Origin of the sequence: Butyricimonas synergistica DSM 23225 (assembly GCF_000379665.1) — a bacterium.
In the GTDB taxonomy this organism is placed as follows: Bacteria; Bacteroidota; Bacteroidia; order Bacteroidales; family Marinifilaceae; genus Butyricimonas; species Butyricimonas synergistica.
The window spans coordinates 1-115,343 of sequence record NZ_KB903373.1 but is presented as its reverse complement, the minus strand read 5'-3'; the positions used below and the strand labels follow the sequence as shown (position 1 = coordinate 115,343).

The window sequence follows — 115,343 nt, the reverse complement described above, 5'->3', positions numbered from 1 at the left end:
ACCGGAATTCCTGACGTCACAAGACCAACTCATTAAAAATATATACAACTATGTTAGACAAGATAAAAGAAAGTAGCCAATACTTGGCGCCTTACATCAAAGGCGCACACACGATAGGGATTATCCTGGGCACCGGACTGGGAGAGCTCGGGAAATCCATCGAGATCGAACACGCCATCCCGTACATGGCTATTCCCCATTTCCCCGTATCCACGGTACAGGGACACCGGGGACAATTGCTGATCGGCACGTTCGGGGGCAAGAAAGTGATTGCCATGCAAGGACGCTTCCACTATTACGAGGGATATTCCATGCAGGAAGTGACTTTCCCCGTGAGAGTACTGCACGCCCTGGGTGTGAAGACCCTCTTCGTGTCCAACGCGGCAGGAGGGGTGAATACCGGCTATCTCGTGGGCGATCTCATGGTGATTCGCGACCATATCAACCTATTCCCGGAACACCCGCTCAGGGGAAAGAATATCGACGAACTGGGACCCCGTTTCCCGGGTATGGCGGATGCATATAGCCCCCGTCTGATAGCCCTCGCCGAGGAAGCCGGGAAAAAATTGGATATTAAACTTCAGAAAGGCGTTTATGCCGGATTGCAAGGTCCTTCTTTCGAGACTCCGGCGGAATACCATTGGATCCGTGTTATCGGCGGGGATGCCGTGGGAATGTCTACCGTGCCGGAAATCATCGTGGCTCGCCACATGGGCATGGAATGCTTCGGGATGTCTGTCATCACGAACAGTACAGCCAGTCCGGAACTGCTCAACACGAACCACGCGGAAGTACAAGACGTGGGCAATCACGCCCAACCCCGCATGGGAGCTATCTTCAAAGAAATTATCAGCCGGTTATAACCGACCGAGTTCTATCATGATTTTTGCTGCACCACGGGCATCACTCAATGCCTCGTGGTGATTCAGTGCAATCCCGAAATGATCGCACAAGGTATTCAATTTATAATTAGGCAAACCCTTCACCAGCTTGCGGGAAAGCCGGCACGTGCAATAGGACGGGGGCATCGGGATATAAATATCCGCCCGTTCCAGGCAAGCCTTCAACACGCTCATGTCGAACCCCGCATTATGAGCCACCAAAGCCCGCGTGTCGAAATAGCGCCCCATCACGCTCCACAAATCATAAAACGAAGGCGCCTCCTCTACCATCTTCGGGGTAATCCCGTGAATCTCGATGAATTTGCGGTAAAAATAAAACGGTTCCGGCTTTATCAGATGCGAGAATTCCTCCGCGATCTTTCCGCCACGCACGACGACAATCCCGATAGAACAAGCGCTTGTCGGGTAACGGTTAGCCGTTTCGAAATCTATAGCCGTAAAATCCTTTAACATCTAAAACAATGACATGATCCATTCAATAACCGGGACCAGTATCGCGGTAGTCACTCCCATCAACCCGATCGCCAACCCGCTGATAGCTCCTTCCAAAGCGCCCAATTCCATCGCCCGGGCAGTCCCCAACCCGTGGGCAGCAGCTCCCAGCGATAACCCGCGGGCTATCTTGCTATCGATATTCAACTTGTTCAACACGAACGGTCCTACAATACCCCCGAAAATACCGACCACGATGACAATCACTGCCGCGATTGCCGGTATTCCCCCGGCTTTTTCCGCGACATCCATAGCTATCGGGGTCGTAACAGACTTCGGTTCCAGGGTGGCTATCAGCACATGATCGGCTCCCATACAACGGGCAATGCCTATCACACTCACGATACCGACCAGACTACCTACAAAGATAGAAGTTAAAATGGAAACCGCGTTACTTTTCATGTATTCCACTTGTTCCCAAAGCACGAATCCCAAGGCAACAACGGACGGTCCTAGCAAGAAATTAATCATCCGGCTCCCCTGCTGGAACGTTTCATACCGTATCTCCAACACGCTCATCAATCCCAACAAAGCCGGAATCGAAACCAACAAAGGATGCAACAAGGCAATCTTTGTTTTCCGGTACAACCACAACGCCATCAAATATACCCCGCAAACCAAGGTGATTATAAATATCTCCGATGAAACTATTGACTGCATCTCTTTTGTAATTTAAAAATGTTACTTCACACCCGAATGCCTGCGATTCTCCTGCCATTGCTGAAGTGTAGCCACCACGACCAACACCAGCAACGTCGTGACCGTCCCGACCACCAACACGATATCCCAATAGCGTGACAATACATCCATCGACGTGATAATCCCCACTCCCGCCGGAAGGAAAAAGAACGCCATATTGTTACACAGGAAGCGGGCAACAGGGCGCACCCTGTCCGGACTTACCCATCGCAAGGATAACGCCCCGAAAAGCAACATCATTCCCAACACGCTTCCCGGGACGAACCCGTTCAACAACCAAGCAATACACTCGCCCAGTAAATAAAAAGCCATAATGATAAAAATACCTCCTAACATCGTATCATTCTTTTAGCATGATTCCCGCTCCAAAACGTCCCGTATCCCCGTGATCCCCGCGGTAAGAAAAGAATCGGTCATGATGGCATACCGTACAGACTCCGGCAACCTCAATCCGGGCAGGTAGTACACCCGCTTGTTCCAATTGCCGCTTGTTCGCCTCCCACAGATTAAAGTAATACTTGCCGGGATTCTCGGAGTTCGTGACGAGCCCTCGTATATCTCCCAATCCCTCACGGGCAGCCTCGATGACTTCCTCGCCCACCTCGAAACAACAAGGTCCGATGGATGGACCAATACCCACGACAACATTCTCGGGTTGACAGTGAAATTCCTCCTCTATGCGTTGCACCGCCCGTGCCGCAATCCGCCCAACAGTTCCCCGCCACCCGGCATGAACCGCAGCAATCACCCGCTCCTCGGGATCATAAAGCAATACCGGAACACAATCCGCAGCCAGGACCATCAAACAAATTCCCGAGTCCCGGGTAATCAGTCCATCCGTGGCGGGCAGGCGGCTCTCTTTTTCTTTTCCACCCTTTCCCCGCTTTGTCGTGTCGACCACCTCAATATGTGTCGTGTGCTTCTGTTCTCCAAAGGTGAAAGCATCAAGGTTACACCCGACAGCATTAGCCAACAGCTCCCGGTTAACCAGTACATTTTCCATGCTGTCTTCATCCATGAATCCCAGATTCAACGAAAAGCGCCCCCCTGTACTCACCCCTCCTTCCCTACCGGAAACGAAGTGATTCAATTCCGGGAAACGACTCAATCCCGCGAAACGGTAAAACGGTACATACTCTCTCTCGACCCTAATCATAACTGTTCGTTTTTTCGAGGGGACAAAGATACAACATTCTCATAAAGGTTATACTCCCAATCCATAAACTTTAATTGTCAACAGATAGACTCATGTGACAAATAAATTTAAAAACCGAACCAACCCGACCAACTCCACGTACCAAAAGAAAAATAATCCATTCCCCGACGCCGGAAGGTACGTACTGACAAGCGTAAACCCCGGCGTCATTCTATTTTTAACACACGCCTCTCGCACCAATCAAAGGTTATAAACGTTTTAATACCCCTTCTCGAAAAAAAGTCACTGAATTTCTTTGTGGTTTATAATGAATCGACTATCTTTGCTGCCCGTTAAAGTAGGAACAATTTTAAAAATTATATACGAGATGAAAAAGGGCATACATCCTGAAAATTACAGATTAGTAGCATTTAAAGATATGTCTAATGGAATGACTACTATCACCAAGTCTACCGCAGCAACAAAGGAGACTATCGAAATCGACGGAGTTGAGTATCCATTAATCAAGATGGAAATTTCTAACTCTTCTCACCCGTTCTATACCGGCAAGATCAAATTGATCGACACCGCAGGACGTGTTGACAAGTTCATGAACCGTTACAAAACGCACATGGAAAACAGAAAGAAATAATTTTTCTGATATAATACAAAAACCGTCCAGGAATAAAATCTTGGACGGTTTTTTATATGCCTTTTAGTACCCCGTGGTAATTATCGTGATTTCACAACAATATCAATACATTGCGCATCCGCAAAAAACTTCCGGGCAAAAGCCAACACGTCTTTCGCCTTGATTTTATCAATCACGTTCTCGAAAAACTCGGGAGCATCCAAACGTCTCCCCGTTCGTTGATAAAACTGAATATTTTCCGTCCAGAAAGGAATACTTCCGAAATCCGGAACGGCATCCCGTTCCTTTTTCAACAACAAGATAAAATCCTCTACATCCTCATCAGAAATTCCCTCTCTCAAAAACTCCTCGATCAACTCGTGCACAATGGCTCGCATACGGGGACCTTTCTCCAGCGAACTCTCAAATTGCACATTAAACAGCTGCGACGGATCGGGATAATCACTCACATCCGTCCGCACGTGCACCCCGTAGGAACCGCCCTCCGTTTCCCGGATACGTTGCTGGAAAAGAAACTCGAAATGCTTCTGAAGGATCATCATGCAAAGTTTATCAACCGGTTTAACTTTCAAGGTATTCGAGAAAGCCATGTCTACCATGTATTTCTGCCCGGGAATATCCACGGCAATATCTTTTGCCACGTCCCCTTTCTTGTAATACTCGTATTTTACCGGTTGCTCCTTCTTCCCCCCGGCTGAAGCAAGAGAAGCGATATATTCGGCAACAAGCTCCCGTGCTGTTTCCCGCTCTAAATCCCCCACGATATAATAAGTGAAATCCGAGGCATTCTGGTAACGCTCCTTGAAAATACGCACCATTTTCTCGTAATCCATCGCCTCGTAATAAGAAGCTCCTTTCACCCACAAACGGGGAGATTCCACCATACGCAATTCCCTCAACACGTCGTTGATCGTGTCATCTGTTGTCTTGCGGGAATGGACTGACATCAACTTATTGACGTGAACGTACTTATCAAAAGCAGCCTTATCAAAACGAGGCTTCTCTATCACCAGATGCAGGAATTGAAAAGCAAATTCTGCATCTTTTGCCGTGCTCGTGCAATTCATACTCTCGGATGTTTCCTCCAAGAATATATCCAGATTAATGGAATGCACTTGCGTGAGGGCATTCAACTCTTTCGTCCCATACTTGTATAAACCGCTCTTCAAGAACAAAGCCACCATGGCATCCGCCGACGGCAAATCCTCCGCGGGAATCAAAGAACGCCCACCTCGGCTACCAAGTAAAATGTTAAACATACCCCTGTTATGGTCCGTGTACTTGTAATAAACTTTCGCCCCGTTACTCAATGTCCACTCTTCCGCATCAATCGCTTTTAGCACCTTCTCTTTTACAATCTTACCCGTCTGAATATCAAAATCTATCAACTTTCCAGTCGCCAACGACTCCTCTTGCCCTTCTTCCTTCTCAAACGTCAAATCGCACGCATTCTTGATCACCGTAGAAATTTGCTCTTCCGTGGGAAACGGGTAATCCGGACGATTCCCCTGCATGATAAAAATCCAATTCCGGTCATCATCAAACCAACGATCGATCCATTTCCGGAACTCTTCCGCGGTCAGACCGGCAAGCAAGGTCTTCGTCGTATCTATATTTTGTGCGAACTCGCTGATCGGATAGCCAAGCAAGAAGTTGTTCTGATACATTTTCAAATACATGTTATTTGGGAATTTATCTTGTTGCAACTTAAATTGTTCCAAGCGTTTAAGATAACCGGCAGCCAAAGCACGCAATTTTTCATCCGTGATCACCACACGATGCACACGCACCATTTGTTCCATCACTTGTTCCAAGGCTTCGATCTCCATTCCGGGCAAAGAAGATACCACAATATTTAATCCCTCGTAATTACGAACAATCTCGAATATACCGATACTCGCATCAAGGAATGCCATCTCATTGCTCTCCATGCACTCCGCCAAATGGTCACGCATAATCTTATTATACAACTCCCGTAACAAATCCTCCCGCAACATCTCCCGCAATGAATTTACCGGATTCTTTCGGAAACGTTTCATAAGCACCATCCCATTCTTCGGCACATCCTTGTCTATCAATTTGTAATATTGAGGTTCCGGGTTATCCGGAATATCATACACGAGACGAGGTTTCGGGTTCTCCCGCTGGGGAATAGGAACAAATAAACGTCTCACCTCGGCTTCCACCTCTTCCACGTTTATATCCCCAAGAATAATTACCGCCTGTTGATCCGGGCGATAGAAATCCTTGTAATAACTCCTTACTTGCTCGGCTGTGAAATTCCGCAATACGTTCTCGGAGCCAATCACGTCATGCGTGGCATACTTGCTTCCATTATAAATAAAATAATTCGCCTTAGTTTGCAACCGGTTGGACAAATCCATTCCCGAACGGCGTTCTTCCAGTATCACCTGTCTCTCGATTTCCATCTCCTCGGGATATAACTTGAGAAAACCGGACCAATCCCTCAAAACCAAGATACAAGAATCGACCAGCAATTTCAAGGAAGAAGGTACGTTATTTATATTATACACCGTTTCGTCATGACCGGTATACGCGTTAAAATTACTTATCCCGTGCCGCTTCAAAAAAGCCGGGACCCCGTCAGGGAAATTCTCCGTGGCATGGAACGCCATGTGTTCAAGTACATGGGCCAACCCGTTTTGTTCATCCTCCTCCATCAAAGCTCCCACGTTTTGCACGAGGTAAAAATCAGCATGCCCAGGCATACTTCCGGTGCGGCGAATGTAATATGTCAACCCGTTTTCCAATCGACCGCCCCGAAAATTTACGTTATCCTCTTGTGCGAATATCGAGGGAACAAAAAATAAAGCAAGGAATATAAATGACAACAATTTTCTCATAATTCTCTCAACTTCTCTTGTATCATATTCTGCAAATGTTTCATCAATTCCACATTTTCAATTCCGGAACTAACAACAAAAGCCTGATTCAAACTCTGTTTCGCTTTTTCCAAATTACCCGTGGCGCAAAAACAATCCCCCAGCATATACAACAAACGAGTGCGCAACTGCGCTTCCATCTCATGTTGCAAAGCCTTATCCAACCAAACGATGACTTTGGCATGTGTCCCTTCCGGCAAATTCCCGCGATACACGGTATACAAATCCTCTATCGGTTGCGTGTAATCGTTTACCACCAAAGCCTTCTCCGCCCCGGAAAAATAGCGATCCATCTTCTCAAAAAACATGTTTATATCTTTACGGTAAAGACTATAATACCCGTCCGCCAGCAAGGATATCGCTTCATAAGCGGGAAGCGTACCAAACGAAATATCACCGTACACCGGTTGCAAGTCACCTTTCACTCTCTCCAGATGTTTCTTGTAATCCTGTTTCCCGTTTTTACAGAAAGAAACAATGTAATTATTGTAAAGTCCCAGAATGAAATCCTGAATTTTCTCCTTCCCTACTTTCTCGGCATACCCCAAATAATTCTTCACCAAGAAATCAAAAATTTCGTCATTATCCTTGATTTCCGTATGATACATGCTGATGATATAAAAATCCTCCGCGTTAATCATGTTTTCCAATTTCTTGTTCTTCACGTACTCGGGGAAAAGCGCCTCAATACGCACCATCCATTTATCCCGGTTGTAACCCGTTTGAGTAGTGATAAACTCGGGTGCCCGAAACAATAATTCCTGTTGCAACTCCGTGTTTTTCTTTTCCTTCTTGGATTTTTCATACAACTTCTCGAACGTCAGCATATCACCCGTCACCATCTTCGCTTCGCGGAGCAACGCATTCGGAGTTTTCGCACCCAACACCAAACGTAACACCTCGCCTTTCACATTCACGAACAACATCGTGGGAAAAGCCTCCACCCCATATTTTTTCACGAGTTCCGCCTGCTCGGGAGCTTCCGCATTCAACTTGCAACTCACGAAATGCTTGTTAAAATAATCGCCCACTTCCGGCACGGTAAACACTTTTTGTGCCATCACCTTACAAGGTCCGCACCATTCCGTGTAGAAATCGATAAACACATCCTTCTTTTCAGCCTTCGCCTGTTTCAACGCCTCTTCAAAAGTCCCTTGGAAAAAGACAATTTGAGCAGACAAATTTCCAAGCACTCCCATAAACAGGAGTGCTAATACATATTTCATCATTCTCATCATTATTCTATTTTTTTGAATTTAATCTTTTACAATAAACGTGAACACATCAGGCAACACCACAGAATGTCCTTCATTCTCCACCCGCAAGGAAATAAAATATTTACCCGCCGGAGAATCCATCTTCATATCCACGTAAATACGCCCTCCACCGACTACTTGCACATGAGAAGCAAAATCCTCGGCAGCCTTCTCACCTTGGTCACTACGCACGCTTTCCAAGTAATAACGCATAGGTTCCGTTCCCAAGATCTGACCGATCGTCGAGGTCGTCCACGGGGTATTCTTCTCCACTTGATTTTGTAATTGCCCAATCTGCTCTTCTATCGTAAACGGGTCATCCTCTCCCATCTCTGCACAGATTTCTATGATTTGATCCGTCAAAGCATAAACCTCATCTTCCAAATCATATTTCTGGGGCAAAAACTCTTCCTCCCAAAGCAACGCCAACTCCTCCGCCTCCGCGTACAATTCGGCTATCTTATCTTCATCTGGATTTAACGCTCCGGATTCAATATCAATTTTCTCCATGAGCGCATCTATCTGAGCCTGCATTTCTTCCCCCTTGGCATCCAACTCTTTCAATTTAGCATTCGATGTTTCCAATTCGCCCATCAACCCGGACAACTCCTCGTGGGCATGCAAAGCTTCCAATGTTGTTTGCAATCCCTCGATCTCTTGGGTCAAATTTGAAAAACGCACAATCTCCAAAGTATTTATCGCGTACCCGGCATGGGCACTATCCAAATACCCGACAGTCACATCGTCACAGGCATGCAAAAAACTACATCCCCATAACAAGAGTATATACAATAATTTCTTCATCACTTTCTATTTAATATATATCCGACACGTTAAAATCATATCCCAGCGCTTGCACGACACCATTGTTCGTCTGAATATCCGAAGAGAATATCAATGCCCGCGATAAATTCGTATCCTCCAACTTGAAATTCAATCGCACGATACCCACGTCACTGGTATTCATATCCATGTAAGGCTCTTGCGTCGTCCACAATCTCACGGTAGAACCATCCAACAAGGGATACTCCTTACCGCCCGTCACCTCTCCCGTTTCGCTATCCCAACTTCCGCGAGGCACATCTACCACCATGATCCGCTCCGTGATAATCAACTTACTTAAAATAGCGTAACATTCATCCCAATACAGACTGTTCACCTGCTTATATCCCATATCCAACAAATAAGTACGGATCGAATAGTTCGTCAACCCCAAGAAGGTAATTTGCTCGTGTTCACCTTTTCCCTCGAACAACTCTCTCAATCCCGCACGCTCAATCATCACGATCGTGGAATCCCAATCCCTCGATTGCGTGTGCAGATATTCCCATAAAGAACAATCATGCACCCCGTTCGAAATGCCCCCGTCCTCGTAATTCCACTTGGTACAAGAAGCCAATCCTACCATCGCGACACAAATCGCCGCTTTCAATATATTATTCATTATTCTTGCCATTGCCAATAAATATTTTGAGTCATTAACGTATTCTTGTTAAAAGCATTGGAATGCACTTTCGTGTAAAGAGCGCCATTCTTCACATCCTCGTCGGTAAGCGTCTGGAAACCTCCCAACAAGAACTCCCGGAAATACCCGTTCCGAACAATATCGAAATAATACTGTCCCTCTCCGAACAACTCCCGACGTCTTTCCAAGAAAATCTCTTTACGCAAATCCTCCTTGCTCGTGCTGCCCGCATATTCACTCAATCCGGCACGTTCCCGCACGCGGTTCAAATCGCTGACAGCCTCGTCCGTCATATCCAACCGCGCACGACACTCGGCACGCAACAAAATCAAATCCGCCAATCTCCAGAACACCCAGTCGCAATCAGCCAAAATAACAGGCATACCCGCAATATCCTCTTTCATTTGTCTGATCATATCACGCCACTTCGCGATATGGGCAAAAGGGGTCACCTCTTCTCCATTAGAAGTAGAATAAGTTAATGTTCCCAACTCGTACCAGAATTCCTGTCTTCTCAAATCATTTTCCTCCGGGTAAATCCTTTCCACCGTACTCACCCTGATTCGGGTATAGGTATTATTACTATTATTCACCATACTGGCAATTTCACTTCTATCTTGCGTGAGATAAGGATAAGAGATTAAAAAATGCCCCGGGGCTTCTTTACTAAACGACTGGAAATTCCGGTCATAATCCAATGCGTTATTCGAAATAGCGTAAATAATCTCATCACTTTTCCGATTTTTCCCAAGCACATTCTCGATCAAACCGGTCATACTCTCCAACTCGTAAACTCCGGCTTTCCCGTCCAACACCTCTGAAGCATATTTTTCCGCATCTACCCAATACTGCCGTTCACCCGTCAAACCGCCCATCCAAGCGCAAATATTAGCCAACAACGTATTCACGGTTCCTAAACTGGCACACTGTTTCGTGGTGATTGCTGCTCCCGAAGTACCAACTAACTTATCATGCGTGGGTAAATTCAACGCCGACTGGGCTTCCCGAAGCGCCTCCTGCAACACCTCCAACGCGGGACTCTTCCCTATAGGCTCGATAGATTCCGAATTCTTCGTGATAGGAGCATCCCCCCAGATCTGTGCCACCCGGAAATAAGCCAACGCCTTGGCAAAGTGCATCTGCCCTAACCAAAAAGCCGCCCGCTCCTCCGACACATTCTCGAAACGATGCGCATTCTCGATCATCACGTTCGCCAAATAAATCACGTCATAATAGGTTGTCCAGCTCTGCGTGTTCGACGTACCCGTGTACTTGCTCACATCCAACTTACGATACCCGTCCACATCAGCCTGCACATCATCCGCATCGATGGAAGAATAAAAATAAGGTTGTTTACCGAAACAAATATATTTCATTTTACTTTGCACCACATTGTACAAAGCCTCCAACTCACTCTCGCTCTTGAAATAATTCACGAATGTCACCGAATCCTCCGGCTCCACCTCCAACCAATCGTCACAAGCGAACAAGGGAATAAATAAAAAAAGTATCAATATCTTTTTCATGCTCTACATTTTAAAAATTAACAGTCAATCCGATCGTAAATTTCCGCGGCAAAGGATAAGAACGTAAATTATCCGTCCCGGAAGTAATGTCTATCAACTCGGGATCAATACCTGAATAATTCGACAACAGGAACAAATTCTCCGCCGTCACGAATGCCCGGATACCACTCAATCCCACCTTTTTACAAATTGATTCTCCTAAATTATATCCCAAAGTCAATTGTTTCAAGCGCACGAAATGCACCGTTTCAATATCCTCGTCATATATCCCCACGTACTGGTTATACAAATACTCGTATTTCTGAGCTTTAGGATAAGAGGCTTTCGCACCATTTCCTGTCCATGTCGCATTCAAATCTTTAAGAGCCACGAACAACGGACTACTCTCCTCCCTCGGGGACAAACTAAAATCATCATAAACAGCCACCGCATGACGACCTATCGAGTAATTGAACAGAATATTCAAATCGAAATTCTTCCAACGGATTTCATTAATGAAACCACCATGTCCTTTCGGAAGCGGACTCGCTGCATAATATCTGTCGTTTTCATTTATTTTCCCATCTCCGTTCAAATCCTCGATCCGGCGGGCACCCGGGAAAAACACGGCATGCGTGTTCACGCCCGACCACAAAGGTTGCTTCTCTCCTTGAGCGTTATAAATAAAAGGCACTTCATCCATACTATCATAGAACCCGGAAGTCTTGTACGCAAGAATCTGGTTCAACGGCTTACCGATCACTTGGCTACCATAATCATACCCGTCCGAACTCTTCTCGAAACGGTTCCAGTTCCTCGAAAAATTAAACTTCATTCTCCACTTCACCGCGGTTTCTCGCAAAATATCCGCTTCCAACTCGATTTCTAACCCCTGATTGGAGATAGCCATAGCGTTCTGCCACTGGAATGTATGATAATAAACATCTCCCGGCAAATCCCACTTGCTCAAATGTCCCGTCGTGTATCTGTAATAATAATCGATATTCATCTTCAATCGGTAATCCAAGAAACTCAGATCCAATCCCACGTCATACTGGTCGGTCTCCTCCCAACTCAATCTCCGGTTAATCACACCGCCATTCTTATCCGGAGCCATCCCCGAGTTACCCAAGAACATCCCGCTGGCAGAGAACAAACCTTGTGCCAAATAACGTTGCCCGAACTTCTGACCGGAAGTTCCCCAACTGGCACGGATCTTACCGAAACTCAACCAGTAAAAACGTTTCATGAAAGGCTCATCCGTGAAAATCCACCCCACGGCAACCGAAGGGAATGTCGCCCAACGCACATTTTCCCCGAAAACAGAAGAACCATCCCGACGAACCGTCGCTTCAAGCATATATTTATCCCTGAAATTATACGTCAAACGCCCAAAATAACTACACATCCGCTCTTCCGAAAACCCCGACGAGTATTTAAACGCAGAAGCATAAGAGTCCAAACCGTCCCCCGGGGCCACTTGATTAAGACCATTCGATCCGCCCCAACCGTCACCGACATACTGGATCTTATCATTCGGGCCATTGGTTCCACCGCCACCATTCGAGTAACTCTGGTCTTTCTGGAAAGACAACCCCAACATGACGTCAAAATTATGCTTCTCCAAATAATTGAAACTATAAGACAATAAATTCTCGTTCAATATTGACAAATCACGGGCGATAGTCCCTTCCGAGGTAGAGAAACGATAAGCCGCATTCGTGTTCGGATCCAACGTGCTCGGTTTAAACACATTCTGGTTCTGCTGGTTATAATCGACCCCCGCCGACACTTTCAAATGCAAATCACGCATTAACTCGTAATCAAACACCATGTTGTAACGCAACGAATAACTTTGGTTCTTCTCGGAAGTCTGGTTCAAATTCTTCAACATCGCTTCCCCGAAAGCCCCGCTACCGGGCAACAACGTAGGAGTTTCCGAGGGATCCGAGGTAATCTCTTCAAACTTACTTGCTGACGCTCCCGCGTTACTTCCCCGGCTACGGTCGCTATACGCGAGCCCCAACTGGGAATCCAACCGCAAACGCTTTGCAGGCTGCGCGGACAAATTGGACAAAACAGTAAAACGCTTGAATCCCGTGTTCGGCATGATACCCTCCTCGTCATAATACCCGGCACCCACCATGTAACGCGTATTTCCCGCTCCTCCCGAAGCCTGAAGGTTAGCGTTAATCACCTTTGCCGTCTGGTAATTCTTTCTGTACCAATTCGTCGAATTATTAAAGTAGGGATTCAAACTATCTTGCAAGATCAGTGCATTTTGAGGCCCGTTTGCCCCACCCCAGAACCAATCATACATGGGACCGTTATCATAACGATTATTATACACTTCCTCGTAAGACTCGGGCAACTTCCATTCACCGCTCTCCGTCTTATAAGGAGCTACCGTGTTGATCAAAGCATTCAAATGATACATCCGCTCATAACGTCCTCCCACCTGCTTCGGTGCCACGGGCAACCAGGAAGCCGAATAAGAAACATTTGCCGTGAAACGGGCTTTTCCCGCCTGTCCCTTCTTCGTGGTAATCAAAATCACACCGTTACCGGCACGCGAACCGTAAATAGCCGCCGATGCCGCATCCTTCAACACCTCAACCGACTCGATCATCGAGGGATCCAAATTCGACAACGTGTTGGCTCCCGTCACCGGTGAGGTGAACGACTGCATCGGGATTCCATCCACCACGTACAACGGCGTACCGTACGACCGCTCTTGCCCCTCACCTTCCGTGAACAAAGAATTGTAACCACGAATGGCAACCACCGTACCGCCGCCACCGGGAGAACCGGAAATGTTGTTAATCTCGACTCCCGCCATGTGTCCTTGAAGCAAATTCTCCAAGCTATGCGTCGGCATCTCTTGCAAATCCTCCCCTTTCACCGAAGAGATAGCGCTAATGACATTCCTCTTTCTCTGTGAACCATAAGCGATCACTTGCACCTCGTCCAAACCGGAAATATCCTCCTGCATTTTCACAGCCACCGGCTTTCCATCCGTGTAAGCCACTCTCTGCGACTTGAACCCGACAAAAGAAAATACCAAATACCCTTTTTCCTTGGGCAAAGGCAAGACAAAACGTCCGGCAGTATCCGTCACCGTTCCTATCCGAGTGCTATCCAACAAGACAGTTACACCCGGCAAAGGCTGATTCTCGTGGTCGACAACCTTTCCTTTGATAAGGTACGTCTTCTTCTCATCATCCTTCTTCACCTGTTCCCGAAAAAGGATAATGGTCTTGTCCAAAATCCGATACCCGAATCCCGTACCTTTTAAACAAGCTTCCAAGACTTCTTCTATCGTGGCATCCTTCAGATTCAAGGAAATATTCCCGATCTTCTCCACAGCGGCATCATCAAAGAAAAAGCTATACTCCGATTGAGCTCGAATATCGTTCATCACGCTCCTCAAAGAAGCCTCGGAACACGTCAGGTTCAATCTAACCGTTTGCGAATAAGTATGGGCTGACACCTGCATCACACCTATAAAGGTTAAGATAAAAAATAACTTCATAACTTTCCATTCTTTTCGCCATCTACCATGATGATGGCAATTTTCAATTGTTTTTTTCATACATTTGTACTGTTTTAAAATAAAAACTTAATAACAATTCCTAGACCTTTGGTGTTGGCGCACCGGAGGTCTAATTTTATCGTAATCGAATAGACACAGTCCGCTCGTTCACGTCAAATTCCACCCGTTCATTATTCTCGATAATCTTAAGTATCGCCCTGAAATCCTCACTCTTGTTCAAATCCCCCGTGAAACGAATATCCTTTGCACCCGGGTGAACGTAGAACACTTGCAAATCATACCAACGAGCCAAAACATGGAATAAATCTTCCAACCGGGTATCTAAAAAAACAAAACGTCCATCCTTCCACGCGGAATACAAATATGTATCCACGGTATGCTTTGACAAACGCCCCGACTCTTTATCCAGGGTTCCCTGCTCCCCGGGTTCCAAACGAATTTCCTGCTTTGAATCTCTGGAAACCATAATCACAGCACCACTCTCGAGCGTTGTCGAAACTCCGCTCTCGTCGGGGTAAGACCTGAAATTAAACGAGGTCCCCATCACCCTTACGTCCGTCAGCCCGGACCTAACGATAAAAGGTTTACTCTCATCCTTCTTCACGTCAAAATAAGCCTCACCCTCCACGTACACGATCCTCTCGTTCCCAACAAATTCTACCGGATAACGAATCTCCGTTTCCGCGTTCAACCAAACTGTCGACCCATCAGACAAAGTAACAAAATACTCTCCCCCTCTCGGAATCCGAAGTGTATTAAACAACAATTTTTTCTCCTTCTTTCCACTTGTGCCACCATTATTCGTGTAGGATATATTATTTCCTTCCACGGTCACACGCGTATCCCCCTGCCTTTTTAAAACACCGGAATTACTATCGGACAACACCACCCGTTCGCCCCCCGCCAATGTCAAAATAGCATTCTTCGACACGGGGACACTCGCTTGCACCACCGGACGCTCGCCCGTTTCGTATCCCACCCCGACATACACCCCTAACGCAACCCCAAGTACCAACACAAACACAGCCGCGTACCGTGAAAATCGTTGCATTCTCCGACGCCTTTGCAACCTTGCCCGAGAAGCCATAAACATTTTACAATCTGCCTGCCAATCCACTTGCAAATATTCCGCACTCTTTTTCTTCAACACCCCTAATGCACTAAAACCCTCATACTTTTTGCGATTAATATCCGAAGCAGTCAGCCAATCATCTAGTTCTTGCTGTTCCTCAACGCTTAACGTTCCCTCCAAAGAACGGGCAATTATATTTGCCAACCGAAATATATCCTTTTCTTTTTCCATGTCAGTTCTATCATTACACAAACTATGACCCCCATTGTTAAAAAAAGGGGGTATCAAAACCAACATTTTTTATAAAAATAATCAGATATACAATAAAAAGATCAATCCCACGGACGGTACAACATATTTCAAACGTTCATAAAGCATCTTCTTGCCGGCTTTCTTGTAAGATTTCACTGTTTCCAGTTGAAGCGAAAGGATATCGGCTATTTCCTGGTTACTTTTATTCTCTAACACCAACAAAAACACTTTACGATATTGCTCCGGAAGATCAAAAATCGCTTTCATCAAATGATGATACACCTCTTCCTCCAGAATTTTATCTAAATAATACTCTTCCCCCTCCAACTTCACGTCCTCGGCATACTTTTTCTTCACTTCCTCGTGTCGCAAGTATTTTAAACAACGATTTTTAGTAGCCTGGTACAAATAAGCCTTCAAATTATCTATCGAAACAAACTTCTCCTTCGCCTCGATCAAAGCCGTGAAAACTTCCTGTACGATATCCTTGCTCGCGTCCAAATCAATCACGTAACCTTTCGCGAACAATACAAGCGGAGTGTAATACTGTTCGAACATCAACTTGATAGCGACATCATCATAACGCTGCAAAGCATTTATGTACAAATTCTCTCCCTCCACGATCATCTGCATATTATTTTGAGGAGGTAAAAATACTCTCTATTTGCAAATCTCCAAAATTTTCCCGGGTAAATTCCACCTATTGACGCAAATTACCGACAATCACACGCCGTCTACCCCAGGTCTGGGGTTAAGCTATCACTTCCCGCCCCCATGAACATAACATGAACGAAACATGAACGCAAACGAGCGTTGATGCTCCGTTCATGTTTCGCCAATGCTTTGTTTATACGGTAGAGTATCGAGGAAACAAAGAGCGGGAATTCATCTCTCCGGGTCGGCAAAGACGTGCTCGATAATCCGGCGATCCACGTCATCGAATACCTTATTCCGGCGCTTCATCACAGCCTCGGCTGTCGCGATAAACTGTGGCATCTTATGTTCAGTAAAACCGCAAGCCCCACCCCACGCGAAGGAGGGTATGAAATTACGAGGAAATTCAGCCCCGAAAACATTGGCACCCACACCTATCACGGTTCCGGTATTAATCATCGTGGAAATACCCAATTTGGCATGGTCGCCCAATATCAAACCACAGAACTGAAGCCCGGTCTTCCGGAAATGCCTCGTGTCATAATCCCACAGCTTCACTTCCACGTAAGTGTTCTTCAGGTTCGAGTTGTTTGTCCCGGCTCCGATATTGCACCATTCTCCCAACACGGAATTTCCCAGGAAACCGTCATGCGCTTTGTTGGAATAAGCGATCATCACCACGTTGTTCACTTCACCCCCGCACTTGCAGTATGGACCAAGAGTCGTGGCACCGTACACCTTCGCTCCCATGGTCAACACGGAATGCTCGCACATCGCCAAAGGACCTCTCACGAGGACCCCTTCCATGATTTCAGCATCCTTCCCGATATACACCGGACCGCCTTCCGTGTTTATCACCGCCGCACGCACAACCGCACCTTCCTCCACAAAGACGGGATATTTCCCGTACACCCGCACGTGACTATCCAGCGGTGCGCTCTTTCGTCCTTCGGTTAGCAACTTGAAGTCAACTTCCAACTCCTGCCCGTTTAACGAAAACACGTGATAAGGATAGACCACACGAACGAAATCGCCCGTGAATTCTTTCCGTACTAAATTTGGTAATACCGCAGGATCAAAGGCTGCCACACCCTGCTTATCGACTCGCGAAGCGATCACACAATCGCCCTGTAATAACATTTCCCCCGGCTGTAGACCTTCGATCTCCCCCAACAACTGTTGGTTCGGACACACGGACGCGTTGATCAGCAAATTATCATCTTCCACAGACAACGGGTATTTTTCTTGAAGATAGTCTTTGGTCAGGAATGCAACCTTATTCCCTAACCGCTTTTCCCACTTCTCCCGAATAGTGAGAATGCCTACCCTTAACTCAGATACCGGACGGGTCAAAGTAAGGGGTCTTAACGTCCCCCAACTTTTATCGTCGAACAAAATTATTTTCATTTGTGTTTTATATTTGAGTGCAAAAATAGAAAAAATCTTTGGCATAGGAATTGCCCTATTAAGTAAAGATTTATTTTCAGGGCCTTTTTTGTCAAAATGACAGTCCTCGATTCAAGGCTAATCAACGGGCTTCCTGAAAAATAATCATCACACGGGGAAACAACTATAATTAGATAAATAAATTATAATGAGCGACATAGATTTGAAAGATTTTTTACAAGATACGATATCCGGGGAAAATCAGGACTATTTAACTATACTGGGCGACGAGAAAGAGATGTTGAACGACCACAGTAATATTCCTGACACTCTGCCAATTTTACCGCTTCGGAACACGGTATTGTTCCCGGGAGTAATCATTCCGATTAATATCGGCAGGGAAAAATCCCTGAAACTGGTTCGCTTCGCGTACAAGCAAAGCGCCCTGATTGGTGTTATCGCGCAAAAGGACATTCTCACGGAAAACCCGCAACAAGCCGATCTTTACTCGACCGGTACGGTTGCCTCCGTGTTGAGGTTACTGGAAATGCCCGACGGAACAACCACGGCTATCATACAAGGGAAAAAACGTTTCCACTTGGACGACATCTTGTATGACGAACCCTATCACGTGGGTAAAATTATCGTGAAAGAAGAAGAGAAAATCAGTGCCGACGACCAGGAATACAACGCCATAGCCGAAGCACTAAAGGATATGGCTATGAAGATCGTGAAGTTCTCGAGCAATATCCCCAACGAGGCAGGCTTCGCGCTGAAAAATATCGAGAGCATGTTGTTTCTGGTCAACTTCATATCGTCGAATACAGAGATCGATTACAGGGACAAACAAGAATTACTCGAGATCGACAGCCTGAAAGAACGCGCGGGCAAATTGCTGGGCTTGCTAGGCAAACAAGTGAAAGTGTTGGAATTAAAAGAAGATATCCAGAAGAAAGTCAAAGTAGACCTTGACAAACAACAACGGGAATACCTTCTTCACCAACAGATGAAGACCATCCAGAACGAATTGGGAACCAACCCGGTAGATGAGGACTTGCAAGAACTGGAAGAGGCTGCCTCTAAGAAAAAATGGTCACAGAAAGTGGAGGAAATCTTCCAGAAGGAACTTCAAAAACTAAAACGCCAAAACCCGTCGACACCGGACTACTCCGTGCAATTCAACTACGTGAAGGAATTGACGGAACTGCCATGGGAACATTACTCGGAGGACAACTTCGATCTGAAAAAAGCATCCGAGATACTGGATGCCGACCATTACGGGCTGGACAAAGTGAAAGAACGTATCCTTGAATACCTTGCCGTGTTGAAACTGAAAGGAGATATGAAATCCCCGATCCTCTGCCTGTACGGACCACCGGGAGTAGGAAAAACCTCACTCGGTAAATCCGTGGCACGTGCACTGAACCGGGAATTTGTACGTATGTCTTTGGGAGGTTTGCATGACGAGTCCGAGATCCGCGGACATCGCCGTACTTACATCGGAGCCATGCCCGGTCGGATTATCCAGAGCATCAAAAAAGCCGGAACCTCAAACCCGGTATTCATTCTGGACGAAATCGATAAGGTAGGACAGGATTTCAGAGGCGACCCACAGTCCGCGCTACTGGAAGTACTTGACCCGGAACAGAACACGGCTTTCCATGACAACTACCTGGACATCGACTACGATTTGTCAAAAGTCATGTTCATCGCCACGGCAAACGATATTTCCACGATCGCTCCCCCGCTAAGGGATCGTATGGAGATGATCGAGGTGAGCGGTTACCTCATGGAAGAAAAGATAGAGATCGCCAAGCGCCACCTGATCCCGAAGCAATTGGCAAACCACGGGTTGAAAGCAGAACAAATCACGTTCTCGGATGACGTATTAAATTATATCATCGACAAATACACCCGTGAATCCGGTGTTCGCGGACTAGACAAGACACTTGCAAAAATCATGCGCCAAGTGGCGAAGAACGTCGCCCTCGACCCGAACTTCACGATACAACCGACACAGAAAACCGTGGAAGAATACCTCGGCACTCCTATCTTCACGAGAGAAGAGTACCAGGGGAATGAACTCCCGGGTGTCGTTACAGGCTTGGCATGGACAGCCGTCGGCGGGGAAATCCTATACGTGGAATCGAGCACCAGCAAAGGAAAAGGGATACTGACCATGACCGGAAGCCTCGGTGACGTCATGAAAGAATCCGCCACGCTGGCACTGGAATACATCAAATCGCACGCCGAAGAACTGGGCATTAGCCCCACGGCAATAGAGGAACACAATATTCACATTCACGTTCCCGCGGGAGCCGTCCCCAAAGACGGACCGTCAGCAGGTATCACGATGGTTACCTCGTTAGCCTCATCGCTAACCGGGCGGAAAGTGAAAAAAGCCCTCGCCATGACCGGAGAAATCACTCTCCGCGGTAAAGTCCTCCCCGTGGGCGGCATCCGAGAAAAGATTCTTGCCGCCAAACGAGCCGGAATCAAAGAGATCATTCTCTGCCGCGAGAATAAAAAAGACATCGACGAAATCAAGAAAGAATACGTCAAAGGCATAAAATTCCACTTCGTCGACCACATTCGGGAAGTGTTGGAAATAGCCTTGATCTAAAATTGCCCCGACAGTTCTTCCTAAAGAATCTCGTGTGAATTACCAAACACACGAGATTTTTTGTATTTTTGTTAGTGCAAACACATATTCAATGAAAAATTTAATAGAATTATCGCATACCGAACTGATGCTATCATTCGTCGCTTCTTGTATCGAAGGAGTTGCCCGCAGACTTGGAATTCCTTACCAAGAAGTATTTGCCCGTATGAAACACGTGAATATGATTGAAAATTATATTCTCCCCTACTATGATACACTCCGCACAGAAAGCCGGGAGCACGTGACTGATAATATGGTAGAATGTTTAACGACATGGGAGGGTAAAAATGAAAGAACCGAACCTGCAGAATGACCCGGCAAAGTCACCGGAAATTCAAGAAATGATATTAAGTAGCCGCATCGGTATCATATCCGCCGAACTATCAAAACGTTTGGAAATCACCCCAGTCAGGGCATTACAATTATTCTACGAGAGCAAAACCTGCGCCGACCTGCATGACAAAGATACCGGGCTTTACCTGTACGGGAATCTCTATATCGCGGATGAATTCATACGAGAATACGGGGAGAAAACACTACATTCTTAATGACTTGTCCTTTCGTTTCCACGGCTTCTCGTGATATTCCGGCTTCGTCCCCCTCGTTACCGGGTCGTACCGTTCAAGTTTTTGGTTATCAAGAACCCAATAATTCCTCTCTTCATCAACATACTGTCCATCATAAAAACAATATCTATTCTCCTTCAACGTGCTTTTATCATTATAGCGCCGTGCGCTCCGGCAACTCACGTTATCATTGATATTCTCCAATGCTACAATTCTCGGGAAATTCTCCCCGTTCGTGTAATTTATCAAGGCATCCATACAATCCCAAGGACCGGTAACCACAGCACTCTGATCATTCTTGTCAATCCGAAGCAAAGAACGAATCAATATACCTCCTCCTCGCGAATCTACCCCGTCAGCTTTCACTTCTCCCTCGAAACAAATATCTAAACCACTAGAATGCACTAAAAATGTACCTGTCTTCTCGCTATTTCGAGCATAAACGAAAGGACGCTCACAAGACTCCAAAAGATCTTTATGAACCGGACTGAAGTAATAAAATTCTATCTCGAGGAAACGATATTTCACGCCCCCCTGGTCGATACAAAAACCTCGAAAAAGTTGTTTCGCAATACTCCCGAAAACCTCGTCAGCGTTACTCTCCGTGATGCTATCCACTTCCTTTAATACCTTCTGCAACATTGTCATTTTTCCAGCATTCAATATTCCATTCAACAATCTTTTCCGCCTACTCCCCGCTCGCGAAACAAATATAATGATAATTCTTGTTTTATCCACCACTTCCCCGTCTATCCCGGCTCTTATCTATTGATTAGGTATTGACTAACTATTGACCATGAATTGCATATACAATAGTTAGTCAATACTTGATCAATAGGCAATCAATACTTGAGAGCCGGAACGGACGGGGAAGACTGCGTTAATTCAGCAATAAAAGAGTCGTTATCTTGGAAGAAGATTTGGTGTCTTCATTGATGGTGACGTCACCATTCTCCTCGACTTTGCCGATGACATTCTTACTGTCGGAATAACGGAACCCGGTGAAAGTAAATCCTTCTCGCGAGGGATTGAACACGACATCGTACACTTCATCCACGCCGTGGGCTTTCAAGTCGACCTCGCAGCCTTTCGAGTAATCCGCCAAGCGATAGGACTCGTAACATCCTTCTTTTTCATAAGAGCGGTACCAAATGGATTGGGCTGAACTACCGTCAGGACTATTGACAGGTCGAACGTAAGCGGTTTTGGTCAATGTATTTGTTTTTGGATCGTAATCCCAGATAAAATCTTTTCGCTCTGCCGGATCCCCAATACCCCCCTCGTAAGTTTTCCGCACGGGATTGTAGTCAAGCCTATCTATAAAATTTATTGTTTCGTCTTTCCCGAAATAGGCTTCTTGCAGAACAGCCAACGTCAATTCGTTGTTGCCGATTAGATTTAATTCTACCAAATATTTTTGATATTCACTCCCCCCTACCCCTGACGAATTAGAGAAACTCACCACGGCATAAAACGTTTTCTCTACAGGAAATATTCTAAAATCAAGATACCGATTCTCGTTTCCTTCACCCAATTCCTGGCGGAAAAAGTCGTCCATTTTATAAATACGACTTCCCGGACATTTGATTTTTTTGCTGAAATCATAATCACCAAACAGTAATAATCCGTTTTTACTTACCGCTATATCCACGCCATTATTATTCCCATATTTATATTGTTCACTCGGAAGGTATTGTTCCATGGTGATGTTGTTCGGGTCGGAAACATTGAATTTGTAAAGCTCACCGTCAAATTCCGTGTATATATTCCCGTTGTCGTCAGAATAAGCGGGTTTATCCGAAACCATGTAACCAACATCCCGAAAGTTCAGAGCATAGAGTGCTTCCGTTTCCTTGTTCACGAACAGAAACTTGAAGTACACATCTTTATTAAACCGGAATCCCCCTTGCATCAAAAGATAGCGGGAATCCAAGTCCCTGACACATTCGATATTCATATCCACGGTATCACCGCTTTCGGTGATGAAGCGGATGGGACGAACGGTGCCCTTGTCGTCAATGGTCATGTAGCGTCGAACTTCCTCGGTGGTTGCCCGCCCGGCACTCCCCCCGCTCTGGTAAATGGCAGTTGCTCCTTTCACGGTCGCTTTTTCCAAGTAGCGACCTGTTGAATTATCATCCTTACTGCAAGCATAGAACACAGCAAAAGAAAAGATAAATAAAAATAGTCTATTCATAGAAAAATGATTATTAATATGACGATAAAAAATGAATTTGTATTTATTGTTTATTTTATCAACTTGACCTTATAATTATATCCAATTTCAATCCGTTGCCGTTGACTTGGATTTAATGCCAAAATGTTGTTCATTATATTGACGGGCTTTACGAAATACTCTCAGCAATAAAATACAAGTAACAAATGACAGAGTAATACCAAATAGCGGTACCATCGCCAATACAGATTCATTTTCTATAAAAAGTGAAGAAAAAAACTCCATGACCTCGAACAGACAACTTATAAACATAAATTCACCCAATGTTTTAATTCCTCCTGTCGGCTCTCCTGTAAACTTCGATAGCTGTCTGGCGATATAAAACTCGTAAACAATGATTCCTATTAGCAACATCATTATAACAAATACCGCTCCTACGTTAACATCGTCAAAAAATTCGTCAGTAAAAATAATTGTCCCTATTCCAGATAACAAAAAACACCAAGGCAAGAACTTCAGTAACGGTATTTTTTGCTCGAAATTTTTCATGTATTGTAATAAAAGCAAGAATCCCCAAAACAAGATAAAATCCCATGTTGCATCCAAAGTATCAAAGTATCCATCTCTAATAGATTTTGCATTTAACAATGATCTAACAACACCAATTGTTAGAATTCCAATAAACCATCCCCATAATTTACTGCTTTTAGGAAGTTGTAAAGCTTTCTCCTCTTTTGTCAAAACATTTTCTACTTCAGAAGTTGTATTACCGGATTGTCCCGTTAGGGGTACTTCGCTAGTTAACCATTCCCCACAATGTTTACATTTTTTTGCCGCGATAAGAATCTCTTCTCCACAATACGGACATTGTTTTGTTTCACCCATAATATTATGTTTTACATTAACGTGATCTTAAAATCCAAACCGAAATCTTTTACTTGAAAGAAAGTAAATCTAACCGTGTAAGTTATTCTATCTTCTTTGTTCATGAATACGACATCGAACTCTAAATCACTTACCCGGTCTATGCTTTTGATTTTGCGCAAATCATCCTGGTGGTCTGATTCCAATTGCTTGATGAAGCGGCCGGCGGTTTCATTGACCGCTTGAGAGTATGCCTTAAAGAAGAGAGCAACTGCTTGTTGTCTGATTTTTCCTCGTTCCTCTGCTGTCTTCGCCGCATTGTAAGCCAAGTCCAATTCCGCTAACTTTAGCCCCGATTTCAAATCTGCTTCATCCAAACCGAATTTAATTTTAAGGCATTTCTGGACATCGGCTGATTCGGATTTTATATTGTACTTGTTCGCTAAATAATCTTGCTTGTAAATCTCGTTGAATACTTTGGATCCGTAGTAACTATAATTCATATGGTTACGAGTCAGGGAAAGTACACGGATCAATTTTTTATCTTTAAATACCCCTTCAGGCTCCCCGTACAAGCCCACGATTTTGTATTCCGGGTGGGAATCACTGTATTTGTATGAAACTTCATCGGGATACGTTTCCGTTTTTCTCGGCAATTCTTCGTTTGCCCATTCCCAACCTTGGGTTTGACGTTTCAACTCCAGTGCTTCTTTCTGCTCCGCGGTGAGATTATCCGGATGATTCGGGTTGGGTATCTGGCGGACAAGCGACTTTCGGGGGAGATCGTCTACCTGGGAAGAACTTTTCGCTTTTAAATTGAATAATTTTCTATACGCGGTGACAAAATCCTTGCTCTTGAGCATTTCTTCGTCACGCTCTACCAGAGCTTGTACCTTTTGCCTGTAATAGCCGATGTAGTCCGCCACGTCGGGAGTGATGACCGGATTCTTGTCATAATTCACATGCAGAAGCGCGAGTTCATTTTCTTTAGCCTCGATATTTGCCCGAATTTGTTCTTTACCCTTTTTACCAAAAGTTTTCCGAAGCTGCTCGTTAAGTTGCTCTACTTCTTTCTGAAGCCGATATTCAAGATGTGTATCCCGAGCTTTCAGGTGTGTTTTAAATTTTCCAGAACGACCCACTTCTTTCACGATTGAAAGTTGAACGTCATTTTCGCACGGGGTGATTCCCCCGTTTTTAGCAATCTCCACGATTCGCTCGCACTCGGCAAACAAAGCCCGAAGGGAATCTGTTTCCCGCACGACCTTTTCGGCTATCAGGCTTTGGATTTTCACGGTATCAACGACAAGAATCGTGTCCGTAACAAACCGTGGCTCATTCTCTTGCGAGAACGCGAAAACATCCAGTAACAAACTGAAACACAACGCCAATACCTTTCTCATAGTTGCGTAAAATTATCGCACCACAAGCTCCCCGAGAGGTGACTATTTAATATTAGAAAAGCGTGGGAACTTTCAGTTTATCTGTTTTGAGGTATCGCCAAACACCCGCACAAAAATAAACAGCTACCCCACGCTAAACCATATATAGAGAATGTCTATATGGCAAGCATGAACGTTTGTACTGCCTATCCTATTGTGCTAAAAATTGGCGATTTTCAAAACAAGGATAAAACTAAACGCTTCAATTATTTCACATTTCATTACCCGGGATTAATCCCAAGCAAGGCTACAAATGTAATTAATTTTCACTATACAGCAAACGTTCATCCGGGGTAGCCGTGTGGCAAAAGTAACATTTTATCGCGAACGAGCCTTCCGATACGAACTTTCACGGTACTGTTTATCATGTTTCCAAGCGGGAGGATAAAAAGAGAGCGTGAAATTGCTAACCCTTCCCACATGCAAGGTTCTGGTAAACCCATCATCATGAAAGCGAAAACAATCCACGCCCGGAGGGGTGTGGAACGTGCTTCGGCTTATTATTCATGATGATTAAAATGTACCAGATTTTGCAATGTAGAATAATATCCTGTCCGTTCAACAATATTTTAGTTCAAAATGTCTGTTTCTTGATACTTCTATTTAAGTTCTACTTTTAGTTCACGATACAATATTAGGGAAAATTCGGGATATAGCCAAACAAGAATCAATCTTTCCGGAATCAGACTCTCGTGCACAACGGTTTGCACGAATTTTGAAAATATTTTGAAATTTATTTTGTTTTATCCATACTTCATCGTATATTTGCTTTTGGAATAGCTAAGTGCTGTTTCTGGAATCACGACAAAAAGATGATTCCCTTGTCTTAATCTCGTTATTGTATCAACATAACGGATAATTTAATCTTGATGCGATTCATCCATCAAGAACAAGGTTCTCGAGAAAAGTCATGATAGTCATCATGAGAAGTTCCTCTCAAAAAAAAATATTTTTTAATAAACTTATTAAATTAAAAAAATGTCTAAAATCTTTACAGATTTTTTAGGGATCCTTATTGGATCCACGGGTAACGTAACGTATTATATGCGTTACAGTGATAACATCGCACGTAGGAAAGGGGCAGGCAGAAAGGGTAGCAACTCTCCCGCCGCCATCGAACAACGGATGAAGTTCGGGGTTTTAACAAAACTGGCATCCGTCCTACAAGCGATAATACTCTTGGGCTTCCCCCAGCGCAAGAGAGGGCTCACGGCGGCAAACGAGTTCGTGCGGCTGAACAAGGACATTTGCACGGTGACGGGCGACGCAGTGAGCGTCGACTACGAGCGGTTGCTCTGTGCCAACGGTCAGTTGCACACGCCGGAGGTGACCGTCACTTATTCCGCGGAAAGCCAAAAATTCCTGTTCGAGCAAACGACGACAGAAGAAGAGAGGAACAACAGCGCGGACGACAAAGTGTACGCCGTGCTGCTGGAAAGCAACCAAGGTTTCTGCAGGTTGGCAGAACTACGCCAACGGGGAGAAAGCGGTACCACTTCCGTCACGTTGCCGAAAAGGTGGGAAAAGGAACACGTGATCGTGTACGCTTTCGCCACGAGCGCCGACGGGAAGCTGGCATCCAAATCCATATACTTGACCGTGGAGGAAGGTGCTTAACACTCGCGAAAGAGGAATTCCCCGGGAACGGGGAGTTCCCTTTCCTTTGACAACAAGATAAAAATTAAAGTATCGTGAATATTAAAAAAATTACCATGGAAGTTATTGATTATTTCAAGGGTCTCGTCCGAGGCAGAAGAGGCAACGTGATTTATTTCACGCGCAACGGGAAATTACACGCCAAACGATACGCCATCCCGGGCAAACCGAGGAAATGGGAAGTGGAGGGACGCACGGAAAAACAAAGAGAGGTCACCACCCGCTTCACGGCGGTACAATGGTTCTACAAGGAGTACATGAAACAGATTTCGCCCGTGGCGTGGCGCTCTGCCGCCAAGCCGAGAGGATGGACGGCGCCGAACTTGTTTCACGCGACCAACTCCCGCTGTTTTGACGGGCAAGGCGAGATCGCCGATTTCGAGAATTTCGTGTTTACCCTGGGCATTTTAGCCTTGCCCCGCGATTTACGGGTGACACGGGAAGGGAACCGCTTCCGGGTGACGTGGCACGAAGAAAGGGAATGGAGCACCACGGCACGAACGGACAGGATGCAGGTAGGCATATTGTACGACAACCTGCAACGCTCCCCCCGCCTGGCACCGGAAGTGAAAGGATGCCGGGGAGATTTGCAAGGCGAATTCATTCTTGATGAAACAATCGGGAAATCGGCACACGCGTACATCTTCTTCACGGGAAGCAACGGCACGGATTTCTCCGCGAGCTGGCACGCCCGGGTGGAAGTGGCGTGACTTCATTTGTTTTATCTATATAGATATAAAATATTTCAATCAATATTATTATTTATATCAATAAAAACTATATATCTTTGTACCGGGAAAACAAATTAATAATAACACATAAACACACTAACAATGGAAACAATTATCAATTCACAAATTCCGGAATTTAAAGTTCAAGCTTATCACAATGGCAATTTCAAAACGGTAAGCAGTGATGACGTAAAAGGGAAATGGGCGATTTTCTTCTTCTACCCTGCTGATTTTACCTTTGTATGCCCGACCGAACTGGTAGACGTTGCCGAGAAGTACGAGCAATTCCAGAAAATGGGAGTAGAGGTTTATTCTGTAAGTACAGATTCACATTTCGTGCACAAGGCATGGCACGACGCTTCTGAAAGTATTCGCAAAATCAACTACCCGATGCTTGCCGACCCGACCGGGACATTAAGCCGCGCATTCGGGGTGATGATCGAGGAAGAAGGAATGGCATACCGTGGAACTTTCGTGGTAAACCCGGAAGGAAAGATCAAGATTGCCGAAATCCATGACAACAATATCGGACGTAACGCGGAAGAATTACTCCGCAAGGTGGAAGCAGCCTTGTTCGTGGCAGAGCACCCGAACGAAGTTTGCCCCGCGAAATGGAAAAAAGGAGGCAGCACCCTGAAGCCGAGCATCGACTTGGTCGGTAAAATCTAAAAGTACAAAATTTAAAGTTTAGAATTTGGAGTGATGCCATTCTGAATTCTAAACTTAACATTTTAAACTCTAAACTTCATTTACATGCTAGATACTACACTAAAAGAACAGCTAAAAACGATCTTCGAGGGATTGGAAGCAACATACACGTTTGATATTGTTGTTTCACCTCAACACGAGAGCCGGCAGGAACTCGTGGAAATATTAAGCGATGTTGCCGATTGCACGGACAAAATCTCCAACCGGATCACGGAAGGCGACGGGTTATCGTTCACCATCTTGAAAAACGGAGAGAAAACAGGTATAAGATTCCGTGGAGTTCCCAACGGGCACGAGTTTACTTCCCTGTTGCTCGCCATCATGAACTTGGATGGCAAGGGAAAGAATTTCCCCGACACGGCAATTTGCAACCGGGTGAAAACATTGAAAGGTCCGATTCACTTGACGACATACGTTTCCCTGACCTGCACGAACTGTCCGGACGTGATACAAGCGCTGAATGCCATGACCACGTTGAACAACCAAATCTCTCACGAGATGGTGGACGGGGCAATCAACCAAGCGGAAGTCGAGGCATTGAATATACAAGGCGTTCCCTCCGTATTCGCGGATGGCAAACTGATTCATGTAGGACGAGGTGAATTCGGGGAATTGTTGAATAAACTGGAAGCCCGGTACGGAAGTAACGAAGAGGCAGTAGAAGCCACGGAGAAACAATATGACGTGATTGTCACGGGAGGAGGACCTGCCGGAGCCGCCGCCGCGATTTATTCCGCACGCAAGGGATTGAACGTCGCTATCGTGGCTGAACGCATCGGGGGACAGGTAAAGGAAACCGTGGGAATCGAGAACCTAATATCCGTACCCGAAACAACAGGCAGCCAATTGGCTGACGATCTCAGAACACACATCCAACGTTACCCGATAGACGTGCTGGAACATCGCCGGATTGAAAAAGTAGAAATCGAAAATAATCAAAAGATATTATCCACCGCAAAGGGAGAGAAATTCATAGCCCCGGCGGTCATTGTCGCCACGGGTGCAAGTTGGAGAAGATTAAACGTGCCCGGGGAGGCAGAATATATAGGCAGAGGCGTGGCTTTTTGCCCGCATTGCGACGGACCGTTCTACAAAGGCAAGCACGTGGCTGTCATCGGAGGGGGCAATTCAGGAATAGAAGCAGCTATCGATCTGGCTGGTATTTGTTCTAAAGTAACCGTTCTGGAATTTCTCGAGGAATTAAAAGCCGATCAGGTGTTACGGGAAAAAGTAAAGAGCCTGCCGAACGTGGAGGTATTCACGAATTCGCAAACTCTTGAAATAGCAGGCAACGGGGAGAAAGTAACAGGAATACGGGTAAAAGACCGCGAAACAAGGGAAGATCGGGTAATTGCTTTGGACGGCATATTCGTTCAAATCGGATTAGTACCGAACAGCGGAGCGTTCCGTGAAGTGGTGGAAACAAACCGTCCCGGGGAAATAGTAATCGACGCGCGTTGCCGCACGAACATTCCGGGTATATACGCGGCTGGAGATGTATCTTCGGTGCCTTACAAACAAATTATCATAGCAATGGGCGAAGGAGCGAAAGCTGCACTTTCCGCTTTTGAAGACCGTACGCGTGGTGTATTAGGCTTATAACCTCGTTTCCTCATCAGGTAGTTCCAGACTTTTCGTGAGCGATTTCACGAGCCTGTATTTGTTGAAAAATTCCCGCAATATAACCCTTAGCACGGTATACCCGGGTATGGCGAGAATCATACCCGGTATCCCCGCCAGATTACCGGCAATCAAGATTACCAAAAATATTTCCATCGGATGGGCATGCACGCTATTCCCGTAGATCAAAGGCTGCAACACGACATTATCGATCAATTGCGTGATGATAAACACGATACTCATGTAAATCAACAAGGGGAATACTACCATGTAGAAATCCACGTCCACGTTCGTGGCGATCCCTACCGAAAGCCCGAAAGCGGCACCGATAAGCGGTCCGATATATGGAATAACATTTGTCACCCCGGTAATCAACCCGATTAGGACGGCATTATTGAACGGGAGTCCTATTATGGTCAAACCCAAAATATTCAACCCCATAACAATCAACACCTCGAAAGTGATCCCGATAAAATAACGCACCAGCAATCTCTGGATCGAATCGAGCGCCTTTCCCACGCCTTCACCGTAACGGGCAGGGACAACAGCCAACAGCATCTTGTAAAAAAGATTACTGTCTTTCAAAAAGAAAAACGCCATAAATGTCACCGAAAAGAGCGCTATAAAAATACTACTGATCGTTCCCGCCAAGGAACCGAACAAATTCTGAATCTGGGTGACATCCACCACGGATTTCAAATTCTTCACGATATATTCCTTAATATCCTGATTCGCGTCTATAATCCCGAAATGTTTCAACCCCTCCTCCAAGTCTGCCAAAGGATCTTCCAACTTGTTCACGATATTTGTAATGCTAATGTCACTCAAGGACTGGAATTCCTGGCTGACCAACGGGATCACCGTGTAGAAGAAAAGCACGAGAACAAACCATATACAAACCAAAGCGATCCCCGCCCTCAACCCATTCGGCATTCTTTTTCCCTTAATCTTAACTTTCCCCAAAAGATCGATAATCGGGTGCCCGAAAAAGGAAAGGACTACCGCTACCAGTATATAAGCGATAATCGAAGAAAAGTACCAGCACAAAAAAACTACCACCAACAGCGCCAAGCCTCCCAAACAATATTTTCCGATATTATTCATAATTCAAATTTTGCATTATCGAGTAAAAACTACCTCACGTTTACGGTTAGAACTATTTCTCGTTACATATCCCGTCCGCCTTTTTCTCCCTTCAAAAATAGACAAATAAATTTATCCTATACGCACATAAGTATTATTTATACAAAAAAACAGGAAGATTAGAAAAACATTTTTACCTTTGATAACGTTCTTAATTGATAATAATAAAAATTGTCGTGTATGTTGAAAAAGGCTTGGTATCTTTATTACGACGGATTTAAGAATATGCCCCGCTGGGGACGTACCCTTTGGCTTATCATTATTATTAAGCTGAGTATCATGTTTCTGGTTTTCAAACTTTGGCTGATGCCCAACTTCCTGAACTCCCAATACGACAGCGCGGAGGAGAAAAGCGATCACGTGTTCAAAGAATTAACAACAAAACCTTGATATTATGCTTCTTGATCTGACAACCACCACTCTAGTGGAGTGGTCACGATGGCAATTCGCCATGACAGCAATCTACCACTACATGTTTGTTCCCCTCACCTTGGGACTAGCCTTGATGCTCGCCATCATGGAAACGATGTGGGTAAAAACAGGTGACAAAAGTTGGCTGAACGCCACAAAATTCTGGATGAAACTTTTCGGTATTAACTTCGCTATCGGGGTTGCCACCGGGTTGATTCTCGAATTTCAATTCGGCACGAACTGGTCGAATTACTCTTGGTTCGTGGGTGACATTTTCGGTGCCCCGTTAGCTATCGAAGGCATCATCGCCTTCTTTCTCGAATCGACGTTCGTGGCAGTTATGTTTTTCGGCTGGAACAAAGTCAGCAAACGCTTCCATCTCGTATCCACGTGGATGGTATTCGTCGGTGCAAACATCTCTGCCCTGTGGATTCTGGTCGCTAACGCGTGGATGCAGAATCCCGTCGGCATGGAGTTCAACCCGATAACAGCCCGCAACGAAATGGACAATTTTTGGGCGATACTGTTCTCGCCCACGGCTATCAGCAAATTCACCCACACGGTGACCTCGGCGTACACGCTTTCCGCTTGCTTCGTGGTGGGCGTCAGTTCATGGTTTATCCTCAAGAAAAGAAATCTTGAATTCGCCCGCAAGAGTATTATGCTCGCTTCCGTTTTCGGGTTAATCAGTATCATACTAACGATCTACACGGGCGATAGCAGCGCACAAGACGTGACGAAAACCCAACCCATGAAGTTTGCGGCAATGGAAGGTTTGAATGAAGGTGGCAGAGGAGCCGCATTTACCGTTATCGGTCTTCCGGTAAACGATCCGTCTTTACCGACAGACAAAATGAAAAAAATGGAATATGCCATTCATGTTCCTAAAATGCTTTCGTTCTTGGGATACCACGACTTCAATGCTTATATCCCCGGTATTCAAAATATTCTGGATGGCTACACTTCCCAATCCGGGGTGACCTATCCGTCTTTAGAACAACGCATGGCAAACGGTCGCACGGCAATTGACGCCTTGAAGACCTACAAGCAAGCCGTCAAAGAAGAGAATCAAATCCTTGCCGACAGTACCTTGCAAGTCTTTAAAGCCAATTATTCGGATTTCGGGTACGGCTATCTCAATTCCCCGTATGACGCGATACCCCACGTACCGCTGGTATTTTATAGTTTCCGTATCATGGTGGGGTTAGGCATGCTTTTCGTGTTGCTTTTCGCCGTTTCCTTATGGTACGCCAAGAAAAGAAAGTTCGAGAAATTCAAATTAATCCCTTATCTGGCACTATTCTGTGTTCCCATGGCATACATCGCATCACAATGCGGCTGGATCGTGGCAGAAGTAGGACGCCAACCGTGGGTAGTACAGGATTTAATGCCGACCAATGTTGCCGTAACGAAGATCGCATCGAATTGGGTTATCACCACGTTCTGGATGTTCGCCATACTCTTCACAATCCTGCTCATCGCGGAACTGAAGATCATGTTCCACCAGATCAAAAAAGGACCGGAAACAGACAATTGAAAATGCAATATTGAAAATTAAAAGACGAGTGACCAATTGTAAATCATAAATCGAAAATGAATATGGAATTTCTTCAACACTACTGGTGGATTTTAATATCACTGCTTGGCGGACTGCTGGTTTTCCTGCTATTCGTGCAAGGAGGGCAAACACTACTATATACTATAGCCAAGACCGAGGACGAACGCAATGTACTTGTCAACAGCCTTGGGCGCAAATGGGAATTCACGTTCACGACACTGGTCGTGTTCGGCGGGGCATTCTTTGCCAGTTTCCCGTTATTCTATTCAACGAGCTTCGGTGGGGCATACCTTGCTTGGATGGTCGTGTTGTTTTGCTTCGTGATACAAGCCGTGTCCTACGAGTACCGCCGGAAAGCGGGTAACTTGCTCGGCGAACGCACTTACAATGTATTCTTGATTATCAACGGGGTGATCGGAACAATTTGCATCGGTGCCGTGGTCGGTTCTTTCTTCACGGGCAACCCGTTCCAATTAGGCGAGATGAATGATGTCAATTGGATGAGCCCTTGGCGGGGAATCGAAGTCCTGTTTAACTTCGCCAACATCTGCCTGGGGTTAGCCATTTTTTTCCTTGCCCGGACACTGGCATCCCTCTATTTCATGAATAATATCAAACATAACGCTATTTACGAAAGAAGTAAAAAGCAAGTATTGTACAACTCGGTTCCTTTCGTCATCTTACTGTTGGTTTTCCTCGGTATCATTCTGACAAGTAAAGGTTACGCTATCATGGAAGATAAAAGTATCCAACTGGTTCAGTACAAATATTTCTACAACCTATTGGAAATGCCGTTAAACACGCTGATCTTGTTAATCGGGGTTGTCGGGGTTCTATTCGGCATCATCAAATCCATCATCAAACCTCACTGGAGAAAAGGAATTTGGTTCTCCGGGACCGGTATCGTACTTGCCGTTATCGCCCTGTTCATCGTGGCAGGCTTTAACAACACGGCATTCTATCCCTCGTACACGGATTTGAATTCCTCACTGACCATCTATAACGCTTCGTCCTCGTACTACACGTTAAAAACCATGGCATACGTTTCTTTGGTTTCTCCCCTTGTCATAGCGTACATTTTCTACGCCTGGAGAGCCCTTAACAAGAAACAGATAGATATACAAGACGTGCAAGACGATCACCACGCTTATTAAAAAAACGAGAAATTGCAGGTTACCGGCATTTAATTTGTAACCTGCAATTTCCCATGTTACTTACATGATTGCCGATACATTTCAATTTTCTCCGATTTTTTATCGATTTTATTTATAAATGCAACTCCTAAATTTCAAGACATTATATATATTTGCATACAAAATCGATTGATAACAAAGTCCGCAAGAGGGTCATGCACGGAAACACAGATCTTGATAACACGATATTAAAAGCTATTATAGAAGGAGATGCAAACTCTTTCGAAATTCTATTTCATAAGTATTATCAAGAATTGTGTAATTACAGCATGGGCATATTGGGTGATGCCGAAAAAGCGGAAGATGTTGTACAAGACGCTTTTGTCTATTTGTGGGGGAATCGACAGAAAATCAACATTACAATATCATTAAAATCTTATTTGTATCAATCCGTACGCAACGGGGCTTTAAAAATTATTCGAACTCAGGCTTTAGAACAACACCATATGCCTCGCTTGACCGAATTTATCGAGTACTTGGAAAAATCCGAGTTTTCCGAAGATGAACTCATCAAATTGCAAAAAATCGAACAGGCGATAGATGAACTGCCTTCGCAATGCAAAAATGTTTTTTTAATGAGTTTCATGGACCAAAAGAGTTACAAACAAATCTCTGATGAATTGGGAGTTTCGTTAAACACGGTAAAAACACACGTCAGTAAAGCCTATCGTATCATTCGGGAAAAAGTGCAAGATATTAAAAATCTTTCCTTATTTATATGGCTCTATTTTAGAAGAATACAATAAATTTATTCATTCTATTTCATTTTTTTATTTTTTCGATCACCCTTTTGAGGTAGTTGTGGACCTCGAAGATATAAAAACGAAATCATGAAAGATGAATTAGATTATTTAATACAGCGAGTGTGCAACTCGAAAAAAAAGAAGAAATTTGACGAAGAAGCCGGATGGAAGAAAGTTCAAGCAAGAAATTTCCACAAGAAAAGACGTTCTGTCATCCTCTTGTGGTCAGGGTATGCCGCATGTACCCTAATCATTCTAGGCTGTATTCTGTTTGTAAACGATCTATCAGGACCTCAATTCCCCACACCTCTCGCGCATAATGAATCCCAACATCCCTCCCTCCCCGCTAAAGTGGAGTTAACCTTAGCGAACGGAAAAAGTATTGATTTAGAAGATATAAACGATCTACTCGAAGAAGAATTAGGAATATCCATCACGCGAGACAGTATTCATAATCAATTAACTTACCGGAACAATGAAGTACACCAAGATTCCATTGAAATTCGTTATAACCGCTTAGTGGTACCCAGGGGAGCCGATTTCTCGTTTGAATTACCGGACGGTACTTTCATCGTGCTTAATTCCGAATCCGTCTTACGGTTTCCAGTGCAATTCTCCGTGACCGACCGAACCGTATACCTGGAAGGAGAAGCCTATTTCGAAGTATCTAAAAATGAGAATGTTCCATTCAAAATCATCACCAAAGAACGGGAAATCACGGTACTAGGAACGAAATTCAATATCAGTTCATATTCAGACGACCCGAACTGGAGCACGACATTAGTCGAGGGAAAAGTATCCATATCGGATAACGGAGAATTACGCATACTGGAGCCCTCCGAACAATACATCGTCAACAAGCGAACAGGAAAAGCGGAAGTGAAACAAGTAGACGTGACACTACACACTTCTTGGCTAAACGGAAAACTTCATTTCAAAGACACTCGTCTGGAAGACATTACCCGAAAACTGGAACGATGGTATGATTTCACTTTCATATACCAAGAAGAGGATGTCAAAGATTTCAAATTCAGAGGTGTCATTGACAAAGACCGCTCTTTAAAAGAAACTTTATCTCTCCTGGAAGGGACCAAAGTCATACGTTTTGAAATAAAAGACCACATAATCACTATCTTGAAAAAATAGAGCAACCTATATTATCCATTTAAACAGTAATAAATTAATGAAAAAGAAGTATCTCAAAACAGCTATGGTTATAGCGGTATTATTGCTAAGCATAATACCTCTACAAGCGGGCAAGCTCTCCCCGAGCGACAACCTAAACTTCAAAAGTCAACAAATGACGATTGAACAAGTTTTCGATGAGATTTCAACGCAATTAAAATGTGATGTATTTTATAGCGAAAACCTGCTAGACGCCCAGAAGATAGTTCGTCTGCCACGTTTGCAAATGACGTTGGATGAAACATTGCAATTCATTTTAGCGGACAAGTACACCTACACGTTGGAAAAGAACGCTATCGTAATTGCAGCCCGTTCCCTCGTTTCAAGCAAAAAAATCACAGGAACAGTGAGAGATGAAAACGGGGAGCCGTTACCAGGGGTAACTATCCTAGTAAAAGGAACAACCACCGGGAGCACAACAGACGCAAACGGGAATTATACATTAATTGTCCCGAAGTTAGGTATGAAACTCATCTTCTCCTTTATCGGAATGCAAACCCAGGAAATCACGGTCACGAAAGAGGTGATCAACATCGTGATGAAAATGGACGTAAACGAGATGAACGAAGTTGTTGTCACCGGTTATCAAGTGATAGACAAGAAAAAATCAACTAGTGCCATTTCAAGCGTGAAAGCCAAAGACGTGATGATCGCCGGAGCCATGTCTATCGACCAGATGCTTCAAGGACGCATACCGGACATGATGATGATGACAAACTCGGGTGAGGTCGGTGTTGCCCCGAAAATCCGTATCCGGGGTACATCCACGCTCGTGGGAAACCGCGAACCGCTATGGGTGGTAGATGGAATTATCGTGCAGGACCCCGTGCCCATCGCCCCGGAAGAATTGAACGACCCAGATTATATCAACCGTATCGGTAACGCTATCGCAGGACTTAACCCGAGAGACATTGACCGTATCGATGTTTTGAAAGATGCTTCTGCCACGGCAATTTACGGGGTAAAAGCCGCAAACGGGGTAATCGTGATTACCACAAAAAAAGGTCAAATCGGACGCCCTGTCGTAAACTACGATTTCTCCGCTACCTACCGTCGCCGTCCCCGGTACACGGATCGTAACATCCACTTGATGAATTCCAAGCAAAGAGTAGAATTCTCTAAAGATCTAGTAGAAAAACACCACGTTTTTTCCTCGGATGTCAATTTAATCGGATACGAGGGACTCGTGCATAATTTATACAACGGGTCCCTCACACACGCCCAATTCACAGAGGAGGTTGCCAAACTGGAAAGCACGAATACCGACTGGTTTGACTTATTAACCGAAGATACATTCTCTCACCAGCACACGATAAGCCTCTCGGGCGGGAACGAAGAAATCCGCTACTACTCATCCATCGGATACTCCATAGACAATGATGTTATTAAAGGAAACAAGTACGAACGTTACACCGCAGCCCTAAACGTGGATGCCAGCGTATCTCCCAAGATCACAACCAGCCTTAATTTAAACGCAAATATCGGCAAACGCAAATACAGCGAGGAAAGCATAAACCCCATTGATTACGCTTACACCACGAGCCGCACCATCCCCGCTTTAGACGATCAAGGGAGATACATTTACTATAAACGCCAATACGCATACCAACAATTGTACGATTACAATATCTTGAACGAACTGGACAACAGTTATTCGCACCAAGATAATTCGGCGGTCTCGCTAACCGCAAACTTGCGCTACAAGGCAACCAACTGGTTATCGCTCCAAGCCATATTCTCGTATTCAACTTCCAACACGGAACAAGAAAATTACTTGGGCGATTGCACCTGGTATGCGGCCTGCCTGCGTGAATCGGAGTATGGGGAAGTGTCCGGCAAAGGTGAGGCGATTTACAACGAAATGCCTTACGGGGGAGAATTGAAAAAGACATACACGCGCAATAACGCTTACACGGGACGTTTGCAAGCGGACATCAGCAAATATTTCGGGGCGGACAACCAGCACAACATCACCGCCAACCTGGGATACGAGGTCAGTTCCTCCAAGTACGCGGGATTCTCTCGCACCGACAGGGGATATTACGCCGACCGGGGAAAGCAATTTACCGTGATAAATTTGGATGATTTTCCACATTATAAGGCCTGGATGCAAAACAACTTGCCGAGCGCATCCGACAACCTGACAAATATGATTTCCGGATATGCTTCCGTATCATATAGCTACAAGAACTACTTCACGTTAAATGCCAATACCCGTGTAGACGGATCCAACCAATTCGGGAGCAGAAGTAACGAAAAATTGCTACCCGTGTGGTCCGTATCCGGTTCGTACAACATTTCGGAACACACCGGGATGGACAACCCGTGGGTGAGCAACATGGCATTGCGTCTCTCTTACGGTTATCAAGGAAATATGTTGAGCGGACAATCCCCGGAATTGATTATGAAGAAATTGCCTTTCAACACGCATTACAATGAATTGGCATCAGAGGTATCGGTTTACCCGAATCCAGACTTACGCTGGGAGCGTACAGGTTCTTTTAACGTGGGTTTGGATTTTTCTTTATTCAAAGACATTCTCCAAGTGAACACTTCCTACTATTACAAGCACACCAAAGACGCTTTCCTGACGAAAAAGATCTCAAGCGTAAACGGACGCGGAGAATACGTGATCAACTCCGGGACTATTGACAATCGAGGTTTCAGTATCGACGCAACGATAACCCCTATCTCAAACGACAATTTCCGCTGGACACTTTCGACATCATTCTCCAAAGTGTACAACGAAATGAACACCTTGCCGGGAGTCGATGAATATGAATTGGATGACTTTTTAAGCGGTACCGCCCTGACCAAAGGCCACGCAGTAGGCACTTTCTGGTCATACAAGTTCATCGGCTTGAACCCGCGTAACGGAGGACCTATTTTTAACGACATGCAGGACCGGAAACAAGAACTCGTGGGATTGAGCAAATACGACACGTACACGATGGTGCTAACCCCCTCCGGACAAAGAGACCCTAAAGCACAGGGTAGCATCACGAATTCGTTACGCTACAAGAGTTTCCGGTTAAACTTTATCCTGAATTACAGTTTAGGCTCCAAAATCCGATTGTTCGGATTATACGACGACGGGTTGAATTTCGACCCGGAGAAAAATGTCAATTACGAAATGGTGAATCGTTGGCGCAACCCGGGAGATGAGAAACGCACGGATATCCCGAATATCATAAACAGTTCGAACCCGGAAAGCCTGGCCTACCTCCACCATTGGTCTTTTGCCGAATCGAGAAACAATATCCAAATCATTGCGGAAAACGCATGGACAATGTATGACCAGTCGGACCACCGGGTGGTAAGCGGGAATTATCTGAAATGCTCGAACATAAGTTTCAGCTACGACTTCCCGATACAAAAACTGGAAAAATGGGGCATATCCATGCTCACCGTCTCGCTGTCCACGACCAACCTGTTTGACATCAAATCCAAAAGACTGAAAGGACAGACACCTATCCAGAGCGGATTCTCCGACACGCAATTGTCAGAACGTCCGACATGGTCATTTAGCCTTAGTGTTTCATTTTAAAAAAAACAGATTATGAAATATATTTATTTTATCGGTTTACTTTGGATACTATTCTCTTCCTGCTCGGATTTCCTGAAAGAGTATTCACAGGACCAAGCCTATGTCCGGGATTACGCGGACTTGGACGAATTACTGATTGGGGAAACATACATGGAAACGGAATTCTATGATATGAATTTAACCCATGCCTACTACCCGTATATCCATCTGATGGCAGATGAAACCCAAGAGAATATTGAGTCGACCGGTTGGGGAATAGATTATTCCTGGTTTCAAAAACAGTATTTCGGGTACGTGGCCTGGCAATACCGGGTCGGATATCACACGGACAAATTGACGACAAGCCCGGAGGACACGGATTGGAATAAATTGTATAAACACATCAACCTCGCCAATATGATACTTTACGAGGTGGACAAATTATCCGCAGAAAATGATGACGAAAAACAAGCGATATCCCGGATTCGCGGAGAAGCCTATTTCTTGCGGGCAGCCTACTATTTTACCCTCGTGAACCTGTACGGGCAACCGTATCAGCCTGCCAGTGCGGCAACCGCATTAGGGGTACCCGTGAAAACCACTCCCGTGATTGAAGATAAAATGTTCCCCCGCGAATCATTGGAAACCGTGTATGCCTTAATCATCCAGGATTTGGAACATGCGGCAACAAACTTGGAAGGAATCGCCCGTAAATCCATATATCGGGCCAATCTGACTGCCGTGCGCCTGCTGCAAAGCCGCATATACCTTTACATGCAAAACTGGCAGAATGCCGCCAAGTATGCCCAATTATGCCTGGATTTACAATCGGACCTAATTGACCTGAACACGTTTGACGGAACGTCCAAAGCCTTCGCGGATGCCTCCTCTCCCGAAATTATATTCTCCATGGGCGGGAATGACATATCAGCACTGATTACTACTTACTGGAAGGGACTCAGTGCTTCAGAAGACTTAAAAGCATGTTACCCCGACGGAGATCTCCGCAAGCAATATTTTCTGAAAAACGATGAAGAGGCCTGGGTGGATTTATACATGTTCTGTAACAAATTTGTCCGGAAAGAGAGGACGTACAATGCGAACGTGTCGAGCAACTTCCTCTTCCGTACCGCCGAAGCGTGGCTGAATCTGGCCGAAGCATCCGCATACATGGGAGGAGACAACGAGAAAAAAGCCCGGGAAGTGTTGGATCTCTTGCACGAACACCGCATGGAATACTATGACGCGACAACTTTGACAGGCGATGACCTGATTGAGGAGATTCGTACGGAAAGACGGCGGGAACTATGTTTCGAGGGACACCGTTGGTTTGATTTGCGCCGCTACAACGTATGCGAGAAAAAGCCCTTTACCGGCACCATCCGCAATACTTATACGGAATTTGGCGATTGGCAAACGGCATCGACCACTTACACGTATGAGTTGAAAGCCGGCGACCCGGCGTGGACGTTGCAGATACCTTACGAGGTCATACAGTTTGAAGAATTGACCCCGAACCCGAGAAATGAAAGAACTTATATATCCATCCTCCAATTCAACTAATTATGAAAAGATTACAGACATATATCCTTTACGGAATCATTTTGTTGGGTTGTTTTTCATGCAAAAAGGAAGACGACCTGCTTCCCAACGCTCCTCAACCGAACCTGTTTGCACCGGCTGAGGGCGCCACCGACCCGACCTCGCAATTGCGCCGGAAGTTCCACGAAGAAACCGGAGCCTATCTGTTGTTTACAGACACGTTGAAAAACGAATATTACGGAACGGATGTATACGGCAATCCATTGTATACCACAGAATTATTAGACCTGTCGTATGGCATAAACAGTTCCGTTCTATGGAAATTCGAATTCGAATATTTATCGGATTACGAGAAACAGGTATCAGCAGTTGAATTGCTCAAAAAACAAATTTTACCTGTTTTGCCTAAAAATTATTACCCCTATTCCTTTTTGTTGATAGATAATCTGATTGCTTACACGTGGTGGAGCGAGGAGGGGGCTACAGACGGTTGGTGGGATAGCGGTTCCGACCAGGATTTCTATTTCGGAACCCGCGCTATGGCCATCAATATTTCGATGCTGGAAAGCGAAGGAGAGACCTTTGCCAAAAGAATCCTCAACAGTCTTATCAGGGACTATTATCTGACATCAGAAAAATTACAGGAATTTTACGCTCCCGGCAGGAATTATTATGGTCAATATATCTATGATTATCAGTATGGATTTTGGAGTGAAGAAGATTTCATCCAAGCAACGGGAATCTTAGCTTATTGGTATGACGGATACGAATATTTTGAAGTTTATGGCTCGGGTAATGATTTGGCAAAATACCTGGAGATCATACTTGACGGTTCGGAAGAAGATTTCAAAGCAGAATACGCAGATTACCCCTTGGTACTCAAAAAATACGATATACTGAAACGACTTCTGATTGAAGGAGGTTTCGCTGTCTGAATAAAACATGCATAAAAAGAAAGGATATGAAAAGACAATCAATAATTATTGCAATCGGTTTACTGATTTTAAGCTGGGCTTGCTCAGACGACGACAAACAACAAATACCGGTCATTGAGCCGGAAGTACAGGGGGTGTTCAAAGATGAAACCACGGGACTTGAGTTCCCGTGGGTACGTTATGGCAACCTGGAGTGGATGACCACCAACCTGAATCTTGATGTCAAACCGGACGATTGGACGCAGAACGGATGCGAGATAAGCCATGAACCCTCGAGAAATCCCGTAGACAGAGCGCTTGAAAAGAAAGAGAATTTCAAGACCTTCGGATGTCTTTACACCTACGAAAAAGCCCTGGAACTCTGTCCCGAAGGCTGGCGCATCCCGACGGACGAAGACTGGCAGGCACTGGAAAAGGCGATGGGCATGCCGGATGCCGATTTGAACGCCACCGATTGGCGAGGGAATCCCGTCGGCACACTGCTGCAACAGGAAGAAGGCACCATGATGAATCTCCGCACGGGAGGTATGGGAGAATATGATGGGGATAATTTTGTACCCTATTTCATCTACGTGTATGGCTTTTACTGGAGCGCAACCCCGGAAAAAGAAGGCAGCAACCTCCATTATTGCCGTCAGATAAGTTATAACTCCGATCAAATAGCACGGACCTTAATTGATAAAAGTAAAATGCTTTCCGTTCGCTACGTGCGGGATGTCCACAAATAAAACAAATAACATGAATCTTAGCATAAAAATTTGGTTATCACTCACGTGTTTATTATTTACGACATGGTGTTCCGCACAGGAAGAAACAAGTATCAGTTCTTTACGGCCCCCGACCCTTTTGGGGGCACTAGCCCCGGAATACCCGGTAGAAAAATGGATCAATAAAGCGAGTGAAAAAAACGATAAAAAATTGACATTACTCTATTTTTGGTCGACCTCCAACCCCTTGCCCGCATACGTGGACATACCTCGTTTCAACAAATTCGCGAAGGAATTCAAAGACCGGTTGAATATTATTGGTCTGACAGCAGATCCCGTGGAATACATCACGAACATTGAACCAGCGATAGAATTTCCTTACGCCTACGCCCCCCAAGCCGTAAAGAATTTCAAAATCAAAGTCTATGGTTATTGTTATATCTTAAATGCCCGGGGAAAAGTCATTTACGAGGGTTTCCCTTTACTGGAAGGAGAAATTATCTCAGAAAAATTTTTAAAAAAGCTAATACGCAAACATTATAAAAAGAAATGAGAATATTACTTATTACAGGATTATTACTGGGACTTTTCGGCTTCAACAACACGCAAGCTCAACCGAATAAAAACATGACGACCAAAAAAGAAATCTTGGTCGGTCAACGTTTCCCGGATTTTGCCGTACAAGAATGGCTGGGGAAAAAACCTAAATTAAAAGGGAAATTCGTACTTATCGATTTCTGGTGCATCATGGCTTACCCCGTAACCCATCGCACGGTGCCATACCAGAATTATTTGGCAAAAAAGTATAAAAAACACCTTCAAGTAGTAGGATTCACCAGTGATGAAAGCAATCTCGTGAAACTAATGGTAGAACCGGACATCCGCTACCACCGGGGTATTGTCGAACAGGCAATAATCGAGGATATATTCAACATCCAAGCATGGCCCACGACATATTTAATCGATCCAGACGGCATCATCGTATGGAAAGGTCACGTGCTAAAAGAAGGCATAGGAGAGAAGAACACATTCAATTTAACAGAAGATGTGTTGGAAAATTTCTTTAACAAATACCAAAAGAAAAAAGAAACCAAGAAATCCAATACCAAGAAATCATAAACTATTACACAAACAATATTCAACATGAAAAAATTATTCTTATTTTTGTTAGCATTTTTCTCCGTAACATCGGCATTTTCACAAGAAGATACAGAATTCGACTGGAGCCGTCCCATGTTAGGGAAGAAAGCCCCCGCGTTAAACGTCAAAGAATGGATAACCGAAAAACCTGATACAACTGGGAAATTTATTATTTTGGACTTTTGGTCCACCTTTTGTGGTCCTTGCGTGAAATTCATTCCACACATGAATAAATTTTCCAAGAAATTTAAAAAAGAAGCTGTTTTTATCGCCATTACCTTACAATCAAAAGAAAGTATGGAAAAAGGTCTTCAAGAAATAAAGAAAATAAAAAAGAAACTGAAAGAAAAATACTCGCCAATCATTTTTTACCAAGCCACGGACCCAAAATCTAAACTCTTCAATGCGTACTGCGGTGAAGGTATCCCCATGGTAATCATTATTGATCCGGATGGCATTGTACGCTGGCAAGGCAATCCCCACGGGGAAAGAGGAGACGGTGAAGGAGGGTTGACCGAAAAAGTTATTAAAGACATCATAACCAAATACAAAAAATAAATGGAACTCACAGTTGAAAATTTCCAAGAAGCCCGGCAAATATGTATACAAGCCGTTCTGGAAGCAATGAAAACTCTAGCCTACGAAGCCTATATCGGCGGAGAGGGAAGTGAAGACGGCCTATACGTCGCGGGAGTAAACAAAGATGACAGGATTCTCTATCTCACTCATTTTGATTGGGAAGAGGTCTCCGAAATACTCCCGGCGATAGAAGCAGGGAAAGTACGGGAATGGATTATTGATACACACAAAGATTCTTATCCCGATGGAAAAATCGAGTAAACTATTTATTCCTAATAAAAAAGAGGTGTGTCAACACACCTCTTTTTTATACCTCGCGCTCCCTTCTACATGTAAGACGAATTATCCCAACAATGAGTGCAAAGCTCCTCTTTCGGCAAACCTATCGCTTTCACGATGTCTTCCAATCGCTGGAACTTCAATGAGTCCAATTGCAGATGGGCAGCCATGACCTCCAGCATCTTCTTGTACTTCTCCGAGTCCGGATCGGTATAAGGCTTTAATATCTCCTCCGTCAATTCGGACGTACCTTCCAAGTCCCGAATTACCCGGCGGGTAAACAAATCGAAATTTGAACGGGAAGAGGAAAAATTCAAGAACACGCAAGGATACACCAGCGGCGGACAAGCAATGCGCATATGCACCTCTTTCACCCCGCACTCCCGCAATTTCACCACGTTATCTTTCAACTGCGTGCCCCGCACGATAGAATCATCCAAGAACAATATCTTTGCGTCCCTCGTGAACGCTTCATTCGGCAATAGCTTCATCTTCGCCACCAAATCACGCATCGATTGGTTTTGCGGCATAAAACTACGAGGCCACGTGGGCGTGTATTTCACGAAAGGTCTTTTGTAAGGGATATGGCGGGCATTGGAATAACCGATAGCATGCCCCACTCCCGAATCGGGAATCCCAGCAGCATAATCCACTTCCACGTCATCATTAGCGGCAATGGCTGCGCCACAACGATAGCGGGCATCCTCCACGTTTATTCCCTCGTAATAAGACGAGGGATAACCATAGTATACCCATAGGAACGAACAAATCTGTTTCTTGCATCCCGGGGTGGTGATCTGCGTGATCCCGTCACGGGTAATCTGTATCGCTTCCTTCGGTTTAATATCCCGTACGATAGTATATCCTAAATTCGTGAAAGAAGAACTCTCGCTTGCCACCACGTAGCCAAACTCATTCTTTCCCAAAACAATCGGCGTTCTCCCGTACTTATCCCGGGCTGCATAAATACCCGTTTCGGTAAGAATTAGGAATGAACACGATCCCTTAACCGAGTTGTACACGTTCTCGATCCCCTCCTTAAAAGTTTCCCCGGAATTTATCAACATGGCAACAACCTCTGTCGGATTAATTGCAGACCCCGACAACTCGGCAAAATGCTTCCGTTCCTTCAAGAAACGCTCCACAATCTCGTCCAGATTATCGATACGTCCTACCACAACCACGGAAAAACGCCCCAAGTGAGAAGTCACCGTGATCGGCTGGGACTCCATATCACTAATAATCCCAATTCCCAAATTAGACCCGATAAACCGATCCAAATCCGGTTCAAACTTATTTCGGAAATAGGCACTCTCCAAACTATGGATGGAACGATTGAATTCTTCCCCGTTATAAAAAGCCATTCCGCCTCGTTTCGTTCCTAAATGAGAATGATAGTCCGTACCATAAAACACGTCAGCCACACAATCCCTACGAGATACACAACCAAAAAATCCGCTCATACAATATCTTTTAAATTATTTCTCTATCATCTCCTTTGCCGCACGTAAAGCGATATCGAATTTCGGGTAAATATTATCAACCCCGACAAGTTCGCCAACACCACCTTTCAACAAATCTTTCTTCACGGGTTCACTTACTCCCGACAACACGATTCGTGTATTCTCCTTCGTCAACTGAAGTATTGTTTCTTTCAGATTCTTCAAACCAGTAGAATCCACGAACGGCACGTGCCGCATTCGGATAATCAACACACTATAATTCACGCCCAAGTTACGAATTGTTTCGCAATAAGTCTTAGCCGAACCAAAGAAAAATGGTCCACTAATCTCGTATATACCCAAACCTTTCGGTAAATCCTTATAATTCTCCGAAATATCCTGATCCAGATTCGTCGCCCCGATAATCTCTTTCGGCGCATTATCTGCCATACGTTTCATGAACAAAAGGGCTGCCAACACCACCCCGATCTCGATAGCTACCGTCAGATCGACCAACACCGTCAGGAAGAAAGTCACCAACAAAATCACCACGTCGAACACCGAAGCCCGCAATATGGAACGGAACGAACGCCACTCACTCATGTTATAGGAAACCACGATCAGAATACCTGCCAGACAGGACATCGGGATCAAGGAAGCCCATTTCCCGAAAAATAACATAATCAACAGGAGCACCACCGCGTGAGTAATTCCCGCTACCGGAGTACGTCCCCCGTTTTTCACGTTAGTAGCCGTGCGGGCAATAGCTCCCGTGGCAGGGATTCCTCCGAACAAGGAAGAAGCGATATTAGCGATACCCTGCGCGATCAATTCCGTGTTAGAACGGTGATGCCCGCTAATCATACCGTCTGCCACCACCGCAGACAACAATGACTCGATAGACCCCAGTATAGCGATTGTCAATGCTGGTTGCAAATAATAGGACAAATTTTCCCACTCTATCGTTGGAATAACAGGCTCGAAATTACATTTGATTTCCCCGAATAGCGACCCGATAGTCGTCACCGAGTTTTCCGGCAAAAGAAACATCGCAACAGGCGTAATCAGCAAGATCGCCACGAAAGAACCCGGCACCCGTGACGTGATCTTTGGCATATACACCGTGATTAATATCGTCACGATCGTGATTCCCACCGCATACCAGTTCACAGTATCGAGATTACTAAAATAAGCCCCCCATTTCCCGATAAAACTACTGGGCACGTCCGCAATCGTCAATCCTAAAGCATTGGATATTTGCGTCGAGAAGATCACCAACGCAATCCCGGAAGTAAACCCGACAATCAACGGGTGAGGGATAAACTTCAACAAAGTACCCAACCGCAACAGACCGAACCCGATCATGATTACCCCCGCCAATATCGTCGCAATAATCATCCCGTCTATCCCGTACTCCTGGATAATGCCGTAAACGATCACGATAAAAGCCCCGGTAGGACCACCGATCTGCACCCGGCTTCCACCTAAAAATGAAATTAAAAACCCGGCAACAATAGCCGTAATAATACCTTTCTCCGGAGATACCCCCGAAGCCACGGCAAATGCAATTGCCAACGGAATTGCTACAATTCCCACCACAACTCCAGCCAGAATGTCTTTAGACAGATTCTTCTTCACGGAGCCGTCTTTAATTAACCCGAACAACTTCGGACTGAACACCTTTTCCATAATACTACCTTGTTAAAAAACAAGCGGCAAAGGTAGTAATATTAATGGTAAAATGAAAAAATGTGAAAATGAAAAAATGTCCCGCAGGCAACCCCTCACACGTTAAACACCTCTCTCACGTATCTCTTCAATTCCCATTTCGACAGCGCACCTCTCCCTACTTGCGGCTGCCCCATAACCGGAACAAACAACAGTGTGGGGATACTCCGCACCCTGAAAGCCTGCACCAGTTCCCGCTCCGTATCGCTATCCACCCTATAAATATCAATTTTCCCCTTGTACTCTCGTTGCAACTCTTCCAGTATCGGGGCTATGGTCTTACATATACCACTCCAATTCGTGTAAAAATCTATCAATGCCGGACGTTTCCCCTCAAACTTATACCGTCTGTCATCTTGGTAATCAAACACCTTCTGTTTAAAGCTATCCTTGGTCAAATGCTCGATCATAAATCAGTTTATAAAATTCATAAAACCCATCAAATTTACAAAGCCATTTTTGCCGGAAACAGCATCAACTTCATAAACACTATTTATCTTACGATATTATTTCCCTTTTTGTTCTCTTTATCGTATCTTTGGAGAGGTAGTTTAAACCATAATACCATAAAACATGAAAATCTTAGGAAATATTATCTGGGTTGTCTTCGGCGGATTATTCATCGCCATAGAATACTTCGTTTCCAGCGTGGGACTATTTATCACCATCATCGGCATACCATTCGGCTTACAAACCTTAAAACTCGGTGTACTTGCCCTATGGCCTTTCGGTAGTAAAGTCGTCGATATTCCCAAGAGCAGCGGTTGCCTCTCGGTCATAATGAATATCATTTGGTTCTTCATCGGGGGCGTATGGATATTCCTGTCGCACATTCTCTTCGGGGTACTCTTTTGTATCACCGTCATCGGCATCCCTTTCGGCATGCAGCATTTCAAACTTGCCGGACTAGCCTTGACTCCATTCGGTCATGACGTGGAATAAGAAAAGCGGACCACATCCCTAAGGTCCGCTCATCTAAAAATGTCGCCAAGCGACAGTAATTTACAAATTCAATCAATCTCTACATCCTTAAATTCCTTTCAGTGCATTCAATGTTTTTTCTGTTTCCGGGTTCGAGGGGCGGGTCATTTTCGGATTTACGATCTTTCCCTCTTTATCCAAGAGTATAAAACGAGGAATACCCGTGATATTATAAGCCTTCATGAACTCCCGGTCACCCCCATTATGTAATTGGATTCCACCCAATCCTTGTTCTTTTACCATTTTCTCCCAAGCAGCCTTATCCTTATCGCAAGAAATACTCACGAACACGATATTCTTGCCGTGCATTTTCTTTTCCAATTCTTTCAAATGAGGCAACTCGCCCCTGCAAGGAGGACACCACGTTGCCCACACGTCAATATACACGTACTTCCCTTTCAGATCACTTAAAGAAACCTCTTTACCATTAATGTCTACATACTTAAAAACAGGAGATTGATCCCCGGCTTTCAATTCTTCCTTTTTCTCTTGGGCGTTCACTCCCGCAAATACCAGCAAAAGTAAGATACAGGATAAATAGTACTTTAATCTCATTGTCTTTTACTTCAATTTGTGTTATCGTTCACAAATCTAAAGAATAAAACCAATTACACCGCCTCGAAAAAGTGATTTAAGATAGATTTAATACACCCTCATTTTTTACCCACGACAACCTTAAAACTGTCATCCAGGCGCAATATCCCGCTAAACGTGCTCCCGTCCTCGTTTTTAAAGCCGGTCAACACCCCCGTTTTGGACTTCAACACCAACGCTTCTACCTGCTTCTGTGTTAATTTTTTCCCAAAAAATTCCATCGGAATTAAAAAATCGCATGACTTCCGATACAGGCTACACCCCCAGGCAGCCCGCCCCTTGATGATCTCGCCATTTCCACACTTCGGGCATTTCAACACGACAGGTTCCGCGGGCGCTTTCTCCTTGCGGGGTGCTTTTTCTTTCTTCGGCTCATCCTTTTTTTCTTCCTCTGCGACTTCAACCGTGATAGCTCTCCGCGGCGAACACTTCACCACGTGCACCAATTCATTGACCATCACCTTCAACTCCTCCATGAAATCAGCTACTTGATAGGTTCCGTCTTCAATCATTCGCAACTTCTTCTCCCACAGCCCCGTCAACTCTGCAGACTTCAACAGGTCGTTCTGTATCGTGTCTATCAACTCCACCCCCGTGGAAGTCGCCAGCAAGCGTTTCTTATCCTTACGGATATACCCCCGCTTCAACAAAGTTTCGATAATTCCAGCCCTCGTGGACGGTCTGCCAATGCCATTCTCCTTCATCAGGTCACGCAATTCCTCATCTTCCACCTGCTTCCCTGCCGTTTCCATAGCCCGCAGCAAATCAGCCTCCGTGTAATACTTCGGGGGTTGTGTTTCCTTTTCCTGCAATTCGGGAGAGTGCGGTCCCCGCTCACCCGCCTCGTACACGGGCAACACGTTCTCATCACCCTGCTTGTTGGATACCGCAGGGAATACCACCCGCCAAGCGGGATCAATAATTTGCTTCCCGGTAGCCTTAAACTCATGTACCCCCACTTGTGCCATGACTGTCGTGTTAGCAATCTCGCAATCCGGGTAAAATACCGCGATAAAACGTCGTGCCACCAGATCGTACACCCGCTTCTCGTCAGGCGTCATGTCATAACTGAACACTCCCGTCGGAATAATAGCGTGGTGATCCGTGATCTTCTTGTCATTAAACACCTTGGTTGACTTCCGCAACTTGCCCCCGTTCAGGACGGGATCGACCAACGTCGCATAAGGCTTCAAGCCCTTCAAAATTCCCGGGGCTTTCGGGTATATATCATTTGGTAGAAAATTCGTATCCACACGGGGGTAAGTCGTCAACTTTTTCTCGTAAAGCGACTGGATGACCTTCAACGTCGTGTCCGCAGAGAAAGCGAACTTCCGGTTGCATTCCACCTGCAACAACGTCAAGTCGAACAACTTCGGCGGATGTTCCATCGCCTTTTTGCGCTCCGAACTCTTGATCTCCAACTCCAGCGGCATAATCTCTTGCATGAAAGCCTCCGCTTCCTCCTTTACCGTGAAACGCCCTTTCGTGTAAGAAAACCAGCCACCCCGGTAATCCGTCCGTACCTCCCAATAAGTTTCGGGTTTAAACTGCTCGATCGCCTTCTGCCGTTCCACGATCAACGCCAACGTGGGCGTCTGCACCCGACCAATCGACAGCACGTTCTTCCCGTTCCCGTAGCGCAACGTGTAAGCCCTGGTGGCATTCATCCCCAGCAACCAATCGCCGATAGCCCTTGCCGAACCCGCCGCATACAACGTGTCAAAATCCTTCGCGCTCATCAACTTGTCGAACCCCTCCTTGATCGCCTCCTCCGTCAACGACGAAATCCACAACCGCATCACCGGCACCTTACATTTCGCCTTCGTCATCACCCAACGCTGGATCAATTCACCCTCCTGCCCGGCATCACCACAGTTAATCACCATCTCCGCCCGGTTGAACAATTCCTCGATAATCCCGAATTGTCGCTTGATACCCTCGTCATCAATCAATTTAATCCGGAACGTGGAAGGAATCATCGGCAGCATCGCCAAATTCCACGGTTTCCACTTTTCCGTGTACTCGTGCGGTTCCTGCAACGAACAAAGATGACCGAACGTCCACGTCACGCAATAGTCATTCCCCTCGAAATAACCATTCCGACGCACTTTGGCACCCAATACCTCCGCAATCTCTTTTGCCACACTCGGTTTCTCCGCTATACAGACACGCATCGACTAATTTTAGATTCAGTGATTATTAATTTTCAATTGTTTAAAAGCTCAGCTGGATTCTTCCCTGGATCATGCTGAATGTCTGTTTTCCTCCCTCCCTCGCATGCTTATCCAAACTCACCAGGCTATAACTCATCTTTGCCGAGACATATTTATTAAAATAATAAATACCACCGATAGACAAGTCATTCTCCTTGCCCCCCATGATTCCGGCATCTTTATCATTCATGTTCGTGATATTATAACGGCACAAAATCTCCAAACATTTTTCACCCGGAGCTACCGCCATACCACTCTCCTTATTATAAGCATAACGACCATTCAGTAAGGCGTACCCGACTTGCGCATACCACCCGTCGCCATTATAATTCTCCACTACCGCACGACGGTTCACGTGAGCCAACAAATACTCACTCTGTACGTACCATTTGTCAAGCACCATGACAAACTCCGTCCCGAATCGCCATTCATTGATAGCATCCGTCACGTCTACTTGCAAAAATTTCTCGGGGATCAAATTAGACGGGGCACCGGCAGAATACACCACTTTATTCTTCTCCGCTTCCCCCAACGCACTAAAACGAGAAGAAACCCCGACATGAATCACGTCCTTGTCATTCACGTACGGGCGATACAACACCCGCCCCGACAAAGCATACCCTTCATCACCTTTCTCCGTGTTATCTACATCCTTGTCACTGAACACCCCGGCTGCAACATTCAAAAGATCGACATTATACGTGTAACTCACGCCCAATTTACGACGATCACCGAAAGCGATACCAGTCACGGCAGCCCCGTTGAATTTCATATCCGAACTCCCGATCCGGTACTCCAAGGAGTAAGGTTCAAAAAAATGCCCGACCCGAAACAGATTCTTACCGTCACGATACTCTATAAAAATATCCTTCATAGATACTTTGCTTTTGGCAAATCCCACTTCAATCTTCCCTGTCCAACGATCAAGAAAACGTACTACCGTTCCCAACCTCAAATCATACACCTCCATGGCATTGCCCAACGAAGTCTTATCACTAAAAAATACTCCCCCATCAAACAACGCCCGACCGATCAATCGTGCCTCAAAATTTCCTTTTTCAGACTTCAACGTTAATTGTGCAAAGACTCCCACGTAACAAGCCATCAAAATCAAAAGTAAAAATACTTTCCTCATCATCAAGGTTTTAAAAAATTAATAATCCATTCAAGACCAGAATATCTCTCGCAAAAATACAAAAAAATCAGCGATTCACTATCTTTGTTATCTCAAACACAATAACGTGCCCGACGTATAAAAAGTTGCAGAACATCCTGTAACGCCTTGAGACGAAAGCTCAACGGGCTAAAACAATAAAAAAGATTCTATGGAAAAAGAAATCATTACCCGCACGCTAAAAGCCCTGAAAAGGAATCATTTCGAGGTTTATCTTGCCGAAAACCGGGAAGAAGCAAAAGAAATCTTTTTTAAAGAGATTTTCGAGAAAATAAAACCCGCCACCGTGTCGTGGGGCGATTCCATGACCATGAAATCCACGGGTGTGCTGGATGAAATAGCCAATAACCCCGAATGTATCCTCATTCGTACATTCCAGGAAGGATACAGCCGGACACAAAAGACTTACTGGCGCCGTCAAGCTCTTCAAACCGATCTTTTCCTGACGGGGACGAATGCCCTCACACAACAAGGACAACTGGTAAACATCGACATGGTAGGCAACCGAGTAGCCGGGCTCTCTTTCGGTCCCGAGCACGTGGCTCTTTTTATCGGCACCAACAAGATCGTCGAAAACATCGAACAAGCAATGGAACGCATCCGCACCGTGGCAGCACCATTAAACGCCATCCGCCACACCAATCTGCATACCCCATGCCAGAAGACCAAGACATGCATGAACTGCCAAAGTGCCGACCGGTTGTGCAACACGTGGACGATCACTGAAAAATCATTCCCGCAAAAACGGGTAAAAATCATTCTTATCAACGAATCACTAGGACTATGAGCACAAAAGAATTTGTATTTGAAATAGAAATGAAAGTACGCGACTACGAGTGCGACCTGCAAGGCGTGGTCAACAATTCCAACTACCAACATTACATGGAGCACGCACGCCACGAGTTTTTGGAAACCACCGGAACTAGTTTTTCCGCTTTACACGACCAAGGTATCGACGTCATGGTCGCCCGCGTAGACATCTCCTACAAACACCCGCTCCGGGGTAGCGACCGATTCATCGTGAAAGTTGCCTACGAACGGGAAGGCGTAAAACTGGTATTCTTTGAAGATATTTACAAACTCCCGGAACAAACATTATGTGCCAAAGGACGCATCGAAGCCATTTGCCTTCAGAACGGCAAACTCACCCGCGGCGAACTCTTCGATACGATATTTATCGACAAGGTAAAGAAAAAATAAAAAGAGGTGTGTTTGACACACCTCTTCTCTATAATATCTAGAAATCAATCCTTTGATTCTTCTGCACTATTTTCTATCCCCGTGACGCATAAAGAAGGAACGGAAATTCCATTTCTTGCCATCATTCTCCAATTGGCTAGAACGTCCCGATAACTCTTCTCCGTCAACCGTGATATAAGAATAAGTGTATGATGAATAGCTATTCATTCTTTCAGTTCTGATAGTACCGTCTTGATTAAAAGAATAGGTCGTATTCACGGTACTCTTACCATCTCGATCACTCTCGTCAAAAGATTCCTCGTACCATTCCTCCGTGTATGAAATAGGGAAATAAGCCGAAGCTTTTCCTAACATCCCCACTAACCCAAAAATATCTGCATCCTCCATATCGAAAACTTCAGATTGAGTCATAGTGAATTGCCCTAATTCATTTTTTTGCTCCCCGTATTCGATCGTATAAGTGGAACGCTCTTTCGATTTCTCCCCATTCTCTATCTCACTTCCTTCGGAGTCTACCTGAACCAAATTTCCATTTTTCCAGGTGTAAGTAACCTTATAAGTTCCTTTAATAGAATAGCTTTCTCCATATTCCTTACTATTCTCGTTGTATTCTTCCGAATAAGACACTAATTGATCGTTTTTATAAGAAAAAGAAATCTCACCGTTTCCTTTATAGCTGCCCTCTTCATCCTTATAATCCCACGATGATTTAATGCTTTTGATATACCCCTTACCGGTAAACGATACTTTAGCCTGCTCTTCGCCATCGGAGATTAGAAGCCCCTTGTCATAATCAATCTCTCCAAGCTCGTCAGAATTGTATCTAACTTTCACACAGCGATTGTTGTCATCGTACTCGAAAATATAATTTCCGACTTTAGAAGGTAATTTCCCTGCATACGTTATTACCGGTCCTTGTGGCGTTTTGTCATCGTCATCATCACTACAAGCTGCAAACAAGCACATTACTATGGCTAGTGTTGCCCATAACAAATTTTTCATCTTTCTTTTTATTTAAGAATTATAAAATAATCTGATCGCAAAATTAATCAAGCCTATAAAAAAAAACAAATCCATAAATTCATTTTTTAATATTTTAATCCATATTTTTCGAATTATCTATTCCCCTTCCCACCTCCTTGATAAGCAACATCAAGTAACATTTCATCTATTTCTTGAAAAAAATATTTCAAATTCTTTGCAGGCTTCAAAAAATGTACTACATTTGCATCCGCAATTGAGCAACAAGGGCGCTTAGCTCAGCTGGTTCAGAGCATCTGGTTTACACCCAGAGGGTCGGGGGTTCGAATCCCTCAGCGCCCACCACTTGAACGCCACGAGGCGACAAGAAAATGACAAACAACCTGTAAATCTCTAATTTACAGGTTGTTTTCTTTTATCCTTTTGACTACTTCCGACTCTAAAATGCCAATCTCGTTACTAACGGAGTAACCTAAAAAGTAACCTCTAACTAATTTTGAAAAAATAGGTTACTCTTTGGCAAAAAGGTGTCAAAAATTGGCGAAGCTAATTTTCTCATAAACAAAATATTACAAGTATTTTTCAACCTAAAAATTTTTGTTATGAGGGACACATTTTCAATTTTATTTTACCTCAAAAATGAGGACACAGCGGAGAAATCCATTTATTGTAGAATTTCTATTTGCGGTGTAAAAGCCCCCTTTTACACGAAGTTAAAAATCAAACCCAAATATTGGGATCAGGAAACAAAACGAGGCAAGGGAAGATCTAAAGAAATCCCACGGATAAACCTTGCTTTATCTAAACTCGAAACAGAAATCACCGAAGCATACGAAAAAATCCGAGAACGCAGAAAAAAGGTTGACCCATTCTACTTACGCGATTATTTACAAGGCAACGTTCAAGACAAAGAAAACGTTTCTATTTTGACCTACTTCGACCAATTCAACAGCGAGCTAGACGAAAGGGTAAAGGCAGAAGACTTAACAGATGAAACGCGCATCAGATATGTCAACACCCGTGAAAGATTAAGTAAGTTTATAAAAGAAAAATACCAAAGGGACGATCTGTACTTGGACGAAATAGATGTTCGATTCGCACAAAGGTTTAGATTATTCATTTGTACCAACTACCCGTGTAAAAATAACACCGCACAAAAGTACGTACAAAAATTAAAAACAGTTATCACTGACGCATGGGGTAATTCTTTCCTTGTGTCGGACAAACTTATACGCCACAAGTTGAAATACGATCATACTAACCGAACTTGTTTAACATGGGCTGAGCTTAAAAGAATTATGCAAAAAAAATTCTACTCGGAACGTCTTGAAAAAGTCAGGGATATGTTCGTTTTCGCTTGCTTCACGGGTATGGCTTATGGAGATATTAGATCCCTTACCGAAGAAAACTTCAACCTCATGAACGATAACAACGAGTGGATCGACAAAGATCGGAATAAAACGAAAGTAAAAGCTGAAATCTTATTCAGCGACATCCCGAAACTAATCATTGAAAAATACAAAGATCAAAGAATTAATAACCGACTAATTCCTATCATAAGCAATCAAAAATGTAATGATTACCTCAAAGAAATCGCCGCTCTTTGTAAAGTAAACAAAAATTTAACGTGCCACGTAGCCCGACACACGTTCGCAACCACTGTCACTCTAACGGAAGGCGTACCGCTAGAATCCATATCCAAAATGCTGGGACACACGAACACGGTCACGACACAGATATACGCAAAAATCGTAAACGAAAAACTGCGAAAGGATGCTAGCAAATGGAATAAAAAGATGGTCGGAATTGAAGATGAATTTAACCTGAAAAATCAGTAATCATGGACTTACAAGTAATTCAAAGTAAGATATACAATATTAGAGGATACAAGGTAATGCTCGACTTCGATTTAGCGGAATTGTACCAAGTAGAAACCAAATTCTTAAAAAGAGCCGTCAAAAGAAATATCGAACGATTCCCGGAGGACTTTATGCTTACTCTTACAGAAAAAGAGTTCGCCAACTTGAGGTGCCAAATTGGTACCTCAAGTTGGGGAGGTTCTCGATACGAGCCATTTGCTTTCACGCAAGAAGGCATAGCCATGTTAAGCGGAATTTTACGAAGCGAGATCGCGATACAGGTAAACATTTCTATCATGAGAGCTTTCGTCGCTATGCGGCAAATGATCGTAGGGTACGAAGAACTACTTAAACGCATCGAAGAACTCGAAGAAAGCACGGACGCCCAATTCAGCGAACTGTACAAAGCCTTAACACAATTATTAAGCCAGCAAGTAAACGATACAGGTAGACGCCCCATCGGTTATATTCAAAACCAAAACGAAGAAGTATGACAGGTAAATAACGGTATATCCCCCAAAGATATACCGTTTTCTTAGTAGTCTAAATAATCCATTCCCCGATGCAAAAGGAGCCGGATATACTTGCAAAAAGTCACGTGTAAGGTGCGACGCTATTAAATCTCTCCGGCTCCTCTACAAAGTTACAAATAAATATTGAAGATCAGCCACCAAGAAGAAATAACTATTCCCATATATATGTTTTTATATTTATCATATCCAGATGTTATTAAAAAAGGCAGCCGGATTGATAGTAATTGAATTGGAATAGCCCGGCTGCCCGAAGAAGAAAGGGGAGAAAATCGAGTGATCCCCTTTCCATACCGAGATTCTCTGGTTGCATTATGTAGTTCAAATCTCAAGCATCAAAAAGAATAATCATGTAAAAAAAGAGCCGGATTGTATACACTTTCAGAGGCTGGGGAGATAAACCTTAACCTAAGATCGTTCCGGCTCAATTTTTTTGTGCAAGCCGGAAAAAATTCCCGGATGCTATTCAAGTACCCGGAAAAACACAAAGGTCAGACACGGGTACTCAATCGTGTCGGAGGACTAGCCAGCCTTGGAAACGAAAGAGCAACACCGTGCCCGACCAGTATTTATATATAGCATATATATATACGAAATCGAAGCACAAGCGTTGCATCAATCATCCTGTGTTCCTGAACCCAGAAATAATTAAGCAAAAACCTAATTAAACCTAGATCCCTGATGAAAATGGCTAGTTTCCGACCACAAAATGCAAATCTGCACGCTAATACTTTTAAGAACGTCCAAAAAGCGAATACACGCCCTTTGTTCAATCACAAAGGAATTAAAAAAATATTTCGTTTGCAACTTTTTTACATTCTAATTTCAGCCTTTCTAGCGTGCAGTATGAATTATTCCACGATAACGGTAAAAATACGCTCTAGCACGACGTTATACCCCTCGTTGGAAACTTCCACGTCAAACACGTAGCGACCGGGCGGTACCGTGTGATTCCACGGTAATTTTATAATACCCGCCCCCTGCATTGAAAACTGACTTGTCGCATCCGGGTGTTCACTGGCTATATTCTTAATCGAATACCGAATAGGAGCTGTTCCCAAAATACCCTCGATAGAGGTACTTTGCCACGGGATTTCAAACTCGATTTGCCGGGCATCCCCGACAGGATCAAGTACCGATTTAACAATCATGGAATCCGGCGCATACACGGCATCCCGTGTTTCCAAATACCCGACCGTTATATCTTGACACCCCGTCACGATCAACAGCATCACCCCCATCATTATAAATACTTCTTTCATAATCCTAAATTTTAAAGTTGTGTGAATTGATAGGTATAATCTAAAGCGTGTACCACCCCGTTCGTCACTTCAATATCAGCGGAGGCGATCGAAGCCATGTTCCCGCTAACAGAAGCGTGTATTCTTAATCCTTCCGCCCCGATGTCGGGTACGCCACCATAAGATGATTTTGTCCGGTAAACACGTAGTTCGACACCTGATAACGTCGTTACCATAGTTCCACCCGTGAGCGTCCCTTTCACCTCGTAATCGAATCCCGTTTTCATCATCTTTCCCGGAATGATATGAGAAAGAAGCATTTCCCGGCACAAGTCAACCGGGATATCCTTTACCCGGTTATAGACAGGTTCCCAATCATCATCTATCGTTTTCACGAGAAGCTGTTCAATAGATAAATTCGTCACCCCGAAAAACGTGATCTCTTTATAGTCGGGGTTCGTCCCGTCGAACACGTCTTTCAACCCGGCGTGTTCTATCAGTATCATCGTGGAATCCCAATCCCCCGGCTGGCTCTCGAAATACTCCCACATGGTACAATCATGTTCCCCGTTCGCCAATCCCGAATCGTGATAATAGTCCTCGCAAGAACAAAGGATGCAAAACACCCCGATCAAAAATATATATCCTTTCATAACTCTAGCATTTTAAATTAATAAGCATAACCATTCGCCTTCCAGTACGGGGTTTGCAACATTAACGTGTTGTTGAAGAAAGCCATTTTCCCCACCGGGATAAATAACGCCCCATCTTCCACGTCCTGCTCGGTCAAAGTCTTGAACTTCCCTCGTAACCTCTCCCGGTAATTACCGTTCCGCACGCAATCAAAATACCTCATGGATATTCCCTCGCAGAAAAATTCCCGTTCCCGCTCGTCTTGTATCTCGTCCTGCAAATCGGCATCCGTCCCGGCATAATCTTTCACCCCCGCCCGGTTACGAATACGGTTCAAATCAATTCTCGCCCCGGCATAATCCCCCGTCCGTGCCTTGCACTCTGCCCGCAGCAGGATAATATCTGCCAACCGGATGATAATTTCATTCGCTTTATAAGACTTTATTTGTCCCTTTTGATTACCCGACTCGTGTATGATAATTCGTTGATACTTTTGCACGTAAGCATTCCCCTTTGTCGTTACAGTGGAAACCTTCGCCATGCTGTCAAGTTTATAAAAATATTCGTTTCTCCGTTGATCGTCCGGGTCGGGGAACATCTTGTAAACGGTCGAGTTACTTATTAAAAGTCCCCGGCGAGCCGTGGAGGGCGTTGTCAAGGGAACAATCGGCCACCACTGGCAAAATCCCGCCATATAAGCACCCCATCCCTTTACATCGTATTGGGTGTCTTTAAAATCACACTCCAAAATACCCTCCCGGCTGTTACCGGGGATCACACTCGCGCACACTTCATGAATCGTGTTCGCCAAGGCGTATGATTTATCGGCAATCACGGAATCACATTCCAGTATCGCCTGTTTTAACAAATCCGGCTCTTTATTCAACGCTGCCTTCCAAGCGTAGAGGTGTGCCAGTATCGCGTGACACGTCCCGGAGGAAACCGCTTGTTTACTCGTTATCAAATTCCCCTCTATATCTTTCAACTCGTCCGCCACGGGCAACAACGAGATCGCTTCCCTTAAATCAACGATACAGCGTTCCGCGACCTCCTGCCAAGGTGTCCGGGCTTTCATTCCCACGTCTTCCGCGTGAACGATCAAGGGTAAATCGCCCCAGTTCTGTAACATATAAAAATACACGTAAGCCCGGAGCCCAAGAGCTTGCCCCCGGAAGAAATCATTTTGTTCTCCCGTGAGATCGGCTCGATCTATATTATCCAAAATCAAATTAGCCTCGTTGACAATTTTATACTCGTTGTTCCAATTGATGCAACCATGCGTCTGCGTCCAACCCCGTGATAAATCGTTATTACTTGGATTCGTCCAAATTCCAAGCACGTCAAAAGGTAACCCCCGGTCACGGTAAACAACAGAACTATTATTCGCTATGTTGTAGCGAAATGTCGCGTACAAGCCGTAGTTCGCCGCATCCAAATCACTCGCGTTTTTCCAGTAGTTTAAACTTGTCACTCCCGTGTCGGATTCTACCGTCAAGAAATCATCACAAGATGATAGTGACAACGCCATCAATATAAATATATATATCCTTTTCATACTTTTAAAATGTTCCGGTTATACCAAGTGTCAATTTCCGGTTCAAGGGATAATTGCCGAGATTATCCACGCCCGTCATTATATTTACAGATTCCGGGTCTGCACCGGAATAATTCGTGATCGTGAAGAGATTTTCCCCCGACACGAAAACCCGCACCCCGAAGCCCACTTTTTTCTTCCACCTATCCGGCAACGTGTACCCGATAGAGAACGTTTTCAATTTCAGGTAGCTGACATTTTCCACGTTAGCGGTCGTGTAAGAATTAAAACTACCTAACCCACCCTCTAGTCGATTCATCGGGAAATCCGTTTTATCACCGGGTTTCTGCCAGAAAGAAACGTTGTTTAAATCAACATACACGGGGGTAACGCTATCATCCGGCGTTAGCCCGATTATGGTTCCGACCGAAGCCCCGCGAGCCGCGTTCAAGATATGTCGGCTAATCACGAAATTAAATAACACGTTCAGGTCGAACCCTTTCCATTCCAAGGTGGTGATAATCCCTCCCTGCGCGACGGGGGCGGGAGCTCCCGCGTAAACGCGATCATCCGAGTTTACCACCCCGTCACCGTTCACGTCATACACCACCCGGTCACCCGCCCGGTAATGCTGCGTGTTCCCGTTACCCGCGAGAGGGGTATCCTTACCGTTTATAAACATTCTCGGCACCTCTTTATCATCATTATAAATTCCCCCGGTTTTCAACACGTAAAGACCGTTCAACGCTTTCCCGATGATGTTAAGGTTTGTCGTGTTATCTTCCGTTAGAAAATCTCGCTTGTTCTCGCTTTTTTCAAGGCGGTTCCAGTTCCGGGCGATATTAAACGATATATTCCAGTTCAATTTCTCGTTCCTGATCGCGTTCCATTTCACCTCTAGCTCGATCCCCTCGTTGCTGATAGCGTAAGCGTTACGCCACTGACGATTGAAAGCGGAATAGTTACCGGGTAACATGACAGGATAAAGTAATTTATCCGTGTAACGATAGTAATAATCCAGCACAACCCCGAAACGGTGATCGCGAAAATCCAAGTCCAACCCGAAATCGTACTGTCCCGTTTCCTCCCACGTCAGGTACTTGTTACTCAATCCCCTCGACAAATCCGGGTGAATGGTCGGGTTGCCGAGATAAGGATCACCCGGTGAAAAAGAGCCTTGCGCGATATACGGTTGATCGAACTGTTTACCCGACTTCCCGTAAGAAACCCGGAGTTTTCCATGATCTAGCACTCCCCTACTCCAATCCATGAAAGGCTCTTCCGAGAACGTCCACGCCACGGCGTAAGAGGGGAAGGTTCCCCACCGGACATTTTCACCGAATTTCGAAGAGGCGTCCCGGCGCAACGTGACAGAAAGGAAATACCTTTCGAGATAATTATAATTCAAACGCCCGAACACGCCCACACTCGTGCTAACTTCCCGCCCGGTCGTGCCGTCCTTCAACGCCCGGTTCTCGTCCACGTTATAAACATTACCGAACCACGAAATATAATGAATCAGATCGCTTGGGGAATCTTTACCCCACGTCCCGATAGAGTTTCTCTCGTCTTCCTGCACCGACAAACCGAGTAAAAAATCTAAGGTATGCTTTTCAACAAACGTGTGCCTGTAAGTCAAAAGGTTCTCGTTTATCAACGTTAAATTTCTCTCGATCTGCCCGCTTGAGTAGGATTCGTTGTACTCGTCCAAATCAGAGGGCAAGAAAAGATTTTGATTTTGCTGCGTGAAATCCAACGCCACGGAAGACTTTAATTTCAAGCCCTTCACGATCTCGTAAGATAAATCTAAAGAGGTTCGTACCCGGTAAGACTCGTTATCTTCTTTTATCGTGTTGAAACGCTTTATCATTTCATCAAAGGCGGGCGTGCCCTCGCCCGGCAATATCGTTGACATGGTTAGCAACTCTTCGGGTATCTGTTCCAGTTCCTCCCCGGACGTGAAACCCGTGTAAGCCGTCAAGCGAGAAGCCCGTTTACGTCCCGTCCGGGCAAGGTAAAAGCGCACGTTAGATTCGACTTTCGGCAGGGGCTTGATAAAGAAATTCGCCAACAGGTTCACCCGGTCAAATCCCGTGTTCCTCAATACCCCCGATTCGTCATAATAACCCAACCCCACGTTATAAGAAACGTTTGAGGTTCCCCCGCTCAACTGCAAGTTCGCGTTCAGCACCTTCGCGGTTCTGAAATAATACTTGAAGAAATTCGTCGAGTTATTATAAAACGAGTTCAAACTATCTTGATAAGCGGCGATACCCGCCCCGTCACCTTTATTCCAAAAATAATTATAGTGCATATTCTCGTTATACGACTCCCGGTACGAGCTAACGTACTTGTACGTGTTTGTCGAGGGGTCGAAGTAGGCTTGCTGGAAATTCCGTAACGCCTCCAAGCGCAAGTTCCTTTCAGCGTTTCCCCCGGTAAGCTCCGGCAAAGAGGGGTCAAAACTCCACGTGTGGGAAAAATTAACGCTGATCTTCGCCCGCTGGTTCAAACGCCCGCTTTTCGTTGTCACGAGCATCACCCCGTTGGCGGCCCGTGACCCGTAAATCGCCGCGGAAGCGGCATCCTTTAACACCTGTATGCTCTCTATGTCGTTCGGGTCGATCTCCGCGAGGGTATTCGTTCCCGTGACGGGAGAGGTGAAAGATTGCATCGGTACACCGTCAATCACCCAAAGGGGATTTGAAAAACGTTGTTCTCCAGCTATATCAAAAGAATTGTATCCCCGCACGTTGATAGACGTGCCTCCGCCACCGGGCGCACCCGTCATGTTAGTGACGTTCATCCCCGAAACCCGACCTTGTAGCAGGTTCGCGATGGAGGGAGAAGGCACGTCTTTTATATCCTCCCCGCTAACGGTACTCATGGCTCCCACGACTTCCCGCCTCCGCTGCGTCCCGTAAGCGATAACCGTCACCTCGTCCAAACTTGACATTTCTTCTTTCATCCGGATAGTCAACAATTTCCCAGCCTCGAATCTCGCTTTAACCGTTTTAAAACCGACAAAGGAAAACACCAACACGCCCTTTTCACGGGGCAATTTCAACGTGAAATCCCCTTCCGCGTTCGTGGTTACTCCTAACCTAGTGGAATCCAACAACACAGTCACCCCCGGCATGGGCTGCCCCTTCTCGTCCATCACCCTGCCTTTTATTATGTTGTCCTTTACTCCCGTGCTGTCCCGTACCTCAATAGCATTCGCCAACAGGGACACGCAGCAAAGCAAGGGTAAAAACAACATTTTCAAATAAATTCCTACCGTGAACTCTCGCGGCAAACGAATTTTGACTTTAGCGCGCGATTTACGCCTGCACGCTTGTCTTTCCAAGTTTTTTTTCATAACTTTAGATGTTAATTCATTAGTAATTAATATGGGGGAAGTCACGAAGCTGTCAACTTAGGCGAACTTCCCCCTTTTTTACTTTCCGTTTCCTTTGGAAAGCAATTCCTTTATCCCGATCTCGTTAATTTGCCCATCTTGAAAATCATCCGGGTAATCATTCTTCATGATTCGCTCTAGTGCTTTCAAGTGAACAACATAGTAAAAATAGAAATGAGTGTTCAAGTCTTTCAATTTTGTCAACTGGATCAAAAATTTATTGTAGTCACTCAAACGTGCGCTCATCTGGTGCTTTTTCTTTTTCTCACCATCCTTTTCCACGAGGTAGAATCCAAACACGTCGTACACCTCATTATAGTGTACTTCCAAATTACAATGACACAGTAATCCCATGAGTTTAGTCATTCTTTTAAGCGTCGAGTAAAGAATGTGTAACTTCTCCCGCTCCGACGTTTCCAACCTTGCCGCGGGACAAAGCAAACGCGCCTCTTCTAAAAAGAATTTCTTCAATTCTTCAATATCTATATTATCATGAAAATCTGTCATCCGACCTTATTTTAGAGTATTATTTTATCATATCAGCTAATTGGCTGATGAAAAACCTTGAAAGAATACCTTATTTTACATCTAAAGTTTAAAACCATGAAATCAAAGATAGAACTTTACACGTCTGACAAGGTAAAACAATACAGGTTAGAGGCTGAAATGAGCCTGCAATACTTCGCTGATTGCCTCAACGTGACACCTCAATTCATACATGACTGCGAGAACCCGCAAAAAGCTCAAGCATTCAACTTCGATCACGTGAACGAAATCGCAAAATTATTAAAACGCCCACTTTGGGATTTTATCTCAAAATACCCGCTTTAACCCGGTGGGGGCTTGTTCTTGTTGAGGGACGATACTTTCTGTTTCATAACTGTTAAATTTAATAATCCGGGATGTGTACACCTTTTATTATTTTATTGATATTCAGCATAATAACATTCCACACACCCAATATTTCAGGTGTATTTTCCCTTCTGGCATTTCTGCCTCTCCATAAAATTTTCGTTTGTTTTTTGCACGCGTGAACGTGACTGACTGGACAACCCTCTACGAGGTTTAATAATGCAAATATAATCATACTTCATGAAGTGTCAAAATAATTAAGGCAAAATCTTTCCTTTATCAATAAAAAAAATTCTAAATGGCAGCAACACAGGATAAGAACAAGAAAACGGAAATAGAAATTTTCGTTATCAATAAGGTTAAAGAATTTAGAGAAGCGGCAAAACTAAGCAAAAGGAAATTATCCTTAGAATTAAGGTTAAATCATAACTATGTGAATAACGTAGAAAACCCAAAATCGTCAGCGAAATACAATCTCAATCAACTTAACGAGTTAGCAAAAATCTTTAAATGCACTATCGCAGACTTCATTCCCTCACCTTATATAAAAACCGACACGATCGAAGAATACATGGAATTACACCCGAAGATTAAAGCCAAGTACGAGATCATGGCTAAAAATTACGAGGAGAAAGAGCGAAAAAAAATTGAAGAAAAGGAAAGGAAGAAAAAGGAGAAAGCCGCGATGAAGAAAAAAGCGACCTCCAAGAAAAAATGATCGGGCGAATCCGCTAACTCGCGGACCGGGCTTTCCGCGGTACTTGATACCTCGCTGCAATCCCTTTCGCGGGAAAAGGGAGCGAGCGCCCCAAAAACTTAATTATATTACAGGATAAAACACGCGCGACATGACAATCGAGGATCTGCATAAAATTCTTTCCAAAGGCGAAAGTTTACATCTCGAATTTAAGGAGGCAAGAATAAAAGTCCCCAACAATTTCTACGATACCGTGGTTTCTTTTCTGAACCGGGAAGGAGGAACAATTATACTAGGGGCAAACGATGATGGAGTTATAACCGGAATTGATAAAAATGCCGTCGACCAATTAAAAAAAGATATTGTTACCGCGTTAAACAACAAAGATGTCATAAATCCCCCGGTCAATTTCCCTATCTACCAACTGGAAGATAAAGGTCTGATCGTTTTATACGTGAAGATTCCCGTTAGCTCGCATATACACAGCCATGACGGAATTATCTATGACCGGGAAAATGATAGCGACATCAGAATCGAGGATGATTCCCGAATTTCTGAATTATATTTCAGAAAACGAAATCATTTTACCGAGAATGAAATATTCCCGTACCTCCAAATAGAAGATTTGGATAATAACCTGTTTGATAAAGCGAGAAGTATTATTCGATCTGTCAACGCTTCACATCCTTGGTTGACGATAAACAACATGGAGATTTTACGCTCATCCGGGTATTATCGAAAGGATATTCGGACTGGCGAAGAGGGATTAACCCTCGCTTCCGCTCTCGTGTTTGGAAAAGATTTAACCATCCAGAACATCCTCCCGGCATATAAATTCGATATTTTGGTAAAATTGAATGACCTCGATCGTTGGGATGACAAATTAACGTTACGAACAAATTTAATCGACACCTACCTGCAAGCGATGGATTTCATAAAAAATCGCTCACGCCTGCCCGATATGTTTTATTTGGAGGGAGATCAACGAAAAGATTTGCGAGAAATAATATTCCGTGAAATAATAGCTAACGCCATTGTTCACCGGGAATACACGAGCGCGTATCCTACCACGATGATTATTTACAAAAATCGTGTTGAAATAACAAATCCGAACAAACCTTTATTCAGAGGGTTGTTGACTTTGGATTCTTTTAATCCATACGCCAAGAATCCGAATATACGTAAATTCTTCTCCGAGTTTAGCTGGGTAGACGAGATCGGTTCCGGGGTAAGAAATGTATACAAATATCTAAATATCTATTCTTCCGGTACAAAACCCCTCTTTATCGAGGATAACCAGTTTAAAACCGTAATTCCCCTTGTTGGCTCCGTTTTGGGAGAAGAGAGAGCTGCCGCGTTTATCGAACTGGTGGGATTAAATAAAACTAACCTCGATTCAGAAACGCTTGAATCTATTGAATCTTTAAACTTGGCTCCTGACTATGCAGAAATGAATGATACGAATGCTTTATTTTTCGCCAAGGATAGAAGTTTGGGGTGGAGTTGGAGTAAAAAAGGGGTGGAGTTAGAAAATCTTAGAATAAAGATAAACAACGAGTTACTAGAAAATCCTTCTTTCGAGGGGTGGAGTTGGGCAGAAAAAGGGGTGGAGTTATTCGATAAAAGAACGATGAATTTGATTAAGATTTTATTGCTCTGTTTGACTCCCAAGAATATCGAAGATATACAAAATTTGATCGAGTTTAATTCAAGAAATAAATTGAGAGAAATATATATCAACCCTTTACGGGTAGCTTGTTTATTAGAATACACTATAAAAGATAAACCCAATTCTTCCAACCAAAAATATGTTATTACAGAGAAAGGGAAAGATTTTTTAGGTGGATTTGACTTGTAGCAAATAATTTAAACAGCAACCTATGCTAGTAGTGGATAACATGAGTTTACGGGAAATGTATACCGAACTCGTAAACGACGGGCCCAATGTCACGGCGAAAGTCGAGTACCTGTGCAATAACTTCCGGCGGAACGTTCTCAAACGCACTCGCTTTCCCGTTCAATTCAAGCCAGTCGATTACGTTTCACCGAAAAAAAATAAATGGATTATCATTTTTACAGCCAAAAGCAAAAAAGACGCGGAAACTCCGGCAATCACTTATGTTTGCACCGCGAACGCGAGAGGCGGTATTTACGTGTTCATGATTTCCTTGTTTCAAGGTGATCCCTGCGTACTCATGTTCCCTCCTCACTTTTTTCAACGATACCGGGATAGATTCATGGAAGGGAACAATGATATAAAAGGCATTGACCTGATAAAATACTTTTTTTGCAGGAACCCGACTTTCTCGTCTGATGAAAGCGTCGAGGATAAAAGAATTTTTCAAACAAGCTGCGAGGACGGAGTATGTTTAGGCATCGAGAAAGAAAAGAATATTTTTATTCAAAGAACGTTTATAACGTATGAAATGCTGAAAAACGACCAAATCGACACGTTCGAGAGCCTGTACGATTCTCTGTACGACGGAAAGGAATAATCTTATTCCCCTGTCGGGTAATTCGCTCTTTTTTTCGCCTCTTCCAGTATCGCCTTGTACATCCGGGGTTCTAACCAATCCTTTGCCACGCTCATAAACTTGCGCGTGAGTAATTGATCTTTATTCTCCGATCTCTTCAATGCTTTTTTCCTCGCGAGAATCAAATCTAAAAATTTTAACCGGTACTTCCGTGCCTCGTAAGCCCTTCGATAATTACTATCCTCGACTAATTCCGGGTTCAACCCCTTCAAATCCTCGAAGCGATCGAGCGTTGTTTTCACGTCCCTGAGTTGTTCAGTTAATTTTTCTTCCCAATATTGGAGCAATTCAATATCCTCGCACTCAAGAACATCATCGCCAGTAATTTCTAACTCTTTATTAAACAAATTCTCCGCTTCCATACTCGTGTATTTTAGATGACAATATAACAAAATTAAACCAACCCCGGAACATTCAAACCGACTCTTTCTCAACAAATATATTGCATACTGTACAGGGTACAAAACAATTCGCGGAAAATCTTTTCTTTACTTTTAATTTTTAGAAAAATGGGAACCAAAACAACCGAGATTGAAACCTACATCATAAACAAGGTTAAGGAATACAGGATAAATGCCGGGATGAGTCAAAGAAAATTGTGTTTGGAATTAAATTTAAGCCCATCCTACGTTTTTCGTGCCGAAAGCCCGAAGTATGAAACAAAATACAATCATAACCAACTGAACGAGATCGCGAAGCTGTTTAATTGCAAGATCGCCGATTTCATGCCTGACCCTTTCGTGACAACAAACTGCATTGAAGAATTTGCGGAGATACATCCCCGGTTCCGGCTGAAATACGAGGAACTGCAACGACAGGAAGAGGAAAAATCAATGAAAAAACTAGAAGAACGGGCAAAGGAAAAGGCAAGGAAGAAACAAAAATCATCAAAGAAATAATCCTTCTCCTTCACGCGGGCGAACCCGCCCACTCGAATCTTCACCTATACATATAGGAAACGCCCTCCAAAGAGGGGAGGGCGCTTTGGATATTCATTTAATTTACTATTTAGAGTCACGGGCGGTTTCCTGCCCGCGCTTCCACGAGGAATGGTGGTTCCCGCGCTTACACGTTTGCATTATTTCGAGTGGGACTCTATTTAATAAATCTTATCACAAAGGTAGTCATCTGATATTTCAGATGAAAGAAAATAAGAAAAAATATTTTCTTTATTTTTTCAAAAATAAGGCAATGAAGACACAAGTTGAGTTAGCGATTATAAAAAAGGTTCGGGAGTATAGACTCGCCGCCGGGATGTCGCAAGCCCAATTGTCAATGGAAATGAATTTGGATATTACTTTCGTGGGGAACGTGGAAAGTGCTAAATGTAAGGACAAATATAATTTCAACCACTTGAATGCCCTCGCCATTATCTTCAATTGCAAGATGAAAGATTTTATGCCGGACGAAAATTTCCCGGACGATAACTCGAAGTACCTCAAACGAGATAAATAACAAGAGGGGGCAATTGCCCCCTCTCTTTAGTCTTCAAAGATGTTTCCCCAACACTAGCTTTATTACACCTCTAAATTTACGGTTAAGATTTGAAAAAAGTACGTCATTCTTGACTTGACGAGTGCATATAAACACTCACGTCGCTACAATCCTGACTTAAATCAAATGTTTGCTCCACGGTTGAATAACTCTGGTAATCCGGGTCAGAAAAACGCAAGGTTGATTTTCTACTTTGTACTTCAATAGAAAAAGAACCATCCGACCATGTGGTTGTGGTATTAACGGAAACACCATTTACCATTTCATCTACCACGATTCCACCAATTGGTGATTGGGTTGATTGATCGTAAACATGTCCGCTTACAGAAGTCTGTACTGCCGGGGCAAATGCCGTGAACGATAGGCACATTGTACCAACCGCCACCAAACATAGTAACATTAATCTTTTCATAGTCGCGTAAATTTAACATTAATAAAAATAATGCGCGCATAAAAACTCTCTCTGAAAATGTATACTCATGCAAGTTAAGATTATTTTTTTACTTAAAAAAGTGCGTATTAAAAAAATACGACGGAATAATATTGTTAAATAGAATAATTCTTTACAGTTTTCAAAAACAACACTTATTAGCTACATATTAGCAATATTTTTAGCACACTTTTTGCTGAATCGCTAGAAACTAACAACAACAAGACTTACAAAAAAATACAGGTTATTATTCAGTCGTGTATACACATCTAATTTATTCCAATTTTGTACTTTTTTTCCTATCTAAAAATACTATTTATAAATAACATGAAACACCACTAATTTATAATCATTTTAGATAAAATGAGCCAAAATAGGCTCTCAAACCCCATTTTATCATTTACAATCAATACTGTTTTACCGAATCGTGATTATATCGTTCAGGTTCGTGGTGTACCTCTTGGAAACATGCTCGCTTTTTAGCTTCCATTTTTTACTGTACCCTTGGGCGGCAATTTTCAGCGCGTCTGTCCCGTTTTTCTTGTTGATCCGGTCAACGGTATTATACAAGCGTTGAAGTCTAACGCGGTCCGTTTCATCAAACAAATTTAGCTGCACCTCGTTTTTCGGAACGATGGCGGATACCACGCACCCCGCTTTCTTATACGCATATCCTTTTTTATAAATATGTTGTAGGATAGAACAGGCAGCAGCTATTAGTTCTGAACTCGCGTTCGTCGCCACGGGCAACGATATTGTCCTACACTCGAAATCTTGTGGTAAATCCGCTCGAAACCGATTCGTTAGTATGAACACGGTAATCATTGTGGCACACGAATTTTGTTCCCGCAGCTTCAGGGCGCAAGCCGCCGCAAAATTCGACACCGCCTCGGATAATGTCAGGTAATCGGTCACGGTTTCACCGAAACTTCTCGATGTACAAATACTTTTCTTATCTTGCGGTTGCTCCAAATCATAACAGGGAATACCTTTTAACTCCCTCCATGTTCTCACCCCGTTTACTTTCATGTGCTTACGGACAAAAATTTCCGATTTTAAAGTAAAATCATAAGCTGTTTTTACCCTGTGATAATTTAACAACTTGGCATATTGTCGCCCAACTCCCCACACATCCACAATATCGAACAATTTTAGGGCTTTTTCCCGCTTTTCCTCGCTATCTATAATACACACGCTGCCATAGCGTTTATATTTTTTCGCGAACTTACTTGCCACTTTAGCCAACGTCTTCGTGGGAGCGATACCCATAGACACTGGGATTCCGGTATTCCGGGTAACAGTGTTCACGATTTGTTTCCCGTATTCTGCCAAATTATAATGTTCCTCGTATCCCGTGAGGTCAAGAAAACTCTCGTCCACGGAATAGACCTCTATATCCTTCACGAATCCCGCGAGAGTCTGCATGACTCGATTTGACATATCCTGATACAAAACATAGTTAGATGAAAAAACATGAACCCCATGTTTCACGATAACATCCTTCACTTTAAAGTAAGGATCACCCATTTTAAGCCCTAATTTCTTCGCCTCGTTGGATCGTGCGATCACGCACCCATCGTTATTAGAAAGCACCACGATCGGCTGATCCCGTAAAGCGGGATTGAATACCCGTTCACAACTCGCGAAAAAGTTATTACAATCGACAAGGGCATACATGGCTCACCTTTTTCGTTGTTTAATAATGCTTGTTACCACTCCCCAAACAACAAAATAGTTCTCACTCGTTACCAGTGTCGGCTCGTACTTAGCATTTGCTGGATGCAACCAGATCACATTTTCTTCTCCCGTCCTCCTCTCGATCAATCGTAAGGTAAATTCTCCATCAAGAAAAGCAACCACCATATCCCCATTTTTCGGAGGTAATAGAGATTTATCTATTACAACAATATCCCCCTCGTCAACCCCGGCATCTTTTAAACAATCCCCCACGACACGCCCGAAAAAAGTAGATGCGGGATTCTTCACAAGTTCTTCGTTTAGGTCAATTGCCAATTCCAAATAATCCGCCGCCGGAGAAGGGAAACCTGCATGAATTCCCTCTTCCGCCAAAGGCAACGCCAAGCGCGTACTCGTGTCGCACTTGTATAATTTTATTTCTCTAAATATGTCCTTTTCCATCACTACCGCGAAGATAGAATGGGAAATTCATAATTAATTTCGTAATAAATTAATTACAAGAAGATTTAGGAACATTTGAGAATGTTTTGGTTAAGTTCCGCGTGAATATATAAATGAACGTTCGAGGATACACCTATATAATAAGGTATAGGAAACATACGATTACTCTAATTTTTTAACTCTTCCTTACGTGAAAAGAGCAATCAACACTCGCGGCTATTTATAGAGAAAAAGCGGGGGATACCCCGCTTTTATTCTCTTATGTGGTAATTGATTCTTCTTTTTCATAACTCTAGTTCAACGTGAGGCGTTATTCCGGCAAGCGGACACGAAACATCGGAATATCCGGGGCGTTACTGACCGCATACAAAACGCTTTCGCCCTCGTCATAACTTACCCCAACCGCTGACTTATCCAACATATAGGTGTTTAGCAAATTCCCGTCCCAATCGAACACCAGCAACTCGTTACAAGTATAGAAGTCCTTTCCCGATTCATTGTATGTTTTTCCAGAATAAAGGGCGTAAACACGTCAGCGAGTTAAACAAAAAAATTAGAAGCAGACCCGTCACTCTCGCTCAAAGTATGCCGCAACATGGGTTACAGATTATATCGCGAGGACTTTTGGCAAGGATAAACATTGTCTATACAAATGTGCAAATTGTAAACCGGGAATGAAGTATTTAATTTCGTCTTGTTTTTAACATTCCCAACAAGGATGCTAATTCTTTTCCCGTTTGCGTTATTGATTTAATATCTATTCCTATTTTTGATTCAATTGCATCAAATTCTTCTTTTAGCGTTTCAACTTCCTTCAATACTTCCGTTCTTTCCCTAGATTCTAGTTTACCCTCACGTTCTAACCAAGATTTATTCAGTACGAATGTTTGTATTTCTTGTATTCTATGTAGTTTCAAAACTTCTAGGTAAAAATTTCCATTTATTATTTTCTGAACATCAATTTCTTTACGACTAACAATTGAAACATAGTCATTACTTTTGTATAATTCCCAAAAATTGCGGGCTAAATCTATTCTCTGTATTTGATTCAATTTCTCTCCCATCAAAAACGTCTCAAATTCCTCTTTACTACCGAATATAGATTCGTAACGTGACTCCGAGAATATACTTACTTTATCATCTATATTTGAAGTTAAAAATCCGACCAACTCGTTAATATAGTCCTCCGGTTCACGTTGTATATATTCTCTCATCTTTTTGCAAGCCCTCTCGTCCAAAATAGCACCCTTTACATTATCATTTTTTTCAACACAACTAGACAATAATTCCAAACCTTTGGAAATATTATTTCCCTCCCTTTTAGAAATATCATTATTGAGATAGTAATCTAAACTCTTTCTGGCATATTGCAGTAATTCATCTTTACTTAGAAACCATGCTTTATCGCAATCATCGGATATGGATAAATCTAAAAGAACCCGCTGTAAAAATTTATTATAAATATATTTCCCTTGTGCATCTTCCTCAAACAAGTCCATCAGGTAACGTTTATATGAATATTCATACCCGTTGTAATACTTTTTCACAACAATAGCCATATCACTTTTATAAAAATATTTCGTAAGATTACTATAATAATCTAAGGATGAAGTATATTCCAACATGTAAAATGATAATTTCATGTGAAATTCAAATTGTAGTTTTCTTTCAAAATCATTAATTGGGTATTGTCTAAAAAAATTAATTAGATCAAAGAGATAATTTTCCTTCACCCATGCGTCAATTTTAGAAATCGCATCTCTTTCCAATAATAAAAAAAGAGATTTTAATTCAATAATTTTTAAGGAGTTAAAAATCCCGTCTAAAAAATATATATCAAAACTTGATTTATCATATATTGGTCTTAAAACGCCAGGTTTATAGAAATTAGGAAACAACTTTGTCAACACGTGATTTACCACTTGAACGTGTCTTTCCCCGTAGTTATATTCTTCTAGTTTTTCATTAAGTACTTTTTCTTCTAGTAAAGAAAAAAAATCATTATTATTAAATTCTTGCTTGAACAATCTTCTTTCTCTTAATGAATTATAAACCTCTGTATATTTATAATTTAACAACTTCAAATAAAAATAATGGTCGAACACAACTTCATCTTTCAAATTGGTATATTCCTGAATAAATACATTCAAAAACCTTTTGGCATCTCGAATATTTTGAATGAAGACTTTGAAATCATCCCCTAACTCATTCATTATTCGCAAATAATCGATGTTATTGCCCAAACGAAACTTCAATTGTTTTGCAAGATATTCAATGATATAATTTTGAGACCTGTATGGCAAATGAAGCTCTACATCAAAGAATTTATCCCAAAATGAAGGCATATCTTTCCCCGATTGATCTTCAGCAAATGGGTTGAGACATCGCCTGTCATACGCTGATATGAAAATGATATTCGATATATTGGCAGAATAGCGGATGAGTTTTCCGGTTTGTAAAGTTTCTTCCGGTGTCAATCGATCAATATCATCTATGATAACAACAAGCCGTTGATCTAGTTTATCAATTGCATATTGCAGTTTTTCTTCTTCATTGACTTGATAAAACATTTGCTTCAATTCACTCAAACGGGAAACAATATGACTTTCATCCACGAATCCAAGAACTTTAAGGTAGTTATCAATTAACGTGGACGCTTCCCCGTTATACTTGCGTAAAGTCGATTTCAATTTTTCAAAAAAAGTAACTTGAATCTTATCAGCATCCTTGCATTTAGCAGGATTGAATTTTATTATGATATATTTTTTTCTTATCTTATTAGCTAACAAATTCAAATAAGAAGATTTACCATTTCCCCAGCACGCGTCGATACCTATACTAAAAGAATGCTCTTTGGGTACTTTTTCTAAATATTGAACCAGACTATTAACCGAAGGAGTATATACTAGCTCGTCTTTATCTTCTTTCTCTATTTCTCGATCCGCTTCAAGATAATAGTCGGGTGATTCCGTTTTATCAGGTTTCGACCTGCGATATAAATAAACCTGATAACACGTGTAAATAAAGAGAATAGCGAACAACACATCAAAATATTTTAGTCTATAATCCTCGGGATAGTAAATGTACTCACCCGTGAACCGAAACCGAATATAAATCACGGTCAAACTTAGTATCAAAATTATCCTGGGAACAGTATCCAAATAACATTTATATGATTTATAAGAAAGAAAAACTGCCAGTAAAGCCAACGAGATACAGGTTACTATTCCAAAAGCCCAACCATCGTTAATCTTGGAAAGAAGACACACGATCGTGTCATCATATAACTCCACGAGTTGCTTTTCATATCCTGCCCAAATAAAAGCTCCGAATAAAACAAGCAAAAAACTTTTCTTGTAACGCCCTAAAAAGTTCCATCTCTTTTTTACAGTCTTCTCTTCATTATCGTTATTATTGCTCATAATAAGTAAATCAACTTGTTTATAATTCCAGTATCCATCCGCCGGCTCCCTACCCTCATGCACGCCCCCACTCTTACACGCTATAAAGATAGAAATTAAGAATAATTAATTAAAATAATACACGAAGAATTTTTCGGATGCGGTTTCTGCCAAATGTTGAAATGTCCCAAAAGACGAGTTCGAGACACTAGAATTATTACAGTAAAAAAATCCCTGTCCTTATCTTTACAATTACCTGTATACAGGACGAGAAATAAAAGAGAGCCGCCTCGGAACTGACGATAGTATTCAAAAGGGGAACAGCTCAAATTAGGAGTACCTAATAGAAGGACTATTGGTAAAAATTTTGCCGCGAAATAAGCACTACTACGCAAATACACCTACAAGTTAAACAAGAAATTAAAAGTATCCCTCCTCACTCTCGCTAAAAATGTCCTGTAACATGGGGTACAAATTATAGAGCGAGGACTTTTACAGGCTGCAAAAAGCCTCTCGATCGTGAATCACGAAGGCTTAAAACACGTGAAAAACCAACTTTATCAAGCGTCAGTTTTAGAAACGACATCCACGTTTTGAATAAGTTTTCTAACTGTCTCGACCGTCTTTTCTGCTACTAATATATCCATCGTCTTTATCTCAATACTCTCAAATTCTTTCTGATAAACATTTAAATCCTGCAATATTTCATTCTTCTTATGCGAGTCCATAGCCTTACAAAATTTCCATTGTTTTGCAATATCTAATAAGTCTTTCCGTATTTCTCTCGCTCGACACAGTTTCTTAACTCCATCTGAAAACTCTGCATTCATTTTCGTTCGACTATTGATTTCATCTTTACACTCGATTGATGTGTAATTATTACTTTTAAACAATTCCCAAAAATTCCGGACTAATTCTACTTCATTCTCTTTATCAAGCCTTTTATCGTATAAAAAAGCTTCAAAATCATTTGCAAATATAGACTTGTAACATATATCTGGAAATACATATGCTTTATGCGTGAAAGTTAATATGTGCATCTTTATAAACAAACGTAAATATTCAACGGGATGTTCAACTATATATTCTTTTGCCGATAGACAAGCAACCTGACTCAACACAGAGATATTGTTACTAACATCTTGAATACAATTTTTCAATAATTCTAATCCCATGGCAAGATTATACTCGCTTTTTTTAGAGATTTGATTTTTAAAATAATAAAATGCTCCTTTACAAGCATATTTTACAAAATAGTCTCTATCGAATATCCAAGTTCCTTTAGCATCTACTGCCGCCTCAAATAGTTCAGCAAGAATCAGTCGAACAAAATCATGATAGATATGCTGTTCTTGTGAATCCCTCTCAAATAAATCAGCAAAATATTTTTTATATTGTACTCTATCACCATTGTAATATTTATCTGAGAAAATAGCCACGTCAGTTTTATTGAAATATCCTGTTAAGTGCTTGTAATAATAGTAATTCCTCGTATATGCAAGTAGATTAAATGACAACTTCACGCAAAGTTCAAAAGTCTCTTTATCCTCAATCTCAAGATAATCACGCAGTTTTAAATAGTATATTAATTCGTCTATACACCCTCGCCCATTCCATTCATCAATAGTTGACATCGCATCTTGTTCAGATTGCGTAAAAAGACTTATTATATCTTTTAAACTCAAAGTATTGCTAATTTCATCTTGAAAATAAGTTTCAAAACTATCAACATCATTAATTGGTCTTACTAATTTCATCTCTAAAATATTAGGGAATAAAAAAATCAACATTTTCTTAATCATGCCAACACTTTCCGGATCTTTTTCAATATTTTTCAAAACTTCTTCATAATCATTTTTTAAACGATAAATACCATTAGGATAATATTCTATACCACTAGTAGAATCAGCTTCGATGAATTTCTTAGCCCTCAATGCATAAAAAACATCTATATATCGATATTTCAAAAGTTTCACGTATAACAAATGTTCGATTTTAACCTCCTCTTTCACGTCCAAATATTCCATGTAGAAATTATTCAAAAACCTTTTAGCGTCCCGAAGATTCCGGATAAGAAATTGAAAGTTATCCCCCAAACCTTCCATTATTTCTTTATAAGGTGCTGAATTTGTTGCCTTAAGCCATTTTTGTAATCGTTCCCCTATATAAGAAATAATCATCTTGTTATGTCGATAAGGTAATTGTATCTCCATGTCGAAGAACTTATCCCAAAACAAAGACAAGTCATCACCTTGCTCGTTTTTAGTAAATTGATTTATACAATTCCTGTCATAAGCGGTTATAAAAATAATGTTAGAAATATTAGATGCAGCGTACCGGATAAGTTTTATGGTTTTGAAAGCTTCTTCCGGTGTTAACCGATCAATATCATCTATGATAACAACAAGCCGTTTCCCTATTTTACTTAGAGCAGCTTTTAGCTTTTCCTCCTCCTTCCCATCATAAAACATGGCTTTTAATTCTCTAATTTTTGACATGAAATTACTCTCGTCCAGTATCCCGATGGCTTTCATGTAATTATCAATCAAGGAAGATACTTCTCCACTATATTTCTGTAAAACCGATTTTATCTTCTCGAAAAAATTCACTTGTATTAAATCTTCTTCTTTGCTTTCTACGGGGTTAAAGTCTATTACAATGTATCTATTTTTATCTATATTTTCACGTACTAAATTCAAGTATGATGATTTACCGTCCCCCCACGCCGAGTTTATCCCGATGCTAAAAGATACGTCAGCAGGAACTCCACTCAGCCGATCGGCTATATTTTTAGCCGAATTACTAAATTCTAGTTCATCTTTTTCTCCAGCCTTTATTGCATGACCCGATATAAAAACAGGAGCATCACGTTGAGGGTTTAAACTACGTTCCACGGCTTTATAATTGAGCAATATTTGATATAACCCATATACCAAAAGAATTAGAAATAAAACATCCAAGTATTTAATCCAACATCCTTCCGGATAATAAATGTAAGCTCCCGTGAACCGATAACGAACGTAAATTAATGCTAGAGCTATTAATAAAATCATTCTAGGGACAGCATCAAGGTATTTCTCACGGGTTCTTTTCCACAAACGCCATGCGAACCCGATCAGTGCAGCGAACATGATACACGCGAAAAACCACCCCTCGTTCACCTCTGAAAGAAGCCTCACGATCGTGTCATCATATATTTTGACAAGTAGCTTTTCAAACACGAATCCTATAAACAAGCAGGTAAAAATAAGCTGAAAATTTTTTTTATACTTTTTCAAATAGTTCCAAAACTCATTAAGTCTTTCCCCAAACGTCTTCTTTTCATTATCGCTCATGATAAGTAAATCAACTCGTTTATATTTCCGGCATCCATCTGCCAGCTCCCTACCCTAATGCACGCCCCACTCTTACACGCTATAAAGATAGAAATTAAGAATAATTAATTAAAACAATACACGAAGAATTTTTCGGACGCGGTTTCTGCCGGAAACACGGCTCTTCGCGGTACACGGTACACTGCGGCGATCCTCGCGCAAAATTGAAGCACCCCTCCGGGGCAGAGCGGTAAGCAATTGTCTTGTTCGTTTCCTTTTACCGTCCCCCTCGATTGTCCCCGCATTCTTGTTTATACCCGCCATCAGTCAGCCGCTATTCGATTATGCAAAGGTTGTTTCGTGTCAGCGGGAAAAAAAGTTCAAGCCTCCGGTTTTACAAAAAAATCTCCACCCCTCCTTTGATTTCGGCAACGAGCCAGTCGGGTAGTATTTTTTTGAAAAAACTTTTTTGTCCCGCGAGCACGACACCCTTAGAGCATAACGAAAGCGACCGACCGAAAGGCGAGGTAGACATGGAGCGAGGGACAAGGGAACGGGAAAAAGAAAACGAAGCTCCCTCCCTCAGTTAAAGTAGACACGGACGAACAGAACGCGAGTAGTTAGCCGATCGGGGGCATCCCGACAACTTGAAAAAAATAGAGTTATGGAAAATTTGCAGGAAGCAGCTATTTATGTCGGGACGTACAACAAATACAATTGTGGTAGTATCGAGGGCAAGTGGATGAACTTATCGGATTATAGCGATAAGGAGGAATTTTTAGAGGCGTGCGGTGATCTGCATTCGGACGAGGAAGACCCGGAACTTATGTTTCAAGATTGGGAAAATATACCGGAAGCATTTATTGGTGAATCGTCGCTATCGGAAAAGTTCTTCGAGGTTCGCGATAAAATGGATGAAATGGACAAAACAAAGCAAGAGGCTTTCTCTGCCTGGCTAGATTACTACTCATTCGATATAGCAAAAAAAGATATTGACGATTTAGTACGTGATTTTCAAGACCAGTATTTCGGGGAATACGATAGCGAAAAAGACTTTGCGGAAGAATGTGTTAAAACAATGGAAGACCTATCCGATTTCGCGAAACAATACTTCGACTACGAGGCATACGCCCGTGATTTATTCATGGACGGGTATGATTACGTGGACGGGTATGTTTTCTATTGCCGTTGAACCGTGGGGGCGATCCCGCCCCCCTTATTCCCAAACATTAAAATTCAATACCATGAAAAATAATACATATAACGTGAAAGCCATTGAATATGAAACGTGTTGCTCTTGTATAGATATAAGCACGTGGAAAGAGTTAATGAAAGGTGCGGTAAAGGCGAACAAGCGAGAAATCAACCGACTTGTCAAACGATTTGAACCTACATTTTATAATATGCTAGCGTTGAACTTTTATAACCCTTACGGTTATTTTAGAACCAAACACCATTTTGTAGTCGTTCATTCCGCTATCGAGTACTTTTTCAAAATTATTGAATCATGAGAAAAATTTTCAAAATAGGATGTTTAGGAATAATCACCACGTTTATCGTGATTTGCCTACTTGCGAAAACGGGTACGGGGGTACTAGAGGGAACAATTCTTTTCGTGCTGATCGCCCGTGTCCTGTTACGCTTGTTGAAACTCGTTCTCCACGTGATTGCTATATTTATATTTATACTACTGATTTTAAACGCCTTAATATAACATAACATGACAAGAATAACAGAAAATGGAGTATCTACGACCCGAAACACGGGTGAGGAAAAATACGAAAGGTTTTCTTTTCGTGACCGCCCGTATATCTTCTATCAATATGACTATCGCCATACAGACGGGGAATTGTTTAGCTGCGTGCCCCCCCCTAAAAGAGTGCAGGGAGGCACGGGAAGAATGGATAAAAAACAAACAATCTAAATAATAAAGCCATGAAAGAGAAAAAGAAAACACGCCCCGAAATCGAGGACGTGAAACTAGAAAATTTAATCCGAGAAGTGTGCAATCGCCTTACAAATTTTACCCCCGCGGCAGAAACGACCGAGTTCTTTGTATCGGAAATTTTAAGGCTCGAAGACAAATGCGAAGAGGTTAAATGCAAATTAACGGATATATAACAGTTTAGATTATGCAAGCAGAAGATTTTATTCAATATAAAAACATAGTCCTCGAAATTAGAGAAGTGAAAAAAGACGGCTACAAGTGTTCCCTTTGTTTCGCGTTTAACAAAACCCGAAGATGCAAACATTTACCCTTGTGTTGGACGAAAGAAAAGACGTTCTATTTCGCGAAACTTTCCCCACTTGAAATTAGAAGGGCAAAGAAAGCGGGAAAGAAAATCACGGACTACAAAGAATACATCTAGTAACGAAGAAAAACGGGAGGAAAAATAGCAAGTTAACATCTAAATCACATAAAAAAATGAAACAGGAAAATATACACGATTGGTTCGAACAGGCGAAAGACCTCGCCAAAACCGAGAGGGAACTAAAAATCGAACACTGGATAAAAATATCGTTTCAGCTTCGAAGGGACTATGATAATTATGACACGTTACACGTTATTGACATTCCCCGGCAAATGCTTGATCGGTGGCGATGGCTAATTAATTGGAGATTGGCTAAATATACTTGCCAATATCCCCGCGAAGAAATAAAAACGTATTATCACTACTATGACAAACGGACAGGACTAGAAACAGGATTCAACACGCTACTATCATGCTTCGCGGCAACCAAAGCACAAGTAACAAGGCTAAAGCGAATTATGGAACAATACATAATACACGAAACCCAAAATAACTTATTCTTTGATCCCACCACTGATGAACGTTTGCAAAAAATCAAGGCAAAACTAAAACAGAAATACAAGAACGTGGAGGCTATGGGAAAAAAAGTGGAAGAAGAAGTTATTAAAAACAAGGCGGCATGATCGCAAAATTGAGCATTATCAACATTAAATCAATATTATCATGAAAAAACATATTATCAATAGAATGAAAGATATCGTGAAAAACGAAAATACAACCGTATCCCAAGACTTCGAGGCTGACAAGAAAGACCTTAAATCATACAACGGAAATTTCCTTTGGGGGTATTCCTCGAAAGGGACGAATCTAATTTGCTATAATGCACCATTCTCATATTTACAGGTAGAGAGAGTCAAGGATACAAAGAATTGTTACGTATGTGTCGGGGGTAAACTCCGCAAGGTTTCACGCGAGAAAGCCAAAGCTATCGCGGTAGGCTTGTACTCCCGTAACCATTGCGCCTAAATCATAATCACTTCAAATATTTAAAATTAATACCATGAAAACAAAAGAATTTTTTCAACAAGTCAGTTTAAACGAGATTCAACCGAATGAAGCAAACGTGCGGGAATGTTTTGATAACGCGAGCATTCAAGAACTTGCCGATAGTATACAAAATAGCGGGTTAATAAATCCACTTACCCTCCGGTCTGTCGGGAAAAACCAATACGCCATTATTTGCGGCGAACGGCGTTTCCGTGCCGCCCAATTACTCGGTTGGAAATCTATCAACGCTTACATCAAGGATGTAACAGCGGAAGAAGCACAAGAATTGTGCCTAATCGAAAATATTCAGAGAGAAGATATTTCCCCTATCGAGGAAGCGAAAGCATACGAAAAGTTATTGCAAACAAACGGGGACATCAACGAGTTAATTTCCCGTACAGGAAAAAGCGAAAAATATATCCGTGTACGTTTAAAACTTAATCATCTTATTGCCGATTTCGCGGAACTCCTTCAAACAGGAGAAATTGGTATCGGGGTTGCCGCGGTTATCTGTGAATATTCCGAGGATGTTCAAAAAGATGTTCATTCGAGATTTTTTGATAAAACTTCATATTCCAATTGGTTCAACTTGCCCCAAGAAGCCGTGAAAAAAAGAATCGAATCCAACTACACAATGAGTTTAAAGGATTACAAATTTGATAAGCAAGAATGTGCCTCTTGTCCCCACAACACGGCAAATTTTTCACTATTCTGTGAGGATAGCGGGAAATGCGTGAATCCAACTTGCCTACAAGAGAAAAACGCAAGCTACCTAACAGCCGAAGCCATCCGGATAAAACAAGAAAATCCGCTTGCCGTTCTCTGTAAACCCGTGTATAGTCAAACTAATGATACCGTGATTGAACGTCTTCTTTTACAGGAATATGAAATAAAGGATAACGCGAATTGTCGTTATTATCCGAACGAACCGAAACAACCCGATTTTTCCAACGTTGAAACAGAAGAAGAAAAGGAACACTTCTCGCAACTTTATCAAAACAAAATGCAAGAGTATTACGAAAGCATTAAATTACTTGAACAGAAAGAAGAACAAGGTTCTTTAACAAGATTTGCGGTAATTCAAGATAAAAATATCGTTTTTCAGTATCAAGAACATGAGGCGAAAAGTCAAGAAAATGAACTGCATAAAGAACTTAAATCCCTTCAAGACAAGGACAAAAGAAATACAGAATTAAAAACGATCAACACGATCAAGGACACGAAGGCATTCATCGAAGAAAACGATATACCGCACTCTGAATTTTCAGAAAGCGAGGAAAAATATTTGTACTTCTTTCTTCTCGATGCTCTCGACAGGAAGCATTATCAAGATTTAGGCGTTACTAAAGACACGTACTATGTTAGCGAGAATGAGAAGAAAGAAATCGTGGAACGAGGACTATCCGAAGAGCTAAAGACTATCATTAAAAGAGATTTTCTAGTGAAAGGGTTCCGTACCGCCTTCGGGAAAGGGGTTACTTCCGACTATTTTATAGCTTTCGCGAAAGAGCATTTCCATGATGACGTGGAAAAAATCGAACAAAAATACACGGAGGTGTATAACAAGCGTTTCAAGAAAATAAAAGAACAAATTGCCTCTATCAAGAAGCAACTAAAACAAGGAAAAAAGAAAATGCAAGAAGCGAGCAAGAAAGCCGCGTAATCCATATTGAAATTCATCGGATTAATTAACGAGCGTGGAAATATATTGGCCCGCTCGTTTTTCTTTTTGGGGAAAGAAAGAGAAATCGCCCGCGGCAGAAGCCGCGGGCGATTTCTCTTTACATCTTTCATACCTTTTCCCAAATATTCAGCACAAATACTTCTCAGTTCATCATAGCTTTTCCACGTTCTTCTTCGTTAATCACTCCTCCAAAGAAATCATTTTCAAAAATTTCATTATAATTTACGTCCCTTTTTTATTTCTCGTATTTTCTTTTCTTCCGGTAAAATGCGAAATTTACCACCTTCTAATTCCATAAATACATTTTTCCCCGAGGACGATTCTTTAATATGAAAAGGTTTACCTTGTAAAATTTCCTTTAACTCGTCTAACGAAAAATTCTCTCCGCATCCCCATCGCCGTTCAAGCATCCTTGATAACGTGAACACGTTCACGGTTTCCCTGACACGAGCTGGCAACATGGAAGGGTATTTGTTAAAATAATTAGGGTTACTCTGGTCAACAAGAAAACACAACTCGGGAGAAAGGTAAGTATCTTTTAAGATGGGAAAAGCAAGAGGATTTTTTTCAAGAATAAATTCAGCGATCTCCTCGTTCATAACCGTATCAGATATATTTATCGCGCACATGATCGCGTCAGTCTTGCTCTTGCAATCTTTTTGTAAAATTTCTAAACATACATCTGCATATGGAACATCTGAAATTAAGTCATACTTCGGGATTTGCCCCGGTAAGGCTTCCAACGCTATGCGACAAATTTCTCTTGTTTTCACATCATTTCTCATTTTTCTAAGCAAAAAAGGATCTCGTTCTACTAATTCAAGTAATTTGTCGTTTTCCATTCATTCTTTATTATGATTTGTAAAACTAAACGTTACTTTTTCCACTTGTCCGAAAGAATCTTCAACATACACGTCGATCGTTTGCAGGTCTGTACTATTAGAGGTATAATACAAGCGAAATATCGTGTCCGAGAGTGGGTAGCGGTCATTTGGCGTAAATTCAATTTTATCGCTTGTTTTTAGTATTCCCTTCCCGGAAGGCTGGAAATACCGGATGTAATATTTCGTGTCTTTATACTCACCCTCCCGTTTTATTTCAAAACGAATTTCAACCGTTTCATTCTCCGTTATTTGGTTTTGGACAGGCATTGTTTCGATCGCAAATTTATATGCTTGCTGAATCTCCAGCTTATCATTACACCCATTCCCAAGAATGTATAATAATACTATATATAATATGTACCTTTTCATTTTTTAGGAAAATTAGAGGGGGAAATCCCCCTCTTGATGAATAATTTATTTAAGTTCTCCCGATGCTGATACTCCCGCGGCCCACTCCGTGACAGTTACAGACACATTACTCATAGTTAATCCAGTACCTCCAAGGCTTAAAGTGTAAGTATTGATTTTCGATTTCTCCCAAGTTCCTGCCGGAACGGAAAAGGTGAAAATTTTACCATCAATTGTGAAACTCATACTAATTTCCTTCGCTTGGAACGTGGCGGGGATAAGAGTAAAATCTAAAACCGCCGCTTGCGCATCCGTTGGGGCTGATGCCGTGATCGTGTAAAGACCAGATGAATTTGTTTTAGTTATGGTATGCGCTGAGGTGGTGGTTGCAGTGATTACTCCCGTGTTAATGTTTAACGAACCTTGTGCGCAAATCGTGTTGTTTGTACTACCGTTGATCGAGATTTCCGTGAGTTTTCCCGTTCCTGTGTAGGTCGATGCCTTAGAGATTTTGAAACGAACCTTAGTTAGGGCGTGCGACATTGTTATTGTTGCCGTGGGACTTTTAGCGTTAATAGTGCCGGACGATTTCCCGTAGCAATAGTCTGCAACCGCAGAAGTAACATTTACCGGAATACTCGTTCCACTTGACACTGACGAGGAATAAGGAGTATAAGCGTAAATCGTTGCATTATTAGCCGAGAGATAAACCGGGGGTGTTAACACCCAACCGGAAGCACCTAAAACCGCTTTAACATTACTGTTTGCGCTTGTGTTGTCATACACCCCGCCCAAGTTTCCGGAGGTAACGAAAAGACCCATTTCCGTACTCGTTGGAAACGAAGCCCTAGAGGTCATTGCCTCTAAATTAGTCGATACGTTTAATTCATTCCTTAATGGTGTGATCTCTGCATCGGGTTTAGAACAACTCGTGCAAAAAAATGCACTTACAAATACAGCGATAAAAAAATAAATTGTCTTCATAAAAATAAATTTTAGATTAATAAAAAAATAAGACGTTATATAGCTATTCAATTATTGAACGTGAGATAGTACTCGTTTACCATACCCGGAATCCAAGTCGCTGGAGGAATTACATATTGATAATAACGATCATCTATGCGTGCCTCGAATATGATTTCAGCAGTGCGCATTCGGCACGGAAACACGAAAAAATCCACGTGTTTATACTTGTCTGTAAACCAGATATATCCTTGGTCATCAATCACGCTTACATGTGGACTAGAGAGAATTGAATTAATGGATTGAGAGGCTAGATTAACGTGTCCTCGTGTGCAAAGACTAAAATGCGGGTCGAAGTTCCGCAGCCGCAGTTCTGTCGCGAATACTGAACTTCCGGGAGCAGATTGTTTCAGCCAAAACCGGGCGATCGTGAAAGGAGATTGCATCCGGATCAACACTTTCGGCGAACTCTCGCTGACTTCGGTTTCACCTTGACCAAAAAGAAAAGTCCTGTCTTTTTCCGAATTTAGAGGGATATACATATCTGTAAGCCCCTCTTCATATGGATAATAAGCAACAACTTTTCCGGGGAATGATTTTAAAATCACGTCCTGATCCATTCTCCAACCGTCAATTGTCCTAACCACACGAATATTACGATACTTTTCTTCCTCCCCGTCATAAATCGCTTCCATGTTTACGGATTCGACGATAAAAATGCCTATTTCACTACCAACAGGCAGTGAACTTGCTGACGTGGAACGGGACAAATCGGATTCCAAGCTAATTTCTAAGCGTACGGAATTATCATTATTTATCTCTGTTTTTTTCGTGCAACTCACCAACAGAAAAATTGAAAATATATTAATGTTCTCATGTCTGCTTGTTTTATGTATTTTCAATTGGTTATTGATAAATTGTAAGTGTAAATCTTCCCGCATTCCCAATTTGTCAGGGGAATTTCAAAAGAACGTTTACTCGTTGGAGAAAAAACGACTTCTAAAATCATTTCTCCTGATAACACAGGAGTTGGAATCACGGTCATTGATATGCTATTGTCGTCGTCAGGAAAATCACTTGAAATTTTATACGACGGGCTGAACGAAATAGAAACCGCGTGCGCGCTAGGCAAAGCAGGTACTATCGAACAGTCTTTCATATCCACCTTTCCCATAACAGATAGGTTTGTATAGCCTTCGTTATTTCTTAATGTTATATTCAGGATACTTGAATAAAATGTGCTACCGGAAAGGTTTCTTATCTTAAACCGAATAACGGAATACATGTGTTGTAGTATAATATTAGCATTTGGGTTAAGATTGTTTATACCTTCGACCTTACCTAATAAAAAGTCCGGACTCGCCTTCGTTGTTACTCTAGTCGCACGTGGATCGGTAAAAGTTGTTTTGTAAGGCGAATACACGTATATGTTAGCCATCGTTGAACTTAACATGATGTCCTCGTCAAGTTCTAACTCGCCATTTTTAATGATCGCATGAATATTCTGATACGCAACACCATCATAATCATTTTCCGGAGAATTTTCCGCAATGTAAACTCCGAGTTCTGCACCATCAAGAAGCGGCGTTGTCCCGCGTGACAAAGACGCAATGTTTATATTTAAAGGGATTGGAAAATTTTCTAAAATTTCCTTTCGGACACAAGAACATCCCAAACACATACATATTAGTAATATAGTTATTTTCATTGTTACTCTGCTTTAATTTCTAAATCGTCTTTTACTTGATCTCCGAGTTGATAATCTGGGTAATTAACTTCTAAGCCCAGTAATCCAACAACTACATTAAGATTTAAGATTTGTACACGGGAATCTGACAATTCGATCTTACCCGCTAAATCAATTGCGATTTGCTTCATGTCCCTGTCCCCATTTAAGTAAATATATAATTCTAGCGTCACCCAATGAAAGTTTTCAAATATCTCGAAATTAGAGCAATAGATACTATCTCGTTGTTCCGTGGAGAACGGGGTGCGAGTACCTGTTTCTACATTGTAAAGATTTCCTTCTATCCTAATAACGCTATCTTTTGCATTTCCTTGCGCTTTAATATAAAGTGCCAGTGTTCGGGTATTCTCTTCGCAATCCGTACATTCATTACAGGCATAAAACCCAAATGCGACAAAAACAAACAAGATAAACATGATTATTTTTCTCATAACTATTTAATAATAAATTTAATCCCTATGGAATACTGAAAATGAAATGTCTTGATAGAATTAAATAGAATCTTCTCTCTAGCACGACAAGAAACAAGAAAACGATTCGTGATGTAGGTTTCCAATTCTACCGCTAAAGCTCCTCCCGCAATAAAACAATTTTGATTTTTCAGAATAGCCCCATCGCAGAAATTTTTCACGCCCCAATTTACAGATTCATAACCCGCAAAAAACATCCCCCCAAGATTGAAAAATAAACTTTTCATTCGATTAGATAAAATGTTTTTATAGTATCCTCCTGAAATTAGGAATTGACAAACAGGAACAGCATTGCACTTGTAACAAAAACGTTTTTCCGTGTATTCGATGCCAGCAGACCATTTATTCTGGTTTTGAACGTACCGGAAGAAAGATAAACCAATCGTGTAATCCAAATTCTTTTTCTTCAAAAATGGATAACTATCACCCCAACCATAATTAAGTTTGATACCCCATTGTCCCGAAAGGCAACGCTGTGAGAACCCCCGGATCGTGCCGATGAACAGCACGATTAAAATTAATAATCCCAATCTTTTCATCCTATTTTACTTTTAATTTTTCGATTGTTTTAGCGCATTCAAAGTCTTGATTTTCAACACGAATAATTTGATCCCTAGCACCATCTTTTTCATACAACTCGATTGTAAATTGTTTCTCATCCACCATCGTAAATTTTGAAAAAACATATACCATGCGAACGGAGGAATGCGCGGGAACTCGTTTTACCTCGCTGTAACTTGCAAGAGGTTCCAAATAGATTTCTTGCATTGCAGTTCGTTTTACAAGTTTCTTATCTATAATTTTGAAGTGGATAAAATCTATATCAAGCCCAACGTTAGAAGTATTTTTTATATATATGTGTATAAAAAATAATCCCTCGTGAACGTAGATGCTCTTTACAAGTGTTTGAATGGAAAACAATTTACACCCTAAGTATTTTATATTATTCCGGTTCTCTTTATATATAGCTTGCATTATTGCCTCTACTTGTCGAGTAGATACATCCCCAAAATTTGTTGTGTATATCTCGTTTGCAATTGTAATATTCAATTTCGTGAGTGCTTTTGCATAAGTGACCTTGAACGAGTAAAACGTACCATCCGAACAAATTACAGTCATGTTGGTTTCCGTGAAGTCTTCCACGGATGCTTTGATTTTTAACACGTTTTCGGAGTTTTCGACTTTTTCTGCAATTAGATCAATAGAACCTAAATCCACGTATTTTATTGACGAGGGAAAAAGAATATGAACAGTTTGATTAAAAGTAACTTGTAAGTTATAACTTTTTATTTCCTGCGCTTTGAGTATAGAGCAGGTAAATACTAATATTAGATATATAATTAATTTTTTCATTGAACTATTTTATTGTTGGTTAATGAGTAATACTCTGTAATTTGTTTTTATAGTTACTTTCGTGACTTTTATTTTTTTATTCAAATAGCTGGTCGCACCTTGAATTATTTCACGGGAAACATCTGTGATAAGTTGTTGGCCTGCATTATTCCCTAAATTGATAGATGTACCCGCGTTCCCTACGGTATTTCCTGCAATGTCTTTGACAGAATTAGACTCAACAGAAGACGGAATATAAATTCCTTCTTGCCCGTTTAGATCAAGTATTTTGAGGTATACAGGAATATTGTATCCAGCATATTGAATGTTTTTTATCGCAAGCTGTAAACGTTCAGATTGTAGCTTTGCCTCGGCAATTAGTAATGTGTTTTTGGGAATACAAATATCTTTGATCCTGATATTTTCTAGCAATCTTAACGTGACAATTGGGGTATCGGATTTGTCAAAAATTAATACTTGATTATTGCTCACACAAGCTTGAATCGTGTTAACTTGACAAAAGGTGTGTTTCGATGAGATCGTGTTAAATCCGAAATTCCTTTTTTTACTAAAAGAACGAATAAACGTGGAGTCTGTTACATCCCCAAGGCGGGTAATTACCTTTTCATTGTCTGGTTGAACCAATACTGTGTTTTTATTAGTTGGTTGATTATTTTGAACTGGAGTAGAGGTTGTTTGAACTTGTGTGGGATTTAGGTATTTGGCAGCAAGTTTATAAGATTCTTCCATCAATTCCTGTTGATTCGGTTGAGGCTGTATTCCCTGTAATTGTTGCTGTAATTGTTCAATTTGTCGCTGCAAATTTTCTTTTTCTCGATCTTCTTTATTAATGGGCTGATAAAAAGATTGCATCTCTTTCGTTAAATCTTTATATGTCGTTACCGAAGTAACTACACCTGTTGCCTGATCCTCTTTTTCTGGTAAAAGTGATAATGATTTACTCTCTTCTTCCCGTGCGGTAAGTTCAAAAGCATAATCCTCTAATGTCTTCCTCTCGTTTTGCTTCTGCCTAATATCTTCTGCCTCGTAAGCTGCCTTTTTATCATTCGTTATATTATCACCTTCCGACACAGGTATATTCACGTTATAACCATTCACCTCCTCAATATTATCCTTTCTTGTTGACGAAGGAACGAATATAAAATACATCACGAATATAAAGATCACGGCAAAAATAGGATACACGATTAACTTCTGCCTTTGAAGTCGTTGTTTAGGAGTTAATTGTTTCCCCTCTCCTTTGTTATTCCATTTCATCATAAAAATTTTTATTTTGCTGTATAATCGGTGAAGGATGAACGTGTTCAATCTGTATGAACTTTCCATCTTTTTTACCAATCTGGTAGGCTGTAAATGCAATCGTGTAAAGAGAAGCCAAAAAGAATAAGGCAAATAGTATCACTGTCAAAACTATTTTTTGCATGGGAGAAAGGCAATTGCATAGCTTTCTTATATGCAAGTCTATTTTATCGGGTATTCGTTTAAATACTTTCATCGTTTTATTGTTTTAATATCTTCATTATTAGTTATCTCGAATTTCTCAATCATGTAAGCAAACGGGCTATTATCGGTTCTTACAGTATTCAGTAAATTACACCGGGTTACTAGATTGCGTTCTGTCACGCTTGTTTCACGAATAATAAGTTGTTTCGCATAAGTAGTAACCGCATAAGGGTAGTGGTTAAAATTACATATGACACTATCAATCTGAATCTTTTGGTTAATATTTGCACTAATCATGCGATTGTAATATCCCTTTGCCTCCAAGTCCTTATAACAATTATACACGCTACGATCTGCAAGAAATAAAGCCCGTCTTACGTTGCCCTCGATCGCTTGCTTGTCCGGTGCGATCGTGAAAAAAAGTTCATGAAACATACACACGTGCGCCCTCGCCTCTACCGGGCGATTCGTGGATAAATCTTGCGCTAAAGCAAGCATTAAAGATTTCCCCTGATCCAGCACGTAAATCTTCTGTCGTTGTGCTTCTGCGAAATTATAGGCGCTATACACGCTATATCCCGTTATTCCCGCGCACGTGATTAAAAACACGATAACCACAAAACGAACTTGCTTAAAACTACTGTCAATATTTTTTAAACTCTTGAACATACTATTATTTTATTATTGTCCCGGCTATTTTTCCCGCCGTACTTCCTCCTAAAGAAGCTCCAGCATTTGCAGTATCATTCAAATGCTTTTGGTAATTACCAACACCACCACTTTTCACAATCCAGTCCGACACGGTTGGAACAAGGAAATACCCGAAAATGCCAATCAACATGAAAATAATATACACTCCACTACTCGCGTCAGGTACAAATGACGGATCACTCAGTGCAGCTATGTCTTTTTGCACCATAAGCACCTGTATCTTAGATAATAATGTACTAAAAAGATCGCACACGGGAAGCCACAAGTAAACAGAAATATACCTTGTAAGCCAATTGGTTAAGGATGCTTGCAGTCCTTCAAATGTGCTTATCGCGAAGACGATAGGCCCCAGTATTGATAGGACTACAAGAAAAAAGGTTCGGATAGTGTCTATTATCAAGGCTGTCGACTGGAATAGAAATTCCAAAAACGCCTGAAACGCATCCCTTACACCTTTACGTAATTCATATAATTGCCTCTCGATAGTCATTCCCATCATTGTCATCAAATCCGAGGGACTCCAACCCAATTGTTCCAGTTCCTTATCATACGCCTCACTCGACACGATATACGCAGTTTCCGGATTACGCACCATTGCCTCGTATTCCAAGCGATCTTTTTGTTTCCTGTATTCCGTTAAATCAAATACTTGCTTCGACAAAATCGAACTCGTACCCACGACAACAGGGGAAAGAACCCCATTTATTGCTTGCAGGACAAGCGGAAAAAACATAATACATAAACCAATACAGAAAGGTCGCAACAACGGGTAGACATCTATCGGTTCTACACGAGCGAGAGCTTGCCAAACTTTCATAGAAATATAGAATAAGGCTCCTATTCCCGCGATAACACGCGCAACATCTGCCATATCACTACAAAGGGGCATCATTTCGTCGTACGCGTTGCGTAACACTTGATGCAAATTGTCAAATCCTTCTCCCAATACCATATCTTATTTATTAATTACCAATATCTTTCATCTGTTCCATATAGGCTTAAGACTCTAGCCGTATCATTTTTCTTTTTTGATCGGAGCCAAGAAACAGAAATTGTTCGTCGCGTATAGTAATTCACTAAATCCCGATAATGTTTTACGTCCCGGTAAACACAATCAACAAGATCAATTCTTTCCTTATCTGTCATACTTAGTTTCGTAGCAGTCACAACGTTTTTCAATTCCAATAGCAGGTCGGTAGCCTCCTGTAATAAACGTGTATACCCAAAAGAAATAGCCTCTAACTCTCTTGTAGTAAAATTTTTATCCGTCAACATCCGTTTGTAGTTATTCACGAAAATATCAGAGATTTCTCCAACGAGAAGTACCGTTTTTTGTACCTTCCGGGCATCCTTCACCAAATCACTCACGCTTTTTAAAGCATCGTAATACTTCTTACCTTGTTCGTAAAGTTTAACCGTTTCCTGAAAATTATTTATCATGTTCGTTGCCGTGGAGGACGTGTGAACGATTTGTTGGATAGAATTTACAATACTCTGCGTAACATTTGCAACATCTGTTACCGGAATTTGTGCCTTCACGAACATGGAAGAAAGCACAACACTTATAATTAATAATATCTTCTTCATACTATTTCCGAATTATGTTCCGTTTGCATTTTCTCGTATTCTCCCAATCCCCAAACTCTCAAAATATCGTCCTCATCAAGAGTTAATATTTCTTCTTTCAAAGCATTAATTTCCGGGATTACTTCCCCGTATTCGTTAATACATAGAATTGCTATTCTGTACTGACTATGATCTTTGTATATCAATAGCGATGGGCTTAACTCTCGACTTCGCCAACACCCACAAACATCATCCAAATTCAATTCTGAGTTACCCGTTTGCTGATCTGCAAAATCAACCATTTCCTCTAAAGAAAAACCTTGTCGTTTTTCCGAACCATTTTGCTCTATTCGTGTCATTTTAAACATATTAAGATGATTAAATTAATTATTCCCCCGTTTTTCACAGGCAAGCTGTTTGATTGCTAATTCGATGTTTCCTAATTTTTCAGCTCGTCGCAGAACCTCTAATTTCTCAGATTCTTCTGTTGTGTACGTCAGGTATTCCGCAATTGAAACTTCGGTAGCGTACACTGCCGACTGCGTGCTACCCAGCGAAAAGAAAACTTCCTTGTATTTCCGCCCGGGATGGTTCGCCATGTTGATAGACAAGATTTGCGAACGCTCCTTGTCGGTCAGTCCCAAAAGGTTCTGTATGCTATCGAATTTATTAAGGTATTTCCGTTGGTCGAGCAGGATTTTACAATCCGAGTTATTGATGATACTCTCTTTCACGATAGAGGAAGAAATAATATCCTCAATCTCTTGCGTGACTACAACCGCTTCTCCGAAATACTTTCTGACGGTTTTATAGAGATACTTGATGTAGTCTGCCATGTTCGCCGATGCAATCGCTTTCCATGCTTCCTCGATTAGTATTAATTTCCTTATTCCCTTCAACTTGCGCATCTTGTTTATGAAGGCTTCCATAATGATAATAGTCGTTATCGGGAATAAAATCTTGTGGTCTTTGATATTATCCAACTCAAATACAATGAAACGTTTGTGTAGCAAATCCAGTTCTTTGTCGGAGTTCAGCAGATAGTCGTATTCACCGTCCTTGTAATAGGGTTCAAGCACGTTTAGGAAATTATCTATATCGAAATCCTTTTCCCGGACGTTCTTTTCTTGCAGGTGTTCCCGGTAATCGGTTTTCACATACTCGTAAAACGTATTAAAGCAGGGAGTAACCGAACGATCCTTCGTAATCAGTTCGATATAGGAACTAACAACGTTCGACAAAGCCACTTCTTCCGCCCGTGTGGGTGCTTCATCGTCCCTTTTCCACAGGGTCAGGATAAGCGTTTTAATACTCTCTTTCTTTTCAATGTCAAAAAAACCATCTTCCACGTAGAAAGGGTTAAACGCTATCGGGTTCTCGTTGGTGTACGTGAAATAAATCCCGTCCTCACCGAACGTGCGGTTGTGGATAAGCTGAGACAGCCCCAAGTAACTGTTACCCGTATCTACTAATAGCACGTGCGCCCCCTGTTCGTAATACTGGCGTACCATGTGGTTAGTGAAAAAAGATTTTCCCGACCCTGACGGCCCTAAGATAAACTTATTGCGGTTCGTGATAATACCTTTTTTCATTGGTAAGTCTGAAATATCAACGTGTAAAGGTTTCCCTGTGCGATCACACATTTTAATACCGAACGGACTAAGAGAAGTTTTATAGTTCGTTTCTGACGAAAAAAAACAAACAGCTTGTTCAACAAATGTAAAAAATGACTCTTCGGCTGGAAAATCACCAGCGTTACCGGGCATTGCTGCCCAAAAAAGTGTCGCGGCATCGCTTATATTATAACGAGCCTTACAGCCCATCGCGGTAATCTGACTACCGACTTCATTCTTCACCCGTTTTAACTCCGAAACGTTTTCACTCCAAGCTATGACATTCGCATGACAACGAACCGCCATGAGGCCTTTGGAATGCGCTGCATTCAAAAATAACTCCATCCACTGTTGGTTAATTTGATTGGCTCGGCTATAACGGGAGAGCGAGAGCATCGTCCGGGCGGACTTTTCAAATTTTTGTAAAATTTCCGGGGTTGAATCCAAAAACACATACTGATTATAGATATGATTACAATCTAACAGCAATCCCAAATTTCCGCCAAAAGAAAGAGTTGTCGAATACCTCTTATTTTCCGTATCTGTGTTGACAAAACCCGGCAAATCTTCCACATCTGACAACGTGTGTAAACAAGTTGTTTTATCTCCCACGCGTACATGATCCGCGTGTAACTCAATATCATGCAAATAACCCGTGTCTGATAACGACAAATATTTTTCTATCAATCCCGTTGATTCCGGCGTTCCGATAATTTCATCCCCGGTTAATCTTGTCAACCTGATACACCCTGAATCATCCATTATTTTTTTAAACTGCTCCACGCTTTCACGAAAACAGGTAAAAGATTCTTTGTTTACTTCACCCGGGATAATATTTCCACGGCAAAGCGTGGAAAAGTTACTTTGTTGACGGGCTCGCTGTTTCGTTGTCTTCGTTAAATACAAATAACAACTATGCTCTAAATACGGACGTTCATTAAAATGTAGTTCCGACGAACGCTCTAAAAAAGTCATTTCTTTTTCAAAATCAGCTTCGTATTTTTCCTCGATAAACCAATCTTGCTTATGCACAACCGAATATTCAGGTAACACGCTAATAGCTTTTACCCAAGCACCGTGTATTTGTTCGTACTCGGCAGCCGTAATAGTAAAAATTTCCGGTAACTCCACACGAAAACATACCGTAATGTCTGCATCCTTTGAAATAATACAATCATTTTCAACGGACAGCAAAGGCAATTTATTTTCTAGCGTCGTCGCTTTTAGTGTATTACGCATGATTTTGCTTAATAAAATGATGAATTAATTTCCGATTAATCAAGAAGCGAGGACGATGTTTATTCGCGAACAATTTCATTACCCCGTGTTCCCCGTATACCCTATTTAGCTTAAAAGTTAACCAAACCAACACGGAAGCGGCAATTAACCCGAACACGATACAAAATAAATTATTCACCCCGACCATAAATAACACGATAACCACAAAGAATATTGTCAATAGCCCGACCGCAAAAATTAAAAGGTATTGACTTTTCAATCCCCTGAACTCAACTGATTTACCGACTCCTTTATAAATCTGATATTTCATAATACCCTTTTTAAAGAAAAAATGATCGTAAGATCGTGGCTGACACGATAAGAAATATACAGGCTCCGAACCAACTGGCAGCGACTTTACTCGTGTCGGGGTCGCCCGCGCTAAATTTGTTAAATACCTTAACACCCCCGATAAGCCCGCAAACCGCCCCGATCGCGTAGACCAGCTTCGTGGCTGGATCGAAATAAGATGTTATCATAGTTGTTGCCTCCGTTATTCCCGCAGAACCGTTGCCTTGGGCAAATAAAGCCCCGGCGATGCTAATAAATAGCATCGAAAGAATTATTCTTTTCGACATTTAGTTATAGTTTATGCCACGATCTTATCTCGCGGCGATGATTAATTATTTATTCCCCCCGAAGTATCACAATTATTAACCGTATTCACTTTCTTTCATAATTCATTACTATTCAATTTCAATACTATCTAACATATCTCCCATCTTTTCGCGATTTTCTTCAATCTGTTTCATGACCGAATCATACACCTCCGTGTTTTCACCTGCATTTTCTTCTTCTTTTATCACGTAAACAATTTCTTCGAAACGAATACCTCTCGCGACACCGGAATCCTCATCTTCATACTCTACATCAATTAAATCTTCTTCCAGCATAACAGGTTCATTTTCTTTCTCTAACACAAATGTATTCTCAATATTCGCTTCTTTTGTGATCGAAAGTCCAATGCCTGTTTTTGTCCAAAATTGTCTATTGTCAAACTTACTTTCCCCTATAATATCATTACTGCAATTGGGCGACGCCTGTTGATCTCGTTCTTTTTTCACTTCCGTACCACGTAAAAAAATCCACAAATAGTAGATTGTTAGAATTACAACAACCATAATTATCAAGATTATCATGGTTTCAATTTTGAAATTTGCTGTTCGATCATTTTAGAAATTTCATCACCATACTGTTCAAAATGTACGTTCAAGATGTTATCAATAAAACCTCCCAAAGTCAGCTTTGTACCCAGCAGCCTGATAAATGCCGAAACTCGCGAATAATTATTCATGCTTATATACACTCCATGCCTTTCGGATAAGGTATTTATCATCAAGAAAGTAGAAGAATAGTCCTTTTTCCGCCTTGATTTTACCTCAACCTCCTTTTCTGCCTTTTCTTTTTGCTCGGAAACATCATCCCCGGCAATCATTTTTTTCAGCAGTAATTCGTTAATTTCATCTTTACTCATCGCACGACGATCTTTATAATTTCAGAAAATAGATTCTCAAGTCCACTACTTTTCACGAACTGACGAGAAGGTGCAAATAGCGTCGAACGAAATACTATCCTTTTATCGGCCAGTATTTCCTTACGAAACCGCTTTGTATCCAAAATTTTATTATCTAATAGATTAAAATGTAGTTGTTGTATTATTCTATTGTACGAATCGTATAGATCGTTTCTTTCTCTCGCATCAACTTGATTCCAAAACAAATAAAGATGTTTTAAGCGCATCTTTTCATCTTTAACAAACACATCATTCAATGTTTTGACAAATGCGAAACTACTCTCCAAAACTAAACGATCCCCAAGAAGAGGAACGAAAACATAATCCATCCCCGCCAAAGTTGCCAAAACACCATTACTCTGCACCGTTCCCGGTAGATCAAACAAAACCACATTATAGATAGTTTTAGAAGAATGTAAATACTCTTTTAACGTTCCAATAGCATTCTCCGGCGTACTTCGTAAAATCGGGAACGCTGTTTTTTCCAGAGTTTTCAATTGACTATAAGCAAGTCGTTTAAAATAAGAATCTTTCTCTATTAAATCTAAATCGCGTTTGCGCAAATTGTAAATACTGTATTGAGGGTAATCCGCATCAACCACGAGTACATTCAACCGTGTAAGATAATGTAGATAACTAGCCATTAAGACAGTCATAGAAGATTTCCCGCAACCTCCTTTTTGGTTCGCAAAACTTAAAAAAACTTGTTTCATATGCTTTGTTTTGAATTATTTTCAGAACAAAAGAATATTAAAAGAGCTTCAAAATAAAAGTTATTCCTTTTTTGTCCCTTTTTGTCCGATATTGTCTACCCTTCATTCATCCTTTCCACCAAACAATCATTCATTCAGTAATGCAACCAAGCAGGCAATTTATCATTCATTCGATGATTCAATAAATCAACATATCACTCAATCATCCACTCACTCAATCAATCAATCAATCAATCTTTCCGCCAGTCCTCCATCCGATCATTCATAATATCAATTTACCTGCACGCAAGTATTTTCAATGGTGAAATTGGCAAATAACTGTTCGCTATTGGCAAACACAAAATACAGTGTTTCAAATCTCTAAACAGTAACTTCGAGCAAAACGATTCACAATATCGACATGAAAAAAAAGACGGTAGATTCTTTAAAGCAAAATCCACAAGGAATTGGTTTTTATGTTCGCGAGAACATAGCAAGGTGTGTTTAAAGCAGCTTAAAATGATTTAAGCAGCTTTAAACCCTTGCCCCCGACAAGTCGAGGGGGAAAATTACTCCGAAGTCGTAATTATTAAATTATAAATATGGAACAAAAAAAGAACTCTAAAAACACAGGGAGAAAGCCAAAAACAGACCCGGCAATATTCCGCTATTCAATTAGTCTTAATTCCGTGGATAATGCACGCTTATTAAAGCTTTATGAACAATCAGGTATGCGTACTAAAGCTCATTTTATCACGCACCGAATTTTCGGTGAACCGTTCAAGGTGATAAAAATTGACAAAGGAGCAGTAGATTATTACACACGTTTGACAAGTTTTTACGCACAATACCGCGCAATAGGGGTAAATTACAATCAAGTAGTTAAAGCACTAAACTCCAATTTTAGTGAACAAAAAGCTCTCGCTTACCTCTATAAACTAGAGAAAGCCACGATCGAACTTGTTAAATTAAACCATGACATCATTGAATTAACCCGTGATTTTGAATTAAAATGGTTGCAAATATAACAGGAGGAAAATCATTGGCAGGAGTATTATACTATAATTTAAACAAGATAGATGCAGGTGCAGGAAAAGTCCTATTCACGAATAAAATGTTTGAAAATGAGGAAGGCACTTTTAATGTATCACGTTGCATGAAATGTTTTGAAATGCAAATGCCAGCAGATATGAAAACAGAAAAACCTGTTATTCATATTTCTTTAAACCCACACCCAGACGATAAACTCTCGGATGAACAACTTGTAGAAATCGCAAAAGAATACATGGAAAAACTAGGTTACGGGAATCAACCCTATCTAATATTCAAGCATGAAGACATTAATCGTCATCATCTACATATTGTTTCTATCCGGACAAACGAGAAGGGAAGAAAGATTAATGACCAGTACGAACATTGCAGGAGCAAAAAAATCACACGCGAGCTAGAGAAGAAGTATGGTCTGCATCCGGCAGAAAAGCAAAATTGTTCAGAATACCCGGAACTAAAAAAAGTGAATTACCGGGACGGTGATGTGAAACACCAAATCTCTAACACGGTTAAAGCACTAATGAGTAGTTACTATTTCCAAAGTTTTACAGAATACAAAACCTTGTTATCTCTTTACAACATTCATGTAGAAGAAATAAAGGGAGAAGCAGCCGGGAAACCCTATAATGGTATAATTTATTCAGCAACTAACGACAAAGGAGAAAAAAAAGGTAATCCCATTAAAGCATCACGTATATCAATATCAGTGAGTTACAATGCAATTTTGAAAAAGATTGCTACATCCACAAAAAGAATAAAAGAGAAAAACCTTAAAGATCATACCCGGCAAGCGGTTTCCGAGGCCTTTAATGGCTCGCGGACCCGCAAACAGTTTGAAAAGGAATTGAGAAAGAAAGGGATTGACGTGATATTCCGGCAAAACTCTAGCAAACGCATTTACGGAGTTACATTCATCGACCATGATAGCCGGGTGGTGTTGAACGGTTCACGCCTAGGCAAAGAGTATTCCGCAAACGCGTTTAACGAACGATTCAATAAAAGTATTCCTAACGATAGCAGGACTATTCGCCCTAGCTTATCTCCCGGTATAGATTTTGGAAATGGAACGTTCAATTCTCATCCCCAAGGACAAGAAACTTTTGGCAATGACATTTATTCGGTGGACCAGAGAAAACGTCGGAAACGCAAGAAAAGAAAATTATAATCGCTTAATCAAATTATTATGCAACAAGAAGATGATTTATGCGGGTTAGCCCGCGTAATGGATTTCATGCGAGCTATTAGCATTCTGTTCGTATCTATAAATATATATTGGTTCTGTTACCCTACAATACAGAAATGGGGTATCAATATCGGGGTCGTCGATAAAATTTTGTTGAACTTCCAGGGTAGCGCAGGGCTATTCTCCAATATCCTATACACTAAACTTTTTTCGGTGGTATTTCTCGCTCTATCTTGTTTAGGTACAAAGGGCGTAAAAAATGAAGAAATTACATGGAGCAAGATTTATGTATTCCTAAGCATCGGTTGTATCCTTTTTTTCTTGAATTGGTGGATATGGGATGTTGCGTTATCCTCTGAAAATAGGACAATTCTGTATATCCTCACCATGATAGTTGGGTACCTATCTCTTTTAATCGCGGGACTCTGGATTTCACGACTTTTAAAAAATAATTTACTAGATGATATTTTCAATACTGAAAATGAAAGTTTTGCACAGGAAACTCGCCTGATAGAGAACGATTATTCCGTAAATTTACCGACCCGGTTTTACTATAAAAAGAAATGGAACGATGGGTGGATAAACATTGTAAACCCGTTCAGAGCAAGCATGATATTGGGTACGCCCGGTTCGGGAAAATCGTACGCGGTAGTCAATAACTACATCAAACAACAAATCGAAAAAGGGTTTGCTGTTTATATTTATGACTACAAATTTCCCGACCTTTCGGAAATAGCTTATAACCATTTAATCAAGCATTTGGACGGGTACAAGGTAAACCCTAAATTTTACATTATCAATTTTGACAATCCACGCGAGAGCCACCGATGTAACCCGATAAATCCGGCATTCATGACGGACATATCGGACGCATACGAAGCCAGTTATACAATCATGCTAAATCTTAACCGCAGTTGGATAACCAAACAGGGAGATTTCTTTGTAGAAAGTCCGATTATTTTGCTAGCTTCTATCATTTGGTTTTTAAAAATCTATCAAGGAGGTAAGTATTGTACATTCCCTCACGCCATCGAATTTCTAAATAAGAGATATTCTGATACATTCACGATTTTAACGAGTTATCCCGAATTGGAGAACTACCTTTCACCGTTCATGGACGCTTGGGAATCCAACGCTCAAGACCAGTTGCAGGGGCAGCTTGCAAGTGCTAAAATCCCGCTTTCCCGCATGATAAGCCCGGCTTTATATTGGGTAATGACTGGGGACGATTTTTCACTGGATATAAACAATCCGGAAGAACCTAAAATACTGGTGGTAGGTAACAATCCCGACCGCCAAAATATCTATTCCTGTGCTTTAGGGTTGTATAATTCCCGCATTGTAAAGTTGATAAACAAGAAGCACCAACTGAAAAGCTCTGTAATTATAGACGAATTACCGACCATCTATTTTCGGGGACTGGATAACCTAATAGCAACGGCACGAAGCAACAAGGTGGCAGTCTGTTTGGGCTTTCAGGATTTCAGTCAGTTACGCCGAGATTATGGGGATAAGGAAAGCAAAGTAATCGAAAATACCGTAGGTAATATTTTTAGCGGGCAGGTCGTTGGAGAAACCGCCAAAACTCTTTCCGAAAGGTTCGGCAAAGTTTTACAAAAGCGGCAAAGCATGACTATCAACCGCAACGATAAATCGACTTCCATTTCTACACAAATGGATAGCCTTATCCCGGCATCCAAAATAAGTAATTTATCACAGGGTATGTTTGTGGGTGCGATAGCAGATAACTTTGACGAACGTATTGAACAAAAGATATTTCATGCTGAAATTGTGGTAGATAGCGAAAAAGTAAAAAGAGAAACCACGAATTACAAGAAATTCCCAAAAATTACAGATTTTCAAGACGAAGATGGAAATGACAGAATGGAAGAAACGATTCAAGCAAATTACATACGCATCAAGGAAGATATTCAACAAATTGTACTCGACGAATTAAAGCGAATAAAAAAAGATCCGAAACTAAAACATCTAATTAAAGAGAAAGAGTGCTAAACGCACTCTTTCGTATATTCAGTGAAACGTGCTACCATCTTTTCATAGTAGATATTTTTTACATCCCAAAATAATTCCTTAAAACCAGATTTATCAATTTCACTCGTGCCGGGATTATACGCGAAATCAAGTTCAAGCCCCAACACGCCAACGGCATTAAGTAAAATAGTAAATAGGTTTTCGAGGGTATTTTTAGAAAGATAATTAAAGCTACAATGCAAATAATGCAATTTGGTATTCTGTTCTGACATTTTTATATCAGACAGATTATTACACTTACATTCTAAACAGCATAAATTCAAATTCGCTGTTAAATCCAGATGTTTGATGTAATTATTTTGACAATTTAATATAGCCATATTAGGTAAAGTATCCACCTTCAATTCTTCAAGACAATTACATCCACAAAATAGCACCAAGAGGTTACTACGATCAAATTTTAAGCTCTGCAAGTTACAATTAACGATATATAAACGATGCAGAAAATCACAATCAATTAATTTAAAATCAATAAGTTTTACATCTTGGACGGAAAATTCACAAATTTTTGTGCCGGATATTTTGACCGTAACAATCCCCATTGCACACGTGTATTCGTGCGTAAAAGAAGTATTCAAATCTGAAATAGTATTATTTCTGTGCTCTATTTCTTCATCCCCCCAATCAATTGTACCTCCATACAACAAACAAGTAAAAGATATTTCTTTTACGACATCCGTATTCAAAGTAAATTCAATAGATTGCGGTCTTTGGGTGGTGGTGGTTTTAGCGTGACGTTTATTCATTCTTATATATTTAGAGTTAATAAATTACCATCCCATTTTTCAATGGTTTAAATTTATCTCCCCTATTTTTTCACGCCAAAACGTGAATAAAAAGGCGTGGATTAATTTGTCACGCAGGAACCACCATATCCCCTAGATGTAAATTATCACGCCTAATATATCATTCCATGTAGCGAGGAAAAATGGTGGTTTCGCTACAAGAGAATTACTATTTCTTTTTTCAAAGATAACAAAAATTCTAAACGGAAAGACAAAATAGGACAAAAACAGACGAATTTTACATTCCCCTAATTATCTGCATTTTAATAATCAATTTCATGTTTATAATCAATAATAACAGAGATAACATGAGCAACGAATTGAACATTATGTTTGTTTCCGACAAGGACGACCAAACAAACACGCTAAAAAGCATCAGCGGTATAGACGAGAAAGGGAATCTAAAAACTACCCCGGCAGATGAAGCAATTGACCAAAACCAATTTTTCAAGGTTGACAAGAATTTAAATCCCTTTGAGAACTTTTTCAAGAACTTTTGGACACAATTTAAAAATCCGGGGAATTACAAGTTTTTCCGTTTTAAAGAAGATGAAATTCATTTGGTAAATCAACCCGGAGAACAGCAAAAACATGAGGTGACTAAAGAGGTCGAGAAAAAAATCAAGTCCTTAAATCTAAATCCTGACGAGAAAATCGACTGGAAAACCCTCGCGAAATTCGGGATTACCCCCGAAAAACTAAAAGAGAACGGTTCTTTGGAATCAATGTTGAAAGGGTACGGTTCAAATAACCTTATTGATGTAAAAATTGCGATAAATGGAGTGACGTTTGAGGGAAAAGCACGGGCATTCTTTAACCAACAAGATGATAAAATCACAACAGATCTAAAATCAAAACTCGATTATCCGAATTTTGACAAATACGATCTCACGTTCACGGCTGATGACAAAAAAAATATGCTTACAACGGGGAATCTCGGTCGTGTCGTTTCGCACAAATTTAAAGGATCGTCCGAAGCGGAACCCGCATTTTTAAGCGTCGATCATCTGACAAATAGGATTGTTGCATTAAGAGCCTCTTCATTGAAAATAAAAGACGAATACAAAGGTGTAAAATTAACCGAAGAACAAAAAAACAGTCTGAAAGAAGGTAAAGCAGTGTATCTAACCGGGATGAATAGTAAGGAGGGGGTAAAGTTCGACGGGTACGTGCAAGCAAATGCCGATAGTCGTGGTATCGCATTAGTACGAAACCGCACCCGGCAAGAAAAAACTGATAAAAGAATTTCAAACGAGAAAGATCCCCTAAAAGGTATTCCGCCTGCTTTCGGAGGGCAACCAATCACGGAAGAGCAACGAACCATACTGAAGGATAACGGGGTTATTTTCGTGAGAAATATTTCATGTAAAGATAAAACCGTCCGAGATGCTTATCTCAAGGGGACATCAACAGGTATCGAGTTCTATGATGCAGCAGACAGAAGAAACGCATCACTAGCACAAGAAGTCTTAAAATCACAAACAAAATATCAAGAAAAACACCAATCTCAAGAACAAACGAACAAACAACAGAAAACTCCTAAAATGAGGCAATAAGATTAAATCTTACTGGTAAAATAACAATGACTGAGGATAATTCTTCAGTCTTTGTTATTCTACTTAAAAACATTATCTTAGTCTTCACAAATAAAATTACTCCCATGAAAAAGGATAATGGTAATATACCTAAGACAGAAAAAGAACTTGAAGAATGGATGCAGGCAAATTGTGCAAATTTCGATTCTTATTCCATTAACGGGAACGCTATTTATGAAGGATTCGGGATTGAAAAAATCGGGGGAACTTTTATCTGGTATTATACTGAAAGAGGACAAAAGGACACAATAAAAACCTTCACATCAGAACAGGATATTATTGAACACGCTTATGCACAAATACAATCTGACAAATGGGCTTGGACGCACTGCATTGGTTTCACTAGCGACAAAGCTAAATCGGAGGAATTATGCAGCATTCTTACAGAAATGGATATAGAACACTTTCAAGATGAAATACCTTATTACGGTATAAATCATCCCGTTTACAGGGTCTTTGTTTTGGGATGTGATATAAAAAAGACCATACACCTGAAAGAAAGATTTCAAACAGAGAAATAATTCCTAATACTCGGTTCATTCTAATTCCTCATTGGCATTCCCTCGAATCCACATAAATTCAAAATCAGAAGGTGATTGGCTCATCTTTGATGTCACCCCTAAGTCGCTTAAAAATTTTAGGACAGGAAGTAACCAACAATACCCAACATGAGATTACTCAAGCATTATCGGAACTTGAAGCGACTGTTGAATTACAAAAAAATATCAACAACTGATAATCAACATCATATGCACAATACGATAAAAAAAGTGATTGCGTAATTCCTCAAGTAAATATAAATGGAGAAGATTTAACACATTTAATCTTTCTTAACCCAGAAGTATACTGAAAACAATGGCTGGAAGGGAAAATAAGAACTTCAAATATAGAGATGGATTTTGTTGTTATAGGTACATTGATGATGCAAGATAAACAAAGTGACGTATTAAAGTCCAATAGGGATATTCATATTACTTTCTAACTTTAATTTCTACAGGTGATGTCCTTGGGACAGATTTCAATTAGTTGGATGTTAATTATTCCATACAAAAGAGGTGTGTTTCAAATATTATTCGCAAATTTGTATCAAACATTATAGTATTGTAATTTATCAGCAAGACAAGTAATATGGAATCGCAAAAAATCAAAAAAAATTAAAGTCGTATTAATTGAGAATGGTAAAACAGGAAAATGATTAGCCAAACAAGTTGGCAAGAATGAGGCTACCGTTTCCAGATGGTGCTCCAATAAAATGCAATCCTCACTTGATATACTAGTTAGAATTGCAGCGTTATTGAATGTTACCTCTCGCCAACTTATTAAGAGCGGTAATATGTAATAACAATGAAAGATATTCTATCATACGAATCAGACATAATACCGTATGCGATAATCGTTTCCATTGGAATGAGGTAGAGAAACAAATTCCAGCAATACCAACTCCTGATATCTCTTTAGCGAACTTTTGGACAAAGTTTGAAACAACAATATAAATAACAATACATTGTCAAAACGAATGAACAGAATTATACTCATTGGTAACGGCTTTGATTTAGCACACGGACTTCCAACCAGATACGAAGACTTCATAAACTGGTATTGGGAGAAAAGAGTTATGGACTTTTGCGGGAACCTAACCCCTATATCCGAAGATTGCTTATGTACTTTTAAGATGACTACTCATTCCAATTCATGTACAGCTTGGAACGTGTTTATATTTAATTACCCAAAATTTATCAATAGACCTTCGGGGAAAGATATTATTACTTCAATTATTCAAGATTCCACCAACTACGAGGTGGTATTTTCTCCATTCTTCAAAATCATCTATGATTCTATCGAATCAAAAGGATGGGTTGACATTGAAAATGAGTATTATCGGTTATTAAGAGATTTAATAACAAATCCTGACGATCATAATTATACTGTGTCGAATCTTAATTTCCAATTACAATATATTCAAGGACTTTTGACTGAATATCTCACATCTTTATCTTTGAATGAAATCAATCATGACACAGATATATTAAAGCAAATATACTCTTCTATACAATATCGTGATATCTGTGTTTCTCAACTGCACACATATTACGACTATGTAAATAACATATTACATCAAGGAGAGATGGAATATAAAAGACTTCTGTCAAAATATAATTTCCCTAAAGATAGTATCCATTTCTCTTGGGAAGATCTAAAAGGATTAAAACAACAATATATCGAATTTTCTGAGGAGAAGGGTTGTAAGGATATTCCAGAGGCGTATTTAAAAGATTTAATATATCCAGAAAGTATTCTGTTATTGAATTTCAATTATACAGGGACCGCTGACAAGTATGGTTTCCCAAAAGTCGCTACTGTTAATCATATTCATGGCACTCTTACCAAGCCGGATAGTATGATATTTGGGTATGGTGATGAGTTAGACGAAAGCTATACACAGATATTAAAACAAGAAGATAACGAGTGTCTAAGAAATATCAAATCAATAAAGTATCTGGAATCTAGCAATTATAGGAAGATGTTACAATTCATCGAATCTGCCCCATATCAAATATATATAATGGGACATTCCTGTGGGAACTCCGATAGGACACTTCTCAACACACTGTTTGAGCACAGGAATTGTGTATCAATAAAGCCATATTATCACCAAAAAGAAGATGACTCTGATAACTACATGGAGATTGTTCAGAATATATGCCGCAATTTTACGAACATGAAATTAATGCGGGATAGAGTGGTTAACAAAACTTTTTGCGAGCCATTACCCCAAAATTTCATTAATAGGAAATGAGAATAAATAAGGATATTATGACTATTGATGATATAAAGGCAGTGATAAATTCTGATGAATCGCAAACTCTAGAGCTGAAAAAGACTACCGGAGAGTTCAAAGATAGTATGTACTTGGCGTGTGCATTTCTGAATATATGAAACAACCGTAAAGACACACAACAGTTTCGCGGGTTCTTTGAACTCGCGAAACAGTTTCTTCTACCTACTCGTTTTCTTTGTCGAAATCATATTTCCTTAGATTCTGCATAACCTTAACAATTTCGGAATATTTATAAAAGATTTTACCCCCAACTTCAAAAAAAGCAGTCGCCCGGAACGCCTGTATCGTTCCAATTTTTTTATCCACGTTTAGTAATTGGCATAAATCCTGATTATCAAAGACGAAAGCAAGTCCAACTAACAAACGAATTTCAAGGTTTTAATAGAATGGCAGCTTGAATACGAGAATACCTATGGAATCCCTTAAAATTAAGGTATGAAAAGAATCAAGCATTTTCTTCAACACCCTCTATTTTAATAGAGATTATTTTAGACATATCAGAAAATAGTGTATTTTTGTAATCTATTTTATACTATGCATAAATCACAGCTAATTCAATGAATAAAATAAAAGAGATACTTGAAAAAAAAGGGATTAAACAAGTTTGGCTGGCAGATCAGTTGGGCAAAAGTTTTAATGTGGTTAACGCATATGTACACAATCGAAGACAACCCTCATTAGAAACTCTGTATAAAATAGCATCAATATTGGATGTTAACATAAATCAGTTATTGTATTCTAAAGAAGAACTAAAAAAGGAAATGAATAAATAATATGGCAACAGCAAATCAATTAAAGACTCTTATTAAGAGTCATTTTGAAGAAAACAATGAGAAATTTAATACTGTTGCTCTGCAGATAGCTGCTCATGAAGCCAAGTTGGGACATTCCAATTTGGCAAATGACATTAAGCAAATCATTGATAGTGGGAAAAAAACATCTCCTAAACTGAAACCTTTAAATTCAGAATTACAAGGTTTAGTACTAGAAGTAGAATCCGATAAAAAATTATCAGATTTAATAATTTCGACTGAGATAAAAGACCGTATTAATAGAGTCGTCAGGGAGTTTACGCATAGGAATAAATTATTAAGCTACAATTTAGAGAACAGACGGAAAATATTATTTTCAGGTCCTCCGGGAACAGGAAAAACTATGTCTGCATCAATAATTGCGAATGAACTTCACTTACCTATTTATGTAATATTAATGGATAAGGTTGTAACTAAATATATGGGAGAAACAAGCGCAAAACTTCGTCAAATATTCGATTTAATCGTTGATAGACCAGCAGTTTATTTATTTGACGAATTTGATGCTATCGGTTCACAACGTGGAAAGGATAATGATGTTGGAGAAATGCGTAGAGTTCTTAATTCATTCCTTCAATTTTTAGAAAGAGATAATTCTGAAAGTTTAATTATTGCGGCAACAAATAATTTAAGAATGTTGGATCAAGCTTTATTCAGAAGATTTGATGACGTCATTCATTATAATCTCCCCACTGATGAAGAAAAAACACAACTTTTAAAAAGTAGACTTGGTAAAAATGTAACAAGTAAGGATATGAAAATTCTTTTACCAATGCTTGAAAATCTTAGCCATGCTGAAATAAATCAAGCATGCTTAGATGCGATAAAAGAATCAGTTTTAAATAACACAGACATTTCTCTCTCACTAATAGAAAAAACAATTAAAGAACGCACAATGGCATATAAAATTTAATTATTATGAGTAGGCATGATCATATAAAACTTCCTGATTTAGCAGATACAATTCGTTATTCACCTGGACAAAAGCCAGCAGGAGGTCCAAACATTCCTAATAGAGATAGAGCTTCTCATGCTGCGGCTTTAAAAGATAAGTTTGATCGCATGAGAGAAGCTGATAGTAACCTAAAAAGTCAGCGAAATGCCCTTGCTCTACCAACTCGTACAGGTACATACGTAGAATTTAAAGGGAAACAAAATTATGATCTAGTTACTCAAAGCCTTGAAGCAATCAACGCAGGAATGCGTTTAATGAATGTTAGAAATATTACGGATATTCATGGAAATATAGATACTTATGCCACAGTATATATTCCCAAAGGACAAGAAAATAAATTTTTAAACAAGCTACGGGATTATGCAACAAAGGTTACTCAAAAAGGAAATCCCAGAAATCAAAATTTGATTAATAGTATAGAAGATATACATATAGCCTTACTTTATTCGTTTTGGACAGATTCTCCACAACTTTTTCCTAATGAAAATTACAATTGGTATGAAGTGTGGATAAAAATAAATGAATCGGATGACAAACAAGAGCAAATAACCCAATTCAACAATTTGCTAACAAACTTAGACATAAGTTTCAAACCAAACTATTTATTATTTCCAGAAAGAGCCGTATTTTTAGTATATGCAAACAATGACACTCTACTCCAAATCCTAAATAGTTCAGATAGTTTGGCAGAACTAAAAGCAGGGAAAGAAACCGCAGATTTTTGGACAAACGAAAACCCAAGTGATCAAAATGAATGGGTTGAGGATTTATTAAGAAGACTTGTGATAAATGACCAATCAAATATATCAGTATGTGTAATTGATACTGGGGTTAATAACGGACATGAACTACTTTCTCCCATAATACAAGATGCTCATTGCCTTGCCTATAATAATCAATGGACTACCGCAGATAGAAAAGGACACGGAACAATGATGGCAGGCGTTTGCGCTTATGGTGACTTATCTCGCTCTTTGGAACATAATGATCGCGTAGAAATAAAACACACTTTATGTTCAGTAAAATTACTTCCTGATGTTGGGGAGAATCCAATAGAACTTTGGGGAGATATTACTAAACAATGCATTTATAAGGCTGAAATAACAATCCCAAACAAGAATATTTTATATTGCATGGCTGTAACTTCAGCTGACACACATGATAAAGGACGCCCTTCTTCTTGGTCTGCAGCTTTGGATGATATGTGTATTGGTGCATCAGAAGAAACTCCAAGGTTAATAATTGTTGCGGCAGGAAATGTGACTGATGAAGAAGTGTGGAATAATTATCCAGATGGGAACACTCAGCAATCTGTACATAATCCGGGACAATCTTGGAACTCTCTAACGATTGGAGCATATACAGAAAAAGTACAAATAAATGATGCCAATTACAATAATTTACCAAGAGTTGCTCCCAGTGGCGGACTTTCACCATATAGTAGTACATCTGTATTATGGGATAAAAAATGGCCTATCAAACCCGATGTCGTTTTTGAAGGTGGCAATTTATTAAAAAGAGAACATGATTTAACACCGTACGTTGATCATGATGCCTTGGAAGTTCTAACCACATCTAAAAATATACAATTCCGTAAATTTGAAACCATTAATGCAACAAGTGCAGCGTGCGCTCTTGCTTCTAATCTTGCTGCAGAAATTGCAGCTACTTATCCTGATTTATGGGCAGAAAGTATTCGTGCATTGATTGTACATTCGGCAAAATGGTCTGATTCAATGTTACGTCAGTTTCATGTTACAGGAAGAACTAATATAAAAAGGCTTTTACGCTCTTGTGGTTATGGTATCCCCAATAGAGAACGCGCATTATATAGTACAGAAAATGGATTTACCTACATATCGCAAAACTCTTTAAAACCTTATATAAAAAATGGTTCGACAGTTTCTCTAAATGAGATGCACTTCATCAATTTACCGTGGCCAAAAGAATTATTAGAGAATTTAGGAGAAATAAATACCACATTAAGAATAACTCTTTCTTATTTTATTGAACCAAGTCCCGGTGAAATAGGATGGAAAGATAAATATACTTATCAATCTTGTGGTTTAAGATTTGACGTTAACAACCCGCAAGAAACCCAAGAACAATTCAAAAGGCGAATTAATAAGTATATCGAATCGGAGGATGCCGATGCTGCCAATATTGATTTAGTCGAAAACGATAGTGGAAGATGGAAAATAGGTATGAAAAATAGGAGTGTTGGTTCTATACACAGTGATATGATAACAACAACTGCTGCTGATCTTGCATCCTGTAATATGATTGCCATTTTTCCTGTTGGTGGGTGGTGGAAAATGAGAACAAATCTTAATAGGCACAACAGTCGAATAAGGTATTCTTTGATCGTATCATTAGAAACTCCTGCAACAGAAGTTGATTTGTATAATGTTGTTACGACAAAAATAGCAGCAATAGTTGAAGCACCTATTGAAATAAACATCCCCGTTTAGGAGCTAAAAATAGAATTAAAAATATATATGTATAAAAGAACATAAATATAAATTACAGGGATTTCAAACAAACAATTAGAAAAAAACTGAATTAATTATCAATACATCAAAATATCGCTTATGCACATGGAGTAACAATAGGAAATTATTGACAAGTTTTACCATCAACAGCTATACCATTGAAACAAAACAATGCACTGATTATTATTTTATATATATGATTGATATGTAGATTAAAAATACTTGTAATGAAACATCATAGATTGATATAAACAAAACGCTTTAAATAAAGTCGAACATTAATAAGTACAGATAATAATAATACAAACAAAAAGGCAATTTAAAATCAAGATTCATTCTAGTTCCTCATTATCATTCCTCAAATCTACTAAAATTTCAGAACTAGAAACAACCTTCGAGAACACATAACAGATTCACGAGTTCAAAGAACCCGCGAAATTGTTTTTTCCCTTACTCACTTTCTTTATCAAAATCATATTTCCTTAAATTCTGCATTACCTTGACAATCTCGGAATATTTATAAAAGATTTTACCCCCCAACTTCAAAAAAGGCAGTCGCCCGGAACGCCTGTATCGTTCCAATGTTTTTTTATCCACGTTTAACAACTGACACAAATCTTGATTATCTAACAAGCGTTCGCCATCCACGCCAAATTCTCTTTTTTCAAGAGAAATCAGCCTTGCATCTATCCTTTCTAACAGGCTAAAGCATTTATCAAAAGCCTTTACCATTAAATGCTCGTCAATATCCATAGGCTTACTTTTTCTTGTTTCGTTTACGCTGTTCAAGATACGCCTTATGCCCCTTGCACAAATCTGCAAAGCGATTAATGTCGCATTTTATAGTCCCAGTTTCAATTAACCGCCGCACTTCTTTCATCTGTATTAATACCTTACCTCTTACAAGTGAGTAAGTCAATAAATTTTCGTACCTGATACGCTGTAAGGTGCGGCGGCTAATCTTCAAATAAGTACAAACATCATATTCATCTACCCAATCCTCCTCCCCTTGCTTGTCTTCTTTATTAAGCACGTAGTTTGAAATTGTATCCAAACTCTTTTTCAATTCGCGATAAACCTCAGAATCAAATGTTATTATTTCCATCTTGTCATTTTTTATTCTCGCGAATATGTAATTACGTAATTTCCAGAATGCCACGGTAGGGGAAATCAGGGGTAGTTATTTATACTATATTAACTATTTTCGTCCTCTTCCATACGCTTCATAAGTCCGTCTGCAAGATCATTGAGAAAACCCGCACGATTCTTTACCGGACGCTCCTTTAATTCTTTGTAGATGCCATAATAATCACCCAAATCAATGCTAAAAATTTGTTGAAAACAATCTGCCAATTCTTTTATTGTTGCTTCTCCAAAACATTCTTTTGTCACTAGAGCATAGATCAATTCGACTAATCCCCGCTTTGTCCCGTGCCACACTAATTTGGAAGATTTGCTAAATGGCTTATCCAAAAGCAATATTTCAGAGTTTAGATATTCCAAAAGCATCTGGTAAGCTAAAATTCGAGATACTTTATTATCCCAAAGTGTCATGAAAGAATCATCCAAATTATCACGATCTACACACGAAAATTCTAAAGCATTCTTTCGAGTAAATAATGCTTCATCCAAAAATGTAGAACCAAGCTGCAAATATTTATACGTGTAAATATTCTCTTCCAAATATCCCGTTAAACGCTCCACTTGTTCAATCAAATAAGCACGTACAAATTCCTTACTCGCGCATAAAATACGCTTTGATTCGATCTCCTTTATTTCCATGTAGTAGATCAATTTACTATGCAATAACGGCTTTAACTCTTTGAAGAACAATATCTCTTCGTTTATATCCGCAAAACCATTCGTTAGTACGTAATCTTTTACTTGTTTCACCACACCATAAATAACTTGCATAGCCATAACCGACATATTTAAGGCGTCATTTCCTTTAAGCGAATGAATAGTTGTTTCCAATTCGCTCATAAGCATCATAAAATACTTTTTCATACACGATAGTTTAATAGCGGCTATGAAACTATTAAGTGTAAAATATACAAATAAAAACAGATAATACACTGAAATACATAAGAAAATAGCCCTCTATCGCCTATATTTACAATAAAATTAGTATCTTTGTTACGAGAAAATTAAAAAGGCTTTTTTTTGAGCCAAAAGCAGTTACTTAAAAGTAACCTAGATTAGTTTTTTAAGAGTACTTCCGAGTTAAATAACTGGATATTAAAGAATTAAAATATACAGGTTCGAATCCCTCAGCGCCCACCACTTGAACGCCACGAGGCGACAAGAAAATGACAAACAACCTGTAAATCTCTAATTTACAGGTTGTTTTCTT

At 41.4% G+C, this 115,343-nt stretch carries 111 protein-coding genes, 1 tRNA gene and 3 pseudogenes (1 of these 115 running past the window's edge); 54 read left to right on the top strand and 61 right to left on the bottom strand.

The genetic code is table 11. The features are described from left to right. Window positions 1-76, top strand: the end of a protein-coding gene (gene lpxK, locus A3CY_RS0119145) for a tetraacyldisaccharide 4'-kinase (protein ID WP_018339569.1). It extends 977 nt beyond the left edge of the window; the window shows 76 of its 1,053 coding nt (coding positions 978-1,053); its start codon lies beyond the left edge, outside the window; it ends in the stop codon at window positions 74-76. Next, a complete protein-coding gene (locus A3CY_RS0119140) occupies window positions 51-863 on the top strand; it encodes a purine-nucleoside phosphorylase (RefSeq protein ID WP_018339568.1) in 813 nt (270 codons plus the stop codon). The genes lpxK and A3CY_RS0119140 overlap by 26 nt, the downstream gene beginning before the upstream one ends. On the opposite strand, the gene A3CY_RS0119135 is transcribed toward A3CY_RS0119140, so the two are convergent. From A3CY_RS0119135 to pgeF, 4 genes are read right to left on the bottom strand one after another with little or no spacing between them, the layout of a single operon-like run. Further along, window positions 858-1,355: a 3'-5' exonuclease gene (locus A3CY_RS0119135; protein ID WP_018339567.1), complete on the bottom strand. Its 498-nt coding sequence runs from the start codon at window positions 1,353-1,355 to the stop codon at window positions 858-860. The two genes, A3CY_RS0119140 and A3CY_RS0119135, sit on opposite strands and share 6 nt — an antisense overlap. Beyond that, on the bottom strand, window positions 1,356-2,054 hold the full coding sequence (locus A3CY_RS0119130) for an LrgB family protein (protein WP_018339566.1): 699 nt from the start codon (window positions 2,052-2,054) through the stop codon (window positions 1,356-1,358). A gap of 21 nt (window positions 2,055-2,075) precedes the next feature. Continuing rightward, a complete protein-coding gene (locus A3CY_RS0119125) occupies window positions 2,076-2,429 on the bottom strand; it encodes a CidA/LrgA family protein (protein ID WP_018339565.1) in 354 nt (117 codons plus the stop codon). Window positions 2,430-2,433: 4 nt separating this feature from the next. Further along, window positions 2,434-3,249, bottom strand: a complete 816-nt coding sequence (gene pgeF, locus A3CY_RS0119120) for a peptidoglycan editing factor PgeF (RefSeq protein ID WP_018339564.1) — start codon at window positions 3,247-3,249, stop codon at window positions 2,434-2,436. A gap of 367 nt (window positions 3,250-3,616) precedes the next feature. Here pgeF and A3CY_RS0119115 point away from each other — a divergent pair, with 367 nt between their 5' ends. Further along, window positions 3,617-3,880, top strand: a complete 264-nt coding sequence (locus A3CY_RS0119115; protein ID WP_026207888.1) for a type B 50S ribosomal protein L31 — start codon at window positions 3,617-3,619, stop codon at window positions 3,878-3,880. Between the two features lie 80 nt (window positions 3,881-3,960). On the opposite strand, the gene A3CY_RS0119110 is transcribed toward A3CY_RS0119115, so the two are convergent. The 9 genes from A3CY_RS0119110 to A3CY_RS0119070 form a co-directional block, all read right to left on the bottom strand. Further along, window positions 3,961-6,744, bottom strand: a complete 2,784-nt coding sequence (locus A3CY_RS0119110; protein WP_018339562.1) for a M16 family metallopeptidase — start codon at window positions 6,742-6,744, stop codon at window positions 3,961-3,963. After that, on the bottom strand, window positions 6,741-8,012 hold the full coding sequence (locus tag A3CY_RS0119105; RefSeq protein WP_240388193.1) for a thioredoxin family protein: 1,272 nt from the start codon (window positions 8,010-8,012) through the stop codon (window positions 6,741-6,743). The genes A3CY_RS0119110 and A3CY_RS0119105 overlap by 4 nt, the downstream gene beginning before the upstream one ends. A gap of 27 nt (window positions 8,013-8,039) precedes the next feature. Continuing rightward, window positions 8,040-8,843, bottom strand: coding sequence for a hypothetical protein (locus A3CY_RS22350; protein WP_018339560.1), 804 nt, complete (start codon window positions 8,841-8,843; stop codon window positions 8,040-8,042). Window positions 8,844-8,853: 10 nt separating this feature from the next. Next, a complete protein-coding gene (locus A3CY_RS0119095; protein WP_026207886.1) occupies window positions 8,854-9,495 on the bottom strand; it encodes a hypothetical protein in 642 nt (213 codons plus the stop codon). Next, window positions 9,483-11,030 carry a RagB/SusD family nutrient uptake outer membrane protein gene (locus A3CY_RS0119090; protein ID WP_018339558.1) on the bottom strand — a complete coding sequence of 516 codons (1,548 nt, stop codon included), beginning with the start codon at window positions 11,028-11,030 and terminating at the stop codon, window positions 9,483-9,485. The genes A3CY_RS0119095 and A3CY_RS0119090 overlap by 13 nt, the downstream gene beginning before the upstream one ends. A 10-nt stretch (window positions 11,031-11,040) precedes the next feature. Continuing rightward, window positions 11,041-14,601, bottom strand: coding sequence for a TonB-dependent receptor (locus A3CY_RS0119085; RefSeq protein WP_026207885.1), 3,561 nt, complete (start codon window positions 14,599-14,601; stop codon window positions 11,041-11,043). A 76-nt stretch (window positions 14,602-14,677) separates the two neighbouring features. After that, on the bottom strand, window positions 14,678-15,865 hold the full coding sequence (locus A3CY_RS0119080) for a FecR family protein (RefSeq protein ID WP_169503709.1): 1,188 nt from the start codon (window positions 15,863-15,865) through the stop codon (window positions 14,678-14,680). A gap of 81 nt (window positions 15,866-15,946) precedes the next feature. Continuing rightward, window positions 15,947-16,519 carry a sigma-70 family RNA polymerase sigma factor gene (locus tag A3CY_RS0119075; protein WP_018339555.1) on the bottom strand — a complete coding sequence of 191 codons (573 nt, stop codon included), beginning with the start codon at window positions 16,517-16,519 and terminating at the stop codon, window positions 15,947-15,949. A gap of 252 nt (window positions 16,520-16,771) precedes the next feature. Continuing rightward, complete coding sequence (locus A3CY_RS0119070) at window positions 16,772-17,947, bottom strand: GlmU family protein (RefSeq protein ID WP_026207884.1); 1,176 nt, start codon at window positions 17,945-17,947, stop codon at window positions 16,772-16,774. Between the two features lie 187 nt (window positions 17,948-18,134). On the opposite strand from A3CY_RS0119070, the gene lon reads away from it, so the two are divergent. From lon to A3CY_RS0119055, 3 genes are all read left to right on the top strand, one after another. Continuing rightward, window positions 18,135-20,549: an endopeptidase La gene (gene lon / locus A3CY_RS0119065; RefSeq protein WP_018339553.1), complete on the top strand. Its 2,415-nt coding sequence runs from the start codon at window positions 18,135-18,137 to the stop codon at window positions 20,547-20,549. Window positions 20,550-20,640: 91 nt separating this feature from the next. Further along, window positions 20,641-20,901, top strand: a complete 261-nt coding sequence (locus tag A3CY_RS0119060) for a DUF3791 domain-containing protein (protein ID WP_026207883.1) — start codon at window positions 20,641-20,643, stop codon at window positions 20,899-20,901. Beyond that, complete coding sequence (locus A3CY_RS0119055; RefSeq protein ID WP_018339551.1) at window positions 20,876-21,136, top strand: hypothetical protein; 261 nt, start codon at window positions 20,876-20,878, stop codon at window positions 21,134-21,136. The genes A3CY_RS0119060 and A3CY_RS0119055 overlap by 26 nt, the downstream gene beginning before the upstream one ends. On the opposite strand, the gene A3CY_RS21695 is transcribed toward A3CY_RS0119055, so the two are convergent. The 4 genes from A3CY_RS21695 to A3CY_RS0119035 all read right to left on the bottom strand — a co-directional run bounded on the left by A3CY_RS21695 (window position 21,125) and on the right by A3CY_RS0119035 (window position 25,597). Further along, a complete protein-coding gene (locus A3CY_RS21695; RefSeq protein WP_155828495.1) occupies window positions 21,125-21,802 on the bottom strand; it encodes a hypothetical protein in 678 nt (225 codons plus the stop codon). The genes A3CY_RS0119055 and A3CY_RS21695 overlap by 12 nt on opposite strands. Window positions 21,803-22,034: 232 nt before the next feature. Then, the gene (locus A3CY_RS0119045; protein WP_018339549.1) at window positions 22,035-23,351 is read right to left on the bottom strand and encodes a hypothetical protein; all 1,317 of its coding nucleotides are present in this window, start codon (window positions 23,349-23,351) and stop codon (window positions 22,035-22,037) included. Between the two features lie 87 nt (window positions 23,352-23,438). After that, complete coding sequence (locus A3CY_RS0119040; protein ID WP_018339548.1) at window positions 23,439-24,215, bottom strand: zinc ribbon domain-containing protein; 777 nt, start codon at window positions 24,213-24,215, stop codon at window positions 23,439-23,441. 11 nt (window positions 24,216-24,226) lie between these two features. Beyond that, on the bottom strand, window positions 24,227-25,597 hold the full coding sequence (locus A3CY_RS0119035) for a hypothetical protein (RefSeq protein ID WP_026207882.1): 1,371 nt from the start codon (window positions 25,595-25,597) through the stop codon (window positions 24,227-24,229). Window positions 25,598-26,680: 1,083 nt separating this feature from the next. On the opposite strand from A3CY_RS0119035, the gene A3CY_RS0119025 reads away from it, so the two are divergent. From A3CY_RS0119025 to ahpF, 4 genes are all read left to right on the top strand, one after another. Beyond that, complete coding sequence (locus A3CY_RS0119025; protein ID WP_240388192.1) at window positions 26,681-27,253, top strand: DUF6266 family protein; 573 nt, start codon at window positions 26,681-26,683, stop codon at window positions 27,251-27,253. 95 nt (window positions 27,254-27,348) lie between these two features. Then, window positions 27,349-28,002 carry a hypothetical protein gene (locus A3CY_RS0119020; RefSeq protein WP_018339544.1) on the top strand — a complete coding sequence of 218 codons (654 nt, stop codon included), beginning with the start codon at window positions 27,349-27,351 and terminating at the stop codon, window positions 28,000-28,002. Between the two features lie 123 nt (window positions 28,003-28,125). Further along, on the top strand, window positions 28,126-28,692 hold the full coding sequence (gene ahpC / locus A3CY_RS0119015) for an alkyl hydroperoxide reductase subunit C (RefSeq protein ID WP_018339543.1): 567 nt from the start codon (window positions 28,126-28,128) through the stop codon (window positions 28,690-28,692). Between the two features lie 84 nt (window positions 28,693-28,776). Beyond that, complete coding sequence (gene ahpF, locus A3CY_RS0119010; RefSeq protein WP_018339542.1) at window positions 28,777-30,333, top strand: alkyl hydroperoxide reductase subunit F; 1,557 nt, start codon at window positions 28,777-28,779, stop codon at window positions 30,331-30,333. Here ahpF and A3CY_RS0119005 read toward each other — a convergent pair. Further along, on the bottom strand, window positions 30,328-31,455 hold the full coding sequence (locus A3CY_RS0119005; RefSeq protein WP_018339541.1) for an AI-2E family transporter: 1,128 nt from the start codon (window positions 31,453-31,455) through the stop codon (window positions 30,328-30,330). The genes ahpF and A3CY_RS0119005 overlap by 6 nt on opposite strands. A 219-nt stretch (window positions 31,456-31,674) precedes the next feature. On the opposite strand from A3CY_RS0119005, the gene A3CY_RS0119000 reads away from it, so the two are divergent. The 13 genes from A3CY_RS0119000 to A3CY_RS0118940 all read left to right on the top strand — a co-directional run bounded on the left by A3CY_RS0119000 (window position 31,675) and on the right by A3CY_RS0118940 (window position 45,274). Continuing rightward, complete coding sequence (locus A3CY_RS0119000) at window positions 31,675-31,884, top strand: DUF4492 domain-containing protein (protein ID WP_018339540.1); 210 nt, start codon at window positions 31,675-31,677, stop codon at window positions 31,882-31,884. Window positions 31,885-31,888: 4 nt separating this feature from the next. Next, window positions 31,889-33,442 (top strand): cytochrome ubiquinol oxidase subunit I, encoded by a 1,554-nt coding sequence (locus A3CY_RS0118995; protein WP_026207881.1) that lies wholly within the window; start codon window positions 31,889-31,891, stop codon window positions 33,440-33,442. 56 nt (window positions 33,443-33,498) lie between these two features. Further along, entirely contained in the window at window positions 33,499-34,617 is a 1,119-nt protein-coding gene (locus A3CY_RS0118990; protein WP_018339538.1) for a cytochrome d ubiquinol oxidase subunit II, read from the top strand. 194 nt (window positions 34,618-34,811) lie between these two features. Next, window positions 34,812-35,402, top strand: coding sequence for an RNA polymerase sigma-70 factor (locus A3CY_RS0118985; RefSeq protein ID WP_018339537.1), 591 nt, complete (start codon window positions 34,812-34,814; stop codon window positions 35,400-35,402). 84 nt (window positions 35,403-35,486) lie between these two features. Continuing rightward, a complete protein-coding gene (locus tag A3CY_RS21690; protein ID WP_018339536.1) occupies window positions 35,487-36,545 on the top strand; it encodes a FecR family protein in 1,059 nt (352 codons plus the stop codon). Between the two features lie 37 nt (window positions 36,546-36,582). Then, window positions 36,583-40,131 carry a SusC/RagA family TonB-linked outer membrane protein gene (locus A3CY_RS0118975; RefSeq protein WP_155828493.1) on the top strand — a complete coding sequence of 1,183 codons (3,549 nt, stop codon included), beginning with the start codon at window positions 36,583-36,585 and terminating at the stop codon, window positions 40,129-40,131. Window positions 40,132-40,143: 12 nt separating this feature from the next. After that, window positions 40,144-41,673, top strand: coding sequence for a RagB/SusD family nutrient uptake outer membrane protein (locus A3CY_RS0118970; RefSeq protein ID WP_018339534.1), 1,530 nt, complete (start codon window positions 40,144-40,146; stop codon window positions 41,671-41,673). Window positions 41,674-41,675: 2 nt separating this feature from the next. Beyond that, on the top strand, window positions 41,676-42,587 hold the full coding sequence (locus A3CY_RS0118965; protein WP_018339533.1) for a hypothetical protein: 912 nt from the start codon (window positions 41,676-41,678) through the stop codon (window positions 42,585-42,587). A gap of 26 nt (window positions 42,588-42,613) precedes the next feature. Next, complete coding sequence (locus A3CY_RS0118960; RefSeq protein ID WP_018339532.1) at window positions 42,614-43,315, top strand: fibrobacter succinogenes major paralogous domain-containing protein; 702 nt, start codon at window positions 42,614-42,616, stop codon at window positions 43,313-43,315. A gap of 10 nt (window positions 43,316-43,325) precedes the next feature. After that, window positions 43,326-43,847, top strand: coding sequence for a TlpA family protein disulfide reductase (locus tag A3CY_RS0118955; protein WP_169503707.1), 522 nt, complete (start codon window positions 43,326-43,328; stop codon window positions 43,845-43,847). Then, a complete protein-coding gene (locus tag A3CY_RS0118950) occupies window positions 43,844-44,413 on the top strand; it encodes a TlpA family protein disulfide reductase (protein WP_018339530.1) in 570 nt (189 codons plus the stop codon). Before A3CY_RS0118955 ends, A3CY_RS0118950 begins: the two co-directional genes overlap by 4 nt. Window positions 44,414-44,437: 24 nt before the next feature. Next, window positions 44,438-44,992 (top strand): TlpA family protein disulfide reductase, encoded by a 555-nt coding sequence (locus A3CY_RS21685; protein ID WP_018339529.1) that lies wholly within the window; start codon window positions 44,438-44,440, stop codon window positions 44,990-44,992. Further along, the gene (locus tag A3CY_RS0118940; RefSeq protein WP_018339528.1) at window positions 44,993-45,274 is read left to right on the top strand and encodes a hypothetical protein; all 282 of its coding nucleotides are present in this window, start codon (window positions 44,993-44,995) and stop codon (window positions 45,272-45,274) included. Between the two features lie 65 nt (window positions 45,275-45,339). Here the strand turns inward: A3CY_RS0118940 and A3CY_RS0118935 are convergent, their stop codons facing one another. From A3CY_RS0118935 to A3CY_RS0118925, 3 genes are all read right to left on the bottom strand, one after another. Continuing rightward, complete coding sequence (locus tag A3CY_RS0118935; RefSeq protein WP_026207879.1) at window positions 45,340-46,755, bottom strand: amidophosphoribosyltransferase; 1,416 nt, start codon at window positions 46,753-46,755, stop codon at window positions 45,340-45,342. 15 nt (window positions 46,756-46,770) lie between these two features. Next, window positions 46,771-48,423, bottom strand: a complete 1,653-nt coding sequence (locus tag A3CY_RS0118930; RefSeq protein ID WP_018339526.1) for a SulP family inorganic anion transporter — start codon at window positions 48,421-48,423, stop codon at window positions 46,771-46,773. Window positions 48,424-48,518: 95 nt separating this feature from the next. After that, window positions 48,519-48,872, bottom strand: a complete 354-nt coding sequence (locus A3CY_RS0118925; RefSeq protein ID WP_018339525.1) for a thioredoxin family protein — start codon at window positions 48,870-48,872, stop codon at window positions 48,519-48,521. A 163-nt stretch (window positions 48,873-49,035) separates the two neighbouring features. On the opposite strand from A3CY_RS0118925, the gene A3CY_RS0118920 reads away from it, so the two are divergent. Next, window positions 49,036-49,404, top strand: coding sequence for a YccF domain-containing protein (locus tag A3CY_RS0118920; RefSeq protein ID WP_018339524.1), 369 nt, complete (start codon window positions 49,036-49,038; stop codon window positions 49,402-49,404). Between the two features lie 87 nt (window positions 49,405-49,491). Here A3CY_RS0118920 and A3CY_RS0118915 read toward each other — a convergent pair whose 3' ends face one another. The 3 genes from A3CY_RS0118915 to A3CY_RS0118905 form a co-directional block, all read right to left on the bottom strand. Continuing rightward, a complete protein-coding gene (locus A3CY_RS0118915) occupies window positions 49,492-49,998 on the bottom strand; it encodes a TlpA family protein disulfide reductase (RefSeq protein ID WP_018339523.1) in 507 nt (168 codons plus the stop codon). A gap of 98 nt (window positions 49,999-50,096) precedes the next feature. Continuing rightward, complete coding sequence (locus tag A3CY_RS0118910; protein ID WP_018339522.1) at window positions 50,097-52,211, bottom strand: type IA DNA topoisomerase; 2,115 nt, start codon at window positions 52,209-52,211, stop codon at window positions 50,097-50,099. A 40-nt stretch (window positions 52,212-52,251) separates the two neighbouring features. Continuing rightward, window positions 52,252-53,385 carry an OprO/OprP family phosphate-selective porin gene (locus A3CY_RS0118905; protein ID WP_026207878.1) on the bottom strand — a complete coding sequence of 378 codons (1,134 nt, stop codon included), beginning with the start codon at window positions 53,383-53,385 and terminating at the stop codon, window positions 52,252-52,254. 190 nt (window positions 53,386-53,575) lie between these two features. Between A3CY_RS0118905 and A3CY_RS0118900 the strand changes: the two genes are divergently transcribed. Further along, entirely contained in the window at window positions 53,576-54,211 is a 636-nt protein-coding gene (locus A3CY_RS0118900) for a lactate utilization protein (protein WP_018339520.1), read from the top strand. Beyond that, window positions 54,208-54,624 (top strand): acyl-CoA thioesterase, encoded by a 417-nt coding sequence (locus A3CY_RS0118895; RefSeq protein ID WP_018339519.1) that lies wholly within the window; start codon window positions 54,208-54,210, stop codon window positions 54,622-54,624. Before A3CY_RS0118900 ends, A3CY_RS0118895 begins: the two co-directional genes overlap by 4 nt. 66 nt (window positions 54,625-54,690) lie before the next feature. On the opposite strand, the gene A3CY_RS0118890 is transcribed toward A3CY_RS0118895, so the two are convergent. Next, window positions 54,691-55,626 (bottom strand): DUF4595 domain-containing protein, encoded by a 936-nt coding sequence (locus A3CY_RS0118890; protein WP_240388191.1) that lies wholly within the window; start codon window positions 55,624-55,626, stop codon window positions 54,691-54,693. Window positions 55,627-55,872: 246 nt separating this feature from the next. Here A3CY_RS0118890 and A3CY_RS0118885 point away from each other — a divergent pair. From A3CY_RS0118885 to A3CY_RS0118875, 3 genes are all read left to right on the top strand, one after another. Continuing rightward, window positions 55,873-55,950 (top strand) — tRNA-Val (locus tag A3CY_RS0118885). A 257-nt stretch (window positions 55,951-56,207) separates the two neighbouring features. Next, on the top strand, window positions 56,208-57,443 hold the full coding sequence (locus tag A3CY_RS0118880) for a site-specific integrase (protein ID WP_026207877.1): 1,236 nt from the start codon (window positions 56,208-56,210) through the stop codon (window positions 57,441-57,443). 2 nt (window positions 57,444-57,445) lie between these two features. Next, complete coding sequence (locus A3CY_RS0118875) at window positions 57,446-57,958, top strand: ORF6N domain-containing protein (RefSeq protein WP_018339516.1); 513 nt, start codon at window positions 57,446-57,448, stop codon at window positions 57,956-57,958. 887 nt (window positions 57,959-58,845) lie between these two features. Here A3CY_RS0118875 and A3CY_RS0118870 read toward each other — a convergent pair. From A3CY_RS0118870 to A3CY_RS0118850, 5 genes are all read right to left on the bottom strand, one after another. Then, window positions 58,846-59,256: a hypothetical protein gene (locus A3CY_RS0118870; protein ID WP_240388190.1), complete on the bottom strand. Its 411-nt coding sequence runs from the start codon at window positions 59,254-59,256 to the stop codon at window positions 58,846-58,848. Window positions 59,257-59,267: 11 nt separating this feature from the next. Next, entirely contained in the window at window positions 59,268-59,888 is a 621-nt protein-coding gene (locus A3CY_RS0118865) for a fasciclin domain-containing protein (RefSeq protein ID WP_018339514.1), read from the bottom strand. A 17-nt stretch (window positions 59,889-59,905) separates the two neighbouring features. Further along, the gene (locus tag A3CY_RS0118860; RefSeq protein WP_155828491.1) at window positions 59,906-61,423 is read right to left on the bottom strand and encodes a RagB/SusD family nutrient uptake outer membrane protein; all 1,518 of its coding nucleotides are present in this window, start codon (window positions 61,421-61,423) and stop codon (window positions 59,906-59,908) included. Between the two features lie 4 nt (window positions 61,424-61,427). After that, window positions 61,428-64,763 carry a SusC/RagA family TonB-linked outer membrane protein gene (locus A3CY_RS0118855; RefSeq protein WP_018339512.1) on the bottom strand — a complete coding sequence of 1,112 codons (3,336 nt, stop codon included), beginning with the start codon at window positions 64,761-64,763 and terminating at the stop codon, window positions 61,428-61,430. Between the two features lie 78 nt (window positions 64,764-64,841). After that, on the bottom strand, window positions 64,842-65,309 hold the full coding sequence (locus tag A3CY_RS0118850; protein ID WP_018339511.1) for a hypothetical protein: 468 nt from the start codon (window positions 65,307-65,309) through the stop codon (window positions 64,842-64,844). 96 nt (window positions 65,310-65,405) lie between these two features. On the opposite strand from A3CY_RS0118850, the gene A3CY_RS21680 reads away from it, so the two are divergent. The 4 genes from A3CY_RS21680 (at window position 65,406) to A3CY_RS0118825 (ending at window position 68,846) form a co-directional block, all read left to right on the top strand. Then, window positions 65,406-65,633, top strand: coding sequence for a helix-turn-helix domain-containing protein (locus A3CY_RS21680; protein WP_071596016.1), 228 nt, complete (start codon window positions 65,406-65,408; stop codon window positions 65,631-65,633). Window positions 65,634-66,087: 454 nt separating this feature from the next. Further along, entirely contained in the window at window positions 66,088-66,372 is a 285-nt protein-coding gene (locus A3CY_RS22345) for a hypothetical protein (RefSeq protein WP_240388189.1), read from the top strand. Window positions 66,373-66,502: 130 nt separating this feature from the next. Continuing rightward, entirely contained in the window at window positions 66,503-68,209 is a 1,707-nt protein-coding gene (locus A3CY_RS21670; RefSeq protein ID WP_018339508.1) for an RNA-binding domain-containing protein, read from the top strand. A 22-nt stretch (window positions 68,210-68,231) separates the two neighbouring features. Beyond that, entirely contained in the window at window positions 68,232-68,846 is a 615-nt protein-coding gene (locus A3CY_RS0118825) for a hypothetical protein (protein WP_018339507.1), read from the top strand. Window positions 68,847-68,848: 2 nt separating this feature from the next. Here the strand turns inward: A3CY_RS0118825 and A3CY_RS0118820 are convergent, their stop codons facing one another. Beyond that, window positions 68,849-69,247 (bottom strand): ribosome small subunit-dependent GTPase A, encoded by a 399-nt coding sequence (locus A3CY_RS0118820; RefSeq protein WP_018339506.1) that lies wholly within the window; start codon window positions 69,245-69,247, stop codon window positions 68,849-68,851. A 147-nt stretch (window positions 69,248-69,394) separates the two neighbouring features. Between A3CY_RS0118820 and A3CY_RS22340 the strand changes: the two genes are divergently transcribed. Both A3CY_RS22340 and A3CY_RS21660 read left to right on the top strand, forming a co-directional pair. Beyond that, complete coding sequence (locus tag A3CY_RS22340) at window positions 69,395-69,784, top strand: helix-turn-helix domain-containing protein (RefSeq protein WP_018339505.1); 390 nt, start codon at window positions 69,395-69,397, stop codon at window positions 69,782-69,784. Between the two features lie 292 nt (window positions 69,785-70,076). Next, window positions 70,077-70,340, top strand: coding sequence for a helix-turn-helix domain-containing protein (locus A3CY_RS21660; protein WP_071596015.1), 264 nt, complete (start codon window positions 70,077-70,079; stop codon window positions 70,338-70,340). Window positions 70,341-70,443: 103 nt separating this feature from the next. On the opposite strand, the gene A3CY_RS23400 is transcribed toward A3CY_RS21660, so the two are convergent. The 6 genes and pseudogenes from A3CY_RS23400 to A3CY_RS22335 all read right to left on the bottom strand — a co-directional run bounded on the left by A3CY_RS23400 (window position 70,444) and on the right by A3CY_RS22335 (window position 79,684). Next, the gene (locus A3CY_RS23400; protein WP_071596012.1) at window positions 70,444-70,791 is read right to left on the bottom strand and encodes a peptidase associated/transthyretin-like domain-containing protein; all 348 of its coding nucleotides are present in this window, start codon (window positions 70,789-70,791) and stop codon (window positions 70,444-70,446) included. A gap of 435 nt (window positions 70,792-71,226) precedes the next feature. Beyond that, window positions 71,227-72,486: a Y-family DNA polymerase gene (locus A3CY_RS0118805; RefSeq protein WP_018339503.1), complete on the bottom strand. Its 1,260-nt coding sequence runs from the start codon at window positions 72,484-72,486 to the stop codon at window positions 71,227-71,229. Between the two features lie 3 nt (window positions 72,487-72,489). After that, window positions 72,490-72,948 (bottom strand): LexA family protein, encoded by a 459-nt coding sequence (locus A3CY_RS0118800; RefSeq protein ID WP_018339502.1) that lies wholly within the window; start codon window positions 72,946-72,948, stop codon window positions 72,490-72,492. 310 nt (window positions 72,949-73,258) lie between these two features. After that, a pseudogene (locus A3CY_RS23080) lies at window positions 73,259-73,465 on the bottom strand (hypothetical protein); the annotation flags it as partial. A gap of 166 nt (window positions 73,466-73,631) precedes the next feature. Then, on the bottom strand, window positions 73,632-76,433 hold the full coding sequence (locus tag A3CY_RS0118790) for a KAP family P-loop NTPase fold protein (RefSeq protein ID WP_155828487.1): 2,802 nt from the start codon (window positions 76,431-76,433) through the stop codon (window positions 73,632-73,634). Between the two features lie 476 nt (window positions 76,434-76,909). Further along, window positions 76,910-79,684 (bottom strand): KAP family P-loop NTPase fold protein, encoded by a 2,775-nt coding sequence (locus tag A3CY_RS22335; RefSeq protein ID WP_018339499.1) that lies wholly within the window; start codon window positions 79,682-79,684, stop codon window positions 76,910-76,912. 323 nt (window positions 79,685-80,007) lie between these two features. Between A3CY_RS22335 and A3CY_RS23210 the strand changes: the two genes are divergently transcribed. From A3CY_RS23210 to A3CY_RS0118730, 9 genes and pseudogenes are all read left to right on the top strand, one after another. Further along, window positions 80,008-80,253, top strand: a complete 246-nt coding sequence (locus A3CY_RS23210; protein WP_040372056.1) for a hypothetical protein — start codon at window positions 80,008-80,010, stop codon at window positions 80,251-80,253. 74 nt (window positions 80,254-80,327) lie between these two features. After that, window positions 80,328-80,855 carry an antirestriction protein ArdA gene (locus A3CY_RS0118770; protein WP_018339496.1) on the top strand — a complete coding sequence of 176 codons (528 nt, stop codon included), beginning with the start codon at window positions 80,328-80,330 and terminating at the stop codon, window positions 80,853-80,855. Between the two features lie 52 nt (window positions 80,856-80,907). Further along, complete coding sequence (locus A3CY_RS0118765) at window positions 80,908-81,174, top strand: hypothetical protein (RefSeq protein WP_018339495.1); 267 nt, start codon at window positions 80,908-80,910, stop codon at window positions 81,172-81,174. Next, entirely contained in the window at window positions 81,171-81,377 is a 207-nt protein-coding gene (locus A3CY_RS0118760; RefSeq protein ID WP_018339494.1) for a hypothetical protein, read from the top strand. Before A3CY_RS0118765 ends, A3CY_RS0118760 begins: the two co-directional genes overlap by 4 nt. A 6-nt stretch (window positions 81,378-81,383) precedes the next feature. Further along, a pseudogene (locus A3CY_RS22605) lies at window positions 81,384-81,591 on the top strand (DUF3873 family protein). A gap of 7 nt (window positions 81,592-81,598) precedes the next feature. Further along, on the top strand, window positions 81,599-81,784 hold the full coding sequence (locus tag A3CY_RS0118750) for a hypothetical protein (protein WP_018339492.1): 186 nt from the start codon (window positions 81,599-81,601) through the stop codon (window positions 81,782-81,784). A gap of 304 nt (window positions 81,785-82,088) precedes the next feature. Beyond that, window positions 82,089-82,598, top strand: a complete 510-nt coding sequence (locus tag A3CY_RS0118740) for a hypothetical protein (protein ID WP_018339490.1) — start codon at window positions 82,089-82,091, stop codon at window positions 82,596-82,598. 40 nt (window positions 82,599-82,638) lie between these two features. Beyond that, window positions 82,639-82,941 (top strand): hypothetical protein, encoded by a 303-nt coding sequence (locus A3CY_RS0118735; protein WP_026207873.1) that lies wholly within the window; start codon window positions 82,639-82,641, stop codon window positions 82,939-82,941. Between the two features lie 34 nt (window positions 82,942-82,975). After that, window positions 82,976-84,625: a ParB/RepB/Spo0J family partition protein gene (locus A3CY_RS0118730; protein ID WP_018339488.1), complete on the top strand. Its 1,650-nt coding sequence runs from the start codon at window positions 82,976-82,978 to the stop codon at window positions 84,623-84,625. Between the two features lie 236 nt (window positions 84,626-84,861). Here A3CY_RS0118730 and A3CY_RS0118725 read toward each other — a convergent pair whose 3' ends face one another. The 20 genes from A3CY_RS0118725 to A3CY_RS0118630 form a co-directional block, all read right to left on the bottom strand. After that, the gene (locus tag A3CY_RS0118725) at window positions 84,862-85,488 is read right to left on the bottom strand and encodes a hypothetical protein (protein WP_018339487.1); all 627 of its coding nucleotides are present in this window, start codon (window positions 85,486-85,488) and stop codon (window positions 84,862-84,864) included. After that, the gene (locus A3CY_RS0118720) at window positions 85,489-85,899 is read right to left on the bottom strand and encodes a DUF3872 domain-containing protein (RefSeq protein ID WP_018339486.1); all 411 of its coding nucleotides are present in this window, start codon (window positions 85,897-85,899) and stop codon (window positions 85,489-85,491) included. Between the two features lie 45 nt (window positions 85,900-85,944). Beyond that, on the bottom strand, window positions 85,945-86,862 hold the full coding sequence (locus tag A3CY_RS0118715; RefSeq protein WP_018339485.1) for a fimbrillin family protein: 918 nt from the start codon (window positions 86,860-86,862) through the stop codon (window positions 85,945-85,947). 47 nt (window positions 86,863-86,909) lie between these two features. Next, window positions 86,910-87,683, bottom strand: a complete 774-nt coding sequence (locus A3CY_RS0118710; protein WP_169503706.1) for a fimbrillin family protein — start codon at window positions 87,681-87,683, stop codon at window positions 86,910-86,912. A 56-nt stretch (window positions 87,684-87,739) separates the two neighbouring features. Continuing rightward, window positions 87,740-88,549: a fimbrillin family protein gene (locus A3CY_RS0118705; RefSeq protein ID WP_040372055.1), complete on the bottom strand. Its 810-nt coding sequence runs from the start codon at window positions 88,547-88,549 to the stop codon at window positions 87,740-87,742. Window positions 88,550-88,551: 2 nt separating this feature from the next. Then, window positions 88,552-89,019, bottom strand: coding sequence for a hypothetical protein (locus tag A3CY_RS0118700; RefSeq protein WP_018339482.1), 468 nt, complete (start codon window positions 89,017-89,019; stop codon window positions 88,552-88,554). 2 nt (window positions 89,020-89,021) lie between these two features. Continuing rightward, window positions 89,022-89,597 (bottom strand): conjugal transfer protein TraO, encoded by a 576-nt coding sequence (locus A3CY_RS0118695; RefSeq protein ID WP_018339481.1) that lies wholly within the window; start codon window positions 89,595-89,597, stop codon window positions 89,022-89,024. A 1-nt stretch (window position 89,598) separates the two neighbouring features. Continuing rightward, entirely contained in the window at window positions 89,599-90,411 is an 813-nt protein-coding gene (gene traN, locus A3CY_RS0118690) for a conjugative transposon protein TraN (protein WP_018339480.1), read from the bottom strand. Window positions 90,412-90,420: 9 nt separating this feature from the next. Next, entirely contained in the window at window positions 90,421-91,671 is a 1,251-nt protein-coding gene (gene traM, locus A3CY_RS0118685) for a conjugative transposon protein TraM (RefSeq protein ID WP_169503705.1), read from the bottom strand. After that, window positions 91,655-91,906: a TraL conjugative transposon family protein gene (locus A3CY_RS0118680; protein WP_018339478.1), complete on the bottom strand. Its 252-nt coding sequence runs from the start codon at window positions 91,904-91,906 to the stop codon at window positions 91,655-91,657. The genes traM and A3CY_RS0118680 overlap by 17 nt, the downstream gene beginning before the upstream one ends. Then, a complete protein-coding gene (gene traK / locus A3CY_RS0118675) occupies window positions 91,903-92,523 on the bottom strand; it encodes a conjugative transposon protein TraK (RefSeq protein WP_018339477.1) in 621 nt (206 codons plus the stop codon). Before traK ends, A3CY_RS0118680 begins: the two co-directional genes overlap by 4 nt. A gap of 4 nt (window positions 92,524-92,527) precedes the next feature. After that, a complete protein-coding gene (gene traJ / locus A3CY_RS0118670) occupies window positions 92,528-93,517 on the bottom strand; it encodes a conjugative transposon protein TraJ (protein WP_018339476.1) in 990 nt (329 codons plus the stop codon). A gap of 14 nt (window positions 93,518-93,531) precedes the next feature. Then, entirely contained in the window at window positions 93,532-94,152 is a 621-nt protein-coding gene (locus A3CY_RS0118665) for a DUF4141 domain-containing protein (protein ID WP_018339475.1), read from the bottom strand. Further along, the gene (locus A3CY_RS0118660) at window positions 94,149-94,499 is read right to left on the bottom strand and encodes a DUF3876 domain-containing protein (protein WP_018339474.1); all 351 of its coding nucleotides are present in this window, start codon (window positions 94,497-94,499) and stop codon (window positions 94,149-94,151) included. Before A3CY_RS0118660 ends, A3CY_RS0118665 begins: the two co-directional genes overlap by 4 nt. Before the next feature lie 15 nt (window positions 94,500-94,514). Next, window positions 94,515-96,983 carry a TraG family conjugative transposon ATPase gene (locus A3CY_RS0118655; RefSeq protein WP_018339473.1) on the bottom strand — a complete coding sequence of 823 codons (2,469 nt, stop codon included), beginning with the start codon at window positions 96,981-96,983 and terminating at the stop codon, window positions 94,515-94,517. Next, window positions 96,976-97,293 carry a DUF4133 domain-containing protein gene (locus A3CY_RS0118650; protein ID WP_018339472.1) on the bottom strand — a complete coding sequence of 106 codons (318 nt, stop codon included), beginning with the start codon at window positions 97,291-97,293 and terminating at the stop codon, window positions 96,976-96,978. The genes A3CY_RS0118655 and A3CY_RS0118650 overlap by 8 nt, the downstream gene beginning before the upstream one ends. A 10-nt stretch (window positions 97,294-97,303) precedes the next feature. Next, window positions 97,304-97,600 carry a DUF4134 domain-containing protein gene (locus A3CY_RS0118645; protein ID WP_018339471.1) on the bottom strand — a complete coding sequence of 99 codons (297 nt, stop codon included), beginning with the start codon at window positions 97,598-97,600 and terminating at the stop codon, window positions 97,304-97,306. A gap of 108 nt (window positions 97,601-97,708) precedes the next feature. After that, window positions 97,709-98,143 carry a hypothetical protein gene (locus A3CY_RS0118640; RefSeq protein WP_155828485.1) on the bottom strand — a complete coding sequence of 145 codons (435 nt, stop codon included), beginning with the start codon at window positions 98,141-98,143 and terminating at the stop codon, window positions 97,709-97,711. Between the two features lie 14 nt (window positions 98,144-98,157). Further along, entirely contained in the window at window positions 98,158-98,496 is a 339-nt protein-coding gene (locus A3CY_RS21650) for a DUF3408 domain-containing protein (RefSeq protein WP_018339469.1), read from the bottom strand. Continuing rightward, window positions 98,493-99,248: a ParA family protein gene (locus A3CY_RS0118630; protein ID WP_018339468.1), complete on the bottom strand. Its 756-nt coding sequence runs from the start codon at window positions 99,246-99,248 to the stop codon at window positions 98,493-98,495. Before A3CY_RS0118630 ends, A3CY_RS21650 begins: the two co-directional genes overlap by 4 nt. Before the next feature lie 581 nt (window positions 99,249-99,829). Here A3CY_RS0118630 and mobA point away from each other — a divergent pair. The 3 genes from mobA to mobC are packed head-to-tail and all read left to right on the top strand — an operon-like array spanning window position 99,830 to window position 103,473. Next, a complete protein-coding gene (gene mobA, locus A3CY_RS0118625; RefSeq protein WP_018339467.1) occupies window positions 99,830-100,255 on the top strand; it encodes a conjugal transfer protein MobA in 426 nt (141 codons plus the stop codon). Next, on the top strand, window positions 100,240-101,442 hold the full coding sequence (gene mobB, locus A3CY_RS0118620) for a conjugal transfer protein MobB (protein ID WP_018339466.1): 1,203 nt from the start codon (window positions 100,240-100,242) through the stop codon (window positions 101,440-101,442). The genes mobA and mobB overlap by 16 nt, the downstream gene beginning before the upstream one ends. 18 nt (window positions 101,443-101,460) lie before the next feature. After that, window positions 101,461-103,473, top strand: a complete 2,013-nt coding sequence (mobC, locus tag A3CY_RS0118615) for a conjugal transfer protein MobC (protein WP_018339465.1) — start codon at window positions 101,461-101,463, stop codon at window positions 103,471-103,473. Here the strand turns inward: mobC and A3CY_RS0118610 are convergent. Continuing rightward, a complete protein-coding gene (locus A3CY_RS0118610) occupies window positions 103,470-104,258 on the bottom strand; it encodes a leucine-rich repeat domain-containing protein (RefSeq protein WP_018339464.1) in 789 nt (262 codons plus the stop codon). The genes mobC and A3CY_RS0118610 overlap by 4 nt on opposite strands. Before the next feature lie 317 nt (window positions 104,259-104,575). On the opposite strand from A3CY_RS0118610, the gene A3CY_RS0118605 reads away from it, so the two are divergent. The 7 genes and pseudogenes from A3CY_RS0118605 to A3CY_RS0118570 all read left to right on the top strand — a co-directional run bounded on the left by A3CY_RS0118605 (window position 104,576) and on the right by A3CY_RS0118570 (window position 112,969). Continuing rightward, window positions 104,576-105,853 (top strand): DUF3945 domain-containing protein, encoded by a 1,278-nt coding sequence (locus tag A3CY_RS0118605; protein ID WP_018339463.1) that lies wholly within the window; start codon window positions 104,576-104,578, stop codon window positions 105,851-105,853. Window positions 105,854-105,957: 104 nt separating this feature from the next. Then, window positions 105,958-106,413, top strand: coding sequence for a hypothetical protein (locus A3CY_RS0118600; protein WP_071596014.1), 456 nt, complete (start codon window positions 105,958-105,960; stop codon window positions 106,411-106,413). Window positions 106,414-107,141: 728 nt separating this feature from the next. Further along, a pseudogene (locus tag A3CY_RS23520) lies at window positions 107,142-107,231 on the top strand (hypothetical protein); the annotation flags it as partial. 177 nt (window positions 107,232-107,408) lie between these two features. Continuing rightward, the gene (locus tag A3CY_RS0118595; protein WP_018339460.1) at window positions 107,409-108,689 is read left to right on the top strand and encodes an AbiH family protein; all 1,281 of its coding nucleotides are present in this window, start codon (window positions 107,409-107,411) and stop codon (window positions 108,687-108,689) included. Window positions 108,690-109,288: 599 nt separating this feature from the next. Then, on the top strand, window positions 109,289-109,504 hold the full coding sequence (locus A3CY_RS0118580; RefSeq protein ID WP_018339457.1) for a helix-turn-helix domain-containing protein: 216 nt from the start codon (window positions 109,289-109,291) through the stop codon (window positions 109,502-109,504). Window position 109,505: 1 nt separating this feature from the next. Beyond that, window positions 109,506-110,456, top strand: coding sequence for an AAA family ATPase (locus A3CY_RS0118575; RefSeq protein ID WP_018339456.1), 951 nt, complete (start codon window positions 109,506-109,508; stop codon window positions 110,454-110,456). Window positions 110,457-110,461: 5 nt separating this feature from the next. After that, entirely contained in the window at window positions 110,462-112,969 is a 2,508-nt protein-coding gene (locus tag A3CY_RS0118570) for a S8 family peptidase (RefSeq protein ID WP_018339455.1), read from the top strand. 471 nt (window positions 112,970-113,440) lie between these two features. On the opposite strand, the gene A3CY_RS21645 is transcribed toward A3CY_RS0118570, so the two are convergent. The 3 genes from A3CY_RS21645 to A3CY_RS22330 form a co-directional block, all read right to left on the bottom strand. Beyond that, on the bottom strand, window positions 113,441-113,743 hold the full coding sequence (locus A3CY_RS21645; RefSeq protein ID WP_018339454.1) for a helix-turn-helix domain-containing protein: 303 nt from the start codon (window positions 113,741-113,743) through the stop codon (window positions 113,441-113,443). Between the two features lie 4 nt (window positions 113,744-113,747). Then, window positions 113,748-114,095 carry a MerR family transcriptional regulator gene (locus tag A3CY_RS0118560; RefSeq protein ID WP_018339453.1) on the bottom strand — a complete coding sequence of 116 codons (348 nt, stop codon included), beginning with the start codon at window positions 114,093-114,095 and terminating at the stop codon, window positions 113,748-113,750. 89 nt (window positions 114,096-114,184) lie between these two features. Beyond that, window positions 114,185-114,997, bottom strand: a complete 813-nt coding sequence (locus A3CY_RS22330) for an RteC domain-containing protein (RefSeq protein ID WP_081619504.1) — start codon at window positions 114,995-114,997, stop codon at window positions 114,185-114,187. Between the last annotated feature and the right edge of the window lie 346 nt (window positions 114,998-115,343).

Coding starts and splice junctions, on each gene's coding strand:
- A3CY_RS0119140 (WP_018339568.1), top strand. CDS start 51: ATGTTAGACAAGATAAAAGAAAGTAGCCAATACTTGGCGCCTTACATC.
- A3CY_RS0119135 (WP_018339567.1), bottom strand. CDS start 1,355: ATGTTAAAGGATTTTACGGCTATAGATTTCGAAACGGCTAACCGTTAC.
- A3CY_RS0119130 (WP_018339566.1), bottom strand. CDS start 2,054: ATGCAGTCAATAGTTTCATCGGAGATATTTATAATCACCTTGGTTTGC.
- A3CY_RS0119125 (WP_018339565.1), bottom strand. CDS start 2,429: ATGTTAGGAGGTATTTTTATCATTATGGCTTTTTATTTACTGGGCGAG.
- pgeF (WP_018339564.1), bottom strand. CDS start 3,249: ATGATTAGGGTCGAGAGAGAGTATGTACCGTTTTACCGTTTCGCGGGA.
- A3CY_RS0119115 (WP_026207888.1), top strand. CDS start 3,617: ATGAAAAAGGGCATACATCCTGAAAATTACAGATTAGTAGCATTTAAA.
- A3CY_RS0119110 (WP_018339562.1), bottom strand. CDS start 6,744: ATGAGAAAATTGTTGTCATTTATATTCCTTGCTTTATTTTTTGTTCCC.
- A3CY_RS0119105 (WP_240388193.1), bottom strand. CDS start 8,012: ATGATGAAATATGTATTAGCACTCCTGTTTATGGGAGTGCTTGGAAAT.
- A3CY_RS22350 (WP_018339560.1), bottom strand. CDS start 8,843: ATGAAGAAATTATTGTATATACTCTTGTTATGGGGATGTAGTTTTTTG.
- A3CY_RS0119095 (WP_026207886.1), bottom strand. CDS start 9,495: ATGGCAAGAATAATGAATAATATATTGAAAGCGGCGATTTGTGTCGCG.
- A3CY_RS0119090 (WP_018339558.1), bottom strand. CDS start 11,030: ATGAAAAAGATATTGATACTTTTTTTATTTATTCCCTTGTTCGCTTGT.
- A3CY_RS0119085 (WP_026207885.1), bottom strand. CDS start 14,601: ATGAAAAAAACAATTGAAAATTGCCATCATCATGGTAGATGGCGAAAA.
- A3CY_RS0119080 (WP_169503709.1), bottom strand. CDS start 15,865: ATGGAAAAAGAAAAGGATATATTTCGGTTGGCAAATATAATTGCCCGT.
- A3CY_RS0119075 (WP_018339555.1), bottom strand. CDS start 16,519: ATGCAGATGATCGTGGAGGGAGAGAATTTGTACATAAATGCTTTGCAG.
- A3CY_RS0119070 (WP_026207884.1), bottom strand. CDS start 17,947: ATGAAAATAATTTTGTTCGACGATAAAAGTTGGGGGACGTTAAGACCC.
- lon (WP_018339553.1), top strand. CDS start 18,135: ATGAGCGACATAGATTTGAAAGATTTTTTACAAGATACGATATCCGGG.
- A3CY_RS0119060 (WP_026207883.1), top strand. CDS start 20,641: ATGAAAAATTTAATAGAATTATCGCATACCGAACTGATGCTATCATTC.
- A3CY_RS0119055 (WP_018339551.1), top strand. CDS start 20,876: ATGAAAGAACCGAACCTGCAGAATGACCCGGCAAAGTCACCGGAAATT.
- A3CY_RS21695 (WP_155828495.1), bottom strand. CDS start 21,802: ATGACAATGTTGCAGAAGGTATTAAAGGAAGTGGATAGCATCACGGAG.
- A3CY_RS0119045 (WP_018339549.1), bottom strand. CDS start 23,351: ATGAATAGACTATTTTTATTTATCTTTTCTTTTGCTGTGTTCTATGCT.
- A3CY_RS0119040 (WP_018339548.1), bottom strand. CDS start 24,215: ATGGGTGAAACAAAACAATGTCCGTATTGTGGAGAAGAGATTCTTATC.
- A3CY_RS0119035 (WP_026207882.1), bottom strand. CDS start 25,597: ATGAGAAAGGTATTGGCGTTGTGTTTCAGTTTGTTACTGGATGTTTTC.
- A3CY_RS0119025 (WP_240388192.1), top strand. CDS start 26,681: ATGCGTTACAGTGATAACATCGCACGTAGGAAAGGGGCAGGCAGAAAG.
- A3CY_RS0119020 (WP_018339544.1), top strand. CDS start 27,349: ATGGAAGTTATTGATTATTTCAAGGGTCTCGTCCGAGGCAGAAGAGGC.
- ahpC (WP_018339543.1), top strand. CDS start 28,126: ATGGAAACAATTATCAATTCACAAATTCCGGAATTTAAAGTTCAAGCT.
- ahpF (WP_018339542.1), top strand. CDS start 28,777: ATGCTAGATACTACACTAAAAGAACAGCTAAAAACGATCTTCGAGGGA.
- A3CY_RS0119005 (WP_018339541.1), bottom strand. CDS start 31,455: ATGAATAATATCGGAAAATATTGTTTGGGAGGCTTGGCGCTGTTGGTG.
- A3CY_RS0119000 (WP_018339540.1), top strand. CDS start 31,675: ATGTTGAAAAAGGCTTGGTATCTTTATTACGACGGATTTAAGAATATG.
- A3CY_RS0118995 (WP_026207881.1), top strand. CDS start 31,889: ATGCTTCTTGATCTGACAACCACCACTCTAGTGGAGTGGTCACGATGG.
- A3CY_RS0118990 (WP_018339538.1), top strand. CDS start 33,499: ATGAATATGGAATTTCTTCAACACTACTGGTGGATTTTAATATCACTG.
- A3CY_RS0118985 (WP_018339537.1), top strand. CDS start 34,812: ATGCACGGAAACACAGATCTTGATAACACGATATTAAAAGCTATTATA.
- A3CY_RS21690 (WP_018339536.1), top strand. CDS start 35,487: ATGAAAGATGAATTAGATTATTTAATACAGCGAGTGTGCAACTCGAAA.
- A3CY_RS0118975 (WP_155828493.1), top strand. CDS start 36,583: ATGAAAAAGAAGTATCTCAAAACAGCTATGGTTATAGCGGTATTATTG.
- A3CY_RS0118970 (WP_018339534.1), top strand. CDS start 40,144: ATGAAATATATTTATTTTATCGGTTTACTTTGGATACTATTCTCTTCC.
- A3CY_RS0118965 (WP_018339533.1), top strand. CDS start 41,676: ATGAAAAGATTACAGACATATATCCTTTACGGAATCATTTTGTTGGGT.
- A3CY_RS0118960 (WP_018339532.1), top strand. CDS start 42,614: ATGAAAAGACAATCAATAATTATTGCAATCGGTTTACTGATTTTAAGC.
- A3CY_RS0118955 (WP_169503707.1), top strand. CDS start 43,326: ATGAATCTTAGCATAAAAATTTGGTTATCACTCACGTGTTTATTATTT.
- A3CY_RS0118950 (WP_018339530.1), top strand. CDS start 43,844: ATGAGAATATTACTTATTACAGGATTATTACTGGGACTTTTCGGCTTC.
- A3CY_RS21685 (WP_018339529.1), top strand. CDS start 44,438: ATGAAAAAATTATTCTTATTTTTGTTAGCATTTTTCTCCGTAACATCG.
- A3CY_RS0118940 (WP_018339528.1), top strand. CDS start 44,993: ATGGAACTCACAGTTGAAAATTTCCAAGAAGCCCGGCAAATATGTATA.
- A3CY_RS0118935 (WP_026207879.1), bottom strand. CDS start 46,755: ATGAGCGGATTTTTTGGTTGTGTATCTCGTAGGGATTGTGTGGCTGAC.
- A3CY_RS0118930 (WP_018339526.1), bottom strand. CDS start 48,423: ATGGAAAAGGTGTTCAGTCCGAAGTTGTTCGGGTTAATTAAAGACGGC.
- A3CY_RS0118925 (WP_018339525.1), bottom strand. CDS start 48,872: ATGATCGAGCATTTGACCAAGGATAGCTTTAAACAGAAGGTGTTTGAT.
- A3CY_RS0118920 (WP_018339524.1), top strand. CDS start 49,036: ATGAAAATCTTAGGAAATATTATCTGGGTTGTCTTCGGCGGATTATTC.
- A3CY_RS0118915 (WP_018339523.1), bottom strand. CDS start 49,998: ATGAGATTAAAGTACTATTTATCCTGTATCTTACTTTTGCTGGTATTT.
- A3CY_RS0118910 (WP_018339522.1), bottom strand. CDS start 52,211: ATGCGTGTCTGTATAGCGGAGAAACCGAGTGTGGCAAAAGAGATTGCG.
- A3CY_RS0118905 (WP_026207878.1), bottom strand. CDS start 53,385: ATGAGGAAAGTATTTTTACTTTTGATTTTGATGGCTTGTTACGTGGGA.
- A3CY_RS0118900 (WP_018339520.1), top strand. CDS start 53,576: ATGGAAAAAGAAATCATTACCCGCACGCTAAAAGCCCTGAAAAGGAAT.
- A3CY_RS0118895 (WP_018339519.1), top strand. CDS start 54,208: ATGAGCACAAAAGAATTTGTATTTGAAATAGAAATGAAAGTACGCGAC.
- A3CY_RS0118890 (WP_240388191.1), bottom strand. CDS start 55,626: ATGAAAAATTTGTTATGGGCAACACTAGCCATAGTAATGTGCTTGTTT.
- A3CY_RS0118880 (WP_026207877.1), top strand. CDS start 56,208: ATGAGGGACACATTTTCAATTTTATTTTACCTCAAAAATGAGGACACA.
- A3CY_RS0118875 (WP_018339516.1), top strand. CDS start 57,446: ATGGACTTACAAGTAATTCAAAGTAAGATATACAATATTAGAGGATAC.
- A3CY_RS0118870 (WP_240388190.1), bottom strand. CDS start 59,256: ATGAAAGAAGTATTTATAATGATGGGGGTGATGCTGTTGATCGTGACG.
- A3CY_RS0118865 (WP_018339514.1), bottom strand. CDS start 59,888: ATGAAAGGATATATATTTTTGATCGGGGTGTTTTGCATCCTTTGTTCT.
- A3CY_RS0118860 (WP_155828491.1), bottom strand. CDS start 61,423: ATGAAAAGGATATATATATTTATATTGATGGCGTTGTCACTATCATCT.
- A3CY_RS0118855 (WP_018339512.1), bottom strand. CDS start 64,763: ATGAAAAAAAACTTGGAAAGACAAGCGTGCAGGCGTAAATCGCGCGCT.
- A3CY_RS0118850 (WP_018339511.1), bottom strand. CDS start 65,309: ATGACAGATTTTCATGATAATATAGATATTGAAGAATTGAAGAAATTC.
- A3CY_RS21680 (WP_071596016.1), top strand. CDS start 65,406: ATGAAATCAAAGATAGAACTTTACACGTCTGACAAGGTAAAACAATAC.
- A3CY_RS21670 (WP_018339508.1), top strand. CDS start 66,503: ATGACAATCGAGGATCTGCATAAAATTCTTTCCAAAGGCGAAAGTTTA.
- A3CY_RS0118825 (WP_018339507.1), top strand. CDS start 68,232: ATGCTAGTAGTGGATAACATGAGTTTACGGGAAATGTATACCGAACTC.
- A3CY_RS0118820 (WP_018339506.1), bottom strand. CDS start 69,247: ATGGAAGCGGAGAATTTGTTTAATAAAGAGTTAGAAATTACTGGCGAT.
- A3CY_RS22340 (WP_018339505.1), top strand. CDS start 69,395: ATGGGAACCAAAACAACCGAGATTGAAACCTACATCATAAACAAGGTT.
- A3CY_RS21660 (WP_071596015.1), top strand. CDS start 70,077: ATGAAGACACAAGTTGAGTTAGCGATTATAAAAAAGGTTCGGGAGTAT.
- A3CY_RS23400 (WP_071596012.1), bottom strand. CDS start 70,791: ATGAAAAGATTAATGTTACTATGTTTGGTGGCGGTTGGTACAATGTGC.
- A3CY_RS0118805 (WP_018339503.1), bottom strand. CDS start 72,486: ATGTATGCCCTTGTCGATTGTAATAACTTTTTCGCGAGTTGTGAACGG.
- A3CY_RS0118800 (WP_018339502.1), bottom strand. CDS start 72,948: ATGGAAAAGGACATATTTAGAGAAATAAAATTATACAAGTGCGACACG.
- A3CY_RS22335 (WP_018339499.1), bottom strand. CDS start 79,684: ATGAGCGATAATGAAAAGAAGACGTTTGGGGAAAGACTTAATGAGTTT.
- A3CY_RS23210 (WP_040372056.1), top strand. CDS start 80,008: ATGCAAAGGTTGTTTCGTGTCAGCGGGAAAAAAAGTTCAAGCCTCCGG.
- A3CY_RS0118770 (WP_018339496.1), top strand. CDS start 80,328: ATGGAAAATTTGCAGGAAGCAGCTATTTATGTCGGGACGTACAACAAA.
- A3CY_RS0118765 (WP_018339495.1), top strand. CDS start 80,908: ATGAAAAATAATACATATAACGTGAAAGCCATTGAATATGAAACGTGT.
- A3CY_RS0118760 (WP_018339494.1), top strand. CDS start 81,171: ATGAGAAAAATTTTCAAAATAGGATGTTTAGGAATAATCACCACGTTT.
- A3CY_RS0118750 (WP_018339492.1), top strand. CDS start 81,599: ATGAAAGAGAAAAAGAAAACACGCCCCGAAATCGAGGACGTGAAACTA.
- A3CY_RS0118740 (WP_018339490.1), top strand. CDS start 82,089: ATGAAACAGGAAAATATACACGATTGGTTCGAACAGGCGAAAGACCTC.
- A3CY_RS0118735 (WP_026207873.1), top strand. CDS start 82,639: ATGAAAAAACATATTATCAATAGAATGAAAGATATCGTGAAAAACGAA.
- A3CY_RS0118730 (WP_018339488.1), top strand. CDS start 82,976: ATGAAAACAAAAGAATTTTTTCAACAAGTCAGTTTAAACGAGATTCAA.
- A3CY_RS0118725 (WP_018339487.1), bottom strand. CDS start 85,488: ATGGAAAACGACAAATTACTTGAATTAGTAGAACGAGATCCTTTTTTG.
- A3CY_RS0118720 (WP_018339486.1), bottom strand. CDS start 85,899: ATGAAAAGGTACATATTATATATAGTATTATTATACATTCTTGGGAAT.
- A3CY_RS0118715 (WP_018339485.1), bottom strand. CDS start 86,862: ATGAAGACAATTTATTTTTTTATCGCTGTATTTGTAAGTGCATTTTTT.
- A3CY_RS0118705 (WP_040372055.1), bottom strand. CDS start 88,549: ATGAAAATAACTATATTACTAATATGTATGTGTTTGGGATGTTCTTGT.
- A3CY_RS0118700 (WP_018339482.1), bottom strand. CDS start 89,019: ATGAGAAAAATAATCATGTTTATCTTGTTTGTTTTTGTCGCATTTGGG.
- A3CY_RS0118695 (WP_018339481.1), bottom strand. CDS start 89,597: ATGAAAAGATTGGGATTATTAATTTTAATCGTGCTGTTCATCGGCACG.
- traN (WP_018339480.1), bottom strand. CDS start 90,411: ATGAAAAAATTAATTATATATCTAATATTAGTATTTACCTGCTCTATA.
- traM (WP_169503705.1), bottom strand. CDS start 91,671: ATGATGAAATGGAATAACAAAGGAGAGGGGAAACAATTAACTCCTAAA.
- A3CY_RS0118680 (WP_018339478.1), bottom strand. CDS start 91,906: ATGAAAGTATTTAAACGAATACCCGATAAAATAGACTTGCATATAAGA.
- traK (WP_018339477.1), bottom strand. CDS start 92,523: ATGTTCAAGAGTTTAAAAAATATTGACAGTAGTTTTAAGCAAGTTCGT.
- traJ (WP_018339476.1), bottom strand. CDS start 93,517: ATGGTATTGGGAGAAGGATTTGACAATTTGCATCAAGTGTTACGCAAC.
- A3CY_RS0118665 (WP_018339475.1), bottom strand. CDS start 94,152: ATGAAGAAGATATTATTAATTATAAGTGTTGTGCTTTCTTCCATGTTC.
- A3CY_RS0118660 (WP_018339474.1), bottom strand. CDS start 94,499: ATGTTTAAAATGACACGAATAGAGCAAAATGGTTCGGAAAAACGACAA.
- A3CY_RS0118655 (WP_018339473.1), bottom strand. CDS start 96,983: ATGCGTAATACACTAAAAGCGACGACGCTAGAAAATAAATTGCCTTTG.
- A3CY_RS0118650 (WP_018339472.1), bottom strand. CDS start 97,293: ATGAAATATCAGATTTATAAAGGAGTCGGTAAATCAGTTGAGTTCAGG.
- A3CY_RS0118645 (WP_018339471.1), bottom strand. CDS start 97,600: ATGTCGAAAAGAATAATTCTTTCGATGCTATTTATTAGCATCGCCGGG.
- A3CY_RS0118640 (WP_155828485.1), bottom strand. CDS start 98,143: ATGGTTGTTGTAATTCTAACAATCTACTATTTGTGGATTTTTTTACGT.
- A3CY_RS21650 (WP_018339469.1), bottom strand. CDS start 98,496: ATGAGTAAAGATGAAATTAACGAATTACTGCTGAAAAAAATGATTGCC.
- A3CY_RS0118630 (WP_018339468.1), bottom strand. CDS start 99,248: ATGAAACAAGTTTTTTTAAGTTTTGCGAACCAAAAAGGAGGTTGCGGG.
- mobA (WP_018339467.1), top strand. CDS start 99,830: ATGGAACAAAAAAAGAACTCTAAAAACACAGGGAGAAAGCCAAAAACA.
- mobB (WP_018339466.1), top strand. CDS start 100,240: ATGGTTGCAAATATAACAGGAGGAAAATCATTGGCAGGAGTATTATAC.
- mobC (WP_018339465.1), top strand. CDS start 101,461: ATGCAACAAGAAGATGATTTATGCGGGTTAGCCCGCGTAATGGATTTC.
- A3CY_RS0118610 (WP_018339464.1), bottom strand. CDS start 104,258: ATGAATAAACGTCACGCTAAAACCACCACCACCCAAAGACCGCAATCT.
- A3CY_RS0118605 (WP_018339463.1), top strand. CDS start 104,576: ATGTTTATAATCAATAATAACAGAGATAACATGAGCAACGAATTGAAC.
- A3CY_RS0118600 (WP_071596014.1), top strand. CDS start 105,958: ATGAAAAAGGATAATGGTAATATACCTAAGACAGAAAAAGAACTTGAA.
- A3CY_RS0118595 (WP_018339460.1), top strand. CDS start 107,409: ATGAACAGAATTATACTCATTGGTAACGGCTTTGATTTAGCACACGGA.
- A3CY_RS0118580 (WP_018339457.1), top strand. CDS start 109,289: ATGAATAAAATAAAAGAGATACTTGAAAAAAAAGGGATTAAACAAGTT.
- A3CY_RS0118575 (WP_018339456.1), top strand. CDS start 109,506: ATGGCAACAGCAAATCAATTAAAGACTCTTATTAAGAGTCATTTTGAA.
- A3CY_RS0118570 (WP_018339455.1), top strand. CDS start 110,462: ATGAGTAGGCATGATCATATAAAACTTCCTGATTTAGCAGATACAATT.
- A3CY_RS21645 (WP_018339454.1), bottom strand. CDS start 113,743: ATGGATATTGACGAGCATTTAATGGTAAAGGCTTTTGATAAATGCTTT.
- A3CY_RS0118560 (WP_018339453.1), bottom strand. CDS start 114,095: ATGGAAATAATAACATTTGATTCTGAGGTTTATCGCGAATTGAAAAAG.
- A3CY_RS22330 (WP_081619504.1), bottom strand. CDS start 114,997: ATGAAAAAGTATTTTATGATGCTTATGAGCGAATTGGAAACAACTATT.